Source organism: Oceanicola sp. 502str15, from assembly GCF_024105635.1.
In the GTDB taxonomy this organism is placed as follows: Bacteria; Pseudomonadota; Alphaproteobacteria; order Rhodobacterales; family Rhodobacteraceae; genus Vannielia.
The window spans coordinates 2399541-2512046 of record NZ_WYDQ01000001.1 but is presented as its reverse complement, the minus strand read 5'-3'; the positions used below and the strand labels follow the sequence as shown (position 1 = coordinate 2512046).

The window sequence follows — 112506 nt, the reverse complement described above, 5'->3', positions numbered from 1 at the left end:
GCTGGTGACGCCGCGCCACCTGCCGATGCTGGCGCAGTTCGTGGCGCAGGTGCCCGAGCTGCCGGTGGTGATCGACCATTGCGCCAAGCCCGTGTTCGAGGGCAGCGATCCGGGGCCTGCGTGGCGCGAGGGGATGAGCCGGCTTGCGGCGCATCGCCATGTGGTCTGCAAGCTCTCGGGGCTGGCCACCGAATACGGCCCGGGCTGGAGCGCCGAGGGGCTGCGCGAGGTGGCGGGGCATGTGCTGAAGGTCTTTGGCCCGGATCGGGTGATGTGGGGCAGCGACTGGCCGGTGCTGGAGCTGGTGGGCGACTACGAAGGCTGGTTTGGTGCGGCACAGGCGCTGACGCGCGGGCTATCGGAGCGCGAGCGGGCCGAGGTCTTTGGCGGCACGGCGCGGCGGTTCTACGGGTTGGAGACGTGAGGGAGAGCGGGATGCAGAGGATGGGCTTCGTGATCGGCATCGCGCCCGAACAGATTGCCGAATACAAGCGCGTTCATGCTGAGATCTGGCCGCAGGTGGCGGCGCGGATCAAGGCGTCGAACGTGACCAACTACTCGATCTTCCTGCGCGAGCCGGAGAACCTGATGTTTGGCTACTGGGAGTATGTCGGCGAGGATTTCGAGGCCGACATGGAGGCCATCGCCGCCGACCCGGTGACGCGGGAGTGGTGGGCGGTCTGCGGCCCGATGCAGCGGCCGCTGGAGAGCCGGGAGGAGGGCGAGTGGTGGGCCGGGATGGAGCAGGTGTTCTACCTGCCCTGAGGCGCGCCTCAGCCCGGGCGATAGTCGCGGTTGGCCTCCGGGTCTTCGGTGGAGTAGCCCAGCGCCTCGAGTTCGGCCCAGACCTGCGGCGGCACCTCCCATTCGGCCCAGCCCACGGTTTGGGCCACCCGCTCGGGGCTGGAGACGCCGATGACGGTGGAGGCGATGCGCGGGTCGCGCAGCGAGAATTGCAGCGCCACCGCGCCCACGGGCACCTGATGGCGGGAGCAGACCTCCTCGATCGCGCGGACCGGGGCCAGCGCGGCCTCGTCGGCCTTCTGGTAGGTGATCTGCTTCATCTGCGACGAGCCCTTGGCCAGTACCCCGCCGGCGTAGGGCGCGGCGTTGAGCACGCAGATCCCGGCCTCATGCGCCCAGCTGAACATCTCGTCGGCGGCGCGGTTGAGCAGCGAGAAGCGGTTGTGGCTGAGGATCGCGTCGAAGGGGCGCTCCCGGACCAGCGGAAACATCATGTCGACCCGGCCCATGGCGAGGCCCACCTTGCCGGCGATGCCCTCGTCGCGCAGCTTGAACATTTCGTCGAGCGCGCCGCCCGGCGCGGTGATCTCTTCGAGGTCGCGGGCGTGCTCGGGGTCGTGGAGGTGCAGCAAGTCGATGTGGCTCACGCCGAGCGCCTCGAGGCTCTCCTCGACCGACTGGCGGACGCGGGCGGCATCGAAGCGGCCGGTCTCGGCGTCGCGGTCGAGCTTGGTGGCCAGCACGAAGCCCTCGGGCAGCCCGCCACGCGCCGCGATGGCCGCGCCGATGCGCGCCTCGGACCGGCCGAAGCCGTAGATGCGGGAGGTGTCCAGAAAATTGCAGGGGCCGTCGAATATGGCGCTCAGGGTCTGGGCGGCGCGCTCTTCGCTGACCTCGTATCCGTAGGTGTCGGGCATGTCGCCCAGGGCCGATGTGCCAAAGCAGATCGGGCTGATTGCGGGGCCGTCCTTGCCCAGACTCGCCTGTGTCATCGCGTCCTCCCTTGCGGTTCGCCCGTTGTAGCCGAGCCGGGCGGGCGCGGACAGGGCGAGGCGCCGCGCGGGGGAAAGAAATTGAAAAAACCCCTTTGCTTGGACGCGCGGAAAAGCAACAGTGTTAGCGCGACCAGTCCCGTGGCGCGGCTCTTGAGGAGGAGACCCGCCGCAGAAAAGACCGGCGCAACGGGAGGATTGCAATGGATCGGACGGGGTCTGCGCCCATCGTGGAGCTGACCGGAATCGGCAAGTCGTTTCCGGGGGTTCGCGCGCTGCACGAGGCGCGGCTCGATCTGCGGCCCGGCGAGGTTGTGGCCCTGATGGGCGAGAACGGCGCGGGCAAATCCACCCTGATGAAGATCCTGACCGGCGTGTATCAGCCCGACGAGGGCGAGATCCGTGTGGATGGCCGCAAGGTCACGGTGCCGGGGCCGACGGCGGCGCAGGAACTCGGCATTTCGATCATCCATCAGGAGCTGTTCCTGATGAACCACCTGACGGCGGCGCAGAACATCTACATCGGGCGCGAGCCGCGCAAGGGGATGGGAATGTTCGTGGACGAGGCGAAGATGAGGGCCGATGCCGCCGCCATCTTTGCCCGCATGAAGGTGAATATCGACCCCGGGCAGGAGGTGGGCGAGCTGACGGTGGCCCGCCAGCAGCTGGTGGAGATTGCCAAGGCGCTCAGCTTCAACGCCCGCGTGCTGGTGATGGACGAGCCGACCTCGGCGCTCAACGAGGTGGAGGTGGAGCACCTGATCGCCATCGTCGAAGACCTGAAGGCGCAGGGCGTGGGGATCATCTACATCACCCACAAGATGGCCGAGGTGAAGCGCATTGCCGACCGCATTCTGGTGATGCGCGACGGCGAATACATCGACATGCTGCCTGCCGCCGAAACCTCGATCGAGCAGGTGATCCAGCTCATGGTGGGCCGCGAGCTTGCCGGGCAGCACCGGGCCGAGGGCGAGGCGCAGGCCGAGGAGGTGCTGCGGGTGGAGGGGCTGAACCACGGGCGGATGGTGCAGGACGTGAGCTTCTCGCTCAGGAAGGGCGAGATCCTCGGGTTTGCCGGGCTGATGGGCGCGGGGCGCACCGAGGTGGCCCGCGCGATCTTCGGCGCCGACCCGATCGACAGCGGCACCGTCCACGTGCACGGCGCCCCCCGGCAGATCAGGAGCCCGAAGGACGCGGTGGAGAACGGCATTGCCTATCTCTCCGAGGACCGGAAGCAGTTTGGCCTCGTGACCGGCATGAGCGTGGGCGACAACATCACCATGGCCTCGTGGAAACGCTTCGTGAAGGGCCGCTTCTTCATGCGTGACCGGGCGCTGACGCAGGTGGCGAAGGACTACGTGGCCAAGCTGAAGGTGAAGACCCCGACCGTGGAGCAGGAAACCCGCCTGCTCTCGGGGGGCAACCAGCAGAAGGTGGTCATCGCCAAGTGGCTGCTGCGCGATTGCGACATCCTCATTTTCGACGAGCCGACGCGGGGCATCGACGTGGGGGCCAAGGCCGAGATCTATACCCTGCTCGAAGACCTCGCGGCACAGGGCAAGGCGATCATCGTCATCTCCTCGGAGCTGGAGGAGGTGCTGCGCCTGTCACAGCGCATTCTGGTGATGTGCGAGGGCCGGATCACCGGCGAGCTCGATGGCCGCACCGCCAGCCAGGAAGACATCATGACGCTGGCCACCGAACGCCACGAAAGCGCCGCGTGAGAACGGCATGAGAGGGGACACCACCAGATGACAGACGCCACCGCCACACCTGCCGAGGACGCACGCAGGGGGTTCATCGCCGTGGGGACATTGCAGAAGGCCGTGGCCTTCGTGGTGCTGATCCTGCTGCTCGGCTTCTTCTCGATCTTCGCGCCGAACTTTGCGCAATGGTCGAACATGGTGAACATCATGCAGGCCACGGCGGTAAACGGCGTGCTCGGCGTGGCGGTGACCTTCGTGATCATCACCGGCGGGATCGACCTGTCGGTCGGCACGCTGATGACGCTGACGGCGGTTGTGGCCGGGCTGATCCTGACCAACCTCGGGCTGCCGCTGCCCTTCGGGATTGCCGGCGCGATCCTGTTCGGCGGCTTCATGGGCTCGATCTCGGGCGGGTGCATCGCCAAGCTGAAGATCCCGCCCTTCATCGCCACGCTGGGGATGATGCAGATTGCGCGGGGCCTTGCGCTGGTGTTCTCGGGGGCCAAGCCGATCTACTTCAACGACACGCCGAGTTACTATTACCTCGCCTCGGAAAGCTCGATCACGCTGCTGATCCCGGGGCTCGAAATTCCGAACGGCGTGTTCATCATGTTCGGGGTCGCCATCATCTCGTCCATCGTGCTGACCCGCACGATCCTTGGCCGCTACATCTTTTCGCTGGGTTCCAACGAGGAGGCGGCGCGGCTTTCGGGCGTCAACGTCGACCTCTGGAAGATCGTGACCTACGGCGTCAGCGGCATGATCTGCGGCGTTGCGGGCCTGCTGATTTCGTCCCGCCTCAACTCGGCACAGCCAGCGTTGGGCCTCGGCTACGAACTCGATGCCATCGCCGCCGCCGTCATCGGGGGCACCTCGCTTTCGGGCGGGCGGGGCACGGTGCTGGGCACCATCATTGGCGCGTTCATCATGTCTGTGCTCACCAATGGCCTGCGCGTCATGGGGGTGCAGGAAGAATGGAAGATCGTCATCACCGGCGTCATCATCATTGCCGCCGTCTACGTGGATATCATGCTCCGCAAGAAGAGCTGACGGGCAGGGCGCAAGGCGCGCCTATCGAAGTGAAACAAAGGTTATCTGGGAGGAAACCACCATGAAGAAACTGATTGCAGCCCTCGGCGCGGCCACCATGCTGGCTGGCCCCGCCATGGCGCAAGACACCTACTTTCCGATCATCGCCAAGGGCTTCAGCCACCAGTTCTGGCAGGCGGTGAAAGCGGGCGCCGAGTCGGCGGCCGAGCGTAATGGCGTGTCGATCACCTTCGAAGGCCCCAACACCGAGGCCGAGATCGACAAGCAGACCGACATTCTGAACGCCGCCATCGCCAAGAAGCCGCAGGGCCTCGGCTTTGCCGCGCTCGACAGCCAGGCCCAGGTGCCGGCGCTGCGCAAGGCGGCCGATGCGGGCATTCCCATCGTGGCCTTCGACTCGGGTGTTGAGTCCGACCTGCCGCTGACCACCTGCACCACCGACAACATGGCCGCCGCCGCCGCGGGTGCGGACGGGCTGGCCGATGCGATTGGTGGCGAAGGCAAGGTGGCCGCCATCATCCACGACCAGACCTCGGCCACCGGCATCGGTCGGCGCGATGGCTTCCTCAACCAGATCGAGGCGGCCTATCCGAACATCGAGATCGTCGATGTGCAATATGCCAACGATGCGCTGAAGGCGACGGAGACGGCCAAGGCGATGCTGCAGGCCAACCCCGACCTCAAGGGCATCTTTGCCTCCAACGAGGGCGCGGCGATTGGCCTTGCGGTGGCGCTGAAGGAGACCGGCGCCGATATCGTGGGCGTGGGCTTTGACTCCGGCAAGAGCCAGAAGGATGCGATCATGGATGGCACCCTGCGCGGCTCGATCACCCAGAACCCGGTGGGCATTGGCGAATGCGTGGTGGACTCGCTGGCCAAGGCGATGAAGGGCGAAGAGCTGCCCGAGGTCATCGACACCGGCTTCTACTGGTACGACAAGGACAACATGGACAGCCCCGAGGTTGCCGCCGTCCTTTACGACTGAACCCTGATCCGGCCTGATCCGGACCTGACAACGGCCCTCTCCCGCCTGGCGCGGGGGAGGGCCTTTGCTTTCGGGCGCGGGAAAAACACGCGCCATGGCAGGGACTTGCCCGATGGCACCCTGCGCCAGCGCACAATTCTCCCTTCCGAGCGACGGACTTGCTGCGCTGCGGCGTTCCATGCGCAGATACACGTATTTCCGCCCGACTGGAGTTCTCATGTCCGCTTCCGAATTTCCCCACGCCAGGGGCGCCCGCCGCCCCTCGGTGTTCCTTGCTGCCGCGCTGGCTGCCCTGATCCTGCTGGCGAGCATCGCCCTTGCCCATGCCCAGGGGATGCCGCCGGGCGGCGGGTCGCGCGGGCCGACGCAGGTGGGGGTGATGGCGCTGGAAGAGGCGGATGTGCCCTATTCGGTGACGCTGCCGGGCCGGGCCGTGGCGAGCGCCGAAACCGAGATACGCCCGCGGGTGGGCGGCATGGTGGAAGAGATCCTCTACGAGCCGGGCCGCCCGGTGGAGGTTGGCGCGCCGCTGTTCCGGCTGGAGCCCGACAGCTACGAGGCCGCGCTGGCCGCCGCCGAGGCCCAGAAGGCCAGCGCCGAGGCGGGCCTGAGCACCGCCCGCGCCACGGTGGAGCGTTACGAGCGGCTTGAAGGCGTGGGGGCCACGGTATCGGAGGTGCAGACGGCGCGGGCCAATGTGGCCTCTGCCGAAGCGGCGCTGAAGAGCGCCGAGGCCGCCGTGCAGACGGCGCAGCTCGACATGGACCGCACCGAAATGAAGAGCCCGATTGCGGGGATCACCTCGGTGGCCTCGGTTTCGGTCGGGGCGATCGTGACCGCGAACCAGACCGAGGCGCTGGCCACCGTGACCCAGCTTGACCCGATCTACGTGGACGTGGCCGAAAGCTCGGCCCGCATCGGGCGGGTGCGCGAGCTGATCGACAGCGGCGCCTTGCAGCCCGGCGACCAGCTCGGGGTGAAGCTGACGCTGGAGAGCGGCACCACCTACGAGAGCACCGGGCGGCTGGTAACGCCGGGGGTCAATGTTTCGACCACCACCGGCTCCGTCGATCTGCGCTTCGAGTTTGCCAATGACGCGCGGCGCATTCTGCCCGGGCAGTTTTTGCGCACGGAGATCGTGATCGGTTCGCGCAGGGCGGTTCTGGTGCCGCAGCGGGCGACCACGCGGCAGTCGGACGGGACGCTGACGGTGTTTCTGGCCGTCGACGGCAAGGCCAGCCAAGTGCTGCTGGAAACCGCGGGCACCTATGAGAACGCATGGGTCGTGACCTCGGGCGTGGTGGCGGGCGACATGGTGATCCTCGACGGGCTGAACAACCTGTCGGACGGGGCCGAGATTGCGACGGTGCCGGTGACGATCAGCGCCACGGGGGTGGTGGAAGACGCCGCGCCCGATGCAGCCGGGGCGGAGGGCGATGCGGCCTCCGATGCGGCAGAAACTCCGGCCGGGGGCGAATGACGGATGGCACAGTTCTTCATTCATCGCCCGGTCTTCGCCTGGGTGCTTGCCATCGTCACCATGCTGGCCGGGGCCTTTGCCTTCACGCAGCTTGCGGTGTCGCAATACCCCGATATCGCCCCCACGACCGTGCGGGTGTCGGCCAGCTACTCCGGGGCCACGGCTTCGGCGGTTGAAAACTCGGTGACCTCGGTGATCGAGGATTCGATGACAGGGCTGGAGGGCGTGCTCTATATGGAGAGCACCTCGCGCGAGGGCTCCTCGTCGATTTCGCTGGTGTTCGACGAGAGCGTCGACCCGGTGGACGCCCAGAACAACGTGCAATCGAAGGTCAGCCAGGTGGAGGGCCAGTTGCCCGATACGGTGCAGAGCTCGGGCGTGCGTGTGACCCGCTCGACCTCGTCGATCCTGATGGTGGGGGCGCTGGTGTCGGACGACGGGCGCTACTCGACCGTGGAGCTGGGCGACCTGATGGACACCCGGGTTTCGGGGCCGGTGCAGCGCACCGAGGGCGTGGGCTCGATCAACAGCTTCGGCTCGGGCTATGCGCTGCGGGTCTGGCTCGACCCGCTGAGCCTTGCGGAATACCAGCTCACCCCTTCGGACATCACCAGTGCGATCTCGGCCCAGAACACCACGGTTTCGGTCGGCTCGCTGGGGGCTCTGCCGGTGGTGGAGGGCCAGCAGTTCACCGCCACGATCACCGCCCAGAGCCAGCTCACCTCGGTTGCGGAGTTCGAGAACATCCTGCTGAAATCGGCGGAGGACGGCGGGCAGGTGTTCTTGGGTGACGTGGCGAAGATCGAGATCGGGCAGGAGAGCTACGGCGGGGATGCGCAGTTCAACGGGGCCAATGCCTCGGGCTTCGGGGTGAACCTCGCCACCGGGGCCAATGCCGTGGACACCGCCGAGGCCGTGCGCCAGACGCTGGCCGAACTGGAGGCCTCGCTGCCCGAGGGCGTGCACTTTGAAACCGCCTACGACACCTCGCCCTTCGTCGAGCTTTCGATCGAGAAGGTCTATCACACGCTGGCGGAGGCCATTGGCCTCGTCTTCATCGTGATCCTCATCTTCCTGCAGAACTGGCGCGCCACGATCATCCCGATCCTCGCCGTGCCGGTGGTGCTGGCGGGCACCTTCGCGGTGCTGGCGGCCCTTGGCTTTTCGATCAACACGCTGACGATGTTTGCCATGGTGCTGGCCATCGGCCTGCTGGTGGATGACGCCATCGTGGTGGTGGAGAACGTGGAGCGGGTGATGGAGCAGGACGGGCTGGACCCGCTGCCCGCCACCGAAAAGAGCATGGGCCAGATCACCGGCGCCCTGATCGGGATTGCGCTGGTGCTTTCGGCGGTGTTCCTGCCGATGGCCTTCTTCGGCGGCTCGACCGGGGTGATCTACCGGCAGTTCTCGGTCACCATCATCTCGGCCATGGTGCTCTCGGCGCTAGTGGCCCTCATCCTCACCCCGGCGCTCACCGCTTCGATGCTGAAGCGTGCGGGCCATGGCGCGGGCTTTGCGCCGGCGCGCTGGTTCAACGCCGGGTTCGAGCGGCTGACCAACGGCTATGCCGGCACGGTGAAAGGGCTGGCGAAGGTGCCGCTGCTGGCGGTGCTCATCCTCGCGGCGGTTATTGCCGCGGCGGGCGCGACCTATTCGCGGCTGCCTTCGTCCTTCCTGCCGCAGGAAGACCAGGGCGTGATGATGGTGATGGTCAACCTCTCGGAAGGGACCACCACGGCCCAGACAGCACAGGTGGTGGGCGAGATCGAAGACTACCTGCTGACCGAAGAGACCGCGACGGTCGACAGCACCTTTGCCTCGCTCGGCTTCGGGTTCAACGGCTCGGGGCAGAACGTGGCGATGATCTTCGTGAAGCTGAAAGAGTTCGACGAGCGCCCGGGCGACGACCTGTCGGCCTCGGCGCTGATCGGGCGGGCGACGGCGAAGTTCGGCAACAACCGCGCCGGGCGCGTGCTGTTCGTGCAGCCTCCGGCGATCCAGGGGCTGGGCAATACCTCGGGCTTCTCGATGTATCTGGTGGACTACGGCAACACCGGCAACGACGCGCTGCGCGCCGCCGCCGAGGAGCTGGAAACCATCGCCGGGCAACACAGCCGGTTGAGCAACGTGCAGGCGCGGGGCACCGACAGCGAGGCCGTGCTGCGGCTGGAGATCGACCAGCAGAAGGCGGAGAGCTTCGGCGTGTCGGTCACGGCGGTGAACGCGATCCTGTCGACGATCTTCTCGGGCTCCAACGTCAACGACTTCAACATGAACGGCAACCTCAAGCCGGTGATCGTGCAGGCCTCCGCCGAGTACAGGATGCAGCCGGAGAACGTGGAAGACTGGTATGCGATCAACGCCTCGGGCGAGATGGTGAGCTTTGCCAGCTTCATCACCACCAAGTGGGTGTCCTCCACCCCGTCGCTGGCGCGGATGGATGGCACATCGGCCATTTCGATCTCCGGCTCGCCGGGCAGCGGCACCTCCTCGGGCGAGGCGATGGACGCGATTGCCGAGCTGGCCGAGGGGCTGGACGGGGGCTATGGCGTGGCCTGGACCGGGCTGAGCTTTCAGGAGCAGCAGTCGGGCAGCCAGGCACCGTGGCTCTATGCGCTGTCGGCGCTTGTGGTCTTCCTGTCGCTGGCGGCGCTCTACGAGAGTTGGTCGATCCCCTTTGCCGTGATGCTCGCCGTGCCGGTGGGCATTGCCGGGGCGCTCGCCTTCGCGCTGCTCTTCGGGCAGACGAATGACGTGTATTTCAAGGTCGGCATTCTCACCACCATCGGGCTTGCGGCGAAGAACGCGATCCTGATCGTGGAGTTCGCCCGCGATCTGGAGGTGGCCGGGCGCAGCACCGTGGCGGCGGCGATCGAGGCGGCGCGGATGCGGTTGCGGCCGATCCTGATGACCTCGCTCGCCTTCATGCTCGGGGTGCTGCCGCTGGCGCTGGCCACCGGCGCGGGGGCACAGGCGCAGAACGCCATCGGCATCGGGGTTCTGGGCGGGATGACCGCGGCGACCTTCCTCGGCATCTTCGTGGTTCCGGCCTTCTACGTGCTGGTGCGCAGGTTCTCGCCCGGCAAGCTGAAGGGCTGATCCCGGAGGGGATGGACATTTCTGAGTTTTATAGTCAGGATTTGCCGCAAGGCACCGTCCGGGCTTGCGCTCTGGACGTGCGGGGGCCTTTTGGGCTTCAACTGGACGCGCGCGGCGCGGGCCCGGCAGAGCTGCCGGGCCCGCGGGCGCAGAACATATGGCGGCATTGGAGCAGGGGAGGTGCGCCAGGGCCGGGCAAGAAGGGATGAAGGCCGATGACCTTTGGCGGAAGGGCCATGCGCTCGATTTTGACGGCATTGGCCGTGGCAGCCCTGGCGCCGGCGGCGCTGGCGCAGAGCGGCGGGACGCCGGGGGCGGTCACCAGCGAGGCTCCGGGCATTCCGATGGAGGCCCCCGAGGCCCCTGCCGCGCCGCAGGCGGAAAGCGGTGCCGATGCGGGCGTGGCGGTGCCATCCGATTCGACGGAGCCCTTGGCGACCGAGGCCACGTCCACGGCTGACCCGGTGCCCGAGATCGCGCCCGAGCCCGCGCTGACCCCGGTGCAGCAGATGGCCGAGTTTCTCTGGCAGGGCGGCCCGGCGATCTGGGCGATTGCGGCGCTTTCGGTGCTGACGCTGGCGCTGATCCTGTGGAAGATCTGGCGCTACTCGGTGGCGGGCGCATGGTCGCGCAAGGCCTCTTTCAGCGCGGTCGACACATGGGTCGGCGGGCAGCGCGATGCGGCCCTTCAGGCCCTCGCACAGCGGCGCGGCGTGCGCAGCCGGATGACCCATGCCGCCATGCAGGCCCGCCTCACGCTGGAAGAGGAAAGCGCGCGCGAGGAAGTGTCCCGCGTGGCCAAGCGCGAACTCTCCCGGCTGTCGGGCGGGCTGCGGGTGCTGGAACTCATCGCCACCATCGCCCCGCTGCTCGGCCTGCTCGGCACCGTGCTGGGCATGATCGACGCCTTCCAGACCCTTCAGGAAGCGGGCAACCGCGCCGATCCGGCCCTGCTGGCAGGCGGCATCTGGGAGGCGCTGCTGACCACGGCGGCGGGCATGGCGGTGGCGATCCCGGCCTCTATCGCGCTCACGTGGTTCGAGTCGATCCGCGACGGCGTGCGCGAGGACATGGAAGACATCGCCGCCCGGCTCTTTGTGCAGGAGGTTCCGCCGAAGTCGAAACTGGCGCAGGCGGCGGAGTGAGCGCCCGATGATCCTGTTCGACGCCCCGCGAAGGCCGCGCAGGCCCAGCCTGACCCCGCTGATCGACGTGGTCTTCCTGCTGCTGGTCTTCTTCATGCTGGCCTCGCGCTTCGGTACCGAGGTCATGCTGCCGATGCCCTTGGCGGGCAGCGGCGGCGGCGAGGCCTATGCGGGGCCGCCGCGGCTGGTGGATATCTCGCCCGAGGGGCTGCGGCTGAACGGGGTGGAAACCGGCGAGGCGGCGCTGGCGGGGGCGCTGGCGGAGCTGGTCGAGGCGCCGGGCGACACGATCATTCTGCGCGGCCGCGACGAGGCCAGCCTGCAACGGGTGGTAAGCGTGGCCGAGGCGCTGCGGGCGGCGGGCTACACCGGATTGGTGCTGGTCGAATGATGGATTTTTCCTCCACGCCGCGCCGTCAGCCCGCCGAGTCGGTGGTGCCGATGATCAACGTTGTTTTCCTGCTGCTGATCTTCTTCCTGATGACCTCCAGCCTCACCCCGCCCGAGCCGATCGAGGTGGAGCCGCCGGTGGCGCAGGGCGATGAGGCAGAGCGCCGCCCGGCCACGCTCTACATCGGGGCCGATGGCACCCTGGCCTTCGAGGAGGTGCGGGGCGAGGCCGCGCTGGCGGCCTTCGTGGCGGTGGCGGGCGAGGTGGCGCAGCTGCGGGCGGACGGGCGGGCCAAGGCCTCGGAGGTGGCGGCGGTGCTCAAGCAGCTCGCGGCCGCCGGGGTGCCCCGGGTCGAGCTGGTGGCGGTGCCGCAGTGAAGGCGGAATTTCCGATATTTGTCGGCGTGGCCGCGCTGCTGCACATTGCCATCGCCTTTGCGCTCCCTGCGCCCGAGGCCGGGTCGATGACAGGCGGCGAGGGCGGGGAGAGCGAGGTTTCGCTGGTGCCGGCGAGCGAGGCCATGGCCGCCATGGTGCAGGACTGGGACCGGCCCCCCGAGGTGGAGGCGCCGGTGGAGCAGGCCGCGCCCGAGCCGGTCGACCCGGAGGTGACGCCGCCCGATATGGCCAGCCAGCCCGATGCGTTGCCCCCCACGGCGCTGCCCACCCCCGTGGCCCCAGAAAGCGCGGAGGCCACGCCGGAGCTCGACACCGCCCCGGTGCTGCAGGCCAGCCCGGTGGCCGCCAATGTGGATACCGCGCCTGCCGCGCTCGCGCCGGTGCAGCTGCCCTCTGCCGCGCTGCCCGAGACGGCGGCGCTGCCCGAAACCATGCGCCCCTCGGTGCCCGCCCGGCCTGCCACGCCGCTGACTCAGCCGGCGCAGGAGGCCCCGGTCGCGCCCGAGATCGACACCGCGAATGCCGAGCCGCAGGCGCCGCAGACCGCGCCGCTCCGCTCGGTGCGCCCGCGAAAGATGCCCGAGCGCCCCGAGCTACCGGTGGCCGAGGCCCCGAGGCCCGAGCCGCAGGCCCCCGCCCGGACCCAGCCGAGAAAACAACAGGCCCAGCAAGCCCCGAAGCAGGCGGCAAAGCCGGCGCAGGAAACCTCGCAGGCGCGGGCCGGGGCAAAGTCGGCCGGGTCGGGTGGCTCGTCTCAGGCCGGGGAGGCGCGCAATGCCGGACCCAAGAAGATCTCGGCAAGCCAGAAGCAGAGCCTGATGAGCCAGTGGGGCGCCCAGATCCGCTCGCGGATCGAGCGCCGCAAGCGCTCGCCGGGCGGGCGTGGGCGGGTGGTGCTGCGCATCACCGTGGCGGCGTCGGGGCAGGTGACGGGGCTTGGGCTGGTGCGCTCGTCGGGTAACCCGCGGATCGACAAGGCTGCCATCCAGGCGGTGCGGAGCGCAGGGCGGATGCCGCGCGCGCCACAGCAGCTTGGCGGCGGGTCGCAATCGTTCAACCTGCCGATGGATTTCAACTGAGACGAGGCGCGCCGCGTTTGCGCAAATGACTAGCCCCGCGCCGATGGTCGGCACGGGGCTGATCCTGTTCTGTCCTGCGCGCCTTGGCCGACGGGCAGCCGGGCGGCGGGCGCGGGCCTAGGCGACCTTGTCGACGAGCTCGTGCAGGCGCGAGGCAACGAGGGCGCGGTGCAGCACGTTGATCGCGCGGTCTGCATCGTCACGCGCCACGGCGAACTGGATATCGACGTTGCGCGAGGATTGGTGGGCGGCGATCACCTCGACATCCGCGGTTTCCAGCGCGGTGAGGCCGCGGCTGAAGGCCTTCAGGCCGCTCAGATCGCGGCCGATCGCGGCCACCATGGCCATGCTGCGCACGTTGATCTGCGCGGAGGGGTAGGTCTTTTCCAGCTCGGCGACCACGCGGCGCACCGATTTCAGCGGGGCGTCGACGTAATGGGTGATGGTGTTGGCGTTGGAGGTCTTGGACACGATCCGCACGCTGTGGCGTTGCAGCGCTTCGAGCGCACGGGCGTCGTAGCCCTTCACGCCGACCATGTCCTGCTCGAAGAGTTCGAGCGCGACGACGTTGAGGCCGGTGATGATTTCGACCGCGGGGGACTCGGCGGGCGCCTCGTCGATCAGCGTGCCGGGATCGCGGGGGTCGAAGGCATTTGTCACCCGCAGCGAGATATTCGCCTGCCGCAGCGTCTTGGCCGCGTTGGGGTGGATCGCTTCCATGCCCATGTTCGAGAGCTGGTCGGCCACGTCGTAGTTGGTGTGGCCGAGCTTGCAGGCCGCCGCCTCGCCCACCAGCCGGGGATCGGCGGAGGAGAGGTGGAATTCCTTGTGGATGATCGCCTCGGTCGCGCCGGTGAAGGCGGCGATCGAGGAAAAGGTAACCTCGGAATAGCCCCGGTCATACTCCTGCATCAGCCCCTCGCGGCACTGGGCATAGCCGGTGACGATGGGCATTTCGCGGGTCAGGTCAACGCTTTCGAGCCCGCCTGCGATGCGCTCGACAAGGTTGCTGTCGGAGTCGTCGCGCCAGCCGGAGAGGTCGATGAACCGTGCGTTCACGCCCTTGCGCTGAAGCAGCAGGGTGGCGACGAAGGCCGAATGCGCCTCGCCCAGACCGGAGAGCAGCTCGCGCACGATCTGCATGTGCGACGCCAGCCGGAAATGCCCGTAGGAGCAGAGCCGGCGCAGGTCGAACAGCACGGTGCGCGCGCCTTCGATCCGCTCGCGCACGAAGTCTTCTGCCATGGACCGGTCGGCGGCATCGTCGAGCACGGCATTATGCGCCTCGGACATGGCCGTGGCGACGCGGCCAAGGGCCCCGAGCCAGGAGTGATCGTCGTCATCATTGGCAAATAGGGCATAGACGCCGGGCTCGCCGGTCTTCTTGTGCTCCAGCAGCAGGTTGGTGATGCCGCCAAAGGCGGACACCACGAAGATCCGGTGGTACAGATCGGCTGCGTCGCGGTCACCGATGATGAGGGTATCGGTGAGCCAGCCCAGCTTGCTCATTGATGTGCCGCCGATTTTTTCGACGGTATGTTCGGGAAAACTCACAGGTTTTTCACCCGGCGCGGGGGCCGGGGCCTCTTGTCAATCGGCGGGGAGCGCGTAGGAGCCGTCTTCCTGATGAATCTCCTGCCCGGTGACGGGTGGGTTGAAGACACAGGCCATGACAAGCTCTTCTTCGGCGCGCAGGGTGTGATGATCGTGCTCGTTCAGCGCATACATGACACCGGGCTTGATCGGGTGGGTCTCGCCGGTGGCAAGGTCGGTGATCGAGCCGGTGCCGCGCATGCAGTAGACGCTTTCGAAGTGGTTCTTGTACTCGAAGGTGTGCTCGGACCCGGCGTCGAGCGTGGTGATGTGGAACGAAAAGCCCATGCCGTCGCTGGCAAGGAGCATCCGCACCGAGGACCACTGCGCGTCGGATACGACGCGGTCGCTGTCGCTGGCGATGATGTTGTTGAAATCTCTGACAATCATGGTGTTACTCCGCTGCAATTTTCGACGGACCCGACAGCACGTCGCGCGCCGCGTCCAGGAGGATGTCGAAGCCTTTGGTGAAGGTTTCCTTGGATGTGGTGATCGGGGCCAGAACCTTGACCACGTGATCCTCGTTGCCCGAGGTCTCGATGATCAGGCCGCCCTTGAAGGCACGGCCGCAGATCGCGCCCGCCAGCTCGCCCGAGCCGACGTCGACGCCCTGCATCAACCCGCGCCCCTTGAGCTTGGCGCCCGGAACGAGCTCGGCCAGTTCGGTGAGCCGCTCCTGGATGAGTTGGGTCTTTTCGGCCAGCTCGGTCTGGAAGGCGGGATCGGCCCAGAACTTCTCGATCGCCACCTTGGCGGTGACGAAGGCGTGGGTGTTGCCCCGGAAGGTGCCGTTGTGCTCGGCCGGGCCGAAGATGTCGTATTCGGGGCGCACGAGCATGAGCGCCATCGGCAGGCCGAAGCCGGAGATCGACTTGGCCATGGTGACGATGTCAGGGGTCACGCCCATCTCCTCGAAGGAGAAGAAGGTGCCGGTGCGGCCGCAGCCCGCCTGGATGTCGTCGACGATCAGCAGCGCGCCGTGCTTCTTGGCAAGATCGGCCACGCGCTTGACCCAGGCCTTGCTGGCCACGTTGAGCCCGCCTTCGCCCTGCACGGTTTCGAGCAGGATCGCGGCCGGCGCATCGACGCCGCTGGAGCCGTCGGACAGCATGGCCTCGAGGTAGTCGGCGGTGTCGCCGGTGCCGGGCAGGTAGCCGTCGTAGGGCATCCGGGTCACGCCGCTGAGGTCGGCGCCTGCGCCGCCGCGGTGGTAGCCGTTGCCGGTTGCGGCGAGCGCGCCCATGGTGACGCCGTGAAAGCCGTTGGTGAACGACACGATATTGGTCCGCCCCGTCACCTTGCGGGCCAGCTTCATCGCCGCCTCGACGGCATTGGCGCCGGTCGGGCCGGTGAACATGACCTTGTGGTCCATGTCACGCGGCTGGAGGATGTGCTCTTCGAAGGCCGACAGGAAGCCCGCCTTGGCATCGGTGTGCAGGTCGAGCCCGTGGGCCAGGCCATCGCGGCTGATGTGGTCGATCAGCGCCGCTTTCATGTCGGCGTCGTTGTGGCCGTAGTTGAGCGACGAGCAGCCGGCGAGAAAGTCGATGTAGCTGCGGCCCTCGGCGTCGGTCACTTCCGAGCCGGTTGCCTTGGTGAAAACCGCATCGAAGCCCCGGCAGTAGCTGCGGGCTTCGGATTCACGGCGTTGAAATACGGATGTGTTCGCTGACGTATCAGTCGACATAGGGTTTCCTCTTCGGATCAGGGAATTCGGAGCAGCAGACGCCACTTCGGGACGCGGCCGGTGTCAGGCCACGTCGCGCATCTGCTCTTCAAGGTCGATCGTGACCATGTGTTCCGTGCTGTGACGCTCGCGGAAGTGCAGCGTCTCGGTGAAGTGGGCCTGCGCATCAAGCGGCGCGTCCATGTTGGTCGCGAACTTGCGGAACAGGGCCCAGGACGCCTTGTTGTCGGCGGTGATCGTGGTTTGCATGCGCTTCACGCCGGCACAGACCTCGCGCTCGAGCAGCGAGCCCAGCATCTTGGTGCCAAGCCCGGTGCCGCGGGCCTTCGCCGACACGGCGACCTGCCAGACAAACAGGGTCTCGGGATCGTTGGGCAGCACATAGGCAGAGACCCAGCCGACGACATCGCCGTCGAGCTCGGCCACGACACAGGTGTCCTTGAAATGATCGCATTGGATCAGATTGCAATACATCGAGTTTTCGTCGAGCGGTTTGCAGGCGCGCACCAACTCCCAGATATCCGCCCCGTCCTCTGCCACGGGTTCCCGTAGCATAGGGGTGTTCTTCCGGAAAATTTCCAACGCGTGCCGCATCTGGCCAATGCCTCCATTTTGCTTTGACTGGCTAAGTAACAGCTCGATGTGACACTTTCAAGAAGCACGGCCAAGATAGTCGGAATTCGCTATGAACGCCGCAAAATAAGGCGGTATTGCATGCTTTTCGGCGATTCGTTACTTTGAAAGTCGAAGTTTTGAGCCCGGGGGCGTGCAGACGCGTCATTGATCCGGCTCTCTTGTTCTGCCAGCATCCGTCCATGGATCGTATCGACACCAGCCTGATTGCCCTGCGCCGCATCCTCCGCGCGACCGACCGGTTCGGCCATGAGCTGGCGCAGTCGGTGGGCCTGTCTGCCGCGCAGTTTCGCGTGTTGCAGATCGTCGCCGAGAGCGGGCGGCGCAACGCCACCCAGATCGCGCAACAGATGCGGATCACGCAGGCCACGGTGACATCGCTGGTCGACAAGCTGGTGCGGCAGGAAATGGTGGTGCGCGAGCGCTCCCAGACCGACCGGCGGCAGACCAACATCGAACCCACCGCCAAGGGCCTGCAGGCGATCAAGGATGCGCCCAACCCGTTGCAGCAGCGTTTCGTGGGCAAGTTTTCGGCGCTGGAAGACTGGGAGCAAGCCTCGCTGATCGCCGCGCTGGAACGCGTGGCCGCGATGCTGGACGCCGAGAATATCGACGCCTCTCCCGTGCTGGATACCGGCGAGTTTCGGGAAACCAGCTGAGGGGCGCGCAGGGGCGGCACGGAAAAGCCGCCCGGTTTCCCGCGCGGCTCTGGAGTGTGTGGAGGCCGGTGTGCCGGGGCGCCATCCCGGGCGCGGTGAGCCGGTCGGAAAGCAGGGCAGGGCGCTCAGGCGTCGAGGAGATACGGTGGAAGGGCGTGTGTCGCCTGGGCGATTGCGGGCGAGCAAAATGCGCGCGGGATCCTCACGCTAAGGGGCGGGCGGTGGTACGACTCTGATGTGAGGAACCTTCTGCTTCGGCCAAGCGAGCGGCATGTGGATTGACCTTTGGGATCCAAATTGTTGCCCTCGGATCATTAGCGCGCGCGTTTGCAGGCGTTCAGAACTGGACAGCGTTCTCGCCCAGGTCGCTTTCCTCGAAATCCATGGAAAGCCTGGCCCTCAAGCCACGCTCACTCCGCTCACGCGCCGCCCTTTCCGCTCCAGTGGCGTCGCGGTTGGAGATTGCGTTGACGGTGCGAGTCATGTCCTCCTTGAATGCCTGTCTGCGCTCAATCCGGGTGAAGGTGGACTTACCCGTGGACTGCAAGCCCAGGCGGTCGCTGATGAGTTCGAGTTGGGCCAGCAGAAACTGATTTCGAGCGCTGGCCAGGATCATTGTATCCAGGCGATGGGCCGCGCGAAGCACTTCGCTGTCACTCTTTTCGACGTTGGCGCTCAGGTGCGCGAGGAGCTCTTGCATGGCGTGAATTTCCGCGTCGTTGGCGTTGCGCGCGGCTTCGGAGGCCGCGAGGCCGAGCAATACGCCGACCACAGCATGGATCTCGACAATGTCGGTCTGGGTCAGCTTGCGGTAGACGAGACCGGTCTCGGGCGAATGTGCGAGAAAGCCTTCGAACTCCAGCCGCTTCAACGCTTCTCGAATCGGCGTACGTCCGAGGCCAAGAGTGTCGGACAACTCGCGTTCACGAATGCGGTCTCCGGGCCGAATTGAGCCGTCACGGAGGGCGTTTCGGATTTCCGTGTAGGCGGTCTTGCTAAGTAAGTCGTTGGATTTGCTTGCCATCACTCAAAATGCGCTGCCTCGGCCCGACAACCAGACCAAGCGTGAAGCTGGCATATGGAGAGGCGCGAGACAACTTGGTTGACCCAAAAATGTTTTCGTATATCAAGATATACCAAGAGAGGGAGGAGAGCACGTGACCGCCAATACTGCGCAGGGGAAGCCGACCGTTGAGGTGCGGGGGCTGACCAAGATCTACGGGGACCCCGTCACAGGTCACATTGGCCTAAAGGACGTCAGTCTCGAGGTTGGGGCGGGCGAATTCGTCGTGCTGCTCGGACCCTCCGGGTGTGGCAAGACCACGCTTCTTCGCTGCATTGCGGGGCTGGAGCGCCCGCAAGCCGGGCAAGTGGCCGTCGGCGGGCGGACTGTCTTTTGCGGCGATACCGGCACCTGGCTACCGCCGGAAAAGCGCAACCTCAGCATGGTGTTCCAGTCCTATGCGCTCTGGCCACATCTCAACGTCGAAGAGAACATCGCCTTCCCGCTGAAATGCGCGGGCGTGGCCAAGGCCGAAATCGCCGAGCGCGTTGCAGAAGTGCTCGAAACCGTCGGCCTTGCCGACTTTCGGCGCTCCTATGTCGGGCAGCTCAGCGGCGGTCAGCAGCAGCGGGTGGCGCTTGCCCGCGCGATCGTCGGGCGCGCGGATGTGGTGCTCTTCGACGAGCCGCTTTCCAACCTCGATGCAAAGGTGCGCGAGACCTTGCGCCACGAACTGGTGCGGCTTCAGCGCGAGATCGGCTTTGCGGCGGTCTTCGTGACCCACGATCAGGACGAGGCCATGGTGCTGGGCGACCGGATCGTGGTGATGAACAAGGGGTGCGTGGCGCAGCAGGGCAGTGGGCGCGGCATATTTCAGGATTCGCAATCGCGCTACGTTGCCGATTTCGTGGGCCGGACCAATGAGGTGGCGGGCACCGTGGTGGCAGTCGAAGGCAACATGGCCCGTATCGCGACCGGCCTCGGCGAGATCCTCGGCCGCTGCGCCGAGCCGCTTTCTCCCGGTCAGCCCGCAACTGTGATGTTCCGCCCCCATGTCTGCGCGCCCGGCGCCGACACCGCCAACCGTATCGAGGGCAGCGTCGAGCGCTCGATCTTCCTCGGAACCTCGGTGGATGTGATCCTCCGTGTCGGGGATCAGGATTTGACCCTCTCGCTTCCCGACGATGCCAACTACCAGGCCGGCGACCGCATCTCCTTCGGTGTGGACCCCGAGCGCGTGCGCGTCTTCGCGGCAAACCGAGCCGCGGCATGAGCGGCGCCACCACACCTGCCGGGGGTACGCCCGAGCGCGGCGGGCCCGACATGATCCGGGTGATCTCGATGCTGCTGCTCGGGGCCCTCGCGCTGCTGATCGTCTACCCGCTGGGGATGACGGTGTTCGACGCGGCCACCCGCGTGACCTCTGAAGGCGAGCGCAGCGTGCCATGGGCCGCCATCCTCGCAATGTTGCGAAACACCGCGATGGTCGTGGTGCTCTCGTCCATTGTCGCGCTGGCCGTGGCGGCCCTTCTGGCCTGGATCGACGAGCGCACAGACGCCCGCCTGCCGCTGATCGGGCAGCTCATGCCGCTCTTTCCGCTCCTGCTGCCGCCCGTGGCCGGTGTGATGGGCTGGGGCATCCTGCTCGACAGCAACGCGGGCTTTCTCAACATCGCATTGCGCAAGCTCCTTGCGCCGCTGGGGTTCGAGGCAAACTCCGGGCCGATCGAAGTTTACAGCTTCGCCGGTCTGGTGCTGCTCACCGGTCTTTACCTCGTGCCCTATATCTACCTGATCCTTTCCGCCGCCTTCCGCCGGATCGACCCCTCGATCGAAGAGGCCGCACGGGTCTTCGGTGCGAGCCCGTTCAAGACTTTCATCAGGGTCACGCTGCCGGCCATCGCGCCTGCCATCGGCGCGGCCGTGGTGATGTGCACCATCGCCGGGCTGGGCCTGTTCTCGGTGCCCTTCGTCATCGGAACCGGCGCGCGGATCGACGTGCTTTCAGTCTATGTCTTCCGCCTTTTGGAGCATTACCCGCCCAATACCGGACTGGCGCTGGCGCTGGCCTTCGCGATGATGATGGTGGTGCAACTTCTCCTCATCGGGCAGCGGTATTTCTCCCGTGAGGGTCGCAGCGCCGGGATCGGCGGGCGCGGCTTTCGGGTCAATCGGGAGCAGCTCGGCCGCTGGCGCTGGCTGGCGCGGGGCTTCGTACTGGCCTACGTGACCATCACCGTCCTTTTGCCGCTGCTGGCCCTGCTTCTGGTCTCCTTCCAGCCGTTCTGGACGCCCGACATAAACTGGTCGGTCCTGAGCCTTCAGAACTACCGGGTGGCCTTCCTGCAATCCGGTCCGGTGAGCCAATCGCTTGTGAACAGCCTCGGGCTCGGGGCGATAACTGCCACTGTGACGATGCTGGTGATCGGCTTCATCGTGCTCTTCGGCCACTTCAACCGCTCGTTCGAGGCCCGCGCCGCCGATACACTCACCGCCATTCCGGCAACCATTCCGCACACGGTCATCGGCGTGAGCTTTCTCATCGCCTTCGCCCTGCCGCCCTTCAACCTGCGCAACAGCCTGCTGGTGCTGCTGGCGGCCTACGTGGTGATGGCGCTGCCCTTCGCCGGGCGCACGGCCATTGCCACCGCCGCCGGGATCGGCCGGGAGCTTGGCGAAGCCGCACGTGTCTGCGGGGCCAGCGGGCTGCGGATCTTCTTCCGCATCATGCTGCCGCTGGCCGCGCCGGGGTTGGCGGCCGGGTGGGCGATCATCTTCATCCAGACTGCCGGCGAAGTGACGGCCTCGGCCATCCTCGCCGGCTCGCAGACCCCGGTGATCGGCCGGGTGCTGATGGACCTGTGGAACTACGGAAGTTTCCCCCAGGTCGCGGCGCTGGCGATTGGCGTCACCATCATCAACTCAACCGTCATTGCCCTGATCCTGTGGCTCTCCAACCGCACGCTCGCAGGCATCGGCAAATGACCGGACATCAAGATCATACCAAGGGAGGACCTGACATGACCTACAAGAAATCCAAAGCAGCATCGCCCACCCGGCGCAGCGTTCTGGCCGGAGGCCTTGCCGCCGTCGGTGCGGCCACGCTGATGCCGCGCAGTGCCTTCGCACTGACCGACGAGGTGATTGCCGCCGCCAAGGCAGAGGGCACCGTGACCTTCTACAGCGTGGTGCCCGAGACCATCGCGCAGCCCTTCGTCGAAGGGTTCGAGGCCAAGTATGGCATCGACCTCGACTACCAGCGCCTCACCTCCGGCGCGATGGGCCAGCGCTATGCCGGCGAGGCGGATGCGGGCGCCGTGGTGGCCGATGCCCTGGCCATGACTGACCGCTTCTTCATGAATGACGCCTCCGCCAAGGGATGGCTCGCGCCGGTCACGGAGCTGGACGACAGCGCAGACTTTCCCGAGCAGTTCCGCACCGAGAATTTCTATATGGTCCAGCTCCTGCCGCACGGGCTGGCCTACAACACCGGGCAGGTCGAGGGCGCGCCCGACTGGCAGAGCCTGATCGACCCGTCGATGAAGGGCCGCCTCACGCTGGTCGATCCGCGCAACGGCTTTTATACCTCGGTGTTCTACTACGCCCTGCGCGAGGCCTTCGGCGAAGACTACCTGAAGGCGCTCGCCGCGCAGGAACCGCGCCTGGTGGAGAGCGCCACGCTGGGCGCCCAGCAGGTTGCCGCGGGCGCTTCGGCGATCTGCGCGCCCGCCTATCCCAACCTGCTGCCAACCCTCAAGGAGCAGGGCGCGCCGATCGAGCTGGCGATGCCCGAGCCCACCGTGGCCTCCTCGGTGCTTGCCGGCATTTCCAAGGACGCGCCGCACCCTAACGCGGCCAAGGTGCTGATGTCGTTCCTCCTCGGGGAGGAAGGGCAGGCGCTTTATAACTCCAACAACACCTCGCCGCTGGGCGAGCTTCCCGGAACGCTTCCGGCTCCCGCCATCACCGACATCGACCTCGACGCCGTCAAGGCGGCGCAGCCCGAGATCTTTGCCGCGCTCGGCGTGTCCTGAGTTCCTCCCCGCCGCCGGGTCTTCGGGCCCGGCGGCAAAATTCCTCCCGTCAGGTGTTCCGCATGACCTCTCGTCACACCCTCGTTCAAGACGCCGCACGGCATGGTCTCGTGCTGGCCGCGGATGCCCCACGCGTTGCGGTCGTGGGCCATGCGGTGCCGCTCGAACTCGTTCTCGCGGCCGGGTGCCTGCCGGTGCCGATACGGGCCGAGGGGCTGGGGCCCCGGAGCAGCGTTGGGGCCCTCGAAGCCGAGCACGACAGCGAGACGCGTGCACTCTTTTCCCGGATCACCGCGGGCGACTTCCGCGAATGCGCCTTGCTGATCGTCTCCGGCGACTCCGATGCGCATCGCTTCCTGTTCCAGTATCTCAAGGAGGAGCAACGGCGCGGCAACCACGCGATCCCGCCGCTCCATACCTTTGATATCCTTTACACCCAACGCCCCTCGATCCGGTCCTATGTTGAAGACAGGCTGCGCGAGCTTTCGCAGCGGTTGACCGCCATAACCGGGCGCGAGGCGGAAGGGGCCGCGCTGCAGGCAGCGACGGCCCTTTGCAATGCCCACCGCGCCGCGCTCACCACGCTTCAGGAGCGGCGCGAGGCAGGCCGTGTTTCCGGCGCACGAGCGCAACGGCTGATTGCCAAGATGCAGGACCGGCTCTCGACCGCCGCGCCCGAGACTGCCGAATTGCCCGCTCGACCGGTCCGGGTGTTGCTCGCCCCCGCCTTGCCACTGCTGAACGCCCGTCTGCATCAGGTCGTCGAAGCCGCGGGCGCAAACATTACCGCCGAGGACGACTGGACGGGGGCGCGCGCCGCCGGTCTCCCCTTGCTCGATCCGCAAAGTGGGCTTCCCGGTATGGCGGCGTGGTACATGACACATGCTTCCAGCCCCCGCATGCCCGGCCCCCTGCGCTCCGCCTGGCTGCGCCGCCGGATCGCCGCCGGGGCCCACGAACTCCTCCTTTTCCACATGCCCCCTGAAGATGGCCACTTCGGTTGGGAATACCCCGACCTCCTGCGCGCCGCCGAAGAGGCGGGTCTGCCGCACCTGCTCCTGCGTCAAGACGTTGACACCGACGAGGGGGCCGGGGAGGCGCAGCGCCAACTTGCCGCCGCCCTTGCCGAGGCAGCAAACGGGGAGGCCACGGCCCATGCCAACTGACATGCAAACCCGTCCGCGCCCGGAAAAGCAGCTTGCCACCACGGCAGAGGCACGGGCGTTTTCCAAGCAATGGTTCGGCGAGATCCGTGAGCGCGTGATCGAACGGGGCGAACCCTATGTGCTCGCCAGCGCCGAAACGCCCCATGAAATCTTCGATGTGCTGGGTCTGCCGGTCGTGACCACGGAATGGTGGGGCGGTGTGCTCTCGTCGCGCCGGGTCGCGGGCGATTATCTCGACTTGCTGGCGCAGGAGGGATTTCACGAAGGCCTTGGCGTCTACAACTCGCTCGGCGCCGCGAGCCTCCTGGTCGATCACCCCGAGCCGCCATGGGGCGGTCTTCCACGGCCGGCCATGATGGTTGCGCCGCACCGGGAGCAGGGCAACAACCGGGCCTACGAGTTGGTCGCGGAGCGGCTTGGCGTGCCCTATTTCTGCGTCGAGGTGCCGTCTTCCACCCGGTTCTCGCCCTGCTGGTTTCGCGATGGTGCCACCCGCTGGGAAGAGGTCTACGAAACTCATCGCATCAACCTGATGACCCGCCAGTACCGTGAGATGATCGCGCTGGCCGAAGAGGTTTCGGGCCGCCGGTTCAGCGAGGCTGCGCTGCGGGATCTGCTGGAGCGGGTCAACGATCAAGAGGCCTGCTTTGCCGAGGTGCGAGAAATGGTGGCCGAGGCACCCAGGCTGCCGGTGCGCCTGAGCGAGCAGATGTCCAACACCATGACAGCGCAGTGGCACCGCGGCTCCGACTGGGCCGTGGCCCATGCCCGCGCCTTCCGCGACGAGGTGGCGGGCCGGGTGGCGCGCGGCGATTGCGCCACAGCCGACGAGCGCCGCCGCCTGATGTGGGTCGGCGTCGGCCTGTGGCAGAACACCGATTTCTATGCGGCATTCGAGCAGAGCCATGGCGCGGTGTTCGTCTGGTCGATGTACATGGCCATCGCCGCCGACGGCTACATCAGGCGCGGCCTGCAGGACCCGGTCCGCGCGATCGCGTCGCGCTATCTCAACATCGGCGAACAGATGCACGTCGCGCCCTGGGCGGGCGAATGGGTTGTCCAGGAGGCGCGGCGCCATCGAGTTGACGGTGCGGTGATGCTGGTGTCGTCGAACCAGCGCCATCAGGTCGCCGGCAACGAATACCAGAAACTCAGCCTCGAGGCAGCAGGCATTCCTGTGTGCGAGCTTCGGGTCGACCCCAGCGACAACCGTGCGTGGGACGACGTGGCCATGCAGCGCACCGTTGCTGAATTCATCGAAAACAGGCTCGGAGGCTGATCGCGCGATATCGCGCTGGCAGCCGGGCCCCGCAAGAAGGAGATCGTACATTGAAACCGCTTGAAGGCGTCCGCGTCCTCGATTTCACCCATGCCTTGTCCGGGCCGCTCTGCACCTATCACCTCGCGCTTCAGGGCGCGGATGTGGTGAAGGTCGAGCGTCCCGGCAATGGCGACGACCTGCGGCTCTACACCGAGCACACCGGTCCACAGGGCTTCTCGGGGCCCTTCGTCGCGGCAAACGCAGCCAAGCGCTCGGTGGCGCTCGATCTCAAGTCCAACGAGGGCCGCGAGGCCGTACGGCGTCTGGCCGCGCGCTCCGATGTGGTGATCGAGAACTTCCGGCCTGGCGTGGCCGCCCGTCTCGGCGTGGACTACGACAGCCTGCTGGAGGAAAATCCCAACCTCATCTACTGCGCCATCAGCGGTTTCGGTGCCACCGGCCCGATGCGCGAATGGCCGGCCTATGACCATATCGTGCAGGCTATGTCGGGGATCATGTGGGTCAACGGCGAGCCCGATCAGGGCCCGCTTAAGGTGGGCCTGCCCTTTGCCGATACCATCAGCGGCTATGTCGCGGCCTTTTCGATCGTCAACGCTTTGTTCCAGCGCCAGCGCGACGGTGGCCCGCAGTTCATCGACGTCGGCATGCTGGATGCCACGCTGATGCTGCTCTCGCAGGCCATCGCAGTCGCCGACATGAGCGGCGAGCTCCCGATACGCACTGGCAACCGCGGTTACCGTCTGGTCGCCACCGCCGACACCTATGCCACTGCCGACGGGCACATCGCGATCGGGGCCAACCACCAGCACCAATTCGAAAAGCTCTGCGAGGTGCTGGGTATTGCCGATATCGCCGGCGATCCGCGGTTCGCCACCCATCAGGCGCGGGTGGAAAACAACGATGAGCTGCGTGCTGTGCTCGTCGAGTTTTTCGGCCGCCAGAAGGCCAGCGAACTGGAAGACAAGCTCGCCAGCCAGCAGGTGCCCGCGGCGATGGTGCGCAATGTCATCGAGGCGGTCGGAATGCCTCACAGCCAGGAGCGCAACCTCTTTGTCGACACACGGGTTCCCGGCATTGACAGGGCGCTCAAGCTCACCGGCGCAGGCTTCCGCTTCGGTCACGACGGCGCGTTGACCGAGGCGCAGGTGCCTTCGGTCGGCGAGCATACCCAGGAAGTCCTCGCCGAGATCGGCTTGGCCTGAACATGCCCCCGCCTCTGGTCGCCACAGCAAAGGAGATTGCCGCGGAGGTCGCGGACGGGGCCACCGTTGCGATCGTCGGCGCCGGGGGCGGTCTGCTCGAACCCGATGCGATCCTCGCCGCCATCGAGGCGCGGTTCCTGGCGACCGGTCACCCGCGAGATCTGACGGTGCTGCATGCCCAGGGTATTGGCGACCGGGATGCGCGGGGCCTGAACCGTCTTGCGCACGCGGGGCTTGTCAAACGGGTGATCGGCAGCCATTGGGTGTGGTCGCCGCGAATGCAGGCGCTGGCTACCTCAGGGCAGATCGAGGCCTATGCCGTGCCTGGTGGTGTGCTGTCGCTGCTTCTGCGCGAAACCGGGGCAGGGCGCCCCGGCCTCTGGACCCGCGTCGGCCTCGGCACCTTCGTCGACCCGCGCCACGGTGGCGGCGCCCTCAACGCCCGCGCCACCACGCCCCTCTGCGAACTGCGCACGGCGGAGGGCGAGGACTGGTTGTTCTTTCCACGCCTTCCGGTCGATGTGGCAATCCTGCGCGGCACGGTCTCGGACACGAAAGGCAACATTACCTTCGACCGCGAGCCCGCCGAGCTTGACAGCTACGCCCTCGCGCTTGCGGCCCACAATTGCGGCGGGCGCGTGCTGGCGCAGGTGCAGGAACTGTCGCCCGCTCCCATATTACCCGCCCGCCGCGTCCGGCTCCCGGCCGCCCTGGTAAACCGGGTGCTCGTGGTGCCGGACCAGCCCCAGACCCATGCACGCGTCTACGATCCGCGCTGCTCGGGCGAGGCCATCGATCGCGAGGCAGTTGAAGCGGCCGCGCCGGACCTTGCTCGCGCCATCGCCGCCCGGCGTGCCCTGGCCGAGCTTCCAGAAGGCGCCACCGCGTGTTTCGGCTTCGGCATCCCCGATGCGGTCGCCGCCGAGATTTCCCGGCGCGGCGAAGCCGACAGATACCGGATGATCATTGACCACGGCGTGCACGGCGGCCGCCTGTTGTCAGGGGCACTCTTCGGCGTGGCCTCTGGGCCTGAAGCCATCATCTCAGCAACCGATCAGGCCGATTTCATCCATGGCGGCGCCATTGATGTGGCCTTTCTCGGCTTCGGCGAGATCGACGCCGCCGGCAACGTCAACGCCTCCGCCCTCGGCGGCAACCCGGTGGGCCCGGGGGCCTTCATGGACATTGCCCAGAGCTGCCGCAAGCTGGTGCTCTGCGGCACCTTCGAGGCTTCGGGCCTGAAATGCCGGGTCGAGGCGGGGCAGCTCGTCATCGACCAGCCCGGACGGTTCGGAAAATTCGTCGGGGAGGTTGCGCAGGTCACCTGGCCCGGCTGGTGGCCGGAAGCGGCGGGGCAGGAGGTGGTGGTCGTCACCGAGCGCGCCAGCTTCGCCCTGTGCGGCGGCCGGCTTGTGCTGCGCGACATCGCGCCCGGCATCGAGCTCCAACGCGACATCCTGAGCCGCATGGGCTTTGCGCCTGAGGTGCCGCAGAGGCCGGGGCTCTACCCGGCGCGGATGCTGGCCACGGAGGTTCCCTTGGCCGCGCCGCCGGCCTGATTGCCCGTTTCAACCGAGGAGGAGATACCGATGAAATTCTGGATCAAGGCATTTGCTGCCGCCATCATCGCAGCACCCGCGCTGGCCGAGAATGGCGCAACGCTGCGCGAGGCAACCGAGGGGCTCGCGGGCTTCACCGTGATCCGGCCCGCAGAGCTTTCCGGCTACGAGGCGAACAGCCTTCCCGTGATGATCTGGGCCAATGGCGGCTGCCGCAGCAGCCACTTCAGCCGCATCGCCTACCTGACCGGGGTGGCGCAGGCCGGCTACGTGGTGGTTGCCGTCGGCGCACCGGAGGACACAAGCGACGAGGGCGGCCCGGAGCAGCCGGCGCGCATCATTGCCGCGCTCGACTGGCTGAACAGCACAGAGGCCGCGACGCAGCTCGACGGCAAGCTCGATACAGAGGCCGTGACCGCCAGCGGAACGTCCTGCGGCGGGCTGGAGGCCCTGCTGGCCGCCAAGGATGATCGGGTCACGTCGGTCCTCGCCCTGAACAGCGGCTTCTTTCCCGAAGGCGTGCCGGGCCGCGAGGGCCGTGTCGACATCCGCGAGCTGGCAGCGGTGCTTGTGCCCACGCTCATCTTCAACGGCGGCCCCGAGGATATCGCCCACGACAACAGCATCCTGAACTTCGAGCAGATCGACGCCCCGGCGCTGCTGGTCTCGCTCGAAGGGGTCGGCCACAGCGGCCTGACCCTTGGCCTCGACAACAACAGCCCCAGCGCGACTGCCCTCTTCAAGGGCATCCGCCTCACTACGGATTGGCTCGATTTCACCCTCAAGGGCGACGAGGCGGCCGGTGCGCGCTTCCTGGCAGAGAGCTGCGCCTATTGCGGCACCGACGGATGGTCGATCCGCGCCAAGGGGTTCTGACGGCCAGATGAACTCAACCGGCCCGCCACGGCGCGGGCCGAAATTTCAGAGGAGGAGAAAGACATGAAGATCACTACACTGTGGCTCGCAATGGCAGCCGCACTCGCCGGCTCTACGCTCACCGCTCAGGAGGTCACGCTCAAGTTCGGCGTTCCCGCCTCGCTGACCACCCCGCGCGGGGTCATCGCGGAAAAGTTCGCCGAGGCCATCGAGGCCAGAAGCCAGGGCTCTGTCGAGGTCGAGATCTACCCCGACAGCCAGCTCTTTCCGGGGTCCGGCGAGCCCAAGGCCCTTGCCTCCGGCGCGCTTGATCTCGCCATCCCCAACGTGGCGCATGTTGGGGCAATCGAGCCCAACGCCGACATCTTCTCGATGCCGATGTTCCTCGGCACCACGCCTGAGCAGCTCTATGCCGTGATGGACGGTGAGGCTGGCGCCGAGATCATCGCGCGGGTTGAGGCGCGGCTTGGCGTCAAGGTGCTGGGCGCGGGCTTCGACAACGGGGCCGACGTGCTCTTCACCGCGGAGACCCTGCCCGACACGCTGGCTGCCTTCGAGGGGTTGAAGATCCGTGCCCCCGGCGGCCCCAAGCACATCGCCCGGCTGAAAGCCCTCGGTGCGACGCCGGTGTTCATCAAGTTCGAAGACCTCGCACTGGCACTGACGCAGGGCACCGTCGACGGGGTGATGACCAACGACAACGGCGTGGTGCAGGGCAAGCTCTGGGAACTGGGCATCAAGCATGGCGTCGATCTCGACCTCGGCTGGGCCCCGCTGATGCCGATGGTCTCCGGCGCGGCCTGGAGCGGCATGAACGAGGCGCAGCAGGCAGCGGTGTCCGATGCTTGGGCCGAAATTCAGCCCTGGGCGCGGGAGTACATCGCTGAAGAGGCGGCGCGGCTGAATGCCGAGATCGAGGCCAATGGCATCACCATGCACAGCCTCTCGGAGGCGGATGTGGCGGCCTTCCGCGACACCCTGATGGAGCTTCAGCCGGGTATCGCAAGCGATACCGGCACCGATGAGGGCATCATGGCGGCGGCCGAGGCAGCCCTTTCGGCCCCCTCCAACTGAGTGGATCGGGCCGGCCCCGAACAAGGGCCGGCCCACATCCCGATACAGCGACAGGTAGATTCCATGATCCAGACACTCCTGAGAGGCGCCGTCGGCGTGCTAGGGCTCATCGCGCTGGGTTCCTACTGCTTTGGCATCATTGCGCGCTATGCCTTTGCCGGCCTCGCCCCGGACTGGGTCGAGGAGGTCACGGTCTTTGCCCTGCTCTGGGGCGTGCTGATCGCGGGCTTCCTGCTGGTGCTCGGCAACCGACACCTCACCGCGGGCATCGTCTCGCGCTTTCCCGCCGGGCCGCGCCGCCTGCTGCAACGCTTCGGCTTTGCGGTCGCGCTGGCATTCTGCGCCTACATGGCCTGGCAGGGGCTGGCGCTGGTCAAGCTCGACGCGCGGCTGATGGAAGTTTCCAAAAGCACCCTGCAATTGCCCATTGCACCGATCCACGCCATCTTTCCGATCACCATGAGCCTCATGGCGCTGGCCTACCTCTGGCGCATCTTCCGCCCCGGCGAACTGGAAGACGCCCATGTGCCCCAAGGGGAGAACGTCGAATGACTCTCCTCGCACTCGGCATCCTCGCCTTCATCCTACTCATGATCGTCGGCACCCCACTCTTCGCGGCCATCGGCGGCGTGGCTGTGGCGCTCTTCATCACCAGCGGCGTCGTGCCCGTGACCTTGGCCGAAATCATGGTGGAGCGCGTCATCTCCCCGGGGCTGATCCCGGTGCCGTTCTTCATGACGGCGGCGGTGATCATGCACCGCGGCGGCATCGCCCGCAGATTGATTGAAGCGGCAGAGGCGTTGATCGGCGGACTCAAGGGGAGTTCCGCCCTGGTCTGCGTGGTGGCCACGGCGCTCTTTGCCGCCATCTCAGGCTCCTCGGTGGCCACGGCGCTCGCCATCGGCACCATCCTGCTCCCGATCATGCAGCAGCGCGGTTACCCCGAGGGCTTTTCCATCGGCCTCGTGGCAACCTCCGGCACGCTGGGCATCCTGATCCCGCCCTCGACCGCAATGATCATCTACGGCCTTGTCAGCGAAACCTCGATCCCGCGCATCTTCCTCGCCGGCGTGGTGCCGGGCCTGTTGCAGGCCACCCTGCTTGCGCTCGTCGCCCTCTATTTCATCCGCGGCATGCCGATCGAGACAGAACCCCGCCCGCCACGCGCCGACCTCCTCCGCAAGCTCGCCTCGGCACTGCCGGCCCTTTCGATCCCGGCGTTGATCTTCGTGTCGATCTACGGCGGTTTCGCCACCGTCACCGAAGCCTCCGCGCTCTCGGTGGTGGCGGCCATCGTGGTGTCGCTGTTCTGCTATCGCAGCATCACCCTGCGCCAGATCCCCGACCTCGTGGCCGAGGGCATCATCGCGGCGGCGGCGATTTCCTTCATCGTCGGCGGGGCGCTGATGTTCGGTCAGTGGGCGATCCAGGAAACCCTGCCGCAGCGCATCGTGGCGGCGGTGTCGCAATGGGAGCTCTCGGGCTGGCAGTTCCTGCTGATCGCCAATGTCATGATGCTGATCCTTGGTATGTTCTTCGACGCACTGGTGATCACACTGGTCGTGGTGCCGCTGATCCTGCCGCTGCTGCGCGCCTTCGAGATCGACCTCGTGCACTTCGCCATCATCCTGATCATCAACATGGAAATCGCGCTGCTGACGCCGCCCTTCGGCCTCAACCTCTTCACCATGAAGCTGATATCGGGCGCCTCGGTCAGCACGGTCATCCGCGGCGTCGCGCCATTCCTTCTGGCGATGGTCGCGCTGCTGCTGCTCGTCACTTACCTCCCCGCGATTTCGCTCTTCCTTCCCGACGTCGCCTTTGGCGCAAGATAATCCCGGAGACCCAGATGCAAGCTCTCGAAGGACTCAAGGTCGTTGACCTCACCCACGCAATGGCCGGTGCCTTTGCAACCTATCACCTCGGGCTGCTCGGAGCCGAAGTGCTCAAGATCGAACCGCCCGAAAAGGGCGACGAGTTCCGGCGCTGGCGGCCCCTGACCTTTGCCGGGGCCAACGCTGGAAAGCGCTCGATGACCCTCAACCTGAAGTCGGAGGAGGGCCGCGAGATCCTGTTCCGGCTGATCGAAGGCGCCGATGTGGTGGTGGAAAACTACCGCCCCGGCGTCGCGGCCAAGCTGGGCGTGACCTGGGAGAAGGTCCGCGCGCTGAACCCTCGGGCGATCTTCTGCTCGGTCTCGGGCTACGGGCAGGACGGAGCCTGGCGCGACTACCCGGCCATCGAGTGGTCGGTTCAGGCGGTGTCGGGCATTACCGATCTCTACGTCGACCCGGAGGGCGATCCGATGCGGCTGGGCCTGTCGATCCTCGATCCCTTCGCCGCCTACATGGGGTTCTCCTCCATCCTCGCCGCGCTCCTTCAACGCGAGAAAACCGGTGCGGGCCAGCGGATCGACGTGAGCATGCTTGATGCGGGTTGGGTGCTGAATGCTTCCTCCGTCACCGACCTTCTGGCCGGTGATATGCCGGTCTCGAAGACCCGCCGCGCCGGCTCGGCCCGCTTCCGCGCGCGCGACCGCAGCTTCTTCGTGTCGCTCAACTGGGAAAAATGGGTCACGGCCTTTCTCAGTACTATTGGCGGCACCGACATGCTCGCTGATCCACGTTTCGAGAGTGAAGACGCCCGCAACCGTAATGCCGACGCCTTCTACGATGAGGTCTGCAACCGCTTGGCGTCACGCGATGCCTCCGATTGGGTCGCCGATTTGGTCGGGGTGGGCGTTCCGGCCGGACTGGTGCAGACCCTGCCCGAAGTGGCGGCCTCCGGTCATGCCGATGCCCGGGGCCTATTGTACAGGGTGGAGGCCGAGGACGGCCGCGAAGCCAGCATCGTCGGAGCCGGATTCCGGTTCGCCGAGAACGGCCCAAGCCTGCAATCCGGCATCCCTCGCTTGGGCGCACACACCGCGGAAACGCTACGCTCTCTCGGGTATGACGAGGAATCCATGGAGTCTCTCCGGGCGCGAGGATTGGTCTGAGTTGCGGCGCTGTGCACCACCGCGGACAAACTTACGTCAACCGGAGAAGGTTGGTCTCCGATCCCGTCCCCTCAGCCACTTGCCCCCGCGATAGCGTTCTCCCGATCCGGCTGCGGCGGGATTTTCTCGTCGTATTGGGCTCAGGATTCATTGAAATCAGTCGCCCTGCGGGATGTACGGCTCGAAGGATTGAGCGGTGACATGAGCGACCTTTACGGGCTGACCGACGAGCAGATGGCCAAGCTTTCCCCTTTTTCCCGAAGTCGCATGGCAAGCCGCGGGTCGACGGCAGGCGGGTGTTGGGTGGGATTATCCTAATCAATCGCAATGGGTTGCGGTGGCGTGATGCCGCCGAAGCCTATGGGCCGCACAAGACGCTCTACAGTCGTTGGAAGCGTTGGAGCGAAAGGCGCATTCTTCCGCGGGTACTGGCCGGGTTGGCTGCCGAACACGTTGAGCGAAGGACCCGGATGGTCGACGCGACCTAGCTGAAGGCCCACCGAACGGCGACCAGTATGGCCGCCAAAAAAGGCGGCGCGGTCGCCTGATCGGTCAAAGAAAGGGCGGCATGAACACCAGACTTCACGCCGTCTGCGACAGTAGCCGTCTGCGACAGTAAGGGACGACCGGCCGACCTGTTCGTCACCGCCGGGCAGGTGAGTGATTACATAGGCGCGAGGGCGCTGCTCAGCAGTCTGCCAAAGGTCAAATGTTTGCTGGGGTCTCGTTTCAGAACAAGGGGATACGCACCGGTATCCCCGGCTGACCACAACGCTAGACCCCAGTCAAACATGACAAGCGCCGCAACCGGATCGAGATCATGTTCGGCTGGCTCACGGATTGGAGGCGCGTCGCAACCCGCCACAACCGTAGTCCAAAGGTGTTCCTCTCGGCCATCGCCCTCGCCGCAACCGTCACCTACTGGTCATGAGCCCTGACCCTAGCAAGCACTCGGCGGCGCCTTGCCTGCCGCCCACGGTTGCTCGTGGAATTTGGCAGTCACTACTGTTGCAAAGACCAAGCTGAAGAAGCGAAAGGCGTCGGCTTGACCTGTAACCGTTGGTGAAATAGTTACGGCCTCGAATGCGGGCGTTGTGTAGTGGTAAGACCTTAGCCTTCCAAGCTAATGACGCGGGTTCGATTCCCGCCGCCCGCTCCATTCTCCTTTCTTACTGACGCCGCGACGAAAGCCAGCCCTGCCATGCGCTCTGGCCGCCGCCGAAGGCGTTGAGGTCGACCTTGCCGGCGACGCCGGGCACGATGCCGGTGCCGGTGTATTGCCAGAAGCTCCAGCGCTCGTCGGGATAGTGCTCGCTCGGGTGCTTGGTGACGGCGCGCAGCCAGAATTCCTGGCCCCTGAGCTGGCCCAGATCGTTCTCGGCGTAGAAATCGGGCGTGGTGTAGATCACCGGGCGGGTGCCGTAGTGGCGGCCGACGATGGCGGTGAAGCGCTCGATCGAGTCGCGAACCTCGCCGGGGGCGGGCCGCAGGGTGCAGGTGCGCGACAGGTGGTTCCACTCCATGTCGAGCACTGGCGGCAGGTCGCCCGGGCTGCGCGGCACGTTGGCGATGAACCAGGCCGCCTGCTCCTCGGGAGTGCGGCAGAAATAATAGAAGTGATAGGCCCCCACGGGCACGCCGGCGGCGCGGGCGGCGGGGGCGTTGACGGCAAAGCCCGGGTCGAGATGGTCGCCACCCTCGGTCGCCTTCAGCCAGGCGAAGCGGATGCCCGAGCGGCGGGCGGCGGCAAAGTCGATCTCGCCCTGGTAGCGCGAGGCGTCGATGCCGTGCACCTCGTAGCTCGCCGGGCTGATGCCCTCCCACTCATGGGGCTTCACATCGCCAAAGCTGCGCGGAATCCCCGGCGCGGCGCTGGCGCTCACGTGGAGCTGGGTGGCCTTCTCGCCTTCGGCCATGCGCGGCATGGCGGGGCCGGGGGCCTCCTGCAACTGGGGGTTGCCGCAGCTTGTCAGCAATACGGCTGCCAGCGCCACGAGGGCGCTCAATCTCACTGTCCGCACGATCAGTCTCCTGCTGTCTCATGTGCCTCGGGCCGCAGTCTACCGCGCCGGGCCCTGCAATGCACATCACAACTGGTGGCCCTGCGCGTCACATTGCCCATGCCGGCCCCCTTGTGACAGGCCCGCCCGGCGGTTAAGCCCTCCGGGCGAGGAGACAAGCACCATGGCACGCGCGCCCCAGACCAACCCAGACGACCGCCCCGGCTCGCGCCGGATCGGTGCGCTGCGGGCGTTGGCGCCCTTCTTTGCCCCCTACAAGCTAATGGTCGTGGCCGCCCTCGGGGCGCTGATCCTCACCGCCGGGGTGTCGCTGGTGCTGCCGCTGGCCGCCCGCCGGGTGGTCGACAATTTCGCCACCGACGATGTCGCCCTGCTCGACCGCTACTTTTTCGCCGCCATCGGCATTGCCGCCGTCTTCGCGCTCGGCACGGCGCTGCGCTACTGGCTCGTCACCCGGCTCGGCGAGCGGGTGGTGGCCGACATCCGCCGCGCGGTCTTCGACCGGATGATCGGCATGAGCCCGGCCTATTACGAAAAGCTGATGACCGGCGAGGTGCTCTCGCGCATCACCACCGACACCACGCTGATCCTCTCGGTGATCGGCTCCTCGGCCAGCTGGTTCCTGCGCAACATCCTGCTCTTCGTCGGCGGGCTGATCCTGATGTTCTTCACCACGCCCAAGCTCTCGCTGATGGTGCTCGGCATCATCCCCGTGGTCATCATTCCCATCCTCGTGCTTGGCCGCCGCCTGCGCAGCCTCTCCCGCGAAAATCAGGACTGGATCGCCGCCTGCTCCGGCAACGCCTCCGAAGCGCTGCTGGCGGTGCAGACGGTGCAGGCCTTCACCCACGAGGCCCCCTCGCGCGCCCAATTCGGCGACGTGACCGAAAAGAGCTTCGAAAGCGCCAAGAGCCGCATTTCGGTGCGCGCGGCCATGACCGCGATCATCATCTTCGTGGTCTTCTGCGGCATCCTCGGGGTGCTCTGGATCGGCGCGCGCGATGTGCGCGACGGGGCGATGAGCGCGGGCGAGCTGGTGCAATTCGTGATCTACGCCGGCATCATGGCCGGGGCCGTGGCCGCGCTCTCGGAGATCTGGGGCGAGTTGCAACGCGCCGCCGGGGCGACCGAGCGGCTGATCGACCTGCTGCTGGCCGAAGACAGCGTGAACGATCCGGCGGAGCCGCTGCCGCTGGAGGGCCGCGCCAAGGGGGCGATCGGCTTTCAGGACGTGGTGTTCCACTACCCGACCCGCCCCGGCGAGGCGGCGCTCTCGGGCGTGTCCTTCGATGTGCAGCCGGGCGAAACCGTGGCGCTTGTCGGCCCCTCCGGCGCGGGCAAGTCGACCATCTTCCAGCTTCTGCTCCGCTTCTACGACCCGGCCTCGGGCGAGATCACGCTCGATGGCACCCGGCTCGATGCCGTGACCCGCGAGGCGCTGCGCAGCCAGCTCGCGCTGGTGCCGCAGGACCCGGTGATCTTTGCCGCGACGGTGGCCGAAAACATCCTCTTCGGCTGCCCCGACGCGAGCCGCGCCGAGGTCGAAGCCGCCGCGAAGGCCGCCGCCGCGCATGATTTCATCACCGAGCTGCCCGAAGGCTACGAAACCTATGTGGGCGAGCGCGGCGCCATGCTCTCGGGCGGGCAGAAACAGCGCATCGCCATCGCCCGCGCCATCCTGCGCGATGCCCCGGTGCTGCTGCTCGATGAGGCCACCTCGGCGCTTGATGCCGAAAGCGAGCAACTGGTGCAGCAGGCGGTCGAGGCGCTGTCGAAGGAGCGCACCACGCTGATCGTCGCCCACCGCCTTGCCACGGTGAAAAAGGCCGACCGTATCCTCGTGTTCGAAAAAGGCCAGATCGTCGCCACCGGGACCCACGACAGCCTCGTGGCCCAGGGCGGCCTCTATGCGCGGCTCGCCCGGTTGCAGTTCACCGAAGGGCTGGCTGCCGAGTAGGGCGGGACTTGTCCCGCCGCGCCGCCGGCGTATCCCGAATACCGCGCGGCGATCGTAGGGCGGGACTTGTCCCGCCACCCGACCCGACCCGGCCCGCGCCGCGCCCACAACCCCACGTCACATCCCCATCGCGCTTGATCCCGGCGCGGCTCTCGCCCACACTCGCCGCACTGGACGAGGCCGAAAACGGCCCGCCATCACGGGGAGGACGACCATGAGCTTTCAGAGCACCGCCGATCTGCGCGCGATCGAAAACCAGATGACCTGGGAAGAGCGCGGCATGCCCGCGACGATCTACGATTTCATCTCGGCCACCAAGGCCAAGCACGGCGCCCGCAACGCGGTATCCTACCAGCTCTTCTCCGATGCTACGGCCCATGCCGAAACCCTCACCTGGAACCAGCTGCACGCCAAGACGACCCAGGCCGCCAACCTGTTCCGCTCCCTCGGCGTCGGCCCCACCGATACCGTGGCCTACCTGCTGCCCAACGCCAACGAAACCGTGGTGACCCTGCTCGGCGGCGCGGTGGCGGGCATCGTCAACCCGATCAACCCGCTGCTCGAGCCCGACCACATCAGCGCCATCCTGCGCCAGACCGGCGCCAAGGTGCTGGTGACGATGAAGAGCTTTCCCAAGTCGGACGTGGCCCAGAAGGCCGCGCAGGCGGTGAAGGATGCGCCGAACGTCACCCATGTGTTCGAGATCGACCTGCTGCGCTACGTCACCGGGTTGAAGAAATTCATCATCCCCTTCATCCGCCCAAAGACCGAAACCACCCACCACGCCAAGGTGCTGGATTTCAACGCCGAAATCGCCAAGCAGCCCGCCGATGCCCTCACCTTCGACGATCCGAAGGAAGACCGCGTCGCCGCCTATTTCCACACCGGCGGCACCACCGGGATGCCCAAGGTGGCGCAGCACAAGGTCTCGGGCATGGTCTACAACGGCTGGATCGGGCACGAGCTGCTGTTCTCCGAGCAGGACAACGTGATCTGCCCGCTGCCGCTGTTCCACGTCTTCGCCTGCCACGTGATCTTCATGGCCGCCATCGCGAGCGGCATGCATGTGATCTTCCCCACCCCCGCGGGCTATCGTGGCGATGGGGTGTTCGACAATTTCTGGAAGCTGATCGAGCGCTGGAAGGTCAGCTTCATCATCACCGTGCCCACCGCGCTCTCGGCCCTGATGCAGCGGCCCGTGAATGCCGATGTCAGCACCGTCAAAACCGCCTTCTCCGGCTCCTCGCCGCTGCCGGTCGAGCTGTTCAACCGCTTCGAGAAGGCCACCGGCGTCGAGGTTGTCGAGGGCTACGGGCTGACCGAATGCACCTGCCTCGTCTCCTGCAACCCGCCCTCGGGCGAAAAGAAGATCGGCTCCGTCGGGCTGCCCTTCCCCTATACCGAGGTGAAGATCCTGCGTGACGGGCCGGACGGGCCGAGCGAATGCGCGCTCGATGAGGTGGGCGAAATCTGTGTCTCCTCCCCCGGCGTGTTCCCCGGCTCGACCTATACCGAGGAAGACAAGAACCGGAAGCTCTTCCACCACGATGTCTACCTGCGCACCGGCGATCTGGGCCGGATCGACGAAGACGGCTACCTCTGGATCACCGGCCGCGCCAAGGATCTGATCATCCGTGGCGGCCACAACATCGACCCGGCCGAGATCGAGGACGCGCTGGCCGGCCACGAGGCCGTCGCCTTTGCCGGCGCCATCGGCCAGCCCGACGCGCATTCGGGCGAGCTGCCCTGCGCCTATGTCGAGCTGGTGGCCGGCGCCACGATCACCGAGGCCGAGCTGATCAAATTTGCCAATGGGCGTATCCACGAGCGTGCGGCCTACCCCAAGTATCTGGAAATCCTGCCCGAACTGCCCAAGACGGCGGTGGGCAAGGTCTTCAAGCCCGACCTGCGGCGCATGGCGATCACCCGCGTCTATAACGAGGCGCTTCAGGGCACCGGGGCCGAAGTGGCCGAGGTGGTGGAAGACAAGAAGCGCGGGCTGGTAGCCAAGCTGAAGAAAACCGGCGAGGCGGACGAGGCCAAGGTGGCCGAGGTCCTCGGCAGCTTCACCCGTCCCTGGGACTGGGTTTGAGCCGCAGCTTCGACGAAAGCCCGCCCCGACACACCGGGAAACAGCATTGCCCCGAACTCCGCGCTCGTGGGGCGGGGGGCCTGAACCACGGCGCAATCGCCGCCGGGCCTCCTATTGCGCTGCGTGGAGCATCTGGGCGGCGTCTTCGCTGTAGAGGTAGTCTCGCGTCACCGGCACGGCATATTGGTCGCGGGCGAGCTGGTAGTGAAACACCGCCTGCGGGCCTTCCTCGAAGGCCGCTTCGCAGGCGCAGAGGTAGAACCGCCACATCCGGATGAACCGCTCGTCATACTGGGTGCGCACCCAGTCGAGCGAGGCTTCGAAACGGTCGCGCCAGGCGTGCAGCGTGGGGCCGTAATGGCCGCGCCAGACCTCGAGGTCGGTGGTGGCCAGGCGCGCCTTCTCGATCGCGGGCGCCAGCTCGGATTGCGCCGGGATATAGCCGCCGGGAAAGATGTATTTCGCCAACCAGGGCGAGGTGGCATGGGGCTTGGCGAGGTTGCCGATGGCGTGGATCAGCGCCACGCCGCCGGGCGCCAGCAGGTCGTGGACCCGCTGGAAGTAGGTCGGGAACTGCGGCAGCCCCACGTGCTCCAGCATCCCCACCGACACCACCCGGTCGAACCGCTCGTCGAGCTTGCGATAATCCATCAGCCGGAACTCGACCTGCCCGGCCAGCCCCGCCTTCTCGGCCCGGGCCCGCGCCGTTGCGAGCTGGTTTTCCGACAGCGTTACCCCCACGACCCGCGCGCCGTAATCCCGCACCAGCGTCATGGCCATGCCGCCCCAGCCGCAGCCGATGTCGAGCACCCGCATGCCCGGTTCGAGCAGCAGCTTGCCGGCGATATGCGCCTTCTTGGCCGCCTGCGCCTGCTCCAGCGACAGGCCGGGGCGGGCGAAGTAGGCGCAGGAATACTGCATGTCCTCGCCCAGCATCCGGGCATAGAGATCGTCGGAAATGTCGTAGTGATGGCGCACGTTGCGCCCCGAGCGGGCCACGCCGTTGCGCGTGGCAAGCGCCCGCGTGGCGATGCGCAGGCTGTCGGCGGCGCGAAACCACGGCGGCATGGTGCCCCGGTGCAGGTTGCGCACCATCAGCGCGAGGAAGCCGTAGCAATCGTCATTTTCCAGCACCAGGCGGCCATCCATGTAGCCCTCGCCGATGGCCAGCTGCGGGCGCAGCGCGATGTCGCGCAGAATGCTCTCGTCCTTCAGATGCCCCTTAACCTCGATCTCTCCCCCCGGCCCGTATCGGCTTGTGCTCCCGTCGGGCCACTTCAGCACCAGCAGCCCGTCCGCGATCATGCCCCGCAGCAGCCTGTCGATCATCGCTTTCCACATCGGTCATCACCCCCAGCAACGCGAGTTCCACTCCTCCCGAAAAGGTTAACGCCAATCAAGCCCCTTCAGTTTCACCCCTTGTGAACAGCAGCCCGGGTTGACTTCCGTGCGGGGAGGCGGTGTATCGGCGCGGACCGACCCGAGCGAGTTGAAGGAACACGCCATGCATGCCTACCGCAGCCAGACCTGCGCCGAGCTGACAAAAGCCAACGTGGGCGACACCGTCCGCCTCTCGGGGTGGGTGCATCGGGTGCGAGATCACGGCGGGGTGCTGTTCATTGATCTGCGCGACCATTACGGCGTGACCCAGGTGCTCTGCGACCCCGACAGCCCGGTCTTTGCCGAGGTCGAGAAGGTGCGCTCCGAGTGGTGCATCCGGATCGACGGCACCGTGAAGGCGCGTGACGAGAGCCTCGTGAACCCCAAGCTGCCCACCGGCGAGATCGAGGTCTACATCCGCGACCTCGAGGTGCTCGGTGCCGCCGAGGAGCTGCCGCTGATCGTCTTCGGAGATCAGGAATACCCCGAGGAAACCCGGCTGAAGTATCGCTACCTCGACCTGCGCCGCGAGGCGATGCAGCAGAACATGGTGCTGCGCTCCGACGTCGTGGCCTCGGTGCGCAAGCGCATGTGGGGCAAGGGCTTTCGCGAGTATCAGACCCCGATCATCACCGCCTCCAGCCCCGAGGGCGCCCGCGACTTCCTCGTGCCCTCGCGTCTGCACCCCGGCAAGTTCTACGCGCTGCCCCAGGCGCCGCAGCAGTTCAAGCAGCTGATCATGGTCTCGGGCTTCGACAAGTATTTCCAGATCGCGCCCTGCTTCCGCGATGAAGACCCCCGCGCCGACCGCTCGCCCACCGACTTCTACCAGCTCGACCTCGAAATGAGCTTCGTCGAGCAGCAGGACGTGTTCGACACCGTCGCCCCGGTGATCGCAGGCGTGTTCGAGGAGTTCGGCGGTGGCCGCCGCGTGGACGCGCCCGAGAGCTGGCCGCAAATTCCCTACAAGGAAGCCGCGCTGAAATACGGCACCGACAAGCCCGACCTCAGGAACCCGATCGAGATGCAGGTGGTCTCAGAGCATTTCGCGGGCTCCGGCTTTGCCATCTTCGCCAAGCTGCTCGAACAGGAAGGCACCGAGATCCGCGCCATCCCCGCTCCCAAGGGCGGCTCGCGCAAGTTCTGCGACCGGATGAACGCCTTCGCCCAGAAAGAGGGCCTGCCGGGCATGGGCTATATCTTCTGGCGCGATCAGGGCGAGGGCATGGAAGCCGCAGGCCCGCTGGCCAAGAACATCGGCCCCGAGCGCACCGAGGCGATCCGCCAGCAGCTCGGCCTCGGCGTGGGCGATGCCGCCTTCTTCCTCGGTGGCAAACCCAAGGCCTTCGAATCTGTCGCTGGCCGCGCCCGCACCGTCATCGGTGACGAGCTTGGCCTGACCGACAAGGAGCGCTTCGCCTTCGCATGGATCGTCGACTTCCCGATCTACGAAAAAGACGAAGAGACCGGCGAGATCGACTTCGAGCACAACCCCTTCTCCATGCCCCAGGGCGGGATGGAGGCGCTGCAGGGCGACCCGCTGGCGGTGAAGGGCTACCAGTACGACCTCGCCTGCAATGGCTACGAGCTGGTGTCGGGCGCGATCCGCAACCACAAGCCTGAGGTGATGCTGAAGGCCTTCGAAATCGCCGGTTACGGCGAAGACGAGGTAAAGGCCCGCTTTGGCGGCCTCTACACCGCCTTCTCCTACGGCGCCCCGCCCCACGGCGGCTGTGCGGCGGGCATCGACCGCATCGTCATGCTGCTGGCCGACGAGGAAAACCTGCGCGAAGTGGTCATGTTCCCGATGAACCAGCGCGCCGAAGACCTGATGATGAACGCCCCCTCGGCCCCCACCAACGAACAGCTCCGCGAGCTGGGTCTGCGGGTGGTGAAAGAGGACTGACCATGCCGGCGCCGGGGCGGGTCGTCCTGATCCACGGTGCCTCCAGCGCGGGCAAATCCACTCTGGCGCGGGCGGTGCAGGCTGCACTGCCCGAGCCATTCACCCACCTCACCTTCGACCACCTGATCGACAGCGGCGCGTTGCCTCGCGGCCCCGAATGGGCGGCGGTCCGCGAAAAGGTGTTCGACGGCTGGCACCGCGGCGTGGCCGCGTTCGGCTCGTCCGGAGCCGATGTGATCTGGGACCACATCATCGAAAGCCCGGCGTGGCACAGCGATCTGCGCGCGCTCTTTGCCGGACGCGATCTTTTCTTCGTCGGGCTCCATTGCGAGCTTGCCGAGTTGGAGCGGCGCGAGATGGCACGCGGGGACCGCAAGCCGGGCGATGCGGCACGGGATGCCGCCCATATCCATGCAGGCAAGCGATACGATCTCGAACTGCGGAGCGAAGACGGGGCCGAAGCCAACACCTCCCGCGTCATTGCAGCCTGGCAGGCGCGGCAGGGCGTCTCGGGCTTCTTCGGCTGACGCCCGGTGAGGCCACAGCGAGGGCTGTCATAAAACTGTTACGCAGCCCTGCATCCACGTGCTACGATTCGTCCATGACGCGGGCCATGCTCACCATCGCACTTACCCTCGCGCCCCTCACTGCAACGGCGGGCGGGCCACTGGGCGATGTGTTCTGCGATGACCGTGCCCGCATTGTCGAAAAGCTCGAAAGCCGTTTTGGCGCTACCCTTGCGGGGCGCGGTCTGCGCGGCCCCGATGCCTTCATCGAGTTCTGGGTCACGCAAGCCTCGGGCGACTGGACCATGGTGCAGAACTACACCGACGGGCGGGCCTGCATCGTGGCGATGGGCGAGAGCTGGGAAAGCTTCGGGCCGGTCGATCCGGCCTGACGGTTGCAGGCTTGCGCCCTACTGCCGCTGCCTGAGCCGCAACACCTCATCCGCCATGTCATCCGCCAGCGCGGCCAGGTCCTCTGAAGGTGAGCCGCGCAGGGTCTCCACCGCCAGCCCGAACATGTTCGACTGAAACCGCCGCGCAAGGCGCCGGCTGTCGGCCTCCGGGGGCAGCTCCCCCGTGTCGCGGGCCTGCTCGAACAGGCTGCGGAACAGGTCCTGCATCTCGCGCAGATAGGTCCGGGCATCCTCCCCGGCCTCCGTGGCCTCGTCGGCCAGTTCCAGCACCGTCTTGACCAGAATGCACCCGGCCGGGCTGCCGCTTTTCGGGCGGCCGGTGCGGCGGGCGTGCTCGGCAAGGGCCTCCAGTGGCGAGTCGGCACTTTCGACGCGCGCGCTCACGTTCTGCGCGGAGCGGTTGCGATAGAGCTGCAAGGCCTCGCGAAATAGCGCCTCCTTGCTGTGGAAGGCGGCATAGATCGAGCCGGGCTTCATGGAAAGCGCCCGTTCAAGGTCTTTCAGCGAGGTCGCATGAAAGCCCCTGCGCCAGAACAGCGTCAGGGCGGCATCAATCGCGGTCTCGCGGTTATAGGGGGCGGCTCGGCTCATGGGCGGAATATAGGGCCGCCGGATCGGCTTGTCTTCCCGCCTCACGTTTGAGTGATCGCTCAAACTTTACTATTGAGTGATCACTCAAATGCGCCATGTTCCCGGCAAGGGCCAGACGGCCTGCAACCACCACCCAAGGAGCATCCATATGGCCGAGTTCACCCTGCACGACGAAACCACCGCCCCCGCCGAAAGCCTGCCGCTGATCGAGAAGTCCAAAAAGGCTTTTGGCCGCCTGCCGGGACTGCACAAGGTCATGGCCGAGGCGCCCGCGCTGATGGAGGGCTACCAGGTGCTGCACGGGCTGTTCCAGAACAACACCAGCTTCGAAAAGGACGAGGTCACCGTGGTCTGGCAAACCATCAACGTCGAGCACGAATGCCACTACTGCGTGCCCGCCCACACCGGCATCGCCAAGGCGATGAAGGTGGATGACGAGATCACCGAGGCGCTGCGCAACGAAACCCCGCTGCCCACCGAGCACCTCGAAGCCCTTCGCAGCTTCACCCTCGCCATGGTCCGCCAGCGCGGCGAGGTGAGCGACGCGCAGCTGCAGGAGTTCCTCGACGCGGGCTACACCAAGCGCCAGGTGCTCGAGATCGTTCTGGGCATCGCCCAAAAAGTCATGTCGAACTACACCAACCACCTTGCCGACACGCCGGTCGACGAGGTGATGCAGAAGTTCGCCTGGACCAAGAAGGGCAGCGAGGCGGCCTGAGCCCGCACCCGCCAAACAAAACGCCCCGGGGCCAGAAGGCTCCGGGGCGATCTCTCACGCGCGGCGCCGAGCGCGCCCTCACTCTTCCAGCGCGTCTTCCTTCTTCTCCTCGATCAGCCCGGCTTCCTTGTCTTTCCGCTCAAGAAACCGCTTGCCGTATCCGCTGATTTCATCTTCGGAGATGATCTCCTTCGCCCGGCTGAACACCTCGTCCTCTTCCTCGTCGATGTGGTGCTCGTAGTCATGCCGCAGCGTCTTGAACCGCGTCAGCCAACCGGGCGATGACATGTCCATCTCGTTCAGCTCTTCCAGGATGTCATCGAGCTGCTGGTGCTCGTGCACCGAATGGCGGGCATGTTCCTGGCCCCAGGTACGGGCGATGAGCTTGGAATAGAAGGTTTCCTCTTCTGCCGCGGCATGGGCCTTCACGTCGTGGTAGAATTCCTTCCATGCGCTGCGGCGGGTCTCGCTGTCTCCCGAGGTGTCCGAAAGGGTTTCGAGCAACTCGCGGTGGCGGTCGTGGTCGGCCTTGATGGCTTCGTAGATGTCAGGCATCGGCGTAGCTCCGGAAATGTTGAAGGGTCGCTCCCAAACGCCGCCAGCGCGGGCCGGGTTCCGCCCGCGGGCGGAAAACCGCAGATCGCCCGGCAGGGGTCCGTCGCCGCGCAAAAGCGTGACCGTCTGCCCCCTCGCACCATGCCCCCCGATCCACTATCTTCGACGGAAGAGGCCGCCTGCCTCGTTTCACCCCCAATGGTCCCGGAACCCGGAGCGCCCGCACGTGAACTTCACCCCCGAGATCGCCGCAATCCGCTTCGGCTACGGCCTCTCCCCGCATCACGCGCCACCTGAAAGCGTGGCCGCCATGGTGGCAACCCTCGCCGCCCCCGATGCGATGGCGCAGGCTTGGCCGATCGGCTCGATCGACGAGCTCTACCCGGAGTTCCAATATCTGAGCGATCTCAAGAAGGCCGAGCGCAACGGCGACCCCGACGCGAAGCAGAAATACAGGGACTGGCGCGCGAAAGACCGTGCGCGCCACGCCGAAATGCTCCGCGCCACCGTGGCCCGTGCGCTCGACGCGCCCGATCCGCTGCGCGAACGGCTCACCCGCTTCTGGGCCGATCATTTCACGGTGCGCGGCAAGGGAGTGTCGCGCCTGTCGGTCCAGCGCTTCGTGCAGGACGCGATCCGCCCCAACCTCTCGGTCCCCTTTGCCGAGATGCTGAAGGCCGCCGTCACCCATCCGCTGATGATGATCTACCTCGATCAGGACAAGTCCATCGGCCCCGGCTCCGCCGTCGCCGCGCGCAATGCCGAAAAGGGCAGGCGGCGCGGCCTGAACGAAAATCTCGCCCGCGAGGTGCTGGAACTGCACACCTTGGGGGTGGGCGGGGCCTACACCCAGCAGGACGTGCGCCAGCTGGCCGAGCTTCTGGCCGGGATGACGCTGGACCTGCGCAAGGGCGTCCGTTTCGAACCCAAGCGCGGCGAGCCCGGGGCCGAGGATGTGCTGGGCGAAAGCTACGGCGGGCAGAAGCCCCAACTGTCCGACATTCACGCCGCGCTCGAAGATATCGCCACCCACCCCGATACCGCCGCCCATATCGCCCGCAAACTGGCGGTGCACTTCGTCTCCGACACGCCCCCGCCGGCGCTGGTCGAGGCGCTCAGGGCGCGCTTTGCCGAAACCGGCGGCGACCTCGGCGCCGTCACCGCCGCCATGCTGGAGCACCCCGAGGCCTGGGGGCCGCTCGCCAAGACCAAGCAGCCCTACGACTTTCTGACCTCCGGCTACCGCGCCCTGGGCGTCTCGGGCGCGCAGCTTGCACGGCTGAACCTGAGCAAGACGCGCAAGGCCCTGCTGCGGCCGATGACCCTGATGGGCCAGCCGTGGGAAACGCCCAATGGCCCCGATGGCTGGCCCGAGGACACCGCGCACTGGCTCACCCCGCAGGGCCTCGCGGTGCGGATCAACTGGGCGATGACGGCAGGGCGCAGCAAGGAAATCGAGCTGCCCGACCCGCGTGAGCTGGTGCGCACCGCGCTGGGCAGCCAGGCCGGGCCGCGGCTGGAATTCGCCGCACAGGCAGCCGAAAGCCGCGCGGAGGGGGTTGCCCTGATCCTCGCCTCGCCCGCGTTTCAACGGAGATGACGCCATGAGCAAGCTCTTGATGACCCGGCGCAGATTTCTGGCCACCACCGGTTGTTCGGTCGCCGCCGCGCCCGCGATGACGCCGATGGCCTTCGCCTCCGCGCCCTGGGACACCCGCCTTGTCGTGCTCATCCTGCGCGGCGGGATGGACGGGCTCGACGTGGTCCGCCCCATCGGCGACCCGGCCTTTGCCGAGGCCCGGCCCACCCTCGCGGCGGGCGACGGGTTGCCGCTCGACGGGTTCTACACCCTGCACCCGGCGCTGGCGCCGCTGCACCCGCTCTGGGAGGCCGGCGAGCTGGGCTTTGCCCATGCCGTCTCCACCCCCTACCGCGACAAGCGCAGCCACTTCGACGGGCAGGATCTGCTGGAGGCGGGCACCGGCTTCGATGTCACGACGGGGGCCACCCGCGACGGCTGGCTCAACCGGATGCTGCAACACGTGCCCGGGCTGGAGGCCGACACCGCCTATGCGATCGGGCGCGAAGACCTGCTCATGCTCGCCGGGGCCGCGCCGGTGGCCAATTGGACACCGGGCACCCGGCTGGACCTCTCGCCGCAGGCCCGGCGGCTGTTCGAGATGATCTACGAAGAGCACCCCGTCTACCAGGCGGCGGTGCTGGAGGCGCTCGATCTGACCGAGGATATCGCCGCCGCCGAGGCCGCCGCCGGCGCCGAGGAGGACGATGGCGCGATGGCAGCAATGATGGCCGAAGCCTCCGGCAACGGCGCCCATATGGAGATGGCCGAATTCGCGGTGGAGCGCCTGCGCGGCGACACCCGTATCGCCGCCTTCTCCCTCGGTGGATGGGACACTCACGGCAAGCAGGCCACGAGCCTGCCCAAGGCGTTGCGCCAGCTGTCCGACGTGATCAACGTGATGCGGGTCGGCCTCGGGCCGCTCTGGGGCAAGACCGGCGTGCTCGCGATGACCGAGTTTGGCCGCACCGTGCGCGAAAACGGCTCCCATGGCACCGATCACGGCACCGGTGGGCTGATGCTGACGGCGGGCGGGGCGCTGCGGGGCGGCAAGGTCTATGGCCGCTGGCCGGGACTGGACGAGGCCGCGCTTTACGACCGGCGCGACCTGATGCCCACCGAAGACGTGCGCGCCTATGCGGCGCGGGCGATGGAAGGCCTGTTCGGGATTTCGGGCAATGTGCTGTCGGGCAAGGTCTTTCCGGGGCTCGACTTTTCACAGGCGCCCCGGATCGTGCTCTGAAGTAGCGCGGCTCAAACGCCGGTGTTGGCGATCTCGTAGATCTCGTCGGTCATGTCGGAGGTCACTTCCTTGGCGCCGGTGGCGACCGTGGCGGCAATGGCAAAGCCGAGCGAGACGATCCCCGCCATCAGCACCACCCAGTCGATGGTGACATTGCCTTCGTCTTCCGACCAGAATGCGTTTGCGATCCGTTTCATGCGTGGCTCCTTGGCCTTTGGTTTTTCTGCTCTGCGCCGCACCCTGCGGGGCAAATGCGGCAGGTCCGTGGAGCAGGAGCGCCATTTTTCGGGTTTTCCTTGCGCCCCGGGGCCGATAGGAAATCAATAACGTTGAAAAGGGGTTAACCGATGAGTGAGGCCGCCGCTCTGGGCGAAGAGGTCATAGGCTGGGCGCCGCCACCCCGGCCCGATTTCGACGTGCTCGAGGGGCAATGGACCCGGCTCGAACGGCTCTCCGCCGATGATCACGCCGCCAGCCTGTTTCGCGCCTATTCCAGCCACGATGCGCTGTGGGATTACATGCCCAATGGCCCGTTTCACTCAGCCGCGCAGTATCACCGCTGGGCTCGGGAGGCTGAGGCCAGCACCGATCCGCTGCATTTTGCCATCCGGAACCGCGACACCGGCACCGTGGGCGGAACCTGTGCGCTTCTGCGGATCGCGCCCGAGGCCGGGTCGATCGAACTGGGCTACATTGCCCTGTCGCCCGAGCTGCAGCGCAGCCGCGTGGCGACCGAGGCCTTCTGCCTGCTGATCGAATGGGCCTTCGAGGCGGGCTACCGGCGGTTCGAGTGGAAGTGCAACGCGCTGAACATGCCCTCCCGCCGCGCCGCGCAACGGCTGGGCCTGTCCTACGAGGGCATCTTCCGGCAGGCGCAGGTGGTGAAGGGCCGCAACCGCGACACCGCGTGGTTTGCCGCCATCGACAGCGAATGGCCCCCGCTGCGCGAGGCCTATCGCGCCTGGCTGCGCCCGGAAAACTTCGATGCGGAAGGCCAGCAGAAGGAGCGCCTGGGCGACCTCACCTCGCTGGTCCGCGCCGCCTCCGACCCGGGCCTCTAGGCGGCCCGTTACACCGGCACAGGTGGTTCAACGGCCAGACAGGCCAGCGCGGTGATCCGCGCGGCCCCTGCATTTCCCGTCAGCCACGTAACCCCATGTCGGACAACCGAACAGCGCGAACCGGCCAAGCCCTGCACGGAATGGCCCGAAGGGCATCCCTAAACGGCAAACGTCCCGCCTGCAGTTCGCAAAACACGCCCCGCCCAGCAAAGCCCGTTCCGGCCCACAGCAGCCATCTCTGAAACCCGCCCGGCAGCGCCCTAGAGCGCCATCGTGCCTTCAAGCCGGTTTGCCACCAGTTTCGAGATCGCGACCGCTTCGGGCATCCCGCCCTCTCCCGCGGCCCGTGCGGTGGCCAGCCCGGCCGCCGCAGCGGCCAGCGGCCCGTCGGAGGCGCATTGTGCCACCGAGCCGAGAAACTGCGCCACGTAGTCGAGGATCTGCGGGTCTTCCTCCCCGGTCGATAGCACATCGGCCACATGGGCAAGGTCATCGCGCAGGGCGAGCGGGTCGGGGGCGACCATATCGGAGGAAAGTGCCCTTGGGCCGGCAGGCTGGGCGCTTGCGGGCATCCGCAGCACGATGGCCTGCTGAAACGAGGCGAGGCTGGTGATCGGCTTCTGTATGAACCCGTCTGCCCCGGCCTCCAGCGCCGCATCCTCGCAGACCGGGTCGCCCGAGGTGCCCAGCAGCACCGGCACCCGCGTTTCCGAGCGCGCCAGCTCCTCGATCAGCTCCAGTCCCGAGCCATCGGGCAGGCCCAGATCCACGATCACCGCCGTCGGCCGATAGACCATCAGGTGGCGATGCGCCGAGGCGAGCGTGTCGGCCCGCCTGATCCGCGCGCCGGAGCGCAGGCACAACAGCCGCACGGCCTCGGAGGCAAAGCGACTGTCTTCCACCAGCAGCACCGTGGCGCCCAGCAGAGGCCTCTCGCGCGTCGGCTTCTGGACCGGAAGGGCGAGATTGGGAATTTCATCTGTCATTGGAGCCTCCCTCAAGGCGTTACCCTCCAACAAGACACCAGCAATCCTAAGAAGTAGTAAACGCGGCCGACAGAATGCGACAAAGGCGCGGCTTGTGCCGGCCCGAACCGGGCGGCATAACCGCTGTGACCGAAGCGCAGGAGGGCAAACAGATGATCGGAAGGCTGAACCACGTGGCCATCGCGGTGCCCGACCTCGACGCCGCCGCCGCCCAATATCGCGGCACCCTCGGAGCCGATGTCGGCGCGCCGCAGGACGAGCCCGACCATGGTGTGACGGTGGTTTTCATTACCCTTCCCAACACCAAGATCGAGCTGCTCTACCCGCTGGGCGAGGGCAGCCCCATCGCCGGTTTCCTCGAAAAGAACCCCTCAGGCGGCATCCACCACATCTGCTACGAGGTCGATGACATCCTCGCCGCCCGCGACAGGCTGAAGGCCGAGGGCGCCCGCGTTCTGGGCACCGGCGAGCCCAAGATCGGCGCCCACGGCAAGCCGGTGCTCTTCCTGCACCCCAAGGATTTCAACGGCTGCCTGGTGGAACTGGAGCAGGTCTGATGAGCATCACCGCCGCCCTCGTCGTGCTGGCCATCACCTGGTTCATGGTGCTCTTCCTGGTGCTGCCCGTCCGGCTCGTGACCCAGGGCGACCGGGGCGAGGTCGTGCCCGGCACCCACGCGGGCGCACCGGCCGATTTCAACCTCGGCAAGCGCCTCAAGATCACCACCGCCATCGCCCTGCCGGTGGCCGGTCTGATCTGCGCCGTGATCATCTCCGGCGTGATCTCGCTGTCCGATTTCGACCTGCTGGAGCGCTTCGGCCCCAAGGGCCCGATCACCGAAACCCGCTGACAGCCCCCGGACGGCGGGACAAGTCCCGCCCTACGCCCCCGGTTCCAGCCGGTGGAACAGGTGGGTGAAGGTGGCCACGCCGAGGATCGGGATGAACAGGTTGATGAGCGGAAAGCTCAGCGGAATCGCCATCAGCACCCCGGCAAACCAGATCTTGCCGAAATGCCGCTTGCGCGAGGCATTGGCCGCCTCCCGCCCGATCCGCCGCATCGCCACCATCTGGTAGTACTCCCGCCCCAGCAGCAGCCCGTTGATCGCCCAGAACAGCAGCGGAATCAGCGGCCCGGCGAAGATGTAGAGCACCAGCATCAGGATGTTCACCACGATCAGCACGCCGAAAAAGCCGATCGAATCCCGCAGCGCCTCGGTCCAGGGAAAGCGCGGCACAGGCGGCAGCTCGGGGTAGTGCCTGGCCTCCACCGCCGCGGCGATGTCTTCAAGGAACAGGCCGGTGAAGGCCGAGGCCACCGGCACCATCAGGAAGATCGACATCAGCGCCATCAGCGCGATCGAGGCCCAGGACAGCAGGTCGTCGATCCATGTCACCTCCCGCCCGAAGATCGTGAAGCTGTCGGGCGTGACCCAATCCAGAAAGGCGAGAAACACGCCGTAGACCCCAAGCAGCAGCAGCACCGTCAGGCCCAGCCCCATGGCAAGCACCTTCAAAAAGCGCGCATCGAAGACCTGCGAGACCGCCTTGCCGAAATCCGTGAAGATCATTCGGCCACCCAGGCGGTGATGTTGCCGAGGTCGGGGCGCGGGCGCTCTGGCGGGGCGGCGGTTTCGGTGCCGATGTGGATGAAGCCGGCCACGGTCTCGTGCAGCGCAAGGCCGAGGCCCTTGGTCACGAACTCCCGGTCATGGCTGCCCCAGCCCGAAAGCCAGTTGGCGCCCCAGCCCGAGGCCAGCGCCGCATTGAGCATCGCAAGGCAGACCGCGCCCGCCGAATAGAGCTGCTCGACAAAAGGCACCTTCTCGCTCTCCACCGGCGACGACACCACAACCACGGCCAGACCGGGCTGCTTGAGCTGCGTCTGGAACTTCTCCACCTTCTCCGGCTCCATCTCCAGCGCCGCGCCGCGCTCGCCCGCCAGCGCCGCCAGTCGCTCAAGTGCCGCGCCTTCCAGCACGATGAAGCGCCATGGCTCCAGCTTGCCGTGGTCCGGCGTGCGCGCGGCGGCCTGAAGGATCGGGCCCAGCTCTTCGCGGCTCGGAACCGGGGTGGTCAGCGTCTTGGCCGGGCGCGAGCGGCGGGTGAGCAGGAAGTCGAGGGCGGCGGGGTTCTTCTCGGGCATGGGGCCTCCTTGGCGGTTGGCCCTTATGTCGGGTGTTTTGCGCCGGGGTTCAATGGTTTCACTCCCACCACGGATCAATCGCCCCAATCTCCTCGTCCGACCAGCCGAAGTGATGGGCAAACTCGTGCACCGTGACATGGGCGATCAGCTCATCGAGGCTCTGCCCGGGCCGCTCGCGCCATTCGGCAAGGATCGGCTGGCGAAAGAGCCAGACCGTATCGGGCCAGGGCGCCGGGTCGCTGAACGACTTCTCGGGGAGCGGCGTGCCCTCGTAAAGCCCGGTCAGATCGCGCGGATCGCGGATGTCGAGATCCGCCATCATCTCCGGCGTCGGCCATTCCGCCACCCGCAGGCTCACCTCGCGGGCGGCCTTGAGCAGGGCAGGGGGGAAGGCCTCTACCGTCTCGCGGGCAATGCGCTCGAAATGGGCGTCGTCGTGGCGCATGGGCGCGGCAGCGGGGCCGCTCAGGCCCCGGTCACCCGCCAGATCACATCGCCCACGTCATCGGCCATCAGCAGCGATTTGCCATCGGCCCCAAGGCACACCCCCACCGGGCGGCCATAGGCCAGCTTCTCGTCTTCCGACAGAAACCCCGAGAGAATGTCGCGCGGCGGCTCGGTCTCGCTGGGGCGGCCGTTTTCGAAAGGCACGAAAAGCAGCTTGTAGCCCGACAGCTTCGAGCGGTTCCACGAGCCGTGCTGGCCGATCACCATGCCCTCGCCAAAGCCGGGCAGCGTGCCCTCGGGCATCCAGCACAGGCCGAGCGAGGCGGTGTGCCCGCCCAGCGCGTAATCGGGCTTGATCGAGGCGGCCACCTTGGCTGGGTCCTGCGGCACCCGGTCGTCGACGATGCGATCCCAGTAGGAGTAGGGCCAGCCGTAAAAGCCGCCATCGACCACGGTGGTGAGGTAGTCGGGCGGGGTTTCGTCGCCCAGCCCGTCGCGCTCGTTGACCACGGTCCAGAGCGCGCCGGTGGAAGGCTCGAAGGCGGTGCCCACGGCGTTGCGCAGGCCGGAGGCGAAGATGCGGGCCTCTTCGCTCGCCACGTCCAGCTCCCAGATCGCGGCGCGGCCCTCTTCGGTCTCCATCCCCTGATCGGCGATGTTGGTGAGCGAGCCGACACCGGCGTAGATCTTGGTCTTGTCGGGCGAAACGATGAGGGAGCGGGTCCAATGCCCGCCGGGCTTGAACTCCACCAGCTTGCGGGCGGCGCTCTCGTCCAGCCGGGTGGTGCCGGGGGCATAGGGGAAGGCCACGATCCCGTCGGTATTGCCGAGGTAGAAGGTCTCGCCCACCAGCGCCATCCCGAAGGGCTGGCTCTGGTTCTCCACGAAAACCTCCCGATGCTCCGCCACCCCGTCGCCATCCGCATCGCGCCAGAGGGTGACGCGGTTGGCGCTGTTGCCCATCGCCTTGATCGCCTTCATCGTCGCATGGGCGGCGCGGTCCATGAACGACTGCGGCGGCGTCTCGATCTGGCTGGCCTCGGCCACCAGCACATCGCCCGAGGGCAGCACCTCGATCCAGCGCGGATGGTCCAGCCCCTCGGCAAAGGCGTTGACCTTGAGGCCCGGCGCGCAGATCGGCAGGCGGCCATCCTTCCAGCCCTCGGCGGCGGGCATCTTGAGGGTCATGATCCCCTGCTTCTTCGCCTCCGGAATCTCCGGGCTGCCCCCCATCGCCTGAACCGAGGGCGCCCCGATCCGGCGCAACGCGGCAACCGTGCCGCCCACAATGGCCGTGGCCTTTGCAATGAAATCCATGATGCCGCCTCCTTCGCGCCGTTTGCCGGAGTGGTAGCGCTAAACGGCAGGGGGAAACAGCCCCTCCGGGCCACCGCAACCCGCACGCTTGCCTTTCCGCCTCTGCGATTGGTAAACAAACCTGACCACGCCCGGGAGCCAGCATCATGACCGTCATCACCTGCATCGACGACCTCAAGCGCATCCACAAGCGCCGGGCGCCCAAGATGTTCTACGACTATTGCGAAAGCGGCAGCTGGACCGAGCAGACCTTCCGGGAGAACGTGAGCGACTTCGACAAGATCCGCCTGCGCCAGCGCGTGGCGGTGGATATGTCGGGCCGCTCGACCGCGAGCACCATGATCGGCCGCGAGGTGGCCTTGCCCACCGCGCTTGCGCCGGTGGGCATCTGCGGCATGCAACATGCCGACGGCGAGATCCTCTCGGCCAAGGCGGCCGAAAAGTTCGGCGTGCCCTTCACCCTCTCCACCATGTCGATCTGCTCGATCGAGGACGTGGCCGAGAACACCTCCGCCCCCTTCTGGTTTCAGCTCTACACCCAGAAGGACACCGACTTCACCGACAACCTCGTGCGCCGCGCCAAGGAAGCCAAATGCGAGGCGCTGGTGATCACGCTCGACCTTCAGATCCTCGGCCAGCGCCACAAGGACCTGAAGAACGGCCTCACCGCCCCGCCCAAGCTGACCGTTCCGGTGATGCTCGACCTCGCCACCAAATGGCGCTGGGGGCTGGGCATGCTGCAAACCCCGCGCCGCGAGTTCCGCAACATTGTCGGCCATGCCAAGGGCGTCGGCAACACCCGCTCGCTCCACGCCTGGACCGCGCAGAACTTCGACCAGACGCTCGACTGGGACAAGGTCAAGCGCCTGATGGACCAATGGGGCGGCAAGGTGATCCTCAAGGGCATCCTCGACGGCGACGATGCCGAGGAGGCCGCCAAGCTCGGCGCCGATGCCATCGTGGTCTCCAACCACGGCGGCCGCCAGCTCGACGGCGCACTCTCTTCCATCCGGATGCTGCCCGAGATCGTCGAGCGCGTCGGCTCCAAGACCGAGGTCTGGCTCGATAGCGGCATCCGCTCCGGGCAGGACATTCTGAAGGCCATCGCGCTGGGCGCGAAGGGCACGATGATCGGGCGCAGCTACATCTACGGTCTGGGCGCGATGGGGCAGAAGGGCGTCGAGACGGCGCTGGAGGTGCTTCAGAAGGAGATGGACATCTCCATGGCCCTCTGTGGCAAGCAAAACCCTTCGCAATTTGGCCGCGACATGCTGCTGGTGCCGGAAGACTTCGGCGGGCGCTGGCAGGCCTGAGGGCCGCTCACGGAGCCTAGGCTTACGCCTCGGTCGCCTTCGCGGCGGCGCGGATCGGCAGCAGCAGCAGCGGGGCCAGCGCAACGCAGAGCGCCACCGCCACGAAGGCCATCCGCAGCCCTGCCAGCTCGGAGATTGCCCCGAGCAGGGGCGGGCCGATGAAGAAGCCGGTGTAGCCGATCACCGCCGCCCGACTGATCACCGCCGGGCGCAGCTCGGCTGGCGAGAGCCGCCCGGCGAGGGCAAAGACCATCGGCGCGATGACCGAAACGCCGAGGCCCAGAATGCCGAAGCCCGCATAGGCCACCAGAGGCGTCGGGGCCAAGGCCGCCAGCAGCGCGCCTGCCGCCGTCACCAGCGCCGCGAGCGTGGTCAGCCGCGCCTCCGAAATCCGCGCCGTGGCGAACTGCCCGGCCAGCCGCCCGGCGCACATGGTGAAGCCCAGCATGGCCGGGCCGATGGCCCCCTCTGCGGCGCCGCCGCCCAGTGTGCGCTCGATATGCAGGGCCGACCATGCCTCGGTGGCCTGCTCGGCGAGGAAGGCCAGCAGGATGATGAGCCCGCCCCAGAGCGCCACCCGTGGCAGGGCTACCCGTGCGGGCGTGGCTTCGCCCTTCACCGGCGGCGGAAGCTCGCGTTGCCGGGCGAGGGCTCCGAAGCCGAAGGCCAGAAGGCCCAGCCCGGCGAAGGTGAGCGCGGGGGCGGTGCCGCCATCGCGCAGCAGGCCCGCGATCAGGGCCGAGCTGCCATAGGCGAGCGAAAAGGTGGCGTGGTTGAGGTTCATCAGCGAGGCACCGGTTTTGGCCTCTATGGAAGAAAGCCGGGCGTTCATCACCACGTCCAGCAGCCCCGCCGCGCCGCCCGCCAGCACCATGGCGGCGGTGAAGACCAGCGTTGTCGAGGCCCAGATCGGGGCCTGGAACAGCAGCCCGAGCAGCACGCAGCCAAGCGCCATGGCGGCCCGCCCGAAACGCGCATCGAATCGCGGCGCGAGCCACATGGCCGAGATCGACCCTACCGCCGCGCCCAGCAGCACCAGCCCCCATGTGCCGTCATCCGCCTCGATCCCGGCTTTCAGCTGGGGCGTATAGGCCGCAAAGGCCCCCCAGAAGATGCCCACGGTGGCGAAGGCCGGCAGGGTGCGGCGCGAGAGGCGGATGGCGGGCGCGAGCGACATGGGCGCAATCGGAATCACGGCTCGCGGGCCAAAGCAACTCTCAAAGTCGGTTGAAAGACACGTCAGCCGTCCCCGCCCGTGCTCGTCGGTTGACCGCGCTGGAAGGGCGCGACATCTCACGGGTCGGCACCGAATCCCTCAGCGCCCGCCGACCACCGGCAGAGGGTGGAGGTGATCCGTCCGCAGCAGGCAGGATAAGCAAGGTTCGCCAAGGCGCGCACGGCGCGAGGCCAACCGGGGTGAAACTGGCTCAAAACCCTTGCCAAACGGCCGATCCCCCTCTAAGGGAGCGCCTTCACGCGGGCATACAGCCTTGGAGGATGCCCGCCTCAACTTTGGAGAATTCAAATGGCTGGTCAGATTCCTGATCTTATTGCCGAAGCACGGACGGGGACAGGCAAGGGCGCCGCTCGTCAAGCTCGGCGCGATGGCATGGTCCCCGGTATCGTCTACGGAGGCGGCGCCGACCCGCTGCCGATCAACCTTCCCTTCAACAAGCTGCTGACCACGCTCCGCGCCGGTCGCTTCATGTCGACCCTGTTCAACATGAAGGTCGAAGGCCAGGAAGACGTGCGCGTCATCTGCCGTTCGGTCCAGCGCGACGTGGTGAAGGATCTGCCGACGCACGTGGACTTCATGCGCCTCAAGCGCACCTCCCGCGTCAACCTCTTCATCCCCGTCGAGTTCGAGAACGAAGAGGCGGCCCCCGGCCTGAAGAAGGGCGGCGTGCTGAACGCGGTGCGCCCCGAGGTCGAACTGGTCGTGACCGCTGGCGACATCCCCGAGAAGCTGACCGTGGACCTCTCCGGTCTCGACATCGGCGACACGGTGACGATCTCGAGCATCACCCTGCCCGAAGGCGCCAAGCCCACCATCGACCGCGACTTCGTGATCGCCAACATCTCCGCACCCTCCGGCCTGCGTGCCGCTGACGATGCGGCCGAAGGCGACGATGTGGCTGCCGACGAGGTGCCCACCGCCGGTGAGGAAGAGGCCGCCGCCGAGGAGTGATCTCCCGCGACGGAACGATTTGAAAAGGGCACCCTCCCGGGTGCCCTTTTCTTCTTGCAACCACGGATGCGCGGCACGGAACACAGTTGTTTTCGTCTTGCGCCTGTGGAAGCTTCGGACAGGTTCAGGAATGTGGGGCGAGCGATGAACAACGGGGTGCAGCGGGCTGCGGTCTTGCAGGACCACGCGGCCTTTCAGGCCGGCAATCATGATTTCCAGGCCGACATCGAGATGCTCGCCGCCAGCGAGCTGGTCGGGACCATCCTCGAAACCGTCATGCTGGCGACCAACATGCGCTTTGCTGCCGTGGCCCGGGTCACCGCAGACCGCTGGGTGGCCTGCCGCACGGTCGATGAAGTCAACTTCGGCATCGCCGCGGGTGACGAGATCGAGATCCAGTCGACCTTCTGCCAGTCGGTGCGCGAGAGCTTCGGGAAGGTGCTGTTCAACGATGTCGCCACCGACGAGGTCTACCAGAACCACCCCATCGCGATGAAGTTCGGCATCGTCAGCTATGCCTCCATCCCGATCCTGCGCAGCGACGGCACCTTCTTCGGCACCCTCTGCGCCATCGACACTGTGCCCCGCAACATCAAGCACCCGCGCGCGGTTGCGATGCTGGAGATGTTCGCCGACCTCATCGGGCGCAGCCTCGAAACCGAGGAGCGGCTAAAGGCGCAGGAAGAGCTTGTCGAGCGCGAGCGCAAGCTGAGCCGCCTGCAGGAAGAGTTCGTCGCGGTCCTCGGCCACGACCTGCGCAACCCGGTGGCCGCCTTCGAGGCGGGCCTGCGGCAGATCTCGCACGAACCGCTGAGCGAGCGGGGCAACACGCTGCTCTCTCTGATGCGCTCCACCGTGCGCCGCATGAACGACCTGATCGAAAACATCATGCTGCACGCCAAGAGCCGGCTCGGCGGCGGCATCCGTGTCAGCGCGGTGCATGATGCGCCGCTGGCCGAGGCGATCACCGAAGTGGTCGAAGAGATCCGCGCCGCCACGCCCGAGCAGGAAATCCGGCTCGACCTCTCCTTCGGCCAGCCGGTGAGCTGCGATCCGCTGCGGGTGGCGCAGGCGGTGTCCAACCTTCTGTCCAACGCCGCGCGCCACTGCCGGCCCGACACGCCGGTGGAGGTGCATGGCACCGTCGAAGACAACGTGATCGAGATCACCGTCTCCAACCAGGGCGAGGACGTGCCCGAAGACGTGCGAGAGCGGCTGTTCCAGCCCTTCGAGCGCGGCACGGAGGAGCGCGGCGAGGGGCTCGGGCTGGGCCTCTACATCGCCGCCTCCATCGCCACCGCCCATGGCGGGCGCATCTCGGTCGATTGCACCGGCGGCGTCACCAGCTTCACCCTCTCGCTGCCCGCCCTCCCGGTCGAGGACTGACCGGCAGGCGCGGCCTCACCCCGGCAGCGTCACCGTGATCGGCTTGCCCCGCGTGGCCACAACCGTGTGCTCGTATTGCACGCAGGCCGCATGCGGGCTGGCCAGCAGGCTCCAGCCATCACCCCCATCCTCCGCCCAAAGCCCTCCACGCGACAGGAAAGGCTCCACCGTCAGCACCAGCCCGTCGGTGATGCGGCGGCGGTCCCGGTTGGGCCATGTCGCAATCTCCTCGGGATACTCATGCAGCGCCCGCCCGGTGCCGTGGCTGGCAAGGTTGCGGATGAGCGTGTAACCGCGCTTGGCCGCAAACTGCCCCACGGCCACGCCAATGGCCGCGATGGGCCGCCCGGCTTGCACCTGCGCCACGCCGATCTGGCAGGCCTTGCGCCCATCGGTGCAGAGCCGCTTGAGCGAGGCAGGCACATCCCCCACCCGAAAGCTCGCGCCGGTATCCGCGAAAAACCCCTGTTTCGAGGCCGAAACGTCGATGTTCACCAGCTCCCCGGCGCGGATCACCTCGGGGCCGGGAATGCCATGGGCAATCACATCGCCGGTGCTGATGCAGGTCGCGCCGGGAAAGCCGTAGCAGGACTCGGGGGCCGAAACCGCGCCCTCCCGCTCCAGCAGCTCCGCGCCAATCGCATCCAGCTCGGCGGTGGTCATCCCCGGTTCCAGCGCCCGCCCCATGGCCTGAAGGGTCTCGGCCACGATCCGGCCGATCTCCTTCAGCCCGTCGAGTTCGTCTTCATGGGTGATCGTCATCGCGCGGTCCTTCGGCAGAGTCTTGGCGCGCTCGCGCGCAGGGGCTTAGGATAGCGCCAGAGGGAGGATTGCCAATGGCCGATGCCGTCACGCTGCACGGGTATCACTTCAGCGTCTACATGCGGGCGGCGCGAATGGCCCTTGCCCTCAAGGGGGTGCCCTACACCGAGCACGAGGTGAACCCCTTCGACGAGGCGGGCCGCGCCGGGCTGATGGCGCTCAACCCCTTCGGGCGGGTGCCGGTGCTGCAACACGGTGCCTTCACCCTCTACGAAACCGCCGCCATCACCGGCTACATCGACCGCGCCTTCGACGGCCCGCCGCTGATGCCCGCCGAGGCGAAGGCCGCCGCACGGGCGGCGCAGGTGATCGGCATCGTCGATGCCTACGCCTATGTGCCTCTGGTGCGGCAGGTCTTTTCCCACGGCGTGTTCCGCCCCGCCGAGGGCCATCAGGGCAGCGCCGAGGTGGTGGCCGAGGGGCTGCGGGTGGCCCCCCGTGCGCTGGGCGCGCTCGAGGCCATCGCGGCAGAGGGGCTGGTGCTCTGCGGCGGGCTTGGCCGCGCCGAATGCCACCTCGTGCCCATGGTCGATGCCTTCTGCCGCCACGAGGCGGGGGCTGAGTTGCTCGAGGGCTTCGCGGCGCTGAGTGCATGGTGGGCGGGGGTGCGCGACGCGCCGGTGGTAAAGGCCAGCGATCCGAGGCTGGGGTAGGGCGGGACTTGTCCCGCCACTGTGCCAAATGCGGCTCGTATGGCGGGACAAGTCCCGCCCTACGGGTTGCACGACGGCCCGCGCCACGGCATTGAACGCCTGAAAGGGAGCAACCGCATGCAACTCTGGGTCGGGCTCGGCAATCCGGGCGAAAAATACGCCGCCAACCGGCACAACATCGGCTTCATGGCGCTCGACCGGCTGGCCGACGATCATGGCTTCGCGCCGTGGCGAGCGAAGTTTCAGGGAGAGCTCTCCGAGGGCCGCTTCGGCTCCGAACGGGTGATGCTGCTGAAGCCGATGACCTTCATGAACCTCTCCGGCCAGTCGGTGGGCGAGGCGATGCGCTTCTTCAAGCTCGACGCGCCCGATGTCACGGTCTTCCACGACGAGATCGACCTCGCCCCCGGCAAGCTGCGCTGCAAGGCGGGCGGCGGCCATGCGGGCCACAACGGGCTGCGCTCGATCCACGAGCATATCGGCCCGCATTACGACCGGGTCCGCATGGGCGTGGGCCATCCGGGCCGCAAGGAAGCGGTGCCGGGCTGGGTGCTACGCGACTTCCCCAAGCACGATGCCGACTGGCTCGACGACATGCTGCGCGGCATCTCCGACGGCGCGGGCGAGCTGGCCGCAGGCGATGCGGGCCGTTTCATGAACGCCGTGGCGCGACGCCTCCAGCCGTCAAAGCCGGAGAAGAAACCGGCCCCCAAGGCCGATGCCCCCCCCGCCAAGCCCACCGCCACCTCTGCGGCCCCCACACCGACCGCCCCCCCAGCCGAACCCGAGGGCGAGCCGCGCTCTCCGCTCCAGCGCCTCGTCGACAAGTTCCGCTGACCGGGGCGCGCGCCCCTCAGGTGATCCGGAAAATTTTCTCTCGACTGGTCTCGCCCGAGGTCAGCGTCACCCGCGAGGGCGACACCCCGAGCGCATGAGCAAGGTTCCGGCGCACCGCCGCATTGGCCTTACCGTCTTCCGGCTGCTCGGTGGTGGAGACATGCAGCTTTCCGCCGTTCAGAAACACCGTGTCGCGCCGCGCATTCGCCGTCACGCGCACCGTCAGCAGTGCGCCGGGTTCCGCCAGATGGGCGAAAGATCCCTTTTGCATCCGGGGTTTTGCCATGGTCACTGTCTACCTATACCACTGAAATTCACAGTGGCTGACGGAGGGGCGCATGGCGACAGGATTCTTCTGGGACGAGAGATGTTTCTGGCATCACGGCGGTGACTACGCCCTGACCCTGCCGGTCGGCGGCTTCGTGCAGCCAGGCGCCGGCGGGCTGCCGGACGGGCCCGAAACCAAACGGCGGCTCAAGAACCTGATGAGCGTCTCGGGACTGGCCGACGAGCTCGATCTGCGCGGCGCCCCCGAGGCCAGCTACGAAGAGCTGCGCCGCGTCCACCCCGAGGACTACCTGAGCGCCTTCAAGGCAATGTCAGACGCAGGCGGCGGCGAGCTGGGCCTGCGCACCCCCTTCGGACGCGGCGGCTACGAGGTGGCGGCACTCTCCGCCGGGCTGGCCACGCAGGCGGTGCGCGCAGTCTGCTCCGGCGCGTTGGACAACGCCTATGCGCTCTCCCGCCCGCCGGGCCACCATTGCAAGCCCGACTGGCCCAACGGCTTCTGTCTCATGGCCAACATCGCCATCGCCATCGAGGCCGCGCAGGCCGAGGGGCGGGTGGCGCGGGTGGCGGTGCTCGACTGGGACGTGCACCACGGCAACGGCACCGAAGCCTGCTTCATCGACCGCGCCGATGTGCTCACCGTCTCGATCCACCAGGAGCGCAACTACCCGCTCGACACCGGCGATGCCTCGGTGCGCGGCGAAGGGGCAGGGGAGGGGGCCAACCTCAACATCCCGCTGCCCCCGGGCGTGGGCCACCGCGGCTACCTCGCCGCGATCGACCGCCTGGCCCTGCCCGCCATCCGCGCCCACCGGCCCGACCTCATCATCGTCGCCTGCGGCTACGACGCCGGCGCGATGGACCCGCTCGGCCGCATGTTCGCCACCGCCGAAACCTTCCGCGAGATGACCCTGCGGGTGAAGGCGCTGGCCGGTGAAGTCTGCTCCGGCAAGCTGGTGCTGGTCCATGAGGGCGGCTACTCCGAGGCCCATGTGCCCTTCCTCGGCCACGCCACGCTCGAGGCGCTCTCGGGCAGCGCAATCCGCGTGCCCGACCCGCTCGCCGCCACCCTTGAGGCGCGCCAGCCGGGGCCGGAGTTCGATGCCTTCATCGACGGGCTGATCGCGGCGCAGGTCGACGCCGCCGGGCTTTGAGGCCAGCCGAAGGCGCGGCCGGGCGCCCGCCGAGCCGCCCAAGAGGCCGCTGGCGGGCCTTCACACTGCACGCCGCCCTCGCCCTGCTGCTGACGGCGCTCACCTTCACCGGCGGGCTGGCGTGGCTGCTCTCCCGCGCCTTCCGCCGCCGCCCGCACCGCTGGCTCGCCTTCGCCGCGCTCTACCTCGCCCTCTCCGCCACAATCTGGTTCACCGCCCCGCTGCTGGGCCGCCAGCCCGTGCCCTGCTGGGGCGAACCGCTGCGGGCCAAGGCCATCTACTGCGCCATGAACCGCACCTATGTCGTGCCCGAAATGAAGGCCGTGCTCACCGACCTCGCCACCGCCATGGCCAAGGCCCACCCCGGCACCCTCACCCTCATGCTCGACGGCGGCTTCCCCGCCACCGGCCTGCCGCTGCTGCCCCACCTCTCCCATGACGATGGCGAAAAGGCCGACCTCGCCTTCTGGTATCGCGGCCCCTCGGGCTACAGCCCCGGCCGCACCCGCGCACCGCTCGGCTATTTCGCCTTCGAGCCGGGGCCAAGCCAATGCCCGCCCGCCTTCCCGACCCTGCGCTGGAACCTCGCATGGCTCCAGCCGCTCTGGCGCGACATGGCGCTCGACGGCGCGCGCCTGCGCGAGGCGCTGCGGCTGCTTCAGGCCGATCCTCGGGTCGGCAAGGTCTTCCTCGAACCGCATCTGGCGCAGGCCCACGGCGCCGGCAGCAAGACCCGCTTTCAGGGCTGCCGCGCGGCACGGCACGACGATCACCTGCATCTCCAGCTCTGAACGCCCTTGCCAGACCCCTCCCGAAGGTAAATCCTGCCACATGACCGCACCAAACCCGCCCTTCGCCTCCACGGCGCTCTCCGAGGCCTTCACGGCCTTCCCCGCGCCGCTGCGCAAGGCTTTGCTGTCGCTGCGGGCGCTGATCTACGAGGTCGCAGAGGCCACCCCCGGTGTCGGGGCGCTGGAGGAAAGCCTGAAATGGGGCCAGCCGAGCTATGCCACCGCCGAAACCGGCGCAGGCTCACCGGTCCGGCTGGGCTGCCCCAAAGCGGGCGGATTTGCGATCTACGTGCCCTGTTCCACCCGCATCATCCCGGATTTCCAGGCGCTCTTTCCCGAGGGCTTCCGCTTCGACGGCACGCGCGGGGTGCTGTTCGATCAGGGCGAAACCGTGGATGAAGAAGCCCTGCGGCTGCTGATCGCCGGGGCGCAAACCTATCATCTGCGCAAGAAGGCCCGCGCCTAGCGTCTTGCCGCATTGCGCGCCGCCGGCCGCGGGCCGACAGGCGGCGATCAGGCCGAATGCGCCCCGTCGGCAAGGCTCTTCACGAAGGCCGTCACCTCTGCTGCAGGCTTGCCCTCGGCAATCTGCGCCACGATGGCAGAGCCCACCACGGCCCCATCGGCCACCGAGGCAATCGCGCGGGCGGTATCGGGAGTCTTGATGCCGAAGCCCACGATCACCGGCAGATCGGTCTGCGCCTTGATCCGCGCCACCTCGGGGGCCACATCGCCCGCCTGCGCCTCGGCCGAACCGGTGATCCCGGTGATCGACACGTAGTAGACAAAGCCCGAGGTGTTCTGCAGCACCTTGGGCAGGCGCTTGTCGTCGGTCGTCGGCGTCGCCAGCCGGATGAAGTTGAGTCCCGCCTTCTGCGCCGGAATGCACAGCTCGTCATCCTCCTCGGGCGGCAGGTCGACCACGATCAGCCCGTCCACGCCCGCCTCGCGGGCCTCGGCCAGAAAGGTCTCGACGCCGCGGCTGTAGATCGGGTTGTAGTAGCCCATCAGCACGATCGGGGTGGTGGTGTTCTCGGCCCGGAAGGCGCGCACCATCTCCAGCGTCCGATCCATCGTCATGCCCGCTTCCAGCGCCCGCTGACCGGCAAGCTGGATGGTCGGGCCATCTGCCATCGGGTCGGTGAAGGGCGCGCCCAGCTCGATGATGTCGACCCCGGCGCCCGGCAGCGATTTCACGATCTCCAGCGAGGTCTCGTAATCCGGGTCTCCGGCCATGACATAGGCGACAAAGGCCTTTTTGCCCTCGGAGGCGAGGCGGGCGAACGTGTCGTCGATACGGGTCATGGGCGGGCTCCGGGTTGTGCTCGGGGAGGTTTGCCGCATGGCCGCCCGACTGGCAAGGCCCGATGCACCCCCGGCGGCCCCCGTTTAAGCCCCGTTTCAGCCGCGCCTCGGCAGCACCGGGGCGGTGCGCTCCAGCGCCAGTTCCGCGTCCGAAAACTTCCACGGCCCCCGCAGCCCGGGCACCCCCTCGGGCGCAATCTGCATGCCTCGCGCCACCACCTGCGGATCGGCCAGCGCCTCGCCCACATCGTTGATCGGCCCGGCCGGCACCGTCGCCGCTTCGAAGGCCGCGAGCAGCGCCGCCTTCTCCCAGCCCGAGGTCATCGCCTCGATCACCGGCGTCAGCACCTCCCGGTTCGTCACCCGCCCCGGATTGGTGGCAAAGCGCTCGTCATCGGCCAGCGCATCCAGCCCCAGCACCCCGCAAAAGCGGCGAAACTGCCCGTCATTGCCCACCGCGATGATGATATGCCCGTCCTTCACCGGCACCACCTGGTAGGGGCCGAGGTTGCGGTGCCATGAGCCGGTGCGCGCGGGCGGGGTGCCGGTGGCGAGGTAGTTCATCCCCTGGTTGGCCAGCATCGCCACCGCGCAATCCAGCAGACTCATGTCGATATGCTGGCCCCGCCCGGTGCGGTGGCGCTGCTCGACGGCGGCCAGAATGCCGATGGTCGAGTAGAGCCCGGTGACAATATCTGTGACAGCCACGCCAAAGCGCGTGGGCGGCCCGTCCGGGTCGCCGGTAATGTCCATCAAGCCGCTCATGCCCTGCAACAGGTAGTCGTAGCCCGCCCGGTGCGCATAGGGCCCGTCCTGCCCGAAGCCGGTGACGGAGCAGTAGATCAGCCGGGGGTTCACCTCCGCCAGGCTCGCATAATCCAGCCCGTACTTGGCCAGCCCGCCGACCTTGAAATTCTCGATCAGGATATCGGCCCCGGCCACCAGCTCGCGCACCCGCGCCTGCCCCTCGGGCTGGCGGAAGTCGACCACCTCGCTCACCTTGCCCCGGTTGGCCGAGTAGTAATAGGCGGCGCTCACATCGCCGTCGCGCTCCACGAAGGGCGGGCCCCACTTGCGGGTGTCATCCCCCTCCGGGCTCTCCAGCTTGATCACCTCCGCGCCCAGATCGGCCAGCGCCTGCCCGATCCACGGCCCCGCGAGGATCCGCGCCATCTCGATCACCTTCAGCCCTTCAAGCGGTCTCATCCTGCCTCCCTGCATCAATCGCGCCACCCTAGCGCCCCGGGGCTGTTGCGGAAACACTGCGTTTCCCGCCCTCTGCATGTTGCCCCTCTTCTGACACGCGCGGGTTGCGCGTATGGAGGCAAACAACACCCCCAATACCGGTAACGCGCCATGAAACCACTCGCCCGCCTTTTCTGCCTCCTCACGGCCCTCGCCAGCCTTGCCGCCCCGGCGCAGGCCGCCGAACGGGCCCTGCTGGGCTGGGGGCGGCTGTTTACCAACGACGTGCTGGGTGATGGCTACGACCGCTGGCGCACCGGCGCCTACAGCGTGTCGATCGCCTATGGCCCCGACTGGCAGGGCGTGGCGCCCGACCGTTTCGGCCAGCTGCTGGAGTTCCGCCTGCGCTCCGAACTGATCGCGCCCCAGAGCCTCACCAACCCGCCTGCCGGCGACCGCCGCTTCGCCGCCGCGCTGACCTTCGGCGTGCACAGCTACTCCAAGCTCGGAGAGGCCGACCTGCGCGCCGGGGTGGACCTCACCTTCACCGGCCCGCAGACCGGGCTGGGCGAGCTTCAGAACGCGATCCACAAGAGCTTCGGCCTCGCGGAAACCACCGTTCTGGGCAACCAGATCCCCAACAACGCCTACGCCAGCTTCTCCGCCGAGCTCTCGCGCGAGCTGAGCTTCGGCAACGCCCGCCTGCGGCCCTTCCTCGAAGTGCAGGCCGGGGTCGAGAGCTATGCCCGCGCCGGCGCCGACCTGACCTTCGGCAGCTACGGGCGTGGCGCGATGATGGCGCGCGACATCACCACCGGCCACCGCTACCAGGTGATCCGCTCCGACGAGGACCGCGGCTTTTCCTTTCTGGTGGGCGGCGACATCGCCAAGGTCTATTCCTCCGAATATCTCCCCGAGGAAGACGGCTACATGCTGACCGATACCCGCACCCGCCTTCGCGCCGGGATGAACTGGCAGGGCGAGAACGCCGGGCTGTTCTACGGGCTCACCTACCTGTCCGAAGAGTTCGAGGCCCAGCCCGAGGGGCAGTTCGTGGGCGCCCTGCAACTCCGCCTGTTCTTCTAGCGCAGGCCCCGGCCGCTCGAGGCGCCCCGGCGCTTCAGGCGGCCCCCACCCCAACTCAAGCCCCGTCTCCCCCCGCGTGACTCCCCAGCCACGCCTTTGACGCCGCTGCATTTTCTGCTTGGTCCGCCGACTCCTGCCGTGTTAACGATTCGGCAATAAAAAAGAAAATCGGCAGGCATACAGGCATGAAAACGGGCTTTCTCGGCACGTTTGTCATCCCCTGGTCGCATACGGAAACAGATGGGCACCCCGGCGCAGCCGTGGAAAGCCTGCATCCGGGTGCGACCTGGCGCTGGAGCGGAGCGCTCACCCGGGTGGATGGCCCGGGCGACGTGATCTCGCTTGCAGGCGCAGAGGGCGTGGCAGACCTCCACAGACGCGCGGCACGCAAGGTGCGGCGGATGATCTCGGGCAACGGCGCGGCGCTGGCAGAACTGTCGCGCGGCGAAGATGCCCGCCGGGCCATGGCCCGCGCCGAGGCCATCGCGCAGGTCGCCGCCGACAGCTCGCTCCTGCCGCAGGCCGGCTTTACCGTGACCGACGGGCAGAGCGCCTGGATGGTCAGCTGGATCGAAACCCTGCCGGGCGCCTCCGGCCTCCTGATGTTCGCCGGCGGCGTGCCCCCCGAGGGCACCGACCTCAGGGTCAGCGATGTGGCCGAACTGGCCGAAACGCTCCCGCCCCCCGGTGAAACCGCGGCAGGTGGCGTGATCTGCTTCACCGCCGGCACCCGCATCGCCACGCCCGAGGGGTTCAAGCTCGTCGAGACGCTGCGCGAGGGCGACCTGGTGCAAACCAAGGACGACGGCGCCCAGCCCGTGCTCTGGGCCGGTCAGCGCCGGATGACAGGCGCGCGCCTCTTTGCCATGCCCCAGCTCCGCCCCATGCGCATCCGCGCCGGGGTGCTGGGGCCCGACATTCCCGACGGCGACCTGCTGGTCTCGCCCAACCACCGCATGCTCATCCGCGGCCCCGCCGCCCGGGCGCTGTTCAACACCCCTGAGGTGCTGGTGCGCGCGCGCGACCTGGCCGGCATGCGCGGCATCGCCACCGACACCCGGCTCACCGAGGCCACCTATGTCCATATCCTGATGGACCGTCACCAGGTGCTCTTCGCCAACGGCGTCGAAACCGAAAGCTTCCACCCCGCCGAGGCCGATTTTGCCACCCTCGACGCCGGCGATCGCGCCCGCCTCCTCGACGGCATGCCCTGGCTCAAGAAACGCCCCGACGACTACGGCGCCCCCGCGCGACGCACCCTGTCGGACGGCGAGGCCGCGATCCTGCGCCACGACGCTGCGCTGGCCGCCTAGCCCGCTGTTGACTCGCCCCGCCCGCCCTGTATAAGCCCGCCATCCACCGGGGTTCGCGCCCCGGTGTTTCAATTGGTGTTGGTGGCTCCCGCAAGGGAGGCCCTGTCGGCCGCAAGGCAAAGGACAACGCCCTTCATAGTCTCCGATTGCGGGGACGCTCTAACGAAGGAGATCAGCCGTGACCAAACGCACGTCTGCCAAGTACAAACTCGATCGCCGCATGGGCGAAAACATCTGGGGCCGCCCGAAGTCCCCGGTCAACCGCCGCGAATACGGCCCCGGCCAGCACGGCCAGCGTCGCAAGGGCAAGCTCTCCGACTTCGGCCTCCAGCTCCGCGCCAAGCAGAAGCTCAAGGGCCACTACGGCGACCTGACCGAAAAACAGTTCAAGCGCATCTTCGCCGAAGCCGCCCGTGTGAAGGGTGACACCGGCGAAAACCTGATCGGCCTGCTCGAGCGCCGCCTCGACGCCGTGGTCTACCGCGCCAAGTTCGTTCCCACCGTCTTCGCCGCACGCCAGTTCGTGAACCACGGCCACGTCAAGGTGAACGGCCAGCGCGTCAACATCCCCTCCTACCGTGTGAAAGAGGGCGACGTGATCGAGGTCCGCGACAAGTCCAAGCAGCTGGCCATCGTGCTGGAAGCCGTCGGCCTCTCCGAGCGCGACGTGCCCGAGTACATCGAGGCCGACCACTCCAAGATGACCGCCACCTTCGTGCGCACCCCCGGCCTGTCGGACGTGCCCTACGCGGTCCAGATGGAACCGAACCTCGTCATCGAATTCTACGCTCAGAACTAAGGTCGGAGGTGGGCCAACCCACCCCGCACCACCTCATTCGAGGGACAGGAGGGCCGCACCGCAGGGTGCGGCCCTTTTCCGTTGGCGCTGCCCCGCCCGTCTCGTATCCGGCGCCATGAAACGCGAAGCCAAAAAACAAAAAAGGGCCGCCCGAAACCGGACAGCCCTTACTGTTCAATGCTCCGGTGGAATTACATCCCCGGGCTGACCGCAAAGCCAGAGAAGCCGCCCATGCCGAGGTCGGCAATCATCGTGGCCGCACCGCTCGTCAGGTCGACGGAGTAAAGCCCGGCGCTCTCTGCACCTTCCATCTGGAGCACGGCATAGGCCATGTCGGTGCCCTCTTCGGGCGACAGGATGTCAAACCCGCCCCAGGCGCTCAGGTCAACTTCCGCGCCGTCCACCGTCACCGGGCCAACCGTGCCCAGCGTGCCGTCGTTGTTGGCCAGCGTCACCAGCGAGTCGGTTTCGGCGTCCAGCGCAAACTGCGCCGTCGAGCCCGCCGTGGCGCCGGAGATCGCGTTGGTATAGGCGTTGGCAAAGATCATCGGCGTGGTGCCGGCGTTGGCATCGCCCTCGCCATAGGCCGCGTCGGTGAAGCGCTTCACCGTGTTCGCCTTCGGGTCGTTGTCGCCAAAGCCCTCGGGGAAATAGACAAGGTTCGCCCCGTCCGAGCCCACGGCGCGCACGGCGTCAATCGCATTGTTGAAGTCGAAAGCCACGTAGCCATCGGCGCCGATCATCGCATTCTCGTCGAAGGTCGCGCCAAGGTCGGTCACTTCGCCGCTCGCCGGGTTCACCGTGACGATCATGCCATCGGCAAAGCCCAGCAGGTCGCCGGTGACCGGACGGTAGGCAATGGCGCGCAGCGGTTGGGCCAGGTCGAAGGTCTGCACATCGCCGGGCGCGGCAAGATCGGCCATCACCACAAGCGTGGAGCCGTCATTGGCAAGCGCATACCCCATCTTGCCGGCGTGGCCATCTGCGAAGGCGGGGGCCGAAAGGAGCCCGAGGGCGGAAGCGGCAAGGCTTGTGCGAAGGGTGGTGAAGGTCATTGAAAGTCCTCTGGGGAAAAGGGCTTCGGCGATATTGCCGGGCCTATGTCCTTAACAACTGAAGGGTCGGTGAAAGAGTTGCAGCCCGGGCGCCGGAAAAGCACGTGATCACGCAGACGTCAGATGTGTGGCGAGCGGCCTCACTGGCCGTGAGCCCGGCGTGAAAAGTGACGCTGCCCCGGATCGCGCAGGCAGAGCGTTATTTCCCTGTCATCCTTCCTGCGCCACCCTTCGCCGGTGCACCGCAAGAGGAGACACCCCATGGCCCGGCGAGACATTTCCTTTTCCAGCATGAACCTGCTCAACCTCCAGCTTCCCGGCGAGGCGATCTATGGCGATACCGATGGCTGGGACGCCGGGGTCTATGCCCGCAAGATCGTGTGGAGCGGGCGCACACTCCAGCGCATCGCCGCCGATGTGGTCGGCTTCCAGGAGCTCTGGGCCCCCGCCGCGCTCGACCAGCTCCTCTCCGCCGCCGGCCTCGCGGGCACCCACACCGCGCTCACCCCGCCCGGCCACAACGGCCGCTCCATCGTCTGCGCGGCGGCGGTACGCAGCGACATCCTCACCGGCACCCCCGAATGGATCACCGACTTTCCGCCCGAGATGGTCCTGCGCTCCGGCGGCGACGACCCCCAGCAGTCCGACATCTCGGTGCAGCTCACCAGCTTCTCCCGCCCCGTGCTCCACTTCCAGGTCCGCCCCACCGACGACACCCCGGCGATTCATGTCTTCATCTGCCACTTCAAATCCCGCCGCCCCACCCAGGTCTGGCGCGAGCGTGGCTGGTACGACCGCGACGTGCACGGCCCCCATTCCACCGCGCTGGGCTATGCCATCTCCACCATCCGCCGCACCGCCGAGGCCGCCGCCCTTCGGGTGCTGGTGACCCGGCTCACCAAGGGCACCGCCACGCCCGCCGTGCTGATCGGCGACATGAACGACGGCAAGGAGAGCAACACCCTCAACATCCTCTCCGAGCAGCCCACCTACCTCTCGCCGCTCTCCACGGGCGGCGGCGACAATGCGCTCTACACCGCCCAGACCCTGCAAGAGTACCGCTCGGTCCGCGATGTCTATTACACCCACGTCTACAAGGGGCAGCGCGAGAGCCTCGACCACATCCTGTTTTCCGAGCAGTTCTACGACAACTCCAAGCGCCGCCTCTGGGCCTTCGACGAGATGACCGTGGAGAACGACCACCTCAACTTCGACGACCACAAGACCAGCGGCACCACCGACCACGGCGTGCTGCGCACCGCCTTCAAGTGGAAGCCCGCCCCCGGGGCGCCCGGCGTCTGAGCCGCAGCCTCAGGGCGCGATCTCCAGCCGCGCGATCTGCCCGCCCGCAAGGGTGAAGCGATAGCGCAGGTCGACCTCGCCGCCCGGAAAATCTCCGGTCACATGGCAGGTCACAAGGTAGCCTTCGCCCTCGGCCTCCACCCTCGTCACCTCGCTGCGGTAGTTGTATTTCGCCTGCGCCGCCTGCTTCCAGGCGCCGACTTCCGCCGCGCCGCGATGCGTCGCGCCCTCGTCGATCACCACGCCCTCCGGCGTGAAATGGGCCGCCACGTCACCCCCGGCGTTGTCGGCGGCAAAATAGCCCGCGATCGGGCCGGGCAGGGTCTGGTGCATCCGCTGATCCTCCATCTGCTTGCCCCTCGGCATCTGGGGTGCCCGGCGCCAAAGGCCCGCCGCCTCCTGTCAGCCCGTGTCAGCAGCCCGCGCCGCCTCACCAATTGGACAAGCCTCCCCGCGCACCCTAGGGTCCGGCCAAACGCTGACCAGTCGAAGGAGCCGCCCCATGTCCCACCCCGTCTATGGCCGTATCGAAGGCCCCATCGTGATGATCGGCTTCGGCTCCATCGGCAAAGGCACCTGGCCCCTGATCGAGCGCCACTTCGAATATGACGCCGACCAGTTCCTCGTCATCGAGCCAGACGACCGCCAGCACAACTTCCTGCGCCAGCACAAGCTCAACTTCATCGACACCGCCCTCACCCCCGAGAACTACCGCGAGGTGCTCTCCGGCCTCTTCCCCGATGGCAAGGGCTTCTGCGTCAACCTCTCGGTCGACACCTCCTCGCTCGATATCATGAAGCTCTGCCGCGAGCTGGGCGTGCTCTACATCGACACCGTGGCCGAGCCGTGGAAGGGCTTCTACTTCGACACGGAAGACAACGCCGCCCGCACCAACTACGCCCTCCGTCAGGCGGTGCGCGACGAGGCGGCGGCCAATCCCGGCGGCCCCACGGCGGTCAACTGCTGCGGCGCCAACCCCGGCATGGTCTCCTGGTTCGTCAAGGAGGCCCTGCTGACGCTGGCCCGCGACACCGGCGCCGACGCCACCCCGCCGAAAACCCGCGAAGGCTGGGCCAAACTCATGCAAAGCCTCGGCGTTCAGGGCGTCCACATCGCCGAGCGCGATACGCAGGCCCGCCGCACCCCGCGCCCGCGCGGCACCTTCGTCAACACGTGGTCGGTCGAGGGCTTCATCTCCGAGGGCTTCCAACCGGCCGAACTCGGCTGGGGCACCCACGAGCCGTGGTTCCCCGAAAACGGCCACCGTCAGGACACCGGCTGCCAGGCCGCCATCTGGCTCGACCGTCCCGGCGCGATCACCCGGGTCCACACATGGTGCCCCACGCCGGGGCCGCAGTTCGGCTTTCTCGTCACCCACAACGAGGCCATCTCGATCTCCGATTATTTCACCGTAGGGCAGGGGGCCGACCCCGAGTATCGCCCCACATGCCACTACGCCTACCACCCGGCGGATGACGCCGTGCTCTCGCTCCACGAGATGTTCGGCTCCGGCAAGCAACAGGAAAAGCACCACATCCTCACCGAAGACGAGATCGTCGAGGGCATCGACGAACTCGGCGTGCTGCTCTACGGCCACGAGAAAAACGCCCTCTGGTTCGGCTCCCGCCTCTCCAACGAGGAAACCCGCGATCTGGCGCCTTACCAGAACGCCACCGGCCTACAGGTCACCTCCGCCGTGCTCGCCGGCATGGTCTGGGCGCTGGAAAACCCCGAGGCGGGCATCGTCGAGGCCGACGAGATGGACCACGCCCGCTGCCTCGAAGTGCAACGCCCCTACCTCGGCCCCGTCGAGGCGCATTACACCGACTGGACCCCGCTTCAGGACCGCTGGGAGCATTTCCCCGAAGATATCGACGAAAACGTGCCATGGGCCTTCCGCAACGTGCTGGCCACCTGAGCCGGCGCGCCCGCCTCACGCGAGGATCTGCACCCAGATCCCCAGCGCCAGCGCCGACAGCAGCACAAAGGCACCGTTCCACTTGAAGGCCACCTCGGCGGGCGTCACCCCGCCGAGCCGCGAGATGATCATCACCGAGGCGGTAAAGGGCGAGGTCGGCGCGGTCAGCGTCCAGCCGGTGATGAGCGCCATCACGAGCGAGATGGTCGAAACCCCAAGCTGCTCCGGGCTCGGCAGCACCTGTGCAAAGAGCGAAACGAACAGGATCGGGTTCAACCCGAGCTGCCCGGCCAGCGGGATCAGCAGGATCGGCAGCACCAGAAACACCCGCGCCGGAATCGCGCTGAGATCCAGCGCATGGGTCGACAGCCACGCCAGCAGCAGCGCCCCCGCCGCCGTGCCGATGAACCCGGCGGTGCTCAGCAGCACCAGCTCGGCCCGGTAGCCCGGCAGGTCGCCGAAGGTATAGGCCCGGCTGCGCGCCCCCAGCTCGCCCCAGCGGCCCCGACGGGTCTCGATCAGCACCCAGACCGCCGCGATCAGCGGCACCAGCCCCAGCACCGTATGCGCCGGCTGCACGTCCCAGAGCACATCGGCCAGGATCGAGGGCACCGCCACCGCCGCCAGCAGCCAGCCCAGGGGCCGCAGCGACTTCACGTCATGGGCCGCCGCCGCGTCGCGCTGGGGCACCACCGTTCCGCGCGGCAGCGTGCCCTTCAGCCGCCGGTCGACCAGCCAGCCGATGACAACGATGATCAGCGCCGAAACCAGCCCATAGGCCACCACCGGCCCCAGCATCGCGCCGGGAATGAGCGCCGTGGTGATGACGGTGGCAAAGGCCAGCGGCGACCAGCAGAGCGAGGCCGAAAACCCGCATTGCGCCCCCTGCAACATCCGCCGCGCCCGCAGCGCCCGCACCGCCGGGTCCGGCTCCTGCTCCGCCGAGCGCCGCGCCATCGTGCCCAGCAGCGAGAGCGCCCCGTAGCTCAGCATCAGCGCAAACACCTGCGTCCCGAAGCCAAGCGCAAGGTAGCGCCGCCCCGGCGGCTGGTTGGCAAGGAAGGCCGCAGCGCGGGTGATTGCCGGCGAGCGCCCGGCCACGTGTTGCAGGCTGGCCAACGCGCAGAAGAAACCGATGATGAAGCTCGCCCGCTCCAGCGCCGGCCAGAGCACCTCGCCGGGGGCGGCCAGCACCAGCAGGCAATAGCCCGCAAGCGCCACCGATATCGCCAGGAACACATGCCGCGACCCGCGCACCTGCGGCGCCAACAGCACCAGCACGAGGATCGAGAGCACACCGCCCAGCGAGGCCGCCCGCGGGTCCACCCCGAACCCGTCCAGCAGGTTCAGCACCACGATGGCCACCAGCAATGTTCCGATGACAATCGACACCGGGTCCGGTCTCGGCTCTGCGATGGGGGGTGGGGGCGGGCCCGGGGGTGCCGTTTCGGTCATGTCTCGGGATATCGTCTCAAAGCGGTCTGTCCTCCCGCACTGCTTTCCTACCGCCTTCCTGCGGGCAGGCAAAGGGCGCAGCGCACGGTGGTGCAGGAAATCCCGTCGAAAAGAGCTATGCGCTATTTGCATATGTACAGGTTGTGTACGGGTTGTGCACGGGATGTGACTCCGGTTTTTCGTGGTTAACGGCCCCGAGCCCTTCCCATCTTGCATGTTTCCCCCGGCTTGCTATGACGCTGCGGACCGGAGGAAGAGATGTCTGCACCCATTCCCCAGCCCGGCATTTCAGAGATCGCCCTCTACCAGAGCGGCAAGAGCACCTTTCAAGGTGTTGAAAATCCTCTGAAATTGTCCGCGAACGAAAACCCCTTCGGCTGCTCGCCGAAGGTGACGGAGGCGATTGCCGCCGAGCTGTCGAGCCTGCATCGCTACCCCGGCACCGACCACCAGATGTTGCGGGATGCCATCGCCGCAGCCCATGATCTGCCCGCCGATCAGATAATCTGCGGCGTCGGAAGCGATGAAATCCTGCACCTCGCCGCCCAGGCCTATGCCGGGCCGGGCGATCAGGTCGTCTACACCGAGCACGGATTTTCCGTCTATCCCATCGTCGCCCGCGCCGCCGGAGCCGAGCCCGTGGTGGCCCCCGAGCGCGACCGTGTGGCCGATGTCGATGCCATTCTAAGTGCCTGTAACGAAGCGACAAAAATCGTCTATCTGGCGAACCCCAACAACCCCACCGGCACCATGATCGGCGGCAACGAGGTGGTGCGCCTTGCCGATGGTCTGCCCGAGGGCTGCCTGCTTGTGCTCGATGGCGCCTATGCCGAGTTCGTAGAGGGCTTCGACGGCGGCGCCTCACTGGCCGCCTCCCGCGATAACGTTTTGATGACGCGCACATTTTCCAAGATCTACGGGCTCGGCGGGCTGCGCGTGGGCTGGGGTTTTGCCTCCCGCGAGATCATCGACACGCTCACCCGCATCCGCGGCCCCTTCAACCTGAGCAACCTGCAGATCGCCGGGGCCGTCGCGGCGCTTGAGGATGTTGATTTCACAGAGAAATCCCGCAGCGAGAACCTCCGCAACCGCGCCCTCCTTGCCAAAGGCCTCAGCGCCCTCGGCATCCCCTCCGACAGCTCCTCCGCCAACTTCATCCTCGCCCGCTTCTCGAGCGAGAGCGAGGCGGAGGCTGCCTTCAATCACCTTGGAAATCAGGGGCTTATCGTGCGCCAGGTCGGCGGCTACGGCCTGCCCAATTGCCTGCGCATCACCATCGGCACCGAAGAAAACTGCCGCGCCGTGATCGCCGCGCTCACAACCTTCAAGGCCGCGCCATGATCTACCAACGCGTCGCCCTCATCGGCCTCGGCCTCATCGCCTCCTCCATCGCCCACGCCCTGCGCCGCGGCGGGCTGGCGGGCGAGATCGTCGGTACTGCTCGCTCGGCTCAAACCCGCGAAATCGCTATAGAAATCAACCTCTGCGACCGGATCGTCGGCACCACCGCCGAAGCCGTTCAAGGGGCGGACCTGGTGGTGCTCTGCGTGCCCGTCGGGGCCATGGGCGCGGTCGCGGAGGAGATCGCCCCGCACCTCGCACCCGGCACCACCGTCACCGATGTCGGCTCGGTCAAGAAGGCGGTGATCGAGGCCGTCGCCCCGCATCTGCCTGAAAACGTTCACTTCATCCCCGGCCACCCGCTGGCAGGCACCGAGCACTCCGGCCCCCGTTCGGGCTTTGCTGAACTGTTCGACAACCGCTGGAATATCCTCGTCCCGACCGAGGGCACCCCGCCGGAAGCCACTGAAAAACTTCGCAAACTCTGGGAGGGCATGGGGGCGAACGTCGAGCAGATGGACCCCGAGCACCACGATCTCGTGCTCGCCGTCACCTCCCATTGCCCCCACCTGATCGCCTACACCATGGTCGGCGTGGCCGATGACCTGCGGCGGGTGACCGACAGTGAAGTCATCAAATTTTCCGCCGCAGGCTTCCGCGATTTCACCCGGATCGCCGCCTCCGACCCAACCATGTGGCGCGATGTCTTCCTCAACAACAAGGAAGCCACCCTCGAAATTCTGGGCCGCTTCACCGAAGAGCTCTTCGCCCTCCAGCGCGCCATCCGCACCGGCGACGGCGAGCAGTTGTTCGATTATTTCACCCGCACCCGCGCCATCCGTCGGGGCATCATCGAGGCCGGGCAAGACACCGATGCGCCCGACTTCGGGCGCGGGGCAAAGCGATGATCCGCCTCGCGATTGCCCTGTCTTTGCTGGCCTTTCCGGCGCTGGCAGAAGCCCCCGAGCGCTCGCCGTTGCCGCTGCCCCGCCCCGGGCAAGTGGCCGAGGCCGAAGACAAAACCATCGTGTCATCCCGCGGCGCGATCCCTGCCGAACCGGTGCGCCCCAAGCTCCGTCCGGGTGCCGTCGAAACCGTCGCAGAGGCGCCGAAGCCCACGCGCAAACGCCCCGCCACGCGGCCCCCCGCCGCCACCGATCAGCTCACCATGGTGCGCGTCATCCGCGGGCCGCTGGCCCGTGCTCAGCGTCAGGCCAAGCCGCGCCCGGCGCATATCTCTCGGCTTGTTAAGGAACAGGCAACGCTTACCGAGGTAAGATACAGCCGGAAGGGCTCTGTCTGCGGAATCAATTCGGTCAAGGGGCAGGCCCTCAAGACGATCGGGCGGCCGGGCAACGGATGCGGCGTTTCCAACCCGGTGAAAGTGACATCGGTGGGCGGCATTTCCCTCTCGAACGCCGCCACGATGGATTGTGGAACGGCCAAGGCGCTGAACAGCTGGGTCGAGAAAGGGCTGAAGCCTGCCATTGGCAAGGAGGGTGGCGGCGTAAAGCAGATCAAGGTCGTGGCGCATTATGCCTGCCGCAATCGCAACAATGCCAAGTCGGGCAGGCTCTCGGAGCACGCGAAGGGCCGCGCGGTTGATATTTCGGGCGTGATGCTGCGCGATGGCACCTATGTTTCCGTGCTCAGAGGCTGGGGCTCAAAGGCCTGGTCGGCGACTCTGCGGAAGATGCACAAGGCAGCCTGCGGTCCGTTCGGCACCGTGCTCGGCCCAAATGCCAACCGCTACCACCGCGACCATTTCCACTTTGATACAGCCCGGTACCGCTCGGGCTCCTACTGCCGGTAAGGCACGAGGATCATTCGAGAATCTCGTCCCGCTTCACGCCCCATAGCGAGGTTTTCCGAACCCAGCCGCGCTCGCCGCCAGCCGTGACCCAGCACCATTCCGCGCCGCATTCATTGACCCGCGTGACCACGCCGGCCTCGACCCGCGCGTTGATCGGGGCGGAGTCGTCGGGCTTCATGCGCAGCGCGGCCATGTCTTCCTCCACGAGCGCCGTCCGCACGCCCGAAAGCAGCGAGTAATGCACCCAGCCCCCCGCGCCCTCACGGTCGCGAACCCGGCGCCAATGGCCAAACTCGGCGGTCACTTCCAGCGGCATGTTCCGGCGGGTGAAAACCCAGTCGATCCGATGCGAAAGGGAAGGCCCGCGCCGCACGTTGCCCTCATCGGCCTTGAGCGACACGAAGCGGGGCAGCGGCAGGTTGGTCACCGGCCCGCGCTCTTCGGCCGCATGGGCGACCCCTGCGATGGCAGCGAAGAGCAGACCGCCGAAAAAACTGAGAAAAATCGCCCGAGTGCGTCGGGAAGCGCCTGTTTGCCGCCCCATGGGTTTCACCGTTGTCTGCCTCATCCGGCGCTTGTATCCCGCGCCTTTTCTTGCGCACACTCTAGCTGAACGGTGGTCCTTGAGAAGCGGGAGGATGAGAGCGATGGGCGCAGAGCGGCTGAGTGTTGTCGTAACGCGACGGTTGCCCGAGGCGGTCGAAACGCGAATGAGCGAACTCTTCGACGTTCGCCTGCGCGAGAGCGATGCGCCGATGTCCCGCGAGGAGCTGATCGCGGCAATGCAGGACGCCGATGTTCTGGTCTCCACCATCACCGACACCATCGACGGCGGCCTGATCGGCCAAGCGGGCGAGCGGCTGAAACTCATCGCCAACTACGGCGCCGGGTTCGACCATATCGACGTGGCCACGGCCCGCCAGCGCGGCATCCTCGTGAGCAACACGCCCGGTGTGGTGACTGAAGACACCGCCGACATGACGATGGCGCTCATCATTGGAGTCACACGGAAAATACCGCAGGGCGCCGCTGTGATGTCGGCCGGAAAATGGGAGGGCTGGTCGCCCACCGGCAACCTTGGCGGGCGGATCGCAGGGCGGCGTCTGGGCATTCTTGGCATGGGCCGGATCGGTCAGGCGGTGGCCACGCGGGCCGCGGCCTTCGGGATGCAGGTGCACTACCACAACCGCCGCAGGCTGCGCCCCGAGATCGAGGACGGCCTGGGGGCGACCTATTGGGAGAGCCTCGATCAGATGCTCACGCGGATGGACGTGATCTCGGTCAACTGCCCGCATACCCCCTCGACCTTCCATTTGCTTTCAGCCCGGCGTTTGAAGCTGCTGAAGCCCTCCGCGGTGATCGTGAACACCTCGCGCGGCGAGGTGATCGACGAGAACGCCCTCACCCGGATGCTCCGCTCTGGCGAAATTGCCGGCGCGGGGCTGGATGTGTTCGACAAGACCCAAAAGCTGAACCCGCGCCTCTACGAGCTGCCCAACGTGCTGCTGACGCCGCACATGGGCTCGGCCACCGAGGAGGGCAGGGTGGAGATGGGCGAGAAGGTTCTGATCAACATCAAAACCTTCGCCGACGGCCACCGCCCGCCCGACCAGGTCGTGCCGGCGATGCTCTGAGTTTCAGCGGTAGATGTGGTCCTCGCCGGGAAAGGCGCGGCTCTTCACCTCCTCGGCATAGTCGGCAACAGCCTTTTCGATGGCCTCGTGCAAGGCTCCGTATTTCTTGACGAACTTCGGCACCCAGGGGTTCAGCCCCAGCATGTCTTCCAGCACGAGGATCTGACCGTCGCAGGCGGACGAGGCGCCGATGCCGATGGTGGGGATCTCGATGGCCTGGGTGATTTCGCGGGCCAGCGGCTCCACCACGCCTTCGACCACAAGCGCGAAGGCCCCGGCATCGGAGACCGCCTTGGCATCCTTGATGTGCAGCGGCCAGCTGTCTTCGTCGCGCCCCTGCGTCTTGAACCCGCCCATCACATGCGAGCTTTGCGGGGTCAGCCCGATATGGGCCATCACCGGAATGCCGCGCTCGGTCAGAAAGCGGATGGTCTCCGCCATCCGCTTGCCGCCCTCCAGCTTGACCGCGCCGCAGCCGGTTTCCTTCATGATCTTGGCGGCATTGCGGAACGCCACCGAGGGGCTTTCCTCGTAGCTGCCGAAGGGCATATCAACCACCACCAGCGCCTGCCTGGTGCCGCGCACCACGGCGCGGCCGTGCATGATCATCAGGTCCAGCGGCACGCCCACGGTGCTGTCCATCCCGTGCATCACCATGCCCAGGCTGTCACCCACGAGGATAAAGTCGGCGTGGGCATCGACGATTGCCGCCGTATGGGCGTGGTAGCTGGTGAGCGACACGATCGGCTCCCCGCCCTTGCGGGCCGCGATCTGCGGAACGGTGGTGCGGCGGATCGGGGCCTGGGTGCTCATGTGCTTGCTCCTTGGGGCGTGATTTCTCGTTGGTCGATCAAGAGGATACCGCCGAACTCGGCAGAGATCATGACGGCGAGAGGGGCCTTTGAATGGCCGGTGACGGGAGCCAATGTGCGCGCCTCGGTGATGTCGAGCCCGCGCAGGGTGGCGCGGGGTTCTGTGGCGATGACCTGCCGGATCTTTTCGGCCATCTGCTCCACCGACCCGCCCGCAGCCTCAACCGCATCCAGCGCCCGGCTCAGAACCACGGCAGCGGCGCGATCCTCGGGCGTGAGCCGCGCGTTGCGGGACGACATCGCCAACCCGTCGGCCTCGCGCACCGTGGGAACGGGCACGATTTCCAGCGGGAAATGCAGGTCGCGGACCATGGTGCGGATGATCTGGAGCTGCTGGTAGTCCTTCTCGCCAAAGCAGGCAAAATCGGGCTGCACGATGTTGAAAAGCTTGGCGACCACGGTGCAGACCCCGCGGTAGTGCCCCGGGCGCACGGCGCCGTGGAGCATGCCTGCCAGTCGCTCGGTTTCCACGATGGTCTCGGCGCCCTCGGGGTAGATGTCGGAAACCTGTGGCATCAGCACCGCCTGCACCCCGGCCTCGCGCAGCATTTCAAGGTCGCCCTCGGTGTTGCGCGGGTAGCTCTCGAGATCCTTCGGATCGCCGAACTGGGTCGGGTTCACGAAGATCGAGACCACGACCGCTTCTGCCCGCGCCTGCGCCTCGGCGACAAGCCGCATATGGCCCGCGTGCAGGTATCCCATGGTCGGCACCAGGCCCACCTTGCTCCCCCCTGCGCGCAGACCCCCGACAGCCCGGCGCAGGTCCGGAATGGTGGTGCATACGTCCATGGCGCGATGGGTAGTGGATGCGGGGGCGAAAGGCAAAAGCAGAAAGGTCGCAAGGGGGGCGAATGTCGCTTTTCGCCCCAAGGTGTCGAAACCCCGTGGCACGGGCGGCGGGATTTGGTGACAGTGGCGCAAGCAACCCCTGCCCGGAGCCCGTGCCCTGATGAAGACCCATGTGAAAGCCCTTGTCGTCGGCGGTGGCGCCGTTGGCACCTCGATTGCCTATCATCTCGGCAAGGCCGGGTGGGACACCATGCTGCTGGAGCGCGATGAGTTGACCTCGGGCTCCACCTGGCATGCCGCCGGGCTGCTGCCGCTGTTCAACATGGGCTATGCCACCAGCCACATTCACGACTACTCGGTGAAGTTCTACAAGACGCTGGAGGCGGAGACCGGGCTGAACGCGGGTTTTGCCGTGGTGGGCAACCTGCGGATGGCCCAGAGCGACGCGCGGATGGATGAGTATGAGCTCTATGCCTCCACCGCCGAAACCGTTGGCATCCCTTACGAATTTCTCACACCTGCCCAGATCAAGGAGCGCTGGCCACTGGTGCGCACCGAAGATCTGAAGGGCGCGCTGTTTCACCCCACTGATGGCTATATCAACCCCGCCGATGTGACGATGGCCATGGCCAAGGGTGCCCGCCAGCATGGCGTGACCATCGAGCGCAAATGGCAGGTGGATGGCTATGAGTGGACCGGCTCGGAGTGGCACGTGAGCGTCACCAAGATGGGCGAGAAGGGCGGCAACCTCGTGCCGACCGAAGAGAGCACGGTGATCACGGCAGAGCATGTGGTGACGGCCACCGGCAACCACGCGCAGCGCACGGCGCGGCTGCTGGGGCTGAAAATTCCGGCAATCCCGGTGGAGCACCAATATATCGTCACCGAGCCCGACCCGGCACTGGCCGAGTGGCGTGCGGCGGGCAACCCCGAGCACCCGGTGCTGCGCGATGCCGATGCCAAGTGGTATGTCCGCGAGGAGCGCAAGGGCTGGATCCTTGGCCCCTATGAGCAGGGCGCCCCAGCGCGCTTCGAATATGACGTGCCCGAGAGCTTCCGGGCCGATCTCTTCCCGCTCGATCTGGAGCGGATCGAAGAGGAATACATGAGCATGATCCACCGCATCCCGACCTCGGAGACGGTTGGTTTGAAAGACGATTTCAACGGCCCGATCTGCTACACCCCCGACGGTAACCCGCTGGTCGGCCCCGCACCTGGCTTGCGCAACATGTGGCTGGCCGAGGGCTTTTCCTTCGGGATCACGGCTGCGGGCGGCACCGGGCATTACCTTGCCCAGATGATGGTGGAGGGCGAGGCCGAGATCGACATGGCGAGCCTCGATCCCAAACGCTACGGCAGCTGGATGACCACCGAATATGCCGCGCGCAAGAACGAGGAGTGCTACGAGCATGTCTACGTGCTCCACCACCCCGACGAAGAGCGCGAAGCCTGCCGCCCGCTGCGCACCGGCCCGGCCTATGACCGGCAGAAGGCGGCAGGGGCGCAGTTTGGCTGCGTCAACGGCTTCGAGCGGCCGAACTACTTTGGCCCCAAGGATGCGCCCTCGAACTTCGACCATGAGGCCCGCAGCTTCCGCCGGGGCGGCTGGTGGCAATACGCCGAGGCCGAGGCAAGGGCGATCCGCGAGGGCGTTGGCCTCATCGACGCGACGGCCTTCGCCAAGCATCGCATTTCCGGGCCGGGGGCCACGGCCTTCCTCGACTGGTTCACCACCAACAAGCTGCCGAAAGTCGGCCGGATCAACCTGACCTACGCGCTCACCGAGACAGGCACCACTCGGACGGAATACACCATCGTTCGCCTTGCCGAGGACGACTATTACCTCGTGTCTGCCGGTGCGCTGCACGCCTACGACGAGGATTTTCTTGCCAAGGCGGTGGAAGACAAGGAGCCGGAGTTTGGCCGGATCAACCTGGTGGATGTCACCACCCAATGGGGCGTGTTCGCCATCGCAGGGCCGAAATCCCGCGATGTGCTGAATGAACTGGTGAAGGATGCCGACCCGGCCACGGTGCTTTCCAACAAGCGCTTTCCGTGGCTGACCATGCGCAACATCGAGCTTGGGATGTGCCCGACCATGGCGATCCGGGTGGCTTATACCGGCGAGCTGGGCTGGGAGCTGCATCACCCGATCGAGATGCAGAACTATCTTTATGATCAGCTCATGGCCGTGGGCGAGAAGCACGGGCTCAAGCTGGTTGGCACGCGGGCGCAAAACTGGCTGCGGCAGGAGAAGTCCTACCGTGCTTTCGGCACCGAGCTGGGCCGGGATGCGACGCCGCTGGAAGGCGGGCTGGATCGGTTTGTGGACCTGTCCAAAGAGTTTCATGGCAAGGCCGCGATGGAAGCCAAGGGCATTCGCTCGCTATGCGTGACCGTGCTGGTGGACGGGCCGGAGGATGCAGACCCTTGGGGACGCGAGGCGCTTTATGAGGGCGACACCAAGGTGGGCCGTCTCACCTCGGGCGGCTATTCGATGGCCTTCGGCAAGAGCATCGGCATGGGCTATGTGCGCCCCGATCTGGCAAAGCCGGGCACAAGGTTGAAGGTGCGGATGCAGGGCAAGCTCTGGGACGTGGAGATTGTGGAAGACAGCCCCTATGATCCGAAGAATGAAACCATTCGCATTGACGGTTAGTGCCATCGTCTTCGCGGGCGTGGTGCAGGCCGAACCGGCCTCTTTTGCCACACCGTCGGGCAATATCATCTGCTATGTGCCGGTAGATTTCGGGCAGGCGCCGGGGGATACGCCGCTGCACTGCCTGATCCTTTCGGCGGAGTGGGCGCCCGCGCGGGGCGAGGCGGGCTGCGACCTCGACGAAACGCCGATCCTCACCCTGCCCGCCGCAGGCCCGCCGGATGAGCGGCGCGGCTGCCATGGCGATGTGTTCTGGCCGCTGCCAACACCGCGCCTGTCCTATGGCTCGGAGTGGAGCGTTGAGGGCTTCACCTGCGCCGTCGCGACAACGGGCGTGACCTGCCGCAATGCGAGTGATCACGGGTTTTCTCTGGCGCGGCGGGGGCGGCAGCTGTTCTAGCGGGAAGGCGGGGATGGTGCCTGCGCAGCCTTGGCAGGCGTCAGTAGTCGCGTTCAAAGAAAATGCCGATCCCGGCGTTGCCATCGCTTGAAGTCGAGCCTTTCACGTTCACATTGGGGCCGATCTTGAGGTTCAGGTTCAGCTCCGTCGTGCCGTCGCTTTCGACCACCACGTCAGAATAGACATTCTCGCTGATGTACTTGCCGGCCCGGACGGCGGTGTTGCCGTCTTCGCTCTGGCTGACGTCCAGATCGTCGAGGCCGAACTGGTCGCGCAGTCTACCCATGATCCCTTCGCCACCGCGTCCGGCGAGGGTGGCGACGGCGCTGGCAAGCTCGAGCGCCTGAAGCGGCGACAGGGTGGTGAGGTCGCGCCCGAAGATGAGCTGGGCGAGGATCTCGTCTTGTGGGAGCGAGGGGGCGGAGGTGAAGCTGATCTGCGGCTCGGAGGGGGAGCCCTCGACGATCACCGAGATCGCGTAGCCGTTCTTCTCGGTTGTGGCCACCAGACGCAGGTTGGCATCGAAGGAGCCGGTGAGGTGGGCGGTGCCTTCGGTCAGCTGGAAACGCTGGCTCAGAATGTCCAGGCGGCCACGCACCAGCTCGAATGCGCCGATGGGGATGATGTTGGAAGTTGTGCCGGTGATCCGCAGCGAGCCGCCAAGCTCGGCGTCCAGCCCGCGCCCACGAATGAAGACCTGGTTCGGGGCGAAAAGGGTGATGTCGAGCGTCATGCCCCCGCCACCGCTACCGCTGCCGGAGCCGCCTTCGTCCTCATTCAGGCCTGCGCGGTCCTGCGTGGCCCGCACGGCGGCGCTTGCGCCGACATGGGTGATATCGGGGATGTCATGAACGCCGGTCATCCCACTGGAAGGAATGCGGATTTCGGTGCGCCCCAGATCAAGCCGCCCGGTCACGGACGCCCCGCCGGATAGCGGACCGGCGAGCGTGATGGCACCGCTGATGGAGGTATCGTAAAGCTGCGGATCGCGCAGCGCAAAGTTGCGCAGGGTGACAGTGAGGTCGGCGCTCTGGGGCGTTGAGAGGCCGATGGTGCCAAGCGCAGAGAGGCTGCCGCCTTCGCCGCCCGTGGCCGAAACCTCGACCCGCGCCGAGCCGCCGGAAAGGATCACCACGCCGGTGATCCCTTCGAGAGAGACGCCAAGCTCTGGTGCCACGGCGCGTGCGCCGGAGGTGCGGATCGTGCCGGAGAGGCTTTCGAGCGCGAGGGGGCCATCGAGCCGCAGGTCGATGTTGGCCTGTCCATTGAGGCGCTGGGGCGAGATGAACGCGTTGGCAATACCCAGCGGAGCCTGCCCGGTAATCGCCAGGTTGCCCTGATTGCCCGAAATGGTGCCGGTGACGGACGCCGTCGTTCCGCCCGGGCCGGTAGCGCGAATGTCGAGCCCGGTGGTGCCGCCCTGAGAGGTGACGGTGCCGGAGGCGGTGGCGGGCCCGGAGAAGTCGGGGGCGATCAGGCCGAGGTTGGCCAACTGCACCTCGAAAGCAAGCTGCTCGGGCGTTCCGCGCGCGCTGGCATCGAGGTTGGGACCATCGAAACTGGCGGATTCGATGTTGATCAGCGCGTCGCTGGAGGCGCGGCTGACCTGCGCGGCGTAGCTGGAGCTGCCGGCGATGAGGCCGTCGACGGTGGCATTGCCGATGCCAAGGCCCTGTGCGGAACCGGTGAGGGCAAGGTCGAGTGCCCCGGTGGCCGGATCGAAGAGACCTGTGGCGGTGGCCTGTGTCGCGCCCGAGAGGCTCACCCCGGCGAGGCTGGAGAACCGCGACAGGGCAGGGGCGTTCAGCGCGAGGTCGTAGGTGACGGGCGCCCCTCCGAGGGGCTGGCCGAGAGACACGGTGCCGGTGATTTCGGTTTCATCCAGCGCGACGGAAAGGTTTGAAAGCCTGAGCGGGGCATCGGCTGCGTAGGTGATGTCGGCCCCGATGCGGCCCGCGCCTGCGAGCACCGGGTCGAGTTGGCTGTTGCCGATGCCAAGGCGCTGGGTGGTGCCGTTGAGCCGCAGATCGGCGCTGCCGTTGGACGGGAGATAGGTGCCGCTGGCCGAGAGCGTGGCCGCGCCGGTGAGGTCCATTCCCACCAGCCCCGCGAAACGGGAGAGGGCAGGTGTGCTGAGGGTTGCGCCAAAGGTGATGGGACCCTGTCCTGCGGGCGCAGTGAGAGTGGCCGCGCCGTTCAGGGTGGTTTCGCCGGAGGTGAAGGTGACATCGCTCAGTTTGAGCGGACCCTCAGCGGTGAAATCGAAGGTTGTTTGGAGCGTGGCCTCGGTTCCGATGGCCCGGGCGATATCGGTGTCCTGCGCCGAAATGCCGTTGCCGGAGAGCGTGAGGCTCCCATCGGCCGTGGCAATGCCGCCTGACTCGGTCTGACTGAGGGTGCCGGCCCCTGCGAGGGTGAAGGCCTCTGCCGCATAACCCTCGGTGCGGAAGTCGCGGAACACCGCGTCCGCCCGCCAGCGCCCTTCTTCGGCACCGTAGCCGATGTCGAGCGTCCCGCCCGAGAGGGTCAGCCCACCGGCCACCGGCAAGACCACATCGCCGCTTTCGGCCGAGAGAAGGGCTGCCACGGAGGCGGTTTGCAGCTCGGTACCGGTCAGGGCCACGCGTCCGCTCAGACGTGCGGCACCGCGGGCTTCGTCTTCAGGAAAGAGGGGGGCGAGGTCGGGCAGGGCGGCGGTGAAGTTCAACGCTGTGGCGGCAGTGGCCACGGTGCCTTCGGCGGTGACTTCAGCGGTTTCGGTGCGGGCTTCGGCGCGGCGCAGGGTGATGCCCTGCTCGTTGCGCAATACGCTTACGTCGATCCTGCCGTCGCCAGCCAGCATGCGGTCTACTGTGTCCTGCCCGATGGCGAGATCACTGGTCGTGCCGGTCAGGCCGAGGTCGAATGCCCCGGAGAGAAGGGCGACCGTGCCCTGGATGCCGAGCGCCGCTGCACCGGTGAGGTCCAGCCCGGCGAGCGGGCCGAAACGGGCTAGGTTCTGCGCATCGAGCCGCACGTCGAGTCCCGCGAGGAGGTTGGTGTCTACGCCGTCCAGCGTGGCCTCGCCGGTGAGGCCAAAGTCGCTGCCCGAAAGGTTCAGGCCCGAGATGCGCAGCGGTTGGCCCTCGTCATAGGCCAGCGTGAGCTGCCCCGAGATCGCCTCGCCGATCGCCCGCGAAAAGGCTTCGTCTTCGGGCGCCAGTCCTTGGGCATCAAGGGTCACGTTGGCCGCGACGGATCCGATCTCTTCGGCCTCGCCGGAGGTGATGTTGCCCTCTGCGCCGATGGTCAGCGCCTCGGCGACAAAGCCAGTGGTCCGCACGCCGTTTGCCTCTGCACTGGCAGAGAACCCGCGACCATTGTCCTCGTCGTAATCGAGCTGAAGGGTGGCGCGGGCAACCGATGTGTCGCCGCCGCCGAAGGGCAGGACCACCGGCGCGCCTGCGGGATCTGCCAGCGCAAGGGAGAGGTCCATCTTGCGGGGCCAGCCGGAAGGCGAGAACAGAAAGTCGCCTTCCACGGTGGCCGTGCGGGCACCCAGTGCGAGGCCGGAGAGCGAAAGCTCGCCCGTGTCGTCTCGCGCGACGGTGGCCTGCAGGCTCACGTCCGGCCCGAAGAAATCGCGCAGGTCAGGGGCAAACAGCGGGGTGACATCGCCCGAGAGGTCGATGGCCACGGAAAACGGCGCATCGGGCTCCTCGCTGGCCGAAAGGGCAATGGTCCCGCCGAGCCGCTCCTCGCCATCAGAGGCCACCGCGAGGCGCAGGCTCAGGTCGCTCACCGGCCCTTCACCCTGCAGCGACAGATCGAGCGCGGGCGCGCCGGGAATGTTGAGTTTGCCCGCCGCGATGCCGCCTGCGCCCTCACGCATCGACAGATCGAGCGCGGCCTCTTCAGCTTCGGGGTCGTAGCGCCCGACGAGTTTGATGGCCCCTTCCTTTCCATCCAGCCGGTCGAGGGCGATGTCGACATCGGCGCCCCCGCCAACGAGGTGTGCCTCGCCGGCCAAGCGCATCACCGCATCCTGCCCCAAGAGGGCGGCGCCTATTTCGGCGCGTTCGACGGCGAGCTTGGCGATATCCACCGAAACCGGCAGCTCGGGGATCGAGAAGGGCGTGGCCTCGGGGCTTGGGGCGCTGTCGGTCTGCGGGCCTCGGGGCAGCAAAACGCGCTCGGCAGAAAACTCCGAGACCTCCAGCCGCCCGCGCAGCAGAGCCGCGCGGTTCCAGTCGAGCACGATGCCCTCCACCGTGAGCCATGGGCCCTCGGCGTCGGAAATGGTGATCCGCTGAATGGTGGCGCGCGATGACAGGGCACCTTGGAACCCGTCGATCACCACCTCCCGGCCGGCATCCGACAGCACATCCTGCAGCAGATTGGTGAGATAGCCCTTGTCGGCCTCTTCCGAAGCGGTCTCCTGCGCGAGTGCGGCCAGCGGGGCGAAGATCAGCAGGAGCGTGAGGAACAGTTTGCGCATCTCAGAAGGCCTGCCCGATACCGATGTATAGCTCTACGCCATCGCCGGTATCGCCGCCGACGGGCGTGGCCACGTCCAGCCGGATCGGACCAAGGCCGGTCTGATAGCGGACGCCGATGCCTGCGCCTGCGTGGCTTTCACCACCCTGGCCGGGCATGCTGTCGGCGCTGATGAGCCCGAAGTCATAGAAGCCGACAACCTGAATTTTCTCGCTTACCTGTCCGCGCAGCTCCACCGAGGCACCAAGAAAGGAGCGCCCGCCGACCTCTTCGCCGCCGGGCAGCGTGATTCCCAGAGACTGGTAGGGCTGGCCCCGCACGGTGCCGCCGCCACCGGAGTAGAAGAGAAAGTCGGGGACGGTTTCGGTCACGTCGGTGCCGACGATGGAGCCAAGCTGAAGCCGCCCCGCGAGCGTGAACTTCTCCTGCGTTCCGAAGCTGCGATAGCCACGGGCGTCTGCATAGAGCCGGGCGCCGCTGCCAGATCCGTCGAGACCCACGAATGGCGTGGCCTCGACGTTGAGATAATAGCCGTTCTTCGGGTCCAGATCGCTGTCGCGCCGGTCCAGCGTGCCGCTGAAGGGCAGGGTGAAAAGGGTGAAGTCGCGGATGCCGATATCATCTTCGGTGTGCGAGTAGAGCAGGCCGAGGCCGGCCTGAAACTTGTATTCCTCGTTCACGATACGCGTGACGCCGCCTTCGATCTCGAAGCTGTCGGAGAGGTAGAGCGGCTCGTCTTCATGCTTCAGGGCGGTTCGAATGTAGAGGTCGGTATCGGGGTTGAAGGTTCCGGGGCGGCCATAGAGCACCGACAGGCTGTAATCGACGCCATTGTCGCCGCCGATCCCGATATTGCTGATCTCGCCATCGAAGCGCAGCCGTTCGGCCCCGCCGAACAGGTTGCGGTGCAGCCAGAAGGCAGAAACGGTAGCACCCTCCAGCGTTGTCAGTTCCACGCCAAGCCCGAGACGGCGGCGCTGGGCTTCGACGAGTTCGGCGTTGATGTCGAGCGTGCCATCGGGGTTGGCGACAAGCTTTTCGGTCAGCGTCACCGACCGGAAGGCCCCGGTGCGTTGCAGGCGGGTGGAGGCCTTGTCGACCTCGTCGGGATGAAACTGCTCGCCCGTCGGCAGACCGGCGATCTCGATGATGCGGTCGGTGCGGACGCGCTGGTTTCCGGTGGGGATCAGCCGACCGAACCGAAGCTTGCGGCCCGGGTTGAGCCCGACAGACACATCAAGCCGCCGCGCCGGGTGGCTCGCGGTGATCCGCTGGCTGGTGGCTTCGGTCTTGGCGTAACCCAGCTCGCGCCAGCGATCGACCGCGGCCGTGCCAGCCTCTTCGATCACCGGAACCTTGGCCGGTTCACCAGTGCGAAACCCTTCCGGCAGCTCGGTGCGCGGCGCGAGCGGCGTGATCTCGGCCCGGCCAAAGCGGAACTGCGGACCAGGGTCCACGATGACGTTGATACGCCCCACCCGGGGGGGAACGGCGAAGGGGGACAGCTCCGATGCCTCCCTCCCATCCACCCGGATCGAGACCACGGGGCCATAGTATCCTTCGGAGTAGAGGGCCGCGACGATCCGGCGATAATCCGCCTGAGCGGCGGCGATCAGGCCCTGCGGCGCGGTCTCGCCTTCGACAAGCAGGGAACGCGTGGAGAGTACGCCGATGATCTCTTCGCGCAAATCACTGTTGCCGCCCTTTACCGAAAGTCCGATACGGGTTTGCGCATTGGCTTGCAGGGTATTGAAAAACAACAGAAACCCTGCGGTGAAAAATGTAAGAAGATGGCGTGTTTTCACGTCTGACAAGCGCTCCCTCGGCTCGCCGAACCATAGGCGAAACCTGCGCAACCGCAACCAAACTCATCGCGATCCAGCCCTGTCCCGGCGCGGCATTATTGCCCTTCAGGCAATAACGTCGATGCGGGAACATGGTTCCTTAACGCTGGTGGGTTTCCCAGGCCGGATGCATCCAAGGCTGCACGTTCTGCGGCAGCAGGGGCGTGCGCCCGAGGATGTGATCGGCGGCCTTTTCGCCGACCATGATGGACGGGGCGTTGAGGTTGCCGTTGGTGATGCGCGGGAAGATCGAGCTGTCGGCCAGGCGCAGCCCGTCCACCCCGATCACGCGGCACTCCGGGTCGACGACGGAGCGCGGATCGTCGGCCCGCCCCATCCGCGCGGTGCCGCAGGGATGGTAGGCGCTTTCGGCGTGGGTGCGGATCACCTCATCCAGCGCGTCGTCACTGTGGGCGGCCTCGCCCGGCTGGATCTCGTGTTTGACGTAAGGCTTGAAGGCCTCTTGGCGGAACAGCTCGCGCGTGAGGCGGATACAGCGCCGGAAATCCACCCAGTCCTGCTCCTCGCTCATGTAGTTGAAGAAGATGCGCGGCGGCTCTGCCGGGTCGGCCGATTTGAGCGTGATCTCGCCACGGGAAGGTGAGCGCATCGGGCCGACGTGGGCCTGGAAACCGTGGCCTTCCGGCGTTGCCTTGCCGTCGTAGCGCACGGCGATGGGCAGAAAGTGAAACTGAATGTCGGGGTAATCCACCCCGGCATCGGAGCGGATGAAGCCGGCACTCTCGAACTGGTTGGAGGCACCGGGGCCGCTCCGGGTGAAGAGCCACCGGGCACCGACGTAGGCTTTGCCTACCAAGTTCCAGTATTTGTAAAGGCTTACCGGCTGTGCTGAGGCGTATTGAACATAGAGCTCGAGGTGATCCTGAAGGTTCTGGCCCACGCCGGCGCGGTCGGCCACGACCTCGATCCCATGTTCGGCCAGATGCGCCGCCGGGCCGATGCCGGAGAGCATCAGCAGCTTGGGAGAGTTGATCGAGCTGGCGGCAAGCACCACCTCGGCCTCGGCACGGATGACCTCGATCTTGCCGCCACGTTCTACCTCGACGCCAACGGCGCGGCCATTCTCCATCACCACGCGGCGGGCGAAGGCGCGGATCATCTCGCAGTTCGGCCCTTTCACCGCGGGTTTGAGATAGGCCTTGGCGGCCGACCAGCGCTCGCCCTTCCAGACCGTCATGTCGTAGGGGCCGAAGCCCTCCTGCTGCTCGCCATTGTAATCGCCGGTGCGAGGGTAGCCCGCCTGCACCCCGGCCTCGACGAAGGCGCGGGTGAGCGGATTCAGCCGTGCCCCGCGGGTGATGTGCAGGGGGCCATCGGTGCCGCGCCATGATGCATCGCCGCCATGGCCGCCGTCATGCCAGTTTTCCATGCGCTTGAAGTAGGGCAGCACGTCGGCATAGCCCCAGCCTTCGGCCCCCTCGTCGCGCCAATGGTCGAAATCGCGGGCGTGGCCGCGGACATAGATCATGCCGTTGATCGAGGAGGAGCCGCCGATGACCTTGCCGCGCGGAGTGGCCATCCGCCGCCCGCCGAGGTGCGGCTCGGGCTCGGATTCAAAGCCCCAGTCGTAGCGGCTCATGTTCATCGGGTAGCTCAGGGCACCGGGCATGTTGATGAAGGGGCCCCAATCGGAGCCGCCATGCTCGATCACCAGCACCCGGCGGCCCGCCTCGGAGAGCCGCGCCGCCATGGCGCACCCGGCGCTGCCTGCGCCGACGATGACATATTCGGCCTGCATCAGAAGGCGGCCTCGACATCGCCCATGCGGACATAGACGGATTTGAGCTGCGAATAATGCTCGATCGCGGCCTTCGAGTTTTCGCGCCCCACGCCCGAGGCCTTCACCCCGCCGAAGGGGGCCTCGACCGGCGCATCGTTGTAGGAGTTTATGAAGCAGCTCCCGGCCTTGAGCTGGCCTATGACGCGGTGGGCGCGGGAGATGTCGCGGGTGAAGACGCCAGCCGAGAGACCGAAGGCGGTGGCATTGGCGCGGGTGATGACTTCGGCCTCGCTCTTGAAGTCGAGCACGGCCATGACCGGGCCGAAGATCTCTTCGCACGCGATGGTCATTTCGTCGGTGACATCGGCAAAGACGGTGGGGGCGAGGAAGAAGCCGTCGCGGTCGAGGCGTTTGCCTCCGGCGATGAGCCGTGCTCCCTCTTCGCTGCCCTTGGCGATATAGCCCTCGACGATCTCCATCTGACGGGCGCTGACCATGGGGCCGAAGCTGGTGGCCTCGTCCATAGGATCGCCGATCACCGCGCCCTTCAGGCGCTCAGCGAGGCGCGAAAGGAACGGGCCCTTGATCCCGCGCTGCACGAAGACGCGGGTGCCGTTGGAGCAGACCTGCCCGGAAGAATAGAAGTTGCCGTTGATCGCGGCGCTCACGGCGTTTTCGAGGTCGGCATCGTCAAAGATCACCAGGGGGGATTTACCGCCAAGCTCCATGGTCACATGCTTCATCTCCCCCGCCGCCGCGGCATAGACCTTGCGGCCGGTGGGCACCGAGCCGGTAAGCGACACCTTGGCCACGGCAGGATGGGTGACGAGCCGGGAGCCGACCTCGCCCATGCCCTGCACCACGTTGAAGAGGCCGGCGGGCGCTCCGGCTTCAGTAAGGATCTCGGCGACCTTGAGGGCGCAGAGCGGGGTGGTTTCGGACGGTTTGAAGACCATCGCGTTGCCGCAGGCTAGGGCCGGAGCGCCCTTCCAGCAGGCTATCTGCGTGGGGTAGTTCCACGCTCCGATGCCAACGCAGACGCCGAGCGGCTCGCGCACGGTATAGACCCAGTCTTCGCCGAGCTGGATGTGCTCGCCGGTGAGCGAGCCGGCCAGCCCGCCGAAGTACTCCAGCGCATCGGCGCCGGAGGTGGCATCTGCAACCAGGGTTTCCTGAAGCGGCTTGCCGGTGTCATAGGTCTCCAGCACCGAGAGGTCGCGGTTGCGCTCACGCATCAGCCGAGCGGCGTCGGTGAGCACGCGGCCCCGCTCGCGCCCCGTCATGGCAGCCCAGATTTTCTGCGCCTTGGTGGCAGCCTCCAGTGCGGCGTCGACGACGGCAGGGGTGGCAGCATGGACCCGGGCGATGACCTCGCCGGTGGCCGGGTAGATCACCTCGATCACCTCGCCGGCGGCGTCTTCGAGATAGGCGCCGTTCACGTAGTGGCTGGCTTCGGGCTGGGTAGGGTAAGTCATTGTTTTCTCACTCGCCGCGCGGAAAGCGGGCGTCTTCTTCGACGGTGTTCAGATCCATGTGATTGCGCATGAAGCGCTCGGAGGCCTTTTGCAGCGGCTGGTAGTCCCACGGGTAGTATTCGCCATTGCGCAACGCCTCGTAGACAACCCAGCGGCGGGCCTGGCTGCGGCGCACTTCTGCATCGAAGCGGGGCAGATCCCAGCGGGCCTCGGCCTCGGCCTTCAGGGCGGCGTAGGGCTCGGCATGGGCCGGGTTGCTCGCAAGGTTTTCAAGCTCGTGAGGATCAGCCTCGAGATCGAAGAGTTGATCGGGGTCGAGCGCGCAGAGGTTCAGCTTGTAGCGCCCTTTGCGGAGCGAAACGAGCGGCGCGTAGCTGGCTTCGGCGGCATACTCCATGGCCACGGCGCTCTCGCGCATCTGACCCTGGCCCAAGGGTTTGAGGCTTTCGCCCGCCGTCCAGGGCATGACTTCTTCCATGCTCACCCCGGCGAGATCACAGAGGGTGGGGCAGATGTCGATGTTGCTGACCGGGGCCTCTACCAGACCCGGCTCCATCTCGGGCGAGGCGATCATCACCGGCACCCGGGAGGAGCCCTCATAGAAGGTCATCTTGAACCAGAGGCCGCGCGCGCCGAGCATGTCACCATGATCAGAGACAAAGAGGATCGTGGCCTCCTGCCGGGTGCGGTCCAGCACGTCGAACAACTCGCCCACTTTCTCGTCGAGGTAGGAGATATTGGCGAAGTAGGCACGGCGGGAGCGGCGGATATCGTCTTCGGTGATATCGAAGCTGCGCCAGTCGTTGGCGTCAAAAATGCGTTTGGAATGAGGGTCTTGTTCTTCGTAGGCGAGGGCGCCGACCTCGGGGAGCAGATGCTCGCAATCCTCGTACATGTCCCAGAATTTCTTGCGGGCGACGTAGGGATCGTGCGGATGGGTGAAGCTGACGGTCAGGCACCAAGGGCGGTCGTCGTGACCGCGGGCCAGATCGTAGAGCTTGCGGGTCGCGTTGTAGGCCACCTCGTCGTCGTATTCCATCTGGTTGGAAATCTCGGCCACACCCGCGCCCGTCACCGAGCCCATGTTGTGATACCACCAGTCGATGCGTTCGCCGGGCTTGCGGTAATCGGGCGTCCAGCCGAAATCGGCGGGGTAGATATCGGTCGTCAGCCGCTCTTCAAAGCCGTGCATCTGGTCGGGGCCGACGAAATGCATCTTGCCCGAAAGGCAGGTCTGGTAGCCCGCGCGGCGCAGGTGGTGGGCATAGGTCGGCAGGTCGGAAGGGAACTCGGCGGCGTTGTCATAAACGCCGGTGACGGAGGGCAACTGCCCCGACATGAAGCTGGCCCGGCCGGGGGCGCAGAGCGGCGAGGCGGTGTAGCCGTTCTTGAAACGGGTCGAGCGCGCCGCCAGCCGCTTGAGGTTGGGCGCGTGCAGCCAGTCGGCGGGGCCATTGGGAAAGAGGGTGCCGTTCAGCTGGTCGACCATGATGATCAGAAAGTTGGGGCGGCTCATTCCAGGGCTCCGAGTTCATTTGAGAGGGTCGCCAACGCGTGGTCCGTGGCGGTTTGCCCGGTCATGTCGTCGGGGTTGGAGGCGTAGCGCAGGTAGAGCCCGTCGATCACCGCACCGATCCGGTCGGCGATTTCGGGGGCGGCCGTGTCGGCCAGCGAGCGCAAGTCGTGCAGAAGGTTGGAGCGCAGGCGGCGGTGATAGACCGAGAGCAGCCTTTGCGCCTCTTCGTTGCGCCGTGCAAGGACATAGAAGTTAAGCCAGGCCGAGATCACGTCGGCGCGAAAATTGCAGCTTGAAAAGCTTGCCCTTACAATGCCTTCGAGGCGCTCGCGCGGGCCGTTGGAGACCAGCAGCGCACCCCGCACCTCGGCACCGTAGACCGAGAGCACATGGCGCATCGCGGCCAGAAAGAGCTTGTCCTTGTCACCGAAGTAGTGGAAGGCCAGTGCCGCCGAAACGCCGGCCCGTTTGGCGATCTTGCCAACTGTCACATCGAGCGAGCCATTGGCCCCGATCTCATGTATCGTCGCCTCCACCAGCTGGGCTCTGCGCTTGGGTTCTACACTCATCGCCGACTCCAAAAGGCTTGCATTACGGGGATAATCGGTCATTGTTTGATTGGTCAATCAATAAAATGAACCGACAACTCCGAAGAACAGGGAGACCAACATGAAAACCACCGCAGCCGTATCTGCCCTTGCCATCTGCGCCGCCTCCGCGGCCTTCGCCCAGTGCGACACTGTCGTCATGTCCGACGTTGGCTGGACCGATATCACCACCACAACCGCCACTGCCAAGCATGTGCTCGAGGGCCTGGGCTACGAGGTGGATGTGAAGATCCTCTCGGTGCCCGTAACCTTCGCCTCGCTCGAAAGCGACGATGTCGACGTGTTCCTCGGCAACTGGATGCCCGCGCAATCCGGCGCCATCGGGCCCTACATGGAATCCGGCGAGATCGAGGCCATCAACGTGAACCTCGAAGGCACGAAGTACACGCTGGCCGTGCCCACCTACACCTACGAGAAGGGCCTTCAGAGCTACGCCGATATCGCCAAGTTCGCCGAGTCGCTCGACAACAAGATCTACGGCATCGAGCCGGGCAACGAGGGCAACGGCTACCTCGTTTCTCTGATCGAAGAGAACAAGATGGGCCTCGGCGACGCCGAGATGGAAGTGGTCGAAAGCTCCGAGCAGGGGATGCTCGCGCAGGTCGAACGCTCCTACAAGGACGAGAAGGACGTGGTCTTCCTCGGCTGGGAACCCCACCCGATGAACGCCAATTTCTCGCTCAAGTATCTGCCCGGCGGCGAAGACTTCTTCGGCGGCGAGGGCGTGGTGCACACCGTGACCCGCAAAGGCTACTCCGAAGAGTGCCCGAACCTCGGCAAGCTCTTCAGCCAGATGGATTTCACGCTGGAGATGGAAAACGGCATCATGGGCCAGATCCTCGATGACGGCGCCGATCCGGCAGATGCCACCGAAGAGTGGCTGAAGGCCAATGCCGAGGTGCTCGATACCTGGCTCGACGGTGTGACGGCCAAGGATGGCGGCGATGCCAAGGCCGCCGTCAGCGCAGCGCTGGGCCTCTAAGACCAGACGCAAGGCCGAACCGCCCGCCTCGCACGCGGGCGGTTCTTTTTTGGCCGGTTGACGCAGAACGCTGCGAGCAACACGGTCGAAGAGGGGACAACGGGGAGACGACGACGTGGAAGACTTGCTGGAAGACTACAAGATACCCGTGGGCAAGGGGGCCAAGATTGTCTTCGACTGGATCCGCGACCACGGCGAGGTGCTGCTGGACGGGTTCGCCGCGGTGATGGAAACCATGATCGAAGCGATTCTCTGGGTGATGCAGGAGCCGCCGGCAATCCTGGTGATCCTGGCCTTCGTCGCCGCCACGTGGTTCTTGCAGAAAAGCTGGAAGGTCTGCCTGTTCATCTTCCTCGGGTTCCTCTTCGTGCTGAACCAGGGCTACTGGGACGAAACCACCGAGAGCCTGACGCTTGTGCTCTCGGCCTGCCTCGTCTGCATGGCCGTGGGCGTGCCCATCGGCATTGCCTGCGCCCACCGGCCCAAGCTCTACACCTATCTTCGCCCGGTCCTCGACCTGATGCAGACCCTGCCGACCTTCGTTTACCTGATCCCTGCCATCGTGTTCTTCGGCATCGGCATGGTGCCGGGCCTGATCGCCACGGTGATCTTCGTTCTGCCGGCGCCGATCCGGCTGACCTATCTCGGCGTGTCCTCCACGCCGCAATCGCTTCTGGAGGCCGCACGCGCCTTCGGGGCCACACCGCGCCAGACGCTCTGGAAGGTCGAGCTGCCCTATGCCTTTCCGCAGATCATGGCGGGACTGAACCAGACCATCATGCTTTCGCTCTCCATGGTCGTGATTGCGGCGCTCGTCGGCGCGAACGGCCTCGGCGTGCCGGTGATGCGCGCCCTCGGGCAGGTGAATACGGCGCTGGGCTTCGAGAGCGGCATTGTCATCGTGGTGGTGGCCATCATGCTTGACCGGATGTTGAACGTGGGAGCGCGTAAATGAGCACTGCCGTCAAAATCGACAACGTTTCGATCGTCTTCGGTGAAAAACCCGGGCAGGCCCTGCCGCTGATGGACCAAGGCCAGGAACGCGGCGAGATCCAGCAGGCCACGGGCCAGGTGCTCGGCGTTCACAATTGCTCGCTCGACGTGAAGGAAGGCGAAATCCTCGTGCTCATGGGCCTTTCCGGCTCGGGCAAATCCACGCTGCTGCGCGCGGTCAACGGGCTCAACCCGGTAGTGCGCGGGGCCGTTCATGTGAACGACGGGCACGGCATGGTGGATGTGACCAATGCCGACAAGGCAACCCTTCGGCGTATCCGGATGCACCACGTGGCCATGGTGTTTCAGCAGTTCGGTCTGCTGCCCTGGCGCTCCGTGCGCGAGAACGTCGGGCTCGGGCTGGAGCTGGCGGGCATGCCCAAGGCTGAGGCCGACGACAAGATCGACACCCAGCTCGATCTTGTGGGCCTGACCGATTGGGCAGAGCGGAAGGTGGGCGAGCTTTCGGGCGGGATGCAACAGCGCGTGGGCCTTGCTCGCGCCTTTGCCACCGAGGCCCCGATCCTGCTGATGGACGAGCCCTTCTCGGCGCTCGACCCCCTCATTCGCACCAAGTTGCAGGACGAACTGCTGGAGCTGCAACAGCGCCTGAAACGCACGATCATCTTCGTCAGCCATGATCTCGACGAGGCCTTCAAGCTCGGCAACCAGATCTCGATCATGGAGGGCGGGCGCATCGTGCAGACGGGCGCCCCGCAGGACATCTTCCGCGATCCAAAAAACGACTATGTGGCAGAATTCGTGCAGCACATGAACCCCTTGGGCGTGCTGCGAACCCGCGACCTGATGAAGCCCGCAACGGGCGCTCCGGCCGTGACGGTGGATGCCGACATGCTGGTGCGCGATGCGATGGAAACCCTCATCGGCAGCAGCGGCCCGGTGGGCGTGACCGAGGAAGGTGCCGTGGTAGGGGAACTCTCGAAGGATGACATCCTGAACGGGCTCACCGCAAAAGAGGTCACGGCGTCCGGTTGACGCGGCTCACCGTCTGGACCTCCCTCCGCAGGGTGGTATTCTGCGCCTCTGTTCCCCGGAAAAGAGGCTTCCATGACCGCCGACAAACGTATCGTCCTGTCCAGCGACCACGCCGCAATCGACCTGCGACAGGCGGTTGCTACCCATGTTGCCGCGAAGGGTTGGGAGGTTGTCGATATCGGGCCGACGACGCCGGAGAGCACCCATTACCCCAAGCATGGCCGGGCCGCGGCCGAAAGGGTGGCCTCGGGCGATTGCGCCCTCGGAATCATTCTCTGCGGCACGGGGCAGGGGATCATGATGGCTGCCAACAAGGTGCCCGGCATCCGCTGCGGGGTCTGTTCCGATACATTCTCGGCCGCGATGATCCGGCAGCACAACGATGCCAATATGCTCTCGCTCGGCGCACGCGTGGTGGGAGAAGGGCTGGCGCTTGAAATCGTCGATGCCTTCCTGGACGCCGAGTTCGAAGGCGGCCGCCATGCCCTGCGCGTGGACATGATCGAGGCAGAGACGCACCCCGCCGAGTGACCCTTGGCCTCGCGGCCATGGACCTGAACCTGCTCTGAAGGCTTCAGTTTGCTGGAATCCGGGATTCCAGCAGGTCAAAACCCGTGGAAAGCCTCCACAACCAATGCTAGAAACTGACCCGACGCAAAGCCGCATTGCCTGTGCAGAAGCCCGGGGGAAGCATGACGAACGACGCCGCCAAATTGCCGATCGTTGTCGGTATCGCTGCCTCTGCAGGTGGCCTCGAAGCGATGTCCCTGTTTCTTCAGAACCTTCCCAAGGGCCTGAACTGTGCCTTCGTGCTTGCCCAGCACATGTCGCCCAGCCACGAGAGCATGCTGGTCAAGCTGCTGTCGCGGGAGACTGCGCTTGAGGTGAAGGAGATAACCGAGCCGACCGAACCGGCCACGGACACCATCTACATTCCGCCTCCCGGCAGCGACGTGAGCTTTCAGAACGGCAAGCTCGAAGTGCTCGCGCCGCAAGGCCACCCGGCAACGCCCAAGCCCTCTGCGGACCGTCTGTTCAAGGCGCTGGCCGCAGGGCTGGGCGCCCGGTGCATCGGGCTGGTCCTGTCGGGCACCGGCAGCGATGGCAGCTATGGCGTGCAGGCGATCCGCGAGGTCGGGGGCATCACTCTGGCGCAGGAGCCCACTTCAGCGAAGTACGATTCCATGCCTGTCTATGCCATCCGCACCGGCTGCGTGGACCTCGTGCTGACACCGCAGCAGATCGGCAAGCACCTCGCCCAGATCCTGAGCCAGCCGCGGGATCTCGAGGAACTGAAGAAAATGGGCGAGGAGGCGACCAAGAACGCCGATCTCTTCCAGATCCTGCTCGCGCACACGATGGTCGATTTCCGTCAGTACAAGGAAAGCACGATCAACCGCCGGGTTCACCGCCGGATGGTGGCCAAGGGTATCTCCAGCCAGGCTGAGTACATCGAGTTCTGCCGGCGCAGCCAGGAAGAGGTCGAGGCGCTCTACAAGGATCTCCTGATCTCCGTGACGCGGTTTTTCCGTGACTCTGCACAGTTTTCGGTGCTGAGCGATGTGCTGCGCGAGCGCATTGCCTCCAAACCCGGGGCCAAGATACGGATCTGGGTGGCGGGTTGTGCGACCGGCGAGGAGGCCTATTCCATCGCGGCGCTCTATGCCGAAGCCGCGGGCGGTCTGGAGGCGCTGGCCAAGGAAACCCTGCAGATCTTCGCCACAGACATCGACGAACACGCTCTCGCCGTGGGCCGGAAAGGCGCCTACCCACGCAGCGCCACCGACGACATCCCTTCCGACCTGCTCAACAAGTACTTCGACATCAGCGGCGACCGGGTGTTCGTGAAGCAGAGCCTGCGCAACTGCGTGATGTTCACCCGGCACAACATCTTTCAGGACGCGCCGTTCATGTCGATCGACCTGGTCAGCATCCGAAACGTGCTGATCTACTTCGACAGCAACCTGCAGGACCGGGTCCTTTCCCGCATCCAGTACGCGCTCGCTCCCGACGGCCTGCTGTTTCTGGGCACCTCGGAGACAACCGGGGCGATGGACAGCCACTTCGTGCAGTATGACCCGGCCGCGCGGATCTATGCCAAGCGCGCCGCCCCGCCCCTCGACATGGCCAACTTCGGTTCGGCCCATGCCATCCGCGCCAGTCGCAGGATGCTGGACCAGCAGCGGGCGCCCAGCGCCGACAACGTCAATGACTGGGGCCACTTTCACAGTCTGGTGCGGTCGGTTGCCGACAACGCGATTCTGGTGAACAGCGAGAGCACCGTGATGAAGGTCTACGGCGACCTCGCGCCCTACAGCCAGATCACGGATGCAGTGTTCAAGGGGTTCACGCTGCGGCTGCTGAAGGCCCCGCTGGCCAATGAAAGCACCACCCTCGTGCTCGTGGCGCTGAAGAACATGAAAACCCGCACCGGACAGTGGCATCAGGTCGAGGGGCGCGACTTCAACCATGCCCGCCTCGTGGCCTATCCGATTGCGGGCACCGAAAATGACGACCCCTATGTGCTGCTGGCCATCGAATCCGAGCTACGCACCACGCCGCAAGCGAGCGAGGAAGAGCGCTCCGACTACCTCACCTACGTCGAGACCGAGCTGAGCCGCACCCGTGAGGCGCTAAACGTGACGATGGAGCAGCTCCAGACCTCCAACGAGGAGCTGCAATCGCTGAACGAGGAGCTGCAAAGCTCGAACGAGGAGTTGCAGAGCACCAACGAGGAGATGGAAACCTCCAACGAGGAGCTGCAATCGACCAACGAAGAGCTGATCACCGTCAATGAGGAGCTGATCGTCAACTCCACCGAGCTTCAGCGCACGACCGCGGAGCTGAACGGCATCGTCGACGGATTGCCCACGACCATGATGATGCTCGATCAGGGGCTGCTCATTCGCCACGCCTCGCGCCGCGCGATAGAGCAGTTTCGCCTGCGCACCCGCGGCCAGTCGATGGGGCACGTTTCGCAGTGCCACCTGCCTGAAGGTTTCCCCCCGGTGGTGGACCTGTGTTCGCAGGCGCTGCTCAACCGCAAGTTTCTTTCGCGGCAGTTCGGCACCGGCATGAGCCGTCATCTGCTGACGATCGCGCCCCTCGTCAGCGCCTCCGACGAGTTGATCGGCCTGGTGGTGATGGTCACGCTGCTGGAAAACTCGATCGAGACCTCGCTCAACCACACCCTGCGCCGCTTCGGGCAGATCGGCACATGGCACGTGCAACTGCCCGAGAACGAGATCAGCTGGTCGGAAGAAACCTATGCGATCCATGGCGAGCCGGCCGCCGACAAGCCGATCACCCTTGAGCGGGCTCTGTCCTTCTATCACCCGGAAGACCGGGCGATGGTGAGCGCCCATCTCGAGGCTGCGCTTGAAGAGCGCGGCGGCTTTCATTTCACGGCCCGCCTGAACCGGGCCGATGGCAAGCTCATCGTGATCGAAAGCTCGGGCACGGTCATTACCGACCGCCTGAACACGCCGGTTGCCGTTGTCGGCGTGATCCGCGACTTCTCCCGCGTCCAGACCGAGAACATGCTGCTGCGTCACTACAACGAGATCACCACGGACGAGGGCATCGGGGTGTTTTCCTATGATGTCATCAATGGTGCCAACTACTGGAACCCCAAGTTTTACAGCATCTTCGGCATCGACCCTTCCGTGCAGCCCACGATCGAGGTCGCACTGGAGCGCCTGTCGCCCGACAGCGCCACCAAGGCGCGGGCCCTGCTCGAGGCAGCCATGACCCACGGCGATCCCTACGAGTTCGAAGGCGAGATCCAGCAGGGCGAGGGCAAACTGGCGCCGTACCGGAGCACCGGGCGGGCCTATCGCAACGATGAGGGCAAGATCAGCCATGTCTTCGGCACGATCCGGATCATCGAGTGACTTATCGGATCTTGCGCCCCGAACCCCACTGTTAACCACAAAGTAACCTTTTTCCGGCGATACTCGACCGCTCCTGTAGTTGGTTGTGGTGAGGCCTGTAAAATGTTGATGGGACTGGGTGCGGAAGACGGCGAAAATTTGAGTCAAATTGCCATTTCGGTGTTTCGGGACACTCAAACCAACCAGTGGTTCGTCGAGAGGGTCGAGTTCAACCTGCATGCCACCCGGGTGCGCACCACCTTCAACGTTGCCCAGCCACTGGCCCAGGCTTTCACGCCGGAGTTTCTGGCCGAGTTGATGCCCCACCTGCCCACCTCCCATGATCGCGGATTGCTGGCCGATAGCCAGTTGCACGTGGCCATCGCGCACCTGTCGCTCGTGGGCATTCGTGTGGCGGCCCAGACGGTGTTTGACGGCATCCAGAAGGTTCTGGTCCGCTTTCAGCGCGCCTTCGGTTCGGTTCAGGCAATGCTGCTGCCCCGGCACCGCACGGAACACGCTGCCGAGAATGCCTTGCACTATGTTGCCGCAACGGCCCTCCTCGACCTTCTCCTGCCCTGCCTCGACATGCTGCGTCTCGATGCATCTGTGGCCAAGTCCGATGGCGAGGCCGGCGCGCGGGTGGCGGCGCGGCTGCAGGCGCTTCAAGGCAAAAAGCACGACCTCGAGTTCTATGTCGGCCTGCTCACGCGCTACCTTGCCCATACCCCCGGACAGGAGGCCCCGGCCACAGCCGAGTTGCCCGATGAGACACCCGCAGCGCTGAAGGGCTTTCGCCTTCCCGGACCCATTCCCGTCCGCTAGCGGGTTGGTTGCAATGCGCTCACCTGAGGGAAGTTGGTGTTTCGGGGGGTGACTTCCGACGTTGCCTCTGCATTCTGTGCCGCAAGACTACACAGAAAGGCACCCCCATGAACCGCCACTCCCCCAACTCGCCCGAAGCCCGCGATATCGCCTACCATCTGCACAGCTACACGAACGCTGAGCTGCATCAGGATGTCGGCCCCACCGTGATCGAGCGCGGCGAAGGCATTCATGTGTGGGACAATCAGGGTAAACGCTATGTCGAGGCGCTGGCCGGGCTCTGGTCGGTGGCCGTGGGCTTTGGCGAGGAGCGGCTGGTCGAGGCGGCGGCGGCGCAGATGAAGCAGCTGCCCTATTACCAGACTTTCGCGCACCGCTCCCACGGCCCTGCGATCGACCTTGCAGAGAAGCTGGTCAGCATCGCGCCCGTACCGATGAGCAAGGCCTATTTCACCAACTCCGGCTCCGAGGCCAACGACACGGTGGTAAAGTTTCTCTGGTATCGCGCCAACGCGCTGGGCAAGCCGGAGAAGAAAAAGATCATCTCCCGCCTGCGCGGCTATCACGGCGTTACCGTGGCATCCGCCTCGCTAACCGGGCTTCCCTACAACCACCGCAGCTTCGATCTGCCGCTGCCCGGCATCCTCCACACCACCTGTCCTCACTTCTGGAAGGAGGGTCAGGACGGCGAGACCGAAGAGGAGTTTGCCTCCCGCTGCGCCGCCGATCTCGACGCGATGATCCAGGCCGAGGGTCCGGACACGATTGCCGCCTTCATCGGTGAGCCGGTGATGGGCGCGGGCGGTGTTGTGGTACCGCCGAAGGGCTACTGGGAGAAGATCCAGGCGGTGCTGTCCCAGTATGACATTCTGCTGGTGGCGGACGAGGTCATCTGCGGCTTCGGCCGGACCGGCAACCTCTGGGGCAGCCAGACCTTTGATATCAAGCCCGATATCATGGTCAGCTCCAAGCAGATCACCTCTTCGTACTTTCCGCTGTCGGCCGTGCTGCTGAACGAGCGGGCCTATGCCCCCATTCAGGACGAGTCGGGCCGCATCGGCACGCTGGGCCATGGCGTAACGGGCGCGGGCCATCCGGTGGGCGCTGCCGTGGCGCTGGAAAACATCGCCATCATCGAAGAGCGCGGACTGGTCGCCAACGCCGCCAGGCAGGGCGAGCCGCTGCGGGCCGGCCTGAAGAAGCTGGCGGAAGAGTTCGACCTGGTGGGCGAAATGCGCGGCATCGGGCTGATCGCGGCGCTCGAGATGGACCCGGCGAAGGCCAAAGGCGAGCACGCCGTTGGCGCGATGGGCAACGCGATGAACAAGGCCCTGATGCACCATGGCGTGATTGCGCGAAATCTCGGCGACACCATCGCCTTCTGCCCGCCGATGATCATCGACGAGCAGGGCGTGGCCGAAATCCTGACCGGGGTTGAAGCGGCGCTCAAGGACGTGAGCGTCGAGCTGGGGTGACATGTGTCGCGAGGTCAGCGCAGGTAGGCGCTGGCCTCACGCAAATCTGCCTCGAACTGTCTTTGCGCCGCCTCGCGTGCCCCTGTGTCGGGCAGGCGCAGCAAGTAGCTCGGGTGGGTGGTGAGCAGTACCGGCGTACCATCCGGCGTGGCCTCGATGCTGCCGCGACGGCTGGTGATATTCTTGGAGGAGCCCGTGAGCGATTGCGCGGCGGTGGCGCCCATTGCGAGAATGAGTTTCGGTTTCACCCATTCGCGTTCGAGATCGAGCCACCAAGAGCAGATCTCGATCTCTCCCGCATCGGGCCGCTGGTGGATGCGACGCTTGCCACGCGGTGTGAACTTGAAGTGTTTGACCGCATTGGTCACGTAGGTCTCGGCCCGGCGTAGGCCGGCTCTTGAAGCGCACTCATTGAAGAGAACTCCAGCGGGGCCGACGAACGGCTTGCCTGCCAGATCCTCGGCATCTCCGGGCTGCTCCCCCACCACCATGACACGGGCGGTGAGGGGGCCTTGTCCCGCCACGGCCTGAGTTGCCCTGCAACCGATGGGGCAGCGGGTGCAGGCATCAAGGTGCTGCTTGAAGGTATCAGGTGTTAGGTCTTGCGGCATGGGAGACCGCGTGACCCCGGCTTTGGCCGCAAAGGCAGGCGGGATGGAAGGGAGCTTGGCTTGCATTTCGGCGGCGCGAGCCGGAGCGGTGCGGATCAGTTCCGGGATCAACCGGGCTTCAGGGAGGTTCTTCCAGTACTTCTTCGGCATTTCCGAGCGCATTGCTTCGGGCATGAGGCGGGCGGGGTTGAAGATGTTTGCATAGTAAGTGCGCCAGAGATCATGGCTGGCGTCCTCGGTGGGGCGGGCGTTGTCCACCGTTTCTTCAAAGGCAAGCTCTCCACCGATGAAACGGGCGGTGAGGTAGGGGGTCGCGATCACCCAGTCCATATCGCCGAAGCGCTTGGCGAAGAACGTGGCTGCGGCTTCCACTATGGGGTTGTCCGGCTCGAACCATGCGGCGAACGCCCTGCGGTTTGCGCCCGGTTCTGTCAGCTCGTTGAAGCGCACGAAGGCGTGCATCTTGTGAATGTCGCGGCCCACCTCCTTGCGCTGATGCAGCAACTTTCGCAGCATATCATCGGCACGGTCTCCCCAGCGGATCTCGCCTCTCCCCAGCCGCAGGACAAGCGCATAGGCCCGGGCAAAACGCTCGGGATCGCGATGGTAGAGGCTGCTTTCGATATCAAACAGGGCCTGCTTGGAGAGGCGAATTTCAACCGGGTTCCCTCTTGGCGCGTCGTCCCGTGCAAAAAGGTCATTTTCCGCGTCCTGCGTCCAGCGCACATGCTCGGCGGCCACCCCTGCGGCGGCGAGTCGGCGGGCCTCGCTGCGCCAGGCAGCGACCGAGCCGATGCGGGGCAGGCGGATGGTAAGCATCAGAAAAGACTGAGCTGTTCGGGGGGCGGTGCGAAGCGGGCGCGCAGGTTTGCATCGTCGGTGAGGCCGCGTGGCGACCAGCCGGGACAGGTGATGAAGGCCTTGGCATTCTTCAGATTGCAGCCGACCTTGAGCAGGTCGTCATAGCGCAAGGTGCGATGCCGGCGGGCAGCGAGTATCCGTTTGACCGAGGTGGTGCCCAAACCGGGCGTACGCAGGAGAGCCTCGCGTGGGGCGGTGTTGATATCGACCGGAAATGCCTCGCGGTGCGCCAGTGCCCAGGCAAGCTTGGGGTCGATATCGAGATCGAGCATTCCCGATTCGGGCGCGATCTCGCCGGCATCGAACCCGTAGAACCGCATGAGCCAATCGGCTTGATACAGCCTGTGCTCTCGCTGCAGGGGAGGGCGGATGAGGGGGAGCACCTTGCTCGCATCGGGTATGGGAGAAAAGGCGGAGTAATACACCCGGGACAGCTTGTAGCTGGCATAGAGGTTCGACGAATTTGCGAGGATCTCGCTGTCGGGCGCGGCATCGGCGCCGACGATCATTTGCGTGCTCTGACCTGCGGGAGCGAAACGGCCCTTGCGGCCTTTCCAGGTTGGCTCTTTCGCGGCCTCCCGGCGGGCGCGCACGCCTGCCATGGCGGTGCGGATCTGCTGGGCGGACTTCTCGGGGGCCAGTGTTGTCAGGGCCTTCTCGGTTGGCAGCTCGACGTTTATGGAGAGGCGATCCGCCCACTTGCCGGCCTCGTCGAGCAGTTCGGGGGAGGCGTCGGGGATTGTCTTGAGGTGGATGTAGCCGCGGAAGTTTTCCTGCTGCCGCAGGGTGCGGGCAATGCGGACCATGTCGGCCATGGTGTCATCCGGCGATTTGATGATGCCCGAGGAAAGAAACAGGCCTTCGATGTAGTTCCGGCGGTAGAACTCGACGGTGAGATGGACGACCTCCTCGACCGTGAAGCGCGCTCTTTCGACCCGACTCGATACGCGGTTCACGCAATAGGCGCAGTCGTAGATGCAGAAGTTTGTCATCAGGATCTTGAGCAGCGAGATGCAGCGGCCATCCGGGGCGTAGGCATGGCAAATGCCCGAGCCACCGGAGGAGCCGAGGCCCTTTCCGTCTTTGCTGCTGCGCTTCTCCCCGCCTGACGACGCGCAGGAGGCATCGTACTTGGCGGCATCTGCGAGGATTGCCAGTTTGTTTTCGAGCGTTCTTTTGACCATGATGTTCTGTTTATGTTCTTCTTTCGGAACATGCCAGTCACAGGGTCGAGAGTGCAATGTAGTAGGACGTAGCCGAGGCAGGGCGAGTCAGCCCGGGAGGCTGGCGGTTAGCCTTCTGGTCCTTCTGCCATGACCATCCAGCGAATGCCGAAGCGGTCTGTGAGGGTGCCGAAGGCGGGAGAGAAGAACATTTCCATCATCGGCATCCGCACCTCGCCGCCTTTCGACAGAGCGGCAAACACGCGCTCGGCCTCGGGCTTGTCCTTGAGCGTCACCGAAATCGAGCTGCCCGCCATCGGAACGAAGTCGCCCATCATGTCGTCACCGCCGTAAAGATGCGTGTCGCCCACCCGGACGGCGCCGTGCATCACCGCATCGCCCGAAACGCCGGGCATCTGTGCGCGCTCTTCTTCCGGCATGGCAGAGAAAAGGAACAGCTCGGGCGCGGGGCTGCCGAAGATCTCGGCGTAGGACTCGAAGGCCTCGCGGCATGTGCCGCGATAGAAGAGATAGGGAATGGCTTTCATGGGAAACTCCTTTTGCGTTGAGATCAACGTAATATGAGGGCCGCCACGGAGTCAACGGCTCCGCTTGCCCTTCGGCACCACCCTGCCTAGAACGCCCTTGCAACATCGGAGTAACGTTTCATGGGCTTCAAGACCGGCATCGTGGGGCTTCCCAACGTGGGTAAGTCGACGCTGTTCAACGCGCTGACCCGCACTGCGGCGGCACAGGCGGCCAACTTTCCCTTCTGCACCATCGAGCCCAACGTGGGCGAGGTGGCGGTGCCTGACGCGCGGCTGGAAAAGCTGGCGGCGATCGCCAAGTCGAAGCAGATCATTCCGACGCGCATGACCTTCGTCGACATTGCCGGGCTGGTGAAGGGTGCGAGCAAGGGGGAAGGGCTGGGCAACCAGTTTCTTGCCAACATCCGCGAATGCGACGCGGTGGCCCATGTGCTGCGCTGCTTTGAAGATGGCGACGTGACCCACGTGGAAGGCCGCGTCGACCCTGTCGCCGATGCCGAGACCATCGAAACCGAGCTGATGCTGGCCGACCTCGAAAGCATCGAGAAGCGCCGCGCCGGCCTGGTGCGCAAGCTCAAGGGCAACGACAAGGAAGCCGCCCAGCAGGACCGGCTGCTGGCGCAGGCCCAGGCCGCGCTGGAAGACGGCAAGCCTGCCCGCAGCGTGGAGGTTGCCGACGAGGACCTTCGGGCCTGGAAACTGCTGCAACTGCTCACCTCCAAGCCCATTCTCTACGTCTGCAACGTGACCGAAGACGAGGCCGCCGAGGGCAATGCCCACTCTGCCGCCGTCGCCAAGATGGCCGAAGCCCAGGGTGCGGCGAGCGTGGTGATCTCCGCCCGGATCGAAGAGGAGATCTCGCAGCTCGACCCGGACGAGGCCGAGATGTTCCTTGAGGAGCTCGGCCTGAAGGAAGCCGGGCTCGACCGGCTCATCCGTGCGGGCCACCAGCTGCTGCACCTCCAGACCTACTTCACGGTAGGCCCCAAGGAAGCACGCGCCTGGACGATCCCCGAGGGCACCTCGGCCCCCGCTGCCGCCGGCGTGATTCATGGCGACTTCGAGAAGGGTTTCATCCGCGCCGAAACCATCGCCTACGATGACTATATCGCAGGCAATGGCGAGCAGGGCGCCAAGGAGGCCGGCAAGATGCGGGCCGAAGGCAAAAGCTACGTAGTGCAGGATGGCGATGTGCTGCATTTTCTCCATTCCGGCTGACCAAGACCGACCGCCCGGGCCCTGTGCCGTGAGGGCGCATTTTCCGCGGGCGGCCAAACAGAAAGGACCCTTGTTTTCGTGACCCGTTTCGTTCCGCTGATCGCCCTCCTTCTGGCCGCCTGTTCTACCGATGCAATCGTTAATACCGCTTATCCCGACAGGGCGCGCTTTGGCTTCGCCAACGCCAGCGGCGACCAGAGCACCTATCTCTGCGCACCGGGGGCCGACGCCAAGGCGCGGGCCACCCAGGCACACCGCTACACCGAGGCCCGGCTGGGCAAGGTTGCGGATTGGGCGGCAAACCACATCGTCAACGGCACCGCCACGAGCACCCAGATCTCGCGCCGGATCAACGCCGAGGCCGAGGCGACGGTGAAAGAGACCGAAAAGCGCTACCAATGCCTGCTGATTGACGCGGAGTGAGCTGCGGGGCGAGGCTTGCCACCGGGGCAGCAACGTCTCGGGTGTGCGAAGTTGCTCCGGGCACCCTCCATGCGGACGCGGGGTTCCGCTGACTTGAACTCACCATCGCCGCGGGCGCGCGACGTGCTGGCGCTGGCCTGAGGGGGCTTTCCATCCGGGGCTGCGGACGGCACTCTGGGCGGCAGGTCAGCGAGGATGCCCCAATGTCAGATACCTTCTTTCAACCCGTCTCGGGCTTCGATCTGCCGCGGTTTGCCGGCATCCCGACCTTCATGAGGCTTCCTCATCTGTCGTTTGACGACCAGCGGCTCGTCGAGGTCGACATCGGGTTGATCGGGGTGCCATGGGACAGCGGCACCACCAACCGGCCGGGCCCGCGCCATGGGCCACGCGCGTTGCGGGACGCCTCGACCATGATCCGGGCCGAGAATGGGGCCACCGGGGTGCGGCCCTACGAGCTGGTCAACTGCGCCGACCTCGGAGACGTGGCACCGAACCCGGCGGATATTCCTGATACCATGGACAGGTTAACGTCATTCTACGCGAAGGTTCTCGATGCGGGAATCATGCCGCTGACCGCGGGGGGCGACCATCTGACCTCGCTGCCGGTGCTGCGGGCAGTGGCCGCCAATGACCCGGTGGGGATGGTGCATTTCGACAGCCACACCGACCTCTACCACTCCTATTTCGGCGGCACGATGTACACCCATGGCACCCCGTTCCGCCGCGCCGTGGAAGAAGGGCTGCTGGAGCCCGAGCGGGTGGTGCAGATCGGTATTCGCGGCACGGCCTATGACAGCGAGGACAAGGATTTTGCCAAGTCGGTCGGCATCCGGTTGATTCCGATAGAGGAATTTCATGCCCGCGGGGTCGATGACGTGATGGCCGAGGCCCGCGAGATCGTGGGGCAGGGGCCCACCTACATCAGCTACGACATCGACTTCATCGACCCGGCCTTCGCGCCGGGCACGGGCACGCCGGAGGTCGGCGGGCCGAACAGCTACCAGGCGTTGCAGGTGGTGCGGGCGCTGCGGGGCCTCAACGTGGTGGGCGCCGACATGGTGGAAGTCTCGCCGCCCTTCGATGTGGGCGGGCTGACCTCCTACCTCGGGGCCTCGGTCATGTTCGAACTGCTCTGCGTGATGGCAGAGGCGATCGCCGGCGGGACGGAAGGTTGATATTCGGTAAAAGCTGAAGGATTTCGGGCGTTAACCGTAAAAAGATCACAGGCACAAGCTGTGCACATCCCGTACACACCCCGTGCATACGCGAAATCGGACAGCCTGGTTAAGTTAACCACCCGTCCCGCGCAACGGGGCGCGGTCGCCCCGCGCCGCCGCTCGGCAGAGAAGATGCCAAAGGAGACCCACCCATGCCCATCATTGCGAACCTCGAGGCGCTCACCCCCGCCGTGCTCGACGTCATGGCCCAAACCCGCGATCCGCGTCTGCGGGAGATCATGGAGAGCCTCGTGCGCCACCTGCACGGCTTCGTCCGCGAGACCGGGCTGACCGAGGAGGAGTTCCGGGCGGCGACCGGGGTGCTGAATCGGATGGGCCAGCAGACGACCGACAGCCACAACGAGTTCGTGCTGATGGCGGGCTCGCTCGGGGTGTCGTCTCTGGTCTGCCTTCAGAACAACGGCGAGGGCGGAAGCACGGAAACGACCCAGAGCCTGCTTGGCCCGTTCTGGCGGCTGAACCACCCGGAAACGGGGCAGGGCGCGACGATCGTGCGCTCCGACACGCCGGGGCCTGCGATGTTTGCCGAGTTTGCCTTTGTCGATGCCGCGGGGCAGCCGGTGGAGGGGCTGGAGGTGGACGTGTGGCACGCCTCGCCGGTGGGGCTCTACGAGAACCAGGACGCGGGCCAGGCGCCCTACAACCTGCGCGGCAAGTTCCACACCGGGGCGGATGGGCGCGTGCGGTTTCGCTCGGTGCGCCCGGTGGGCTACCCGATTCCGACCGACACCACGGTGGGGCAGCTGCTGGAGGCGCAGGACAGGCACCCGATGCGTCCCGCCCACGTGCATGTGCTGGCCTTCAAGAAGGGCTTCAAGACGTTGATTTCGCAGATCTACGTGGATGACACGGAATGGCTGACCTCGGATGTGCAGTTCGGCGTAACCGAGGCGCTGATCGGCACGCTGGAGCGCCACGAGGGCGCGCATCCCGAAGCGGGAGAGATCGGCCCGTGGTTTTCGCTGGAGCATCGCTTCGTGCTGCAGGAGGGTGAGGCGAAGCTGCCGGTGCCGCCGATCAAGTAGGCCGAATTCCCCCTTGCCCCCAAAGCCTCGCGCCGATAAACCCGCCGGCGGAGACGTGGCCGAGTGGTCGAAGGCGCTCCCCTGCTAAGGGAGTAGGCGGGAAACCGTCTCGAGGGTTCGAATCCCTTCGTCTCCGCCATTATTGCTGCCTATGGTATTGATTAGGTTGCGAAGGTTTGGAGCTGCCGCATTCAGCCCCACATCTAGCCCCACATTTCCCACCGCCTTTCGCGGGTCCGAAAAATGACTTGTCAGGTCGCTTCAGGTCGTTGCATGTTGGCGCCATAGGTGAGGGCTACCTGATAAGCCCGCAGTACAACCGCAATTCATAGGCGCAGGATGTTGTCTTGATTGCCCTCGACGAAGGGGATCAAGCATGTCCAATGCTGACTCAAGCTATCACGAACAATTCGATCTTTTTTCGGATGAACTCAACGCGAACAGCGTTGCCGAGGTCACCCCGGGCGAAGTGGCCGCTAAGGAGCCGCTCGCCAATGCCG

Annotated in this window: 102 protein-coding genes, 2 tRNA genes and 1 pseudogene (2 of these 105 running past the window's edge); 69 read left to right on the top strand and 36 right to left on the bottom strand. The window is 66.3% G+C overall.

Annotated elements, in window-relative coordinates:
- A protein-coding gene (locus tag GTH22_RS12125; protein ID WP_252945487.1) for an amidohydrolase crosses the window boundary here: on the top strand, positions 1-424 show its 3' portion. Its footprint begins 404 nt before the window's first position; the window shows 424 of its 828 coding nt (coding positions 405-828); its start codon lies beyond the left edge, outside the window; the stop codon is at positions 422-424.
- A gap of 11 nt (positions 425-435) precedes the next feature.
- Positions 436-765, top strand: coding sequence for an L-rhamnose mutarotase (locus tag GTH22_RS12120; RefSeq protein WP_252945486.1), 330 nt, complete (start codon positions 436-438; stop codon positions 763-765).
- Positions 766-773: 8 nt separating this feature from the next.
- Here the strand turns inward: GTH22_RS12120 and GTH22_RS12115 are convergent, their stop codons facing one another.
- Positions 774-1736: an aldo/keto reductase gene (locus GTH22_RS12115; RefSeq protein WP_252945485.1), complete on the bottom strand. Its 963-nt coding sequence runs from the start codon at positions 1734-1736 to the stop codon at positions 774-776.
- 203 nt (positions 1737-1939) lie between these two features.
- Here GTH22_RS12115 and GTH22_RS12110 point away from each other — a divergent pair, with 203 nt between their 5' ends.
- From GTH22_RS12110 to GTH22_RS22255, 9 genes are all read left to right on the top strand, one after another.
- Positions 1940-3460: a sugar ABC transporter ATP-binding protein gene (locus GTH22_RS12110; RefSeq protein ID WP_252945484.1), complete on the top strand. Its 1521-nt coding sequence runs from the start codon at positions 1940-1942 to the stop codon at positions 3458-3460.
- 27 nt (positions 3461-3487) lie between these two features.
- A complete protein-coding gene (locus tag GTH22_RS12105) occupies positions 3488-4492 on the top strand; it encodes an ABC transporter permease (RefSeq protein WP_252945483.1) in 1005 nt (334 codons plus the stop codon).
- A 61-nt stretch (positions 4493-4553) separates the two neighbouring features.
- Positions 4554-5477 carry an ABC transporter substrate-binding protein gene (locus GTH22_RS12100; RefSeq protein WP_252945482.1) on the top strand — a complete coding sequence of 308 codons (924 nt, stop codon included), beginning with the start codon at positions 4554-4556 and terminating at the stop codon, positions 5475-5477.
- A gap of 217 nt (positions 5478-5694) precedes the next feature.
- Entirely contained in the window at positions 5695-6957 is a 1263-nt protein-coding gene (locus GTH22_RS12095) for an efflux RND transporter periplasmic adaptor subunit (RefSeq protein ID WP_252945481.1), read from the top strand.
- Positions 6958-6960: 3 nt separating this feature from the next.
- Entirely contained in the window at positions 6961-10059 is a 3099-nt protein-coding gene (locus tag GTH22_RS12090; protein WP_252945480.1) for an efflux RND transporter permease subunit, read from the top strand.
- A gap of 215 nt (positions 10060-10274) precedes the next feature.
- Positions 10275-11204 carry a MotA/TolQ/ExbB proton channel family protein gene (locus GTH22_RS12085; protein ID WP_252945479.1) on the top strand — a complete coding sequence of 310 codons (930 nt, stop codon included), beginning with the start codon at positions 10275-10277 and terminating at the stop codon, positions 11202-11204.
- A 7-nt stretch (positions 11205-11211) separates the two neighbouring features.
- Positions 11212-11595: a biopolymer transporter ExbD gene (locus GTH22_RS12080; RefSeq protein WP_252945478.1), complete on the top strand. Its 384-nt coding sequence runs from the start codon at positions 11212-11214 to the stop codon at positions 11593-11595.
- Positions 11592-11972, top strand: a complete 381-nt coding sequence (locus GTH22_RS12075) for an ExbD/TolR family protein (RefSeq protein ID WP_371928345.1) — start codon at positions 11592-11594, stop codon at positions 11970-11972. Before GTH22_RS12080 ends, GTH22_RS12075 begins: the two co-directional genes overlap by 4 nt.
- Positions 11969-13072: a TonB family protein gene (locus GTH22_RS22255; RefSeq protein WP_252945477.1), complete on the top strand. Its 1104-nt coding sequence runs from the start codon at positions 11969-11971 to the stop codon at positions 13070-13072. Before GTH22_RS12075 ends, GTH22_RS22255 begins: the two co-directional genes overlap by 4 nt.
- Before the next feature lie 117 nt (positions 13073-13189).
- On the opposite strand, the gene GTH22_RS12065 is transcribed toward GTH22_RS22255, so the two are convergent.
- The 4 genes from GTH22_RS12065 to ectA form a co-directional block, all read right to left on the bottom strand.
- A complete protein-coding gene (locus GTH22_RS12065; protein WP_371928344.1) occupies positions 13190-14626 on the bottom strand; it encodes an aspartate kinase in 1437 nt (478 codons plus the stop codon).
- Between the two features lie 36 nt (positions 14627-14662).
- Complete coding sequence (locus GTH22_RS12060; protein ID WP_252945475.1) at positions 14663-15055, bottom strand: ectoine synthase; 393 nt, start codon at positions 15053-15055, stop codon at positions 14663-14665.
- A gap of 4 nt (positions 15056-15059) precedes the next feature.
- Positions 15060-16352 (bottom strand): diaminobutyrate--2-oxoglutarate transaminase, encoded by a 1293-nt coding sequence (gene ectB / locus GTH22_RS12055; protein ID WP_252945474.1) that lies wholly within the window; start codon positions 16350-16352, stop codon positions 15060-15062.
- Positions 16353-16415: 63 nt separating this feature from the next.
- Positions 16416-16907 carry a diaminobutyrate acetyltransferase gene (gene ectA, locus GTH22_RS12050; protein ID WP_252945473.1) on the bottom strand — a complete coding sequence of 164 codons (492 nt, stop codon included), beginning with the start codon at positions 16905-16907 and terminating at the stop codon, positions 16416-16418.
- Positions 16908-17167: 260 nt separating this feature from the next.
- Between ectA and GTH22_RS12045 the strand changes: the two genes are divergently transcribed.
- The gene (locus GTH22_RS12045) at positions 17168-17644 is read left to right on the top strand and encodes a MarR family winged helix-turn-helix transcriptional regulator (RefSeq protein WP_252945472.1); all 477 of its coding nucleotides are present in this window, start codon (positions 17168-17170) and stop codon (positions 17642-17644) included.
- 337 nt (positions 17645-17981) lie between these two features.
- On the opposite strand, the gene GTH22_RS12040 is transcribed toward GTH22_RS12045, so the two are convergent.
- Complete coding sequence (locus GTH22_RS12040; protein ID WP_252947629.1) at positions 17982-18668, bottom strand: GntR family transcriptional regulator; 687 nt, start codon at positions 18666-18668, stop codon at positions 17982-17984.
- 133 nt (positions 18669-18801) lie between these two features.
- Here GTH22_RS12040 and GTH22_RS12035 point away from each other — a divergent pair, with 133 nt between their 5' ends.
- The 14 genes and pseudogenes from GTH22_RS12035 to GTH22_RS11970 all read left to right on the top strand — a co-directional run bounded on the left by GTH22_RS12035 (position 18802) and on the right by GTH22_RS11970 (position 33997).
- Positions 18802-19920: an ATP-binding cassette domain-containing protein gene (locus GTH22_RS12035; RefSeq protein ID WP_252945471.1), complete on the top strand. Its 1119-nt coding sequence runs from the start codon at positions 18802-18804 to the stop codon at positions 19918-19920.
- A complete protein-coding gene (locus tag GTH22_RS12030) occupies positions 19917-21632 on the top strand; it encodes an iron ABC transporter permease (protein WP_252945470.1) in 1716 nt (571 codons plus the stop codon). Before GTH22_RS12035 ends, GTH22_RS12030 begins: the two co-directional genes overlap by 4 nt.
- Positions 21633-21667: 35 nt before the next feature.
- A complete protein-coding gene (locus GTH22_RS12025; RefSeq protein ID WP_252945469.1) occupies positions 21668-22681 on the top strand; it encodes an ABC transporter substrate-binding protein in 1014 nt (337 codons plus the stop codon).
- Positions 22682-22743: 62 nt separating this feature from the next.
- Positions 22744-23847 (top strand): 2-hydroxyacyl-CoA dehydratase family protein, encoded by a 1104-nt coding sequence (locus GTH22_RS12020; RefSeq protein ID WP_252945468.1) that lies wholly within the window; start codon positions 22744-22746, stop codon positions 23845-23847.
- Entirely contained in the window at positions 23837-25126 is a 1290-nt protein-coding gene (locus tag GTH22_RS12015; protein WP_252945467.1) for a 2-hydroxyacyl-CoA dehydratase family protein, read from the top strand. Before GTH22_RS12020 ends, GTH22_RS12015 begins: the two co-directional genes overlap by 11 nt.
- 50 nt (positions 25127-25176) lie before the next feature.
- Positions 25177-26331 carry a CaiB/BaiF CoA-transferase family protein gene (locus GTH22_RS12010; RefSeq protein WP_252945466.1) on the top strand — a complete coding sequence of 385 codons (1155 nt, stop codon included), beginning with the start codon at positions 25177-25179 and terminating at the stop codon, positions 26329-26331.
- Positions 26332-26333: 2 nt separating this feature from the next.
- Complete coding sequence (locus GTH22_RS12005; protein ID WP_252945465.1) at positions 26334-27890, top strand: CoA-transferase; 1557 nt, start codon at positions 26334-26336, stop codon at positions 27888-27890.
- A gap of 30 nt (positions 27891-27920) precedes the next feature.
- Positions 27921-28766 carry a hypothetical protein gene (locus tag GTH22_RS12000; RefSeq protein ID WP_252945464.1) on the top strand — a complete coding sequence of 282 codons (846 nt, stop codon included), beginning with the start codon at positions 27921-27923 and terminating at the stop codon, positions 28764-28766.
- A 63-nt stretch (positions 28767-28829) separates the two neighbouring features.
- The gene (gene dctP / locus GTH22_RS11995; RefSeq protein WP_252945463.1) at positions 28830-29840 is read left to right on the top strand and encodes a TRAP transporter substrate-binding protein DctP; all 1011 of its coding nucleotides are present in this window, start codon (positions 28830-28832) and stop codon (positions 29838-29840) included.
- Between the two features lie 63 nt (positions 29841-29903).
- The gene (locus tag GTH22_RS11990) at positions 29904-30392 is read left to right on the top strand and encodes a TRAP transporter small permease (protein ID WP_252945462.1); all 489 of its coding nucleotides are present in this window, start codon (positions 29904-29906) and stop codon (positions 30390-30392) included.
- Positions 30389-31675, top strand: coding sequence for a TRAP transporter large permease (locus tag GTH22_RS11985; protein ID WP_252945461.1), 1287 nt, complete (start codon positions 30389-30391; stop codon positions 31673-31675). Before GTH22_RS11990 ends, GTH22_RS11985 begins: the two co-directional genes overlap by 4 nt.
- A 14-nt stretch (positions 31676-31689) precedes the next feature.
- Entirely contained in the window at positions 31690-32838 is a 1149-nt protein-coding gene (locus GTH22_RS11980) for a CaiB/BaiF CoA-transferase family protein (protein WP_252945460.1), read from the top strand.
- Between the two features lie 201 nt (positions 32839-33039).
- Positions 33040-33769 (top strand): annotated as a pseudogene (locus GTH22_RS11975) (IS5 family transposase).
- Between the two features lie 154 nt (positions 33770-33923).
- A tRNA-Gly gene (locus GTH22_RS11970) sits at positions 33924-33997 on the top strand.
- Positions 33998-34007: 10 nt separating this feature from the next.
- Here the strand turns inward: GTH22_RS11970 and GTH22_RS11965 are convergent.
- A complete protein-coding gene (locus tag GTH22_RS11965; RefSeq protein WP_371928343.1) occupies positions 34008-34859 on the bottom strand; it encodes a GH25 family lysozyme in 852 nt (283 codons plus the stop codon).
- A gap of 163 nt (positions 34860-35022) precedes the next feature.
- On the opposite strand from GTH22_RS11965, the gene GTH22_RS11960 reads away from it, so the two are divergent.
- Positions 35023-36816, top strand: coding sequence for an ABC transporter transmembrane domain-containing protein (locus tag GTH22_RS11960; protein WP_252945459.1), 1794 nt, complete (start codon positions 35023-35025; stop codon positions 36814-36816).
- Between the two features lie 214 nt (positions 36817-37030).
- Positions 37031-38908, top strand: coding sequence for an acyl-CoA synthetase (locus tag GTH22_RS11955; RefSeq protein ID WP_252945458.1), 1878 nt, complete (start codon positions 37031-37033; stop codon positions 38906-38908).
- Positions 38909-39019: 111 nt separating this feature from the next.
- Here the strand turns inward: GTH22_RS11955 and GTH22_RS11950 are convergent, their stop codons facing one another.
- Positions 39020-40249 carry a cyclopropane-fatty-acyl-phospholipid synthase family protein gene (locus GTH22_RS11950; RefSeq protein ID WP_252945457.1) on the bottom strand — a complete coding sequence of 410 codons (1230 nt, stop codon included), beginning with the start codon at positions 40247-40249 and terminating at the stop codon, positions 39020-39022.
- Between the two features lie 163 nt (positions 40250-40412).
- On the opposite strand from GTH22_RS11950, the gene aspS reads away from it, so the two are divergent.
- The 3 genes from aspS (at position 40413) to GTH22_RS11935 (ending at position 43092) form a co-directional block, all read left to right on the top strand.
- Complete coding sequence (gene aspS / locus GTH22_RS11945) at positions 40413-42194, top strand: aspartate--tRNA ligase (RefSeq protein WP_252945456.1); 1782 nt, start codon at positions 40413-40415, stop codon at positions 42192-42194.
- A gap of 2 nt (positions 42195-42196) precedes the next feature.
- Positions 42197-42721 (top strand): chloramphenicol phosphotransferase CPT family protein, encoded by a 525-nt coding sequence (locus GTH22_RS11940; RefSeq protein WP_252945455.1) that lies wholly within the window; start codon positions 42197-42199, stop codon positions 42719-42721.
- A 74-nt stretch (positions 42722-42795) separates the two neighbouring features.
- On the top strand, positions 42796-43092 hold the full coding sequence (locus tag GTH22_RS11935) for a hypothetical protein (RefSeq protein ID WP_252945454.1): 297 nt from the start codon (positions 42796-42798) through the stop codon (positions 43090-43092).
- Positions 43093-43110: 18 nt separating this feature from the next.
- Here GTH22_RS11935 and GTH22_RS11930 read toward each other — a convergent pair whose 3' ends face one another.
- Positions 43111-43704 (bottom strand): TetR/AcrR family transcriptional regulator, encoded by a 594-nt coding sequence (locus GTH22_RS11930; RefSeq protein ID WP_252945453.1) that lies wholly within the window; start codon positions 43702-43704, stop codon positions 43111-43113.
- Between the two features lie 148 nt (positions 43705-43852).
- Between GTH22_RS11930 and GTH22_RS11925 the strand changes: the two genes are divergently transcribed.
- On the top strand, positions 43853-44422 hold the full coding sequence (locus tag GTH22_RS11925) for a carboxymuconolactone decarboxylase family protein (protein ID WP_252945452.1): 570 nt from the start codon (positions 43853-43855) through the stop codon (positions 44420-44422).
- A 78-nt stretch (positions 44423-44500) separates the two neighbouring features.
- On the opposite strand, the gene GTH22_RS11920 is transcribed toward GTH22_RS11925, so the two are convergent.
- Positions 44501-44977, bottom strand: coding sequence for a hemerythrin domain-containing protein (locus GTH22_RS11920; RefSeq protein WP_252945451.1), 477 nt, complete (start codon positions 44975-44977; stop codon positions 44501-44503).
- A gap of 226 nt (positions 44978-45203) precedes the next feature.
- Here GTH22_RS11920 and GTH22_RS11915 point away from each other — a divergent pair, with 226 nt between their 5' ends.
- Positions 45204-46577, top strand: coding sequence for a DUF1800 family protein (locus GTH22_RS11915; RefSeq protein WP_252945450.1), 1374 nt, complete (start codon positions 45204-45206; stop codon positions 46575-46577).
- Positions 46578-46581: 4 nt separating this feature from the next.
- Positions 46582-47799 carry a DUF1501 domain-containing protein gene (locus GTH22_RS11910; RefSeq protein WP_252945449.1) on the top strand — a complete coding sequence of 406 codons (1218 nt, stop codon included), beginning with the start codon at positions 46582-46584 and terminating at the stop codon, positions 47797-47799.
- An 11-nt stretch (positions 47800-47810) separates the two neighbouring features.
- Here GTH22_RS11910 and GTH22_RS11905 read toward each other — a convergent pair whose 3' ends face one another.
- Positions 47811-47996 carry a hypothetical protein gene (locus tag GTH22_RS11905; protein ID WP_252945448.1) on the bottom strand — a complete coding sequence of 62 codons (186 nt, stop codon included), beginning with the start codon at positions 47994-47996 and terminating at the stop codon, positions 47811-47813.
- Positions 47997-48146: 150 nt separating this feature from the next.
- Here GTH22_RS11905 and GTH22_RS11900 point away from each other — a divergent pair, with 150 nt between their 5' ends.
- Positions 48147-48860 carry a GNAT family N-acetyltransferase gene (locus tag GTH22_RS11900; protein WP_252945447.1) on the top strand — a complete coding sequence of 238 codons (714 nt, stop codon included), beginning with the start codon at positions 48147-48149 and terminating at the stop codon, positions 48858-48860.
- Positions 48861-49120: 260 nt separating this feature from the next.
- Here the strand turns inward: GTH22_RS11900 and GTH22_RS11895 are convergent, their stop codons facing one another.
- The gene (locus tag GTH22_RS11895) at positions 49121-49846 is read right to left on the bottom strand and encodes a response regulator (RefSeq protein WP_252945446.1); all 726 of its coding nucleotides are present in this window, start codon (positions 49844-49846) and stop codon (positions 49121-49123) included.
- Positions 49847-49998: 152 nt separating this feature from the next.
- On the opposite strand from GTH22_RS11895, the gene mce reads away from it, so the two are divergent.
- Together mce and GTH22_RS11885 are read left to right on the top strand one after the other, a co-directional pair.
- Entirely contained in the window at positions 49999-50403 is a 405-nt protein-coding gene (gene mce, locus GTH22_RS11890; protein ID WP_252945445.1) for a methylmalonyl-CoA epimerase, read from the top strand.
- Positions 50403-50696 (top strand): DUF1467 family protein, encoded by a 294-nt coding sequence (locus GTH22_RS11885; protein ID WP_252945444.1) that lies wholly within the window; start codon positions 50403-50405, stop codon positions 50694-50696. The genes mce and GTH22_RS11885 overlap by 1 nt, the downstream gene beginning before the upstream one ends.
- A 30-nt stretch (positions 50697-50726) precedes the next feature.
- Here GTH22_RS11885 and GTH22_RS11880 read toward each other — a convergent pair whose 3' ends face one another.
- Genes GTH22_RS11880 through GTH22_RS11865 form a run of 4 tightly spaced genes read right to left on the bottom strand, consistent with a single transcriptional unit; the run spans position 50727 to position 53755 of the window.
- The gene (locus GTH22_RS11880; protein WP_252945443.1) at positions 50727-51416 is read right to left on the bottom strand and encodes an EI24 domain-containing protein; all 690 of its coding nucleotides are present in this window, start codon (positions 51414-51416) and stop codon (positions 50727-50729) included.
- Complete coding sequence (locus GTH22_RS11875) at positions 51413-51991, bottom strand: nitroreductase family protein (RefSeq protein ID WP_252945442.1); 579 nt, start codon at positions 51989-51991, stop codon at positions 51413-51415. Before GTH22_RS11875 ends, GTH22_RS11880 begins: the two co-directional genes overlap by 4 nt.
- 58 nt (positions 51992-52049) lie before the next feature.
- A complete protein-coding gene (locus GTH22_RS11870) occupies positions 52050-52436 on the bottom strand; it encodes a metallopeptidase family protein (protein ID WP_252945441.1) in 387 nt (128 codons plus the stop codon).
- 20 nt (positions 52437-52456) lie between these two features.
- Complete coding sequence (locus GTH22_RS11865) at positions 52457-53755, bottom strand: sorbosone dehydrogenase family protein (protein ID WP_252945440.1); 1299 nt, start codon at positions 53753-53755, stop codon at positions 52457-52459.
- 146 nt (positions 53756-53901) lie between these two features.
- Between GTH22_RS11865 and GTH22_RS11860 the strand changes: the two genes are divergently transcribed.
- Positions 53902-55068, top strand: a complete 1167-nt coding sequence (locus GTH22_RS11860; protein ID WP_252945439.1) for an alpha-hydroxy acid oxidase — start codon at positions 53902-53904, stop codon at positions 55066-55068.
- 22 nt (positions 55069-55090) lie between these two features.
- On the opposite strand, the gene GTH22_RS11855 is transcribed toward GTH22_RS11860, so the two are convergent.
- Positions 55091-56245, bottom strand: a complete 1155-nt coding sequence (locus GTH22_RS11855) for an MFS transporter (protein ID WP_252945438.1) — start codon at positions 56243-56245, stop codon at positions 55091-55093.
- A 348-nt stretch (positions 56246-56593) separates the two neighbouring features.
- Here GTH22_RS11855 and GTH22_RS11850 point away from each other — a divergent pair, with 348 nt between their 5' ends.
- Together GTH22_RS11850 and GTH22_RS11845 are read left to right on the top strand one after the other, a co-directional pair.
- On the top strand, positions 56594-57256 hold the full coding sequence (locus tag GTH22_RS11850) for a 50S ribosomal protein L25/general stress protein Ctc (RefSeq protein WP_252945437.1): 663 nt from the start codon (positions 56594-56596) through the stop codon (positions 57254-57256).
- A gap of 144 nt (positions 57257-57400) precedes the next feature.
- Positions 57401-58642, top strand: coding sequence for a GAF domain-containing sensor histidine kinase (locus GTH22_RS11845; RefSeq protein WP_252945436.1), 1242 nt, complete (start codon positions 57401-57403; stop codon positions 58640-58642).
- A gap of 15 nt (positions 58643-58657) precedes the next feature.
- Here the strand turns inward: GTH22_RS11845 and map are convergent, their stop codons facing one another.
- Positions 58658-59404, bottom strand: coding sequence for a type I methionyl aminopeptidase (map, locus tag GTH22_RS11840; RefSeq protein WP_252945435.1), 747 nt, complete (start codon positions 59402-59404; stop codon positions 58658-58660).
- A gap of 74 nt (positions 59405-59478) precedes the next feature.
- Here map and GTH22_RS11835 point away from each other — a divergent pair, with 74 nt between their 5' ends.
- Both GTH22_RS11835 and pth read left to right on the top strand, forming a co-directional pair.
- Complete coding sequence (locus GTH22_RS11835) at positions 59479-60117, top strand: glutathione S-transferase family protein (protein WP_252945434.1); 639 nt, start codon at positions 59479-59481, stop codon at positions 60115-60117.
- 117 nt (positions 60118-60234) lie between these two features.
- Entirely contained in the window at positions 60235-60954 is a 720-nt protein-coding gene (gene pth, locus GTH22_RS11830) for an aminoacyl-tRNA hydrolase (protein WP_252945433.1), read from the top strand.
- Positions 60955-60970: 16 nt separating this feature from the next.
- Here the strand turns inward: pth and GTH22_RS11825 are convergent, their stop codons facing one another.
- Positions 60971-61225 (bottom strand): DUF167 domain-containing protein, encoded by a 255-nt coding sequence (locus GTH22_RS11825; RefSeq protein WP_252945432.1) that lies wholly within the window; start codon positions 61223-61225, stop codon positions 60971-60973.
- A gap of 67 nt (positions 61226-61292) precedes the next feature.
- Here GTH22_RS11825 and GTH22_RS11820 point away from each other — a divergent pair, with 67 nt between their 5' ends.
- From GTH22_RS11820 to GTH22_RS11810, 3 genes are read left to right on the top strand one after another with little or no spacing between them, the layout of a single operon-like run.
- Positions 61293-62396: a class II histone deacetylase gene (locus GTH22_RS11820; protein WP_252945431.1), complete on the top strand. Its 1104-nt coding sequence runs from the start codon at positions 61293-61295 to the stop codon at positions 62394-62396.
- Positions 62393-63187 carry a hypothetical protein gene (locus tag GTH22_RS11815; RefSeq protein WP_252945430.1) on the top strand — a complete coding sequence of 265 codons (795 nt, stop codon included), beginning with the start codon at positions 62393-62395 and terminating at the stop codon, positions 63185-63187. The genes GTH22_RS11820 and GTH22_RS11815 overlap by 4 nt, the downstream gene beginning before the upstream one ends.
- Before the next feature lie 40 nt (positions 63188-63227).
- Positions 63228-63653, top strand: coding sequence for a DUF1801 domain-containing protein (locus tag GTH22_RS11810; protein WP_252945429.1), 426 nt, complete (start codon positions 63228-63230; stop codon positions 63651-63653).
- 47 nt (positions 63654-63700) lie between these two features.
- Here the strand turns inward: GTH22_RS11810 and trpA are convergent, their stop codons facing one another.
- Both trpA and GTH22_RS11800 read right to left on the bottom strand, forming a co-directional pair.
- The gene (gene trpA / locus GTH22_RS11805) at positions 63701-64492 is read right to left on the bottom strand and encodes a tryptophan synthase subunit alpha (RefSeq protein ID WP_252945428.1); all 792 of its coding nucleotides are present in this window, start codon (positions 64490-64492) and stop codon (positions 63701-63703) included.
- A 96-nt stretch (positions 64493-64588) separates the two neighbouring features.
- Positions 64589-65698 (bottom strand): CaiB/BaiF CoA-transferase family protein, encoded by a 1110-nt coding sequence (locus GTH22_RS11800; RefSeq protein ID WP_252945427.1) that lies wholly within the window; start codon positions 65696-65698, stop codon positions 64589-64591.
- A gap of 150 nt (positions 65699-65848) precedes the next feature.
- Here GTH22_RS11800 and GTH22_RS11795 point away from each other — a divergent pair, with 150 nt between their 5' ends.
- From GTH22_RS11795 to rpsD, 3 genes are all read left to right on the top strand, one after another.
- On the top strand, positions 65849-66763 hold the full coding sequence (locus GTH22_RS11795; protein WP_252945426.1) for a lipid A-modifier LpxR family protein: 915 nt from the start codon (positions 65849-65851) through the stop codon (positions 66761-66763).
- A 185-nt stretch (positions 66764-66948) separates the two neighbouring features.
- On the top strand, positions 66949-68076 hold the full coding sequence (locus GTH22_RS11790) for a Hint domain-containing protein (protein ID WP_252945425.1): 1128 nt from the start codon (positions 66949-66951) through the stop codon (positions 68074-68076).
- Positions 68077-68254: 178 nt separating this feature from the next.
- The gene (gene rpsD / locus GTH22_RS11785) at positions 68255-68875 is read left to right on the top strand and encodes a 30S ribosomal protein S4 (RefSeq protein WP_252945424.1); all 621 of its coding nucleotides are present in this window, start codon (positions 68255-68257) and stop codon (positions 68873-68875) included.
- A gap of 191 nt (positions 68876-69066) precedes the next feature.
- On the opposite strand, the gene GTH22_RS11780 is transcribed toward rpsD, so the two are convergent.
- Entirely contained in the window at positions 69067-69930 is an 864-nt protein-coding gene (locus GTH22_RS11780) for a DUF4394 domain-containing protein (protein WP_252945423.1), read from the bottom strand.
- Between the two features lie 261 nt (positions 69931-70191).
- Between GTH22_RS11780 and GTH22_RS11775 the strand changes: the two genes are divergently transcribed.
- Complete coding sequence (locus GTH22_RS11775; RefSeq protein WP_252945422.1) at positions 70192-71232, top strand: endonuclease/exonuclease/phosphatase family protein; 1041 nt, start codon at positions 70192-70194, stop codon at positions 71230-71232.
- Between the two features lie 9 nt (positions 71233-71241).
- Here the strand turns inward: GTH22_RS11775 and GTH22_RS11770 are convergent, their stop codons facing one another.
- The gene (locus GTH22_RS11770) at positions 71242-71598 is read right to left on the bottom strand and encodes a nuclear transport factor 2 family protein (protein ID WP_252945421.1); all 357 of its coding nucleotides are present in this window, start codon (positions 71596-71598) and stop codon (positions 71242-71244) included.
- A 136-nt stretch (positions 71599-71734) separates the two neighbouring features.
- Between GTH22_RS11770 and GTH22_RS11765 the strand changes: the two genes are divergently transcribed.
- Positions 71735-73150, top strand: coding sequence for a homospermidine synthase (locus GTH22_RS11765; RefSeq protein ID WP_252945420.1), 1416 nt, complete (start codon positions 71735-71737; stop codon positions 73148-73150).
- Positions 73151-73165: 15 nt separating this feature from the next.
- On the opposite strand, the gene GTH22_RS11760 is transcribed toward GTH22_RS11765, so the two are convergent.
- Positions 73166-74542 carry a hypothetical protein gene (locus GTH22_RS11760; protein ID WP_252945419.1) on the bottom strand — a complete coding sequence of 459 codons (1377 nt, stop codon included), beginning with the start codon at positions 74540-74542 and terminating at the stop codon, positions 73166-73168.
- 321 nt (positions 74543-74863) lie between these two features.
- Between GTH22_RS11760 and hisC the strand changes: the two genes are divergently transcribed.
- From hisC to GTH22_RS11745, 3 genes are read left to right on the top strand one after another with little or no spacing between them, the layout of a single operon-like run.
- Positions 74864-75946 carry a histidinol-phosphate transaminase gene (gene hisC, locus GTH22_RS11755; protein ID WP_252945418.1) on the top strand — a complete coding sequence of 361 codons (1083 nt, stop codon included), beginning with the start codon at positions 74864-74866 and terminating at the stop codon, positions 75944-75946.
- The gene (locus GTH22_RS11750; protein WP_252945417.1) at positions 75943-76854 is read left to right on the top strand and encodes a prephenate/arogenate dehydrogenase family protein; all 912 of its coding nucleotides are present in this window, start codon (positions 75943-75945) and stop codon (positions 76852-76854) included. Before hisC ends, GTH22_RS11750 begins: the two co-directional genes overlap by 4 nt.
- Positions 76851-77759 (top strand): extensin family protein, encoded by a 909-nt coding sequence (locus GTH22_RS11745; protein WP_252945416.1) that lies wholly within the window; start codon positions 76851-76853, stop codon positions 77757-77759. Before GTH22_RS11750 ends, GTH22_RS11745 begins: the two co-directional genes overlap by 4 nt.
- Positions 77760-77769: 10 nt before the next feature.
- Here the strand turns inward: GTH22_RS11745 and GTH22_RS11740 are convergent, their stop codons facing one another.
- Positions 77770-78303, bottom strand: coding sequence for an SH3 domain-containing protein (locus GTH22_RS11740; protein WP_252945415.1), 534 nt, complete (start codon positions 78301-78303; stop codon positions 77770-77772).
- 103 nt (positions 78304-78406) lie between these two features.
- Between GTH22_RS11740 and GTH22_RS11735 the strand changes: the two genes are divergently transcribed.
- The gene (locus tag GTH22_RS11735; protein WP_252947627.1) at positions 78407-79393 is read left to right on the top strand and encodes a D-glycerate dehydrogenase; all 987 of its coding nucleotides are present in this window, start codon (positions 78407-78409) and stop codon (positions 79391-79393) included.
- 3 nt (positions 79394-79396) lie between these two features.
- Here GTH22_RS11735 and panB read toward each other — a convergent pair whose 3' ends face one another.
- Positions 79397-80206 carry a 3-methyl-2-oxobutanoate hydroxymethyltransferase gene (gene panB, locus GTH22_RS11730; protein ID WP_252945414.1) on the bottom strand — a complete coding sequence of 270 codons (810 nt, stop codon included), beginning with the start codon at positions 80204-80206 and terminating at the stop codon, positions 79397-79399.
- Positions 80203-81054 (bottom strand): pantoate--beta-alanine ligase, encoded by an 852-nt coding sequence (gene panC / locus GTH22_RS11725; RefSeq protein ID WP_252945413.1) that lies wholly within the window; start codon positions 81052-81054, stop codon positions 80203-80205. Before panC ends, panB begins: the two co-directional genes overlap by 4 nt.
- A gap of 160 nt (positions 81055-81214) precedes the next feature.
- Here panC and GTH22_RS11720 point away from each other — a divergent pair, with 160 nt between their 5' ends.
- Together GTH22_RS11720 and GTH22_RS11715 are read left to right on the top strand one after the other, a co-directional pair.
- On the top strand, positions 81215-83713 hold the full coding sequence (locus GTH22_RS11720; protein ID WP_252945412.1) for an FAD-dependent oxidoreductase: 2499 nt from the start codon (positions 81215-81217) through the stop codon (positions 83711-83713).
- On the top strand, positions 83688-84113 hold the full coding sequence (locus GTH22_RS11715) for a DUF6636 domain-containing protein (protein ID WP_252945411.1): 426 nt from the start codon (positions 83688-83690) through the stop codon (positions 84111-84113). Before GTH22_RS11720 ends, GTH22_RS11715 begins: the two co-directional genes overlap by 26 nt.
- A 40-nt stretch (positions 84114-84153) precedes the next feature.
- On the opposite strand, the gene GTH22_RS11710 is transcribed toward GTH22_RS11715, so the two are convergent.
- The 6 genes from GTH22_RS11710 to betI form a co-directional block, all read right to left on the bottom strand.
- Positions 84154-88590 (bottom strand): translocation/assembly module TamB domain-containing protein, encoded by a 4437-nt coding sequence (locus tag GTH22_RS11710; protein WP_252945410.1) that lies wholly within the window; start codon positions 88588-88590, stop codon positions 84154-84156.
- 1 nt (position 88591) lies between these two features.
- Complete coding sequence (locus tag GTH22_RS11705) at positions 88592-90349, bottom strand: autotransporter assembly complex family protein (RefSeq protein ID WP_252945409.1); 1758 nt, start codon at positions 90347-90349, stop codon at positions 88592-88594.
- A 184-nt stretch (positions 90350-90533) separates the two neighbouring features.
- Positions 90534-92192, bottom strand: a complete 1659-nt coding sequence (betA, locus tag GTH22_RS11700) for a choline dehydrogenase (protein ID WP_252945408.1) — start codon at positions 92190-92192, stop codon at positions 90534-90536.
- Positions 92192-93649: a betaine-aldehyde dehydrogenase gene (gene betB, locus GTH22_RS11695; protein ID WP_252945407.1), complete on the bottom strand. Its 1458-nt coding sequence runs from the start codon at positions 93647-93649 to the stop codon at positions 92192-92194. Before betB ends, betA begins: the two co-directional genes overlap by 1 nt.
- 7 nt (positions 93650-93656) lie before the next feature.
- On the bottom strand, positions 93657-95165 hold the full coding sequence (gene betC, locus GTH22_RS11690; RefSeq protein ID WP_252945406.1) for a choline-sulfatase: 1509 nt from the start codon (positions 95163-95165) through the stop codon (positions 93657-93659).
- Positions 95162-95734 carry a transcriptional regulator BetI gene (gene betI / locus GTH22_RS11685; RefSeq protein WP_252945405.1) on the bottom strand — a complete coding sequence of 191 codons (573 nt, stop codon included), beginning with the start codon at positions 95732-95734 and terminating at the stop codon, positions 95162-95164. Before betI ends, betC begins: the two co-directional genes overlap by 4 nt.
- 100 nt (positions 95735-95834) lie before the next feature.
- Between betI and choX the strand changes: the two genes are divergently transcribed.
- From choX to GTH22_RS11650, 7 genes are all read left to right on the top strand, one after another.
- Positions 95835-96755, top strand: a complete 921-nt coding sequence (gene choX / locus GTH22_RS11680) for a choline ABC transporter substrate-binding protein (protein ID WP_252945404.1) — start codon at positions 95835-95837, stop codon at positions 96753-96755.
- Between the two features lie 115 nt (positions 96756-96870).
- Positions 96871-97710, top strand: coding sequence for a choline ABC transporter permease subunit (choW, locus tag GTH22_RS11675; protein WP_252945403.1), 840 nt, complete (start codon positions 96871-96873; stop codon positions 97708-97710).
- The gene (choV, locus tag GTH22_RS11670; RefSeq protein WP_252945402.1) at positions 97707-98744 is read left to right on the top strand and encodes a choline ABC transporter ATP-binding protein; all 1038 of its coding nucleotides are present in this window, start codon (positions 97707-97709) and stop codon (positions 98742-98744) included. The genes choW and choV overlap by 4 nt, the downstream gene beginning before the upstream one ends.
- 72 nt (positions 98745-98816) lie before the next feature.
- Positions 98817-99275, top strand: a complete 459-nt coding sequence (gene rpiB / locus GTH22_RS11665) for a ribose 5-phosphate isomerase B (RefSeq protein WP_252945401.1) — start codon at positions 98817-98819, stop codon at positions 99273-99275.
- A 161-nt stretch (positions 99276-99436) separates the two neighbouring features.
- A complete protein-coding gene (locus tag GTH22_RS11660; protein ID WP_252945400.1) occupies positions 99437-102637 on the top strand; it encodes a chemotaxis protein CheB in 3201 nt (1066 codons plus the stop codon).
- Positions 102638-102796: 159 nt separating this feature from the next.
- Positions 102797-103441: a hypothetical protein gene (locus tag GTH22_RS11655; protein ID WP_252945399.1), complete on the top strand. Its 645-nt coding sequence runs from the start codon at positions 102797-102799 to the stop codon at positions 103439-103441.
- Positions 103442-103548: 107 nt separating this feature from the next.
- The gene (locus tag GTH22_RS11650; RefSeq protein ID WP_252945398.1) at positions 103549-104916 is read left to right on the top strand and encodes an aspartate aminotransferase family protein; all 1368 of its coding nucleotides are present in this window, start codon (positions 103549-103551) and stop codon (positions 104914-104916) included.
- A 14-nt stretch (positions 104917-104930) separates the two neighbouring features.
- Here GTH22_RS11650 and GTH22_RS11645 read toward each other — a convergent pair whose 3' ends face one another.
- From GTH22_RS11645 to GTH22_RS11635, 3 genes are all read right to left on the bottom strand, one after another.
- Positions 104931-106346 (bottom strand): UdgX family uracil-DNA binding protein, encoded by a 1416-nt coding sequence (locus GTH22_RS11645; RefSeq protein ID WP_252945397.1) that lies wholly within the window; start codon positions 106344-106346, stop codon positions 104931-104933.
- Entirely contained in the window at positions 106346-107572 is a 1227-nt protein-coding gene (locus tag GTH22_RS11640; protein ID WP_252945396.1) for a putative DNA modification/repair radical SAM protein, read from the bottom strand. Before GTH22_RS11640 ends, GTH22_RS11645 begins: the two co-directional genes overlap by 1 nt.
- A 107-nt stretch (positions 107573-107679) precedes the next feature.
- Positions 107680-108099: a VOC family protein gene (locus GTH22_RS11635; RefSeq protein ID WP_252945395.1), complete on the bottom strand. Its 420-nt coding sequence runs from the start codon at positions 108097-108099 to the stop codon at positions 107680-107682.
- Positions 108100-108219: 120 nt separating this feature from the next.
- Here GTH22_RS11635 and ychF point away from each other — a divergent pair, with 120 nt between their 5' ends.
- The 6 genes from ychF to GTH22_RS11605 form a co-directional block, all read left to right on the top strand.
- Positions 108220-109317 (top strand): redox-regulated ATPase YchF, encoded by a 1098-nt coding sequence (gene ychF / locus GTH22_RS11630; protein WP_252945394.1) that lies wholly within the window; start codon positions 108220-108222, stop codon positions 109315-109317.
- 78 nt (positions 109318-109395) lie between these two features.
- Positions 109396-109740 (top strand): hypothetical protein, encoded by a 345-nt coding sequence (locus GTH22_RS11625; RefSeq protein WP_252945393.1) that lies wholly within the window; start codon positions 109396-109398, stop codon positions 109738-109740.
- 203 nt (positions 109741-109943) lie between these two features.
- Positions 109944-110918 carry an agmatinase gene (speB, locus tag GTH22_RS11620; RefSeq protein ID WP_252945392.1) on the top strand — a complete coding sequence of 325 codons (975 nt, stop codon included), beginning with the start codon at positions 109944-109946 and terminating at the stop codon, positions 110916-110918.
- A gap of 194 nt (positions 110919-111112) precedes the next feature.
- Positions 111113-112006 (top strand): dioxygenase, encoded by an 894-nt coding sequence (locus tag GTH22_RS11615; RefSeq protein WP_252945391.1) that lies wholly within the window; start codon positions 111113-111115, stop codon positions 112004-112006.
- 49 nt (positions 112007-112055) lie between these two features.
- Positions 112056-112145, top strand: a tRNA-Ser gene (locus tag GTH22_RS11610).
- Between the two features lie 237 nt (positions 112146-112382).
- Positions 112383-112506, top strand: partial view of an AlpA family transcriptional regulator gene (locus GTH22_RS11605; protein WP_252945390.1) — the 5' portion only. 209 nt of this gene lie beyond the right edge of the window; only the first 124 of its 333 coding nucleotides appear in the window; it begins with the start codon at positions 112383-112385; its stop codon lies beyond the right edge, outside the window.

Excerpts from the sequence above, each read along its gene's own strand:
- GTH22_RS11775 (WP_252945422.1), top strand. The coding sequence starts at position 70,192 with ATGGCCCGGCGAGACATTTCCTTTTCCAGCATGAACCTGCTCAACCTC.
- pth (WP_252945433.1), top strand. The coding sequence starts at position 60,235 with ATGCAACTCTGGGTCGGGCTCGGCAATCCGGGCGAAAAATACGCCGCC.
- GTH22_RS12030 (WP_252945470.1), top strand. The coding sequence starts at position 19,917 with ATGAGCGGCGCCACCACACCTGCCGGGGGTACGCCCGAGCGCGGCGGG.
- GTH22_RS12120 (WP_252945486.1), top strand. The coding sequence starts at position 436 with ATGCAGAGGATGGGCTTCGTGATCGGCATCGCGCCCGAACAGATTGCC.
- GTH22_RS11960 (WP_252945459.1), top strand. The coding sequence starts at position 35,023 with ATGGCACGCGCGCCCCAGACCAACCCAGACGACCGCCCCGGCTCGCGC.
- GTH22_RS11745 (WP_252945416.1), top strand. The coding sequence starts at position 76,851 with ATGATCCGCCTCGCGATTGCCCTGTCTTTGCTGGCCTTTCCGGCGCTG.
- GTH22_RS12040 (WP_252947629.1), bottom strand. The coding sequence starts at position 18,668 with ATGGCAAGCAAATCCAACGACTTACTTAGCAAGACCGCCTACACGGAA.
- dctP (WP_252945463.1), top strand. The coding sequence starts at position 28,830 with ATGAAGATCACTACACTGTGGCTCGCAATGGCAGCCGCACTCGCCGGC.
- choV (WP_252945402.1), top strand. The coding sequence starts at position 97,707 with ATGAGCACTGCCGTCAAAATCGACAACGTTTCGATCGTCTTCGGTGAA.
- GTH22_RS11740 (WP_252945415.1), bottom strand. The coding sequence starts at position 78,303 with ATGGGGCGGCAAACAGGCGCTTCCCGACGCACTCGGGCGATTTTTCTC.
- GTH22_RS11865 (WP_252945440.1), bottom strand. The coding sequence starts at position 53,755 with ATGGATTTCATTGCAAAGGCCACGGCCATTGTGGGCGGCACGGTTGCC.
- GTH22_RS12005 (WP_252945465.1), top strand. The coding sequence starts at position 26,334 with ATGCCCCCGCCTCTGGTCGCCACAGCAAAGGAGATTGCCGCGGAGGTC.
- GTH22_RS12115 (WP_252945485.1), bottom strand. The coding sequence starts at position 1,736 with ATGACACAGGCGAGTCTGGGCAAGGACGGCCCCGCAATCAGCCCGATC.
- GTH22_RS12060 (WP_252945475.1), bottom strand. The coding sequence starts at position 15,055 with ATGATTGTCAGAGATTTCAACAACATCATCGCCAGCGACAGCGACCGC.
- GTH22_RS11820 (WP_252945431.1), top strand. The coding sequence starts at position 61,293 with ATGGCGACAGGATTCTTCTGGGACGAGAGATGTTTCTGGCATCACGGC.
- GTH22_RS11935 (WP_252945454.1), top strand. The coding sequence starts at position 42,796 with ATGACGCGGGCCATGCTCACCATCGCACTTACCCTCGCGCCCCTCACT.
- speB (WP_252945392.1), top strand. The coding sequence starts at position 109,944 with ATGTCAGATACCTTCTTTCAACCCGTCTCGGGCTTCGATCTGCCGCGG.
- map (WP_252945435.1), bottom strand. The coding sequence starts at position 59,404 with ATGACGATCACCCATGAAGACGAACTCGACGGGCTGAAGGAGATCGGC.
- GTH22_RS11790 (WP_252945425.1), top strand. The coding sequence starts at position 66,949 with ATGAAAACGGGCTTTCTCGGCACGTTTGTCATCCCCTGGTCGCATACG.
- mce (WP_252945445.1), top strand. The coding sequence starts at position 49,999 with ATGATCGGAAGGCTGAACCACGTGGCCATCGCGGTGCCCGACCTCGAC.
- GTH22_RS11855 (WP_252945438.1), bottom strand. The coding sequence starts at position 56,245 with ATGTCGCTCGCGCCCGCCATCCGCCTCTCGCGCCGCACCCTGCCGGCC.
- GTH22_RS11765 (WP_252945420.1), top strand. The coding sequence starts at position 71,735 with ATGTCCCACCCCGTCTATGGCCGTATCGAAGGCCCCATCGTGATGATC.
- betB (WP_252945407.1), bottom strand. The coding sequence starts at position 93,649 with ATGACTTACCCTACCCAGCCCGAAGCCAGCCACTACGTGAACGGCGCC.
- GTH22_RS11895 (WP_252945446.1), bottom strand. The coding sequence starts at position 49,846 with ATGACAGATGAAATTCCCAATCTCGCCCTTCCGGTCCAGAAGCCGACG.
- GTH22_RS11835 (WP_252945434.1), top strand. The coding sequence starts at position 59,479 with ATGGCCGATGCCGTCACGCTGCACGGGTATCACTTCAGCGTCTACATG.
- GTH22_RS11920 (WP_252945451.1), bottom strand. The coding sequence starts at position 44,977 with ATGCCTGACATCTACGAAGCCATCAAGGCCGACCACGACCGCCACCGC.
- GTH22_RS11770 (WP_252945421.1), bottom strand. The coding sequence starts at position 71,598 with ATGCCGAGGGGCAAGCAGATGGAGGATCAGCGGATGCACCAGACCCTG.
- GTH22_RS11940 (WP_252945455.1), top strand. The coding sequence starts at position 42,197 with ATGCCGGCGCCGGGGCGGGTCGTCCTGATCCACGGTGCCTCCAGCGCG.
- aspS (WP_252945456.1), top strand. The coding sequence starts at position 40,413 with ATGCATGCCTACCGCAGCCAGACCTGCGCCGAGCTGACAAAAGCCAAC.
- GTH22_RS11800 (WP_252945427.1), bottom strand. The coding sequence starts at position 65,698 with ATGAGACCGCTTGAAGGGCTGAAGGTGATCGAGATGGCGCGGATCCTC.
- GTH22_RS12045 (WP_252945472.1), top strand. The coding sequence starts at position 17,168 with ATGGATCGTATCGACACCAGCCTGATTGCCCTGCGCCGCATCCTCCGC.
- GTH22_RS11880 (WP_252945443.1), bottom strand. The coding sequence starts at position 51,416 with ATGATCTTCACGGATTTCGGCAAGGCGGTCTCGCAGGTCTTCGATGCG.
- GTH22_RS11735 (WP_252947627.1), top strand. The coding sequence starts at position 78,407 with ATGGGCGCAGAGCGGCTGAGTGTTGTCGTAACGCGACGGTTGCCCGAG.
- trpA (WP_252945428.1), bottom strand. The coding sequence starts at position 64,492 with ATGACCCGTATCGACGACACGTTCGCCCGCCTCGCCTCCGAGGGCAAA.
- ectA (WP_252945473.1), bottom strand. The coding sequence starts at position 16,907 with ATGCTACGGGAACCCGTGGCAGAGGACGGGGCGGATATCTGGGAGTTG.
- GTH22_RS11715 (WP_252945411.1), top strand. The coding sequence starts at position 83,688 with ATGAAACCATTCGCATTGACGGTTAGTGCCATCGTCTTCGCGGGCGTG.
- GTH22_RS11860 (WP_252945439.1), top strand. The coding sequence starts at position 53,902 with ATGACCGTCATCACCTGCATCGACGACCTCAAGCGCATCCACAAGCGC.
- GTH22_RS11900 (WP_252945447.1), top strand. The coding sequence starts at position 48,147 with ATGAGTGAGGCCGCCGCTCTGGGCGAAGAGGTCATAGGCTGGGCGCCG.
- GTH22_RS11955 (WP_252945458.1), top strand. The coding sequence starts at position 37,031 with ATGAGCTTTCAGAGCACCGCCGATCTGCGCGCGATCGAAAACCAGATG.
- GTH22_RS11875 (WP_252945442.1), bottom strand. The coding sequence starts at position 51,991 with ATGCCCGAGAAGAACCCCGCCGCCCTCGACTTCCTGCTCACCCGCCGC.
- GTH22_RS12000 (WP_252945464.1), top strand. The coding sequence starts at position 27,921 with ATGAAATTCTGGATCAAGGCATTTGCTGCCGCCATCATCGCAGCACCC.
- GTH22_RS11635 (WP_252945395.1), bottom strand. The coding sequence starts at position 108,099 with ATGAAAGCCATTCCCTATCTCTTCTATCGCGGCACATGCCGCGAGGCC.
- GTH22_RS11845 (WP_252945436.1), top strand. The coding sequence starts at position 57,401 with ATGAACAACGGGGTGCAGCGGGCTGCGGTCTTGCAGGACCACGCGGCC.
- GTH22_RS11615 (WP_252945391.1), top strand. The coding sequence starts at position 111,113 with ATGCCCATCATTGCGAACCTCGAGGCGCTCACCCCCGCCGTGCTCGAC.
- GTH22_RS12015 (WP_252945467.1), top strand. The coding sequence starts at position 23,837 with ATGCCAACTGACATGCAAACCCGTCCGCGCCCGGAAAAGCAGCTTGCC.
- betC (WP_252945406.1), bottom strand. The coding sequence starts at position 95,165 with ATGAGCCGCCCCAACTTTCTGATCATCATGGTCGACCAGCTGAACGGC.
- GTH22_RS11985 (WP_252945461.1), top strand. The coding sequence starts at position 30,389 with ATGACTCTCCTCGCACTCGGCATCCTCGCCTTCATCCTACTCATGATC.
- GTH22_RS12020 (WP_252945468.1), top strand. The coding sequence starts at position 22,744 with ATGACCTCTCGTCACACCCTCGTTCAAGACGCCGCACGGCATGGTCTC.
- GTH22_RS11645 (WP_252945397.1), bottom strand. The coding sequence starts at position 106,346 with ATGCTTACCATCCGCCTGCCCCGCATCGGCTCGGTCGCTGCCTGGCGC.
- GTH22_RS11780 (WP_252945423.1), bottom strand. The coding sequence starts at position 69,930 with ATGACCTTCACCACCCTTCGCACAAGCCTTGCCGCTTCCGCCCTCGGG.
- panC (WP_252945413.1), bottom strand. The coding sequence starts at position 81,054 with ATGGACGTATGCACCACCATTCCGGACCTGCGCCGGGCTGTCGGGGGT.
- GTH22_RS11925 (WP_252945452.1), top strand. The coding sequence starts at position 43,853 with ATGGCCGAGTTCACCCTGCACGACGAAACCACCGCCCCCGCCGAAAGC.
- GTH22_RS11905 (WP_252945448.1), bottom strand. The coding sequence starts at position 47,996 with ATGAAACGGATCGCAAACGCATTCTGGTCGGAAGACGAAGGCAATGTC.
- GTH22_RS12105 (WP_252945483.1), top strand. The coding sequence starts at position 3,488 with ATGACAGACGCCACCGCCACACCTGCCGAGGACGCACGCAGGGGGTTC.
- GTH22_RS12080 (WP_252945478.1), top strand. The coding sequence starts at position 11,212 with ATGATCCTGTTCGACGCCCCGCGAAGGCCGCGCAGGCCCAGCCTGACC.
- GTH22_RS12025 (WP_252945469.1), top strand. The coding sequence starts at position 21,668 with ATGACCTACAAGAAATCCAAAGCAGCATCGCCCACCCGGCGCAGCGTT.
- GTH22_RS11930 (WP_252945453.1), bottom strand. The coding sequence starts at position 43,704 with ATGAGCCGAGCCGCCCCCTATAACCGCGAGACCGCGATTGATGCCGCC.
- panB (WP_252945414.1), bottom strand. The coding sequence starts at position 80,206 with ATGAGCACCCAGGCCCCGATCCGCCGCACCACCGTTCCGCAGATCGCG.
- GTH22_RS11810 (WP_252945429.1), top strand. The coding sequence starts at position 63,228 with ATGACCGCACCAAACCCGCCCTTCGCCTCCACGGCGCTCTCCGAGGCC.
- choX (WP_252945404.1), top strand. The coding sequence starts at position 95,835 with ATGAAAACCACCGCAGCCGTATCTGCCCTTGCCATCTGCGCCGCCTCC.
- betI (WP_252945405.1), bottom strand. The coding sequence starts at position 95,734 with ATGAGTGTAGAACCCAAGCGCAGAGCCCAGCTGGTGGAGGCGACGATA.
- GTH22_RS11850 (WP_252945437.1), top strand. The coding sequence starts at position 56,594 with ATGGCTGGTCAGATTCCTGATCTTATTGCCGAAGCACGGACGGGGACA.
- ectB (WP_252945474.1), bottom strand. The coding sequence starts at position 16,352 with ATGTCGACTGATACGTCAGCGAACACATCCGTATTTCAACGCCGTGAA.
- GTH22_RS11650 (WP_252945398.1), top strand. The coding sequence starts at position 103,549 with ATGAACCGCCACTCCCCCAACTCGCCCGAAGCCCGCGATATCGCCTAC.
- GTH22_RS12075 (WP_371928345.1), top strand. The coding sequence starts at position 11,592 with ATGATGGATTTTTCCTCCACGCCGCGCCGTCAGCCCGCCGAGTCGGTG.
- GTH22_RS11710 (WP_252945410.1), bottom strand. The coding sequence starts at position 88,590 with ATGCGCAAACTGTTCCTCACGCTCCTGCTGATCTTCGCCCCGCTGGCC.
- GTH22_RS11910 (WP_252945449.1), top strand. The coding sequence starts at position 46,582 with ATGAGCAAGCTCTTGATGACCCGGCGCAGATTTCTGGCCACCACCGGT.
- GTH22_RS11990 (WP_252945462.1), top strand. The coding sequence starts at position 29,904 with ATGATCCAGACACTCCTGAGAGGCGCCGTCGGCGTGCTAGGGCTCATC.
- GTH22_RS12090 (WP_252945480.1), top strand. The coding sequence starts at position 6,961 with ATGGCACAGTTCTTCATTCATCGCCCGGTCTTCGCCTGGGTGCTTGCC.
- GTH22_RS11825 (WP_252945432.1), bottom strand. The coding sequence starts at position 61,225 with ATGCAAAAGGGATCTTTCGCCCATCTGGCGGAACCCGGCGCACTGCTG.
- rpiB (WP_252945401.1), top strand. The coding sequence starts at position 98,817 with ATGACCGCCGACAAACGTATCGTCCTGTCCAGCGACCACGCCGCAATC.
- ychF (WP_252945394.1), top strand. The coding sequence starts at position 108,220 with ATGGGCTTCAAGACCGGCATCGTGGGGCTTCCCAACGTGGGTAAGTCG.
- GTH22_RS11950 (WP_252945457.1), bottom strand. The coding sequence starts at position 40,249 with ATGTGGAAAGCGATGATCGACAGGCTGCTGCGGGGCATGATCGCGGAC.
- GTH22_RS12085 (WP_252945479.1), top strand. The coding sequence starts at position 10,275 with ATGACCTTTGGCGGAAGGGCCATGCGCTCGATTTTGACGGCATTGGCC.
- GTH22_RS12110 (WP_252945484.1), top strand. The coding sequence starts at position 1,940 with ATGGATCGGACGGGGTCTGCGCCCATCGTGGAGCTGACCGGAATCGGC.
- GTH22_RS11750 (WP_252945417.1), top strand. The coding sequence starts at position 75,943 with ATGATCTACCAACGCGTCGCCCTCATCGGCCTCGGCCTCATCGCCTCC.
- GTH22_RS11795 (WP_252945426.1), top strand. The coding sequence starts at position 65,849 with ATGAAACCACTCGCCCGCCTTTTCTGCCTCCTCACGGCCCTCGCCAGC.
- hisC (WP_252945418.1), top strand. The coding sequence starts at position 74,864 with ATGTCTGCACCCATTCCCCAGCCCGGCATTTCAGAGATCGCCCTCTAC.
- GTH22_RS11640 (WP_252945396.1), bottom strand. The coding sequence starts at position 107,572 with ATGGTCAAAAGAACGCTCGAAAACAAACTGGCAATCCTCGCAGATGCC.
- GTH22_RS11720 (WP_252945412.1), top strand. The coding sequence starts at position 81,215 with ATGAAGACCCATGTGAAAGCCCTTGTCGTCGGCGGTGGCGCCGTTGGC.
- GTH22_RS12100 (WP_252945482.1), top strand. The coding sequence starts at position 4,554 with ATGAAGAAACTGATTGCAGCCCTCGGCGCGGCCACCATGCTGGCTGGC.
- GTH22_RS11870 (WP_252945441.1), bottom strand. The coding sequence starts at position 52,436 with ATGCGCCACGACGACGCCCATTTCGAGCGCATTGCCCGCGAGACGGTA.
- GTH22_RS12095 (WP_252945481.1), top strand. The coding sequence starts at position 5,695 with ATGTCCGCTTCCGAATTTCCCCACGCCAGGGGCGCCCGCCGCCCCTCG.
- GTH22_RS11980 (WP_252945460.1), top strand. The coding sequence starts at position 31,690 with ATGCAAGCTCTCGAAGGACTCAAGGTCGTTGACCTCACCCACGCAATG.
- GTH22_RS11660 (WP_252945400.1), top strand. The coding sequence starts at position 99,437 with ATGACGAACGACGCCGCCAAATTGCCGATCGTTGTCGGTATCGCTGCC.
- GTH22_RS11885 (WP_252945444.1), top strand. The coding sequence starts at position 50,403 with ATGAGCATCACCGCCGCCCTCGTCGTGCTGGCCATCACCTGGTTCATG.
- betA (WP_252945408.1), bottom strand. The coding sequence starts at position 92,192 with ATGCAGGCCGAATATGTCATCGTCGGCGCAGGCAGCGCCGGGTGCGCC.